106 protein-coding genes, 1 tRNA gene and 2 rRNA genes (1 of these 109 cut by a window edge) are annotated in these 115,343 nt (G+C 45.9%); 44 read left to right on the forward strand and 65 right to left on the reverse strand.

The window, feature by feature from the left end:
• Both ASG33_RS00020 and rrf read left to right on the forward strand, forming a co-directional pair.
• Positions 1-2,216: ribosomal RNA gene (locus tag ASG33_RS00020) — 23S ribosomal RNA — on the forward strand; it begins 606 nt to the left of the window's first position.
• Positions 2,217-2,350: 134 nt separating this feature from the next.
• Positions 2,351-2,462 (forward strand): 5S ribosomal RNA (rrf, locus tag ASG33_RS00025).
• Between the two features lie 1,439 nt (positions 2,463-3,901).
• On the opposite strand, the gene dxs is transcribed toward rrf, so the two are convergent.
• From dxs to mutL, 4 genes are all read right to left on the reverse strand, one after another.
• The gene (gene dxs, locus ASG33_RS00030) at positions 3,902-5,845 is read right to left on the reverse strand and encodes a 1-deoxy-D-xylulose-5-phosphate synthase (protein ID WP_056279059.1); all 1,944 of its coding nucleotides are present in this window, start codon (positions 5,843-5,845) and stop codon (positions 3,902-3,904) included.
• A gap of 84 nt (positions 5,846-5,929) precedes the next feature.
• Positions 5,930-6,844, reverse strand: coding sequence for a rhomboid family intramembrane serine protease (locus ASG33_RS00035; protein WP_056279061.1), 915 nt, complete (start codon positions 6,842-6,844; stop codon positions 5,930-5,932).
• A gap of 2 nt (positions 6,845-6,846) precedes the next feature.
• Positions 6,847-7,632 carry a rhomboid family intramembrane serine protease gene (locus ASG33_RS00040; protein ID WP_056279063.1) on the reverse strand — a complete coding sequence of 262 codons (786 nt, stop codon included), beginning with the start codon at positions 7,630-7,632 and terminating at the stop codon, positions 6,847-6,849.
• A gap of 54 nt (positions 7,633-7,686) precedes the next feature.
• On the reverse strand, positions 7,687-9,576 hold the full coding sequence (mutL, locus tag ASG33_RS00045; RefSeq protein ID WP_056279065.1) for a DNA mismatch repair endonuclease MutL: 1,890 nt from the start codon (positions 9,574-9,576) through the stop codon (positions 7,687-7,689).
• A 243-nt stretch (positions 9,577-9,819) separates the two neighbouring features.
• Here mutL and ASG33_RS25910 point away from each other — a divergent pair, with 243 nt between their 5' ends.
• Positions 9,820-9,984 carry a hypothetical protein gene (locus tag ASG33_RS25910; protein ID WP_169739274.1) on the forward strand — a complete coding sequence of 55 codons (165 nt, stop codon included), beginning with the start codon at positions 9,820-9,822 and terminating at the stop codon, positions 9,982-9,984.
• Between the two features lie 86 nt (positions 9,985-10,070).
• On the opposite strand, the gene nagB is transcribed toward ASG33_RS25910, so the two are convergent.
• Positions 10,071-12,011, reverse strand: coding sequence for a glucosamine-6-phosphate deaminase (gene nagB / locus ASG33_RS00050; RefSeq protein WP_056283038.1), 1,941 nt, complete (start codon positions 12,009-12,011; stop codon positions 10,071-10,073).
• A gap of 332 nt (positions 12,012-12,343) precedes the next feature.
• On the opposite strand from nagB, the gene glyA reads away from it, so the two are divergent.
• From glyA to serS, 5 genes are all read left to right on the forward strand, one after another.
• Complete coding sequence (glyA, locus tag ASG33_RS00055) at positions 12,344-13,648, forward strand: serine hydroxymethyltransferase (protein ID WP_056279067.1); 1,305 nt, start codon at positions 12,344-12,346, stop codon at positions 13,646-13,648.
• Positions 13,649-13,867: 219 nt separating this feature from the next.
• Positions 13,868-14,569 (forward strand): tetratricopeptide repeat protein, encoded by a 702-nt coding sequence (locus ASG33_RS00060; RefSeq protein ID WP_056279069.1) that lies wholly within the window; start codon positions 13,868-13,870, stop codon positions 14,567-14,569.
• A gap of 97 nt (positions 14,570-14,666) precedes the next feature.
• The gene (gene ribH, locus ASG33_RS00065; protein WP_056279071.1) at positions 14,667-15,173 is read left to right on the forward strand and encodes a 6,7-dimethyl-8-ribityllumazine synthase; all 507 of its coding nucleotides are present in this window, start codon (positions 14,667-14,669) and stop codon (positions 15,171-15,173) included.
• 92 nt (positions 15,174-15,265) lie between these two features.
• The gene (locus tag ASG33_RS00070) at positions 15,266-16,624 is read left to right on the forward strand and encodes an aspartate kinase (protein ID WP_056279073.1); all 1,359 of its coding nucleotides are present in this window, start codon (positions 15,266-15,268) and stop codon (positions 16,622-16,624) included.
• Between the two features lie 19 nt (positions 16,625-16,643).
• On the forward strand, positions 16,644-17,936 hold the full coding sequence (gene serS, locus ASG33_RS00075) for a serine--tRNA ligase (protein ID WP_056279075.1): 1,293 nt from the start codon (positions 16,644-16,646) through the stop codon (positions 17,934-17,936).
• Positions 17,937-17,989: 53 nt separating this feature from the next.
• Here serS and ASG33_RS00080 read toward each other — a convergent pair whose 3' ends face one another.
• Positions 17,990-19,261, reverse strand: a complete 1,272-nt coding sequence (locus ASG33_RS00080; RefSeq protein WP_056279077.1) for a hypothetical protein — start codon at positions 19,259-19,261, stop codon at positions 17,990-17,992.
• Positions 19,258-20,556, reverse strand: coding sequence for a hypothetical protein (locus ASG33_RS00085; RefSeq protein ID WP_229238514.1), 1,299 nt, complete (start codon positions 20,554-20,556; stop codon positions 19,258-19,260). The genes ASG33_RS00080 and ASG33_RS00085 overlap by 4 nt, the downstream gene beginning before the upstream one ends.
• A 155-nt stretch (positions 20,557-20,711) precedes the next feature.
• On the opposite strand from ASG33_RS00085, the gene ASG33_RS00090 reads away from it, so the two are divergent.
• On the forward strand, positions 20,712-21,851 hold the full coding sequence (locus tag ASG33_RS00090; RefSeq protein WP_056279081.1) for an acyl-CoA dehydrogenase: 1,140 nt from the start codon (positions 20,712-20,714) through the stop codon (positions 21,849-21,851).
• Between the two features lie 174 nt (positions 21,852-22,025).
• Positions 22,026-22,955, forward strand: a complete 930-nt coding sequence (locus ASG33_RS00095; RefSeq protein WP_031529699.1) for an AraC family transcriptional regulator — start codon at positions 22,026-22,028, stop codon at positions 22,953-22,955.
• A 67-nt stretch (positions 22,956-23,022) separates the two neighbouring features.
• Here the strand turns inward: ASG33_RS00095 and ASG33_RS00100 are convergent, their stop codons facing one another.
• Complete coding sequence (locus ASG33_RS00100) at positions 23,023-23,448, reverse strand: nuclear transport factor 2 family protein (RefSeq protein WP_056279083.1); 426 nt, start codon at positions 23,446-23,448, stop codon at positions 23,023-23,025.
• Positions 23,449-23,511: 63 nt separating this feature from the next.
• On the opposite strand from ASG33_RS00100, the gene ASG33_RS00105 reads away from it, so the two are divergent.
• Positions 23,512-23,901, forward strand: a complete 390-nt coding sequence (locus ASG33_RS00105; RefSeq protein WP_056279085.1) for a hypothetical protein — start codon at positions 23,512-23,514, stop codon at positions 23,899-23,901.
• Here the strand turns inward: ASG33_RS00105 and nadD are convergent, their stop codons facing one another.
• From nadD to ASG33_RS00140, 7 genes are all read right to left on the reverse strand, one after another.
• Positions 23,902-24,474, reverse strand: a complete 573-nt coding sequence (gene nadD, locus ASG33_RS00110; RefSeq protein ID WP_056279086.1) for a nicotinate (nicotinamide) nucleotide adenylyltransferase — start codon at positions 24,472-24,474, stop codon at positions 23,902-23,904. It lies immediately after the preceding gene.
• Positions 24,475-24,483: 9 nt separating this feature from the next.
• Positions 24,484-25,053 carry a guanylate kinase gene (gene gmk, locus ASG33_RS00115; RefSeq protein WP_056279087.1) on the reverse strand — a complete coding sequence of 190 codons (570 nt, stop codon included), beginning with the start codon at positions 25,051-25,053 and terminating at the stop codon, positions 24,484-24,486.
• Between the two features lie 9 nt (positions 25,054-25,062).
• On the reverse strand, positions 25,063-25,353 hold the full coding sequence (locus ASG33_RS00120; RefSeq protein WP_169739273.1) for a phosphohydrolase: 291 nt from the start codon (positions 25,351-25,353) through the stop codon (positions 25,063-25,065).
• Between the two features lie 79 nt (positions 25,354-25,432).
• A complete protein-coding gene (locus ASG33_RS00125) occupies positions 25,433-26,032 on the reverse strand; it encodes a sigma-70 family RNA polymerase sigma factor (protein WP_031529693.1) in 600 nt (199 codons plus the stop codon).
• Positions 26,033-26,250: 218 nt separating this feature from the next.
• Positions 26,251-26,754: a hypothetical protein gene (locus ASG33_RS00130; RefSeq protein ID WP_056279088.1), complete on the reverse strand. Its 504-nt coding sequence runs from the start codon at positions 26,752-26,754 to the stop codon at positions 26,251-26,253.
• Positions 26,751-27,590: a rod shape-determining protein MreC gene (gene mreC / locus ASG33_RS00135; RefSeq protein WP_056279090.1), complete on the reverse strand. Its 840-nt coding sequence runs from the start codon at positions 27,588-27,590 to the stop codon at positions 26,751-26,753. The genes ASG33_RS00130 and mreC overlap by 4 nt, the downstream gene beginning before the upstream one ends.
• A 130-nt stretch (positions 27,591-27,720) precedes the next feature.
• Positions 27,721-28,746 (reverse strand): rod shape-determining protein, encoded by a 1,026-nt coding sequence (locus ASG33_RS00140; RefSeq protein ID WP_015813280.1) that lies wholly within the window; start codon positions 28,744-28,746, stop codon positions 27,721-27,723.
• Positions 28,747-28,919: 173 nt separating this feature from the next.
• Here ASG33_RS00140 and ASG33_RS00145 point away from each other — a divergent pair, with 173 nt between their 5' ends.
• From ASG33_RS00145 to ASG33_RS00155, 3 genes are read left to right on the forward strand one after another with little or no spacing between them, the layout of a single operon-like run.
• Positions 28,920-30,425, forward strand: a complete 1,506-nt coding sequence (locus tag ASG33_RS00145; RefSeq protein ID WP_056279091.1) for a GH3 auxin-responsive promoter family protein — start codon at positions 28,920-28,922, stop codon at positions 30,423-30,425.
• Between the two features lie 17 nt (positions 30,426-30,442).
• Positions 30,443-31,603, forward strand: a complete 1,161-nt coding sequence (locus ASG33_RS00150; RefSeq protein ID WP_056279093.1) for a 1-deoxy-D-xylulose-5-phosphate reductoisomerase — start codon at positions 30,443-30,445, stop codon at positions 31,601-31,603.
• Positions 31,604-32,053, forward strand: a complete 450-nt coding sequence (locus ASG33_RS00155; RefSeq protein WP_056279095.1) for a hypothetical protein — start codon at positions 31,604-31,606, stop codon at positions 32,051-32,053.
• A 43-nt stretch (positions 32,054-32,096) separates the two neighbouring features.
• Here ASG33_RS00155 and ASG33_RS00160 read toward each other — a convergent pair whose 3' ends face one another.
• From ASG33_RS00160 to ASG33_RS00190, 7 genes are all read right to left on the reverse strand, one after another.
• Positions 32,097-32,861: a glycosyltransferase family 2 protein gene (locus ASG33_RS00160; RefSeq protein ID WP_056279096.1), complete on the reverse strand. Its 765-nt coding sequence runs from the start codon at positions 32,859-32,861 to the stop codon at positions 32,097-32,099.
• A 58-nt stretch (positions 32,862-32,919) separates the two neighbouring features.
• Entirely contained in the window at positions 32,920-33,729 is an 810-nt protein-coding gene (locus tag ASG33_RS00165) for a glycosyltransferase (RefSeq protein ID WP_056279098.1), read from the reverse strand.
• Positions 33,730-33,737: 8 nt separating this feature from the next.
• Positions 33,738-33,962, reverse strand: coding sequence for a DUF2283 domain-containing protein (locus tag ASG33_RS00170; protein ID WP_056279100.1), 225 nt, complete (start codon positions 33,960-33,962; stop codon positions 33,738-33,740).
• A gap of 1 nt (position 33,963) precedes the next feature.
• Positions 33,964-34,143: a hypothetical protein gene (locus tag ASG33_RS00175; RefSeq protein WP_229238515.1), complete on the reverse strand. Its 180-nt coding sequence runs from the start codon at positions 34,141-34,143 to the stop codon at positions 33,964-33,966.
• Between the two features lie 74 nt (positions 34,144-34,217).
• Positions 34,218-35,036: a phytanoyl-CoA dioxygenase family protein gene (locus ASG33_RS00180; RefSeq protein WP_056279104.1), complete on the reverse strand. Its 819-nt coding sequence runs from the start codon at positions 35,034-35,036 to the stop codon at positions 34,218-34,220.
• Positions 35,037-35,135: 99 nt separating this feature from the next.
• Positions 35,136-36,071: a hypothetical protein gene (locus ASG33_RS00185; RefSeq protein WP_056279106.1), complete on the reverse strand. Its 936-nt coding sequence runs from the start codon at positions 36,069-36,071 to the stop codon at positions 35,136-35,138.
• 51 nt (positions 36,072-36,122) lie between these two features.
• The gene (locus tag ASG33_RS00190) at positions 36,123-37,004 is read right to left on the reverse strand and encodes a class I SAM-dependent methyltransferase (RefSeq protein WP_056279109.1); all 882 of its coding nucleotides are present in this window, start codon (positions 37,002-37,004) and stop codon (positions 36,123-36,125) included.
• A 196-nt stretch (positions 37,005-37,200) separates the two neighbouring features.
• Here ASG33_RS00190 and ASG33_RS00195 point away from each other — a divergent pair, with 196 nt between their 5' ends.
• Positions 37,201-38,394 (forward strand): M20 family metallopeptidase, encoded by a 1,194-nt coding sequence (locus ASG33_RS00195; RefSeq protein ID WP_056279110.1) that lies wholly within the window; start codon positions 37,201-37,203, stop codon positions 38,392-38,394.
• Here the strand turns inward: ASG33_RS00195 and ASG33_RS00200 are convergent.
• Complete coding sequence (locus ASG33_RS00200) at positions 38,384-39,118, reverse strand: polyprenol monophosphomannose synthase (protein ID WP_056279113.1); 735 nt, start codon at positions 39,116-39,118, stop codon at positions 38,384-38,386. The two genes, ASG33_RS00195 and ASG33_RS00200, sit on opposite strands and share 11 nt — an antisense overlap.
• Before the next feature lie 50 nt (positions 39,119-39,168).
• A complete protein-coding gene (locus tag ASG33_RS00205) occupies positions 39,169-39,528 on the reverse strand; it encodes a DUF4296 domain-containing protein (protein ID WP_229238516.1) in 360 nt (119 codons plus the stop codon).
• 84 nt (positions 39,529-39,612) lie between these two features.
• Between ASG33_RS00205 and ASG33_RS00210 the strand changes: the two genes are divergently transcribed.
• From ASG33_RS00210 to ASG33_RS00225, 4 genes are read left to right on the forward strand one after another with little or no spacing between them, the layout of a single operon-like run.
• Entirely contained in the window at positions 39,613-40,500 is an 888-nt protein-coding gene (locus tag ASG33_RS00210) for a DUF58 domain-containing protein (protein ID WP_031529678.1), read from the forward strand.
• 40 nt (positions 40,501-40,540) lie between these two features.
• Complete coding sequence (locus ASG33_RS00215) at positions 40,541-41,437, forward strand: hypothetical protein (RefSeq protein WP_082489045.1); 897 nt, start codon at positions 40,541-40,543, stop codon at positions 41,435-41,437.
• Between the two features lie 7 nt (positions 41,438-41,444).
• Entirely contained in the window at positions 41,445-42,461 is a 1,017-nt protein-coding gene (locus ASG33_RS00220; protein WP_056279119.1) for a VWA domain-containing protein, read from the forward strand.
• A complete protein-coding gene (locus ASG33_RS00225) occupies positions 42,461-43,090 on the forward strand; it encodes a ribonuclease HII (protein ID WP_056279122.1) in 630 nt (209 codons plus the stop codon). Before ASG33_RS00220 ends, ASG33_RS00225 begins: the two co-directional genes overlap by 1 nt.
• Here ASG33_RS00225 and ASG33_RS00230 read toward each other — a convergent pair.
• The 7 genes from ASG33_RS00230 to ASG33_RS00260 form a co-directional block, all read right to left on the reverse strand.
• A complete protein-coding gene (locus tag ASG33_RS00230) occupies positions 43,048-43,584 on the reverse strand; it encodes a DUF2480 family protein (RefSeq protein WP_056279125.1) in 537 nt (178 codons plus the stop codon). The genes ASG33_RS00225 and ASG33_RS00230 overlap by 43 nt on opposite strands.
• A gap of 71 nt (positions 43,585-43,655) precedes the next feature.
• A complete protein-coding gene (gene tsaB, locus ASG33_RS00235; RefSeq protein ID WP_056279128.1) occupies positions 43,656-44,348 on the reverse strand; it encodes a tRNA (adenosine(37)-N6)-threonylcarbamoyltransferase complex dimerization subunit type 1 TsaB in 693 nt (230 codons plus the stop codon).
• 37 nt (positions 44,349-44,385) lie between these two features.
• Entirely contained in the window at positions 44,386-46,038 is a 1,653-nt protein-coding gene (locus ASG33_RS00240) for a S41 family peptidase (RefSeq protein WP_056279130.1), read from the reverse strand.
• A 13-nt stretch (positions 46,039-46,051) separates the two neighbouring features.
• Positions 46,052-46,450 carry a ribonuclease P protein component gene (locus ASG33_RS25440; RefSeq protein WP_082489046.1) on the reverse strand — a complete coding sequence of 133 codons (399 nt, stop codon included), beginning with the start codon at positions 46,448-46,450 and terminating at the stop codon, positions 46,052-46,054.
• A gap of 124 nt (positions 46,451-46,574) precedes the next feature.
• A complete protein-coding gene (gene rpmH / locus ASG33_RS00250; protein WP_035333740.1) occupies positions 46,575-46,733 on the reverse strand; it encodes a 50S ribosomal protein L34 in 159 nt (52 codons plus the stop codon).
• A 71-nt stretch (positions 46,734-46,804) separates the two neighbouring features.
• A complete protein-coding gene (locus ASG33_RS00255; RefSeq protein ID WP_056279133.1) occupies positions 46,805-48,220 on the reverse strand; it encodes a hypothetical protein in 1,416 nt (471 codons plus the stop codon).
• Positions 48,221-48,357: 137 nt separating this feature from the next.
• Positions 48,358-48,430: transfer RNA gene (locus tag ASG33_RS00260), tRNA-Met, on the reverse strand.
• Between the two features lie 232 nt (positions 48,431-48,662).
• On the opposite strand from ASG33_RS00260, the gene era reads away from it, so the two are divergent.
• From era to ASG33_RS00275, 3 genes are all read left to right on the forward strand, one after another.
• Positions 48,663-49,583, forward strand: a complete 921-nt coding sequence (era, locus tag ASG33_RS00265) for a GTPase Era (RefSeq protein WP_056283043.1) — start codon at positions 48,663-48,665, stop codon at positions 49,581-49,583.
• A gap of 60 nt (positions 49,584-49,643) precedes the next feature.
• Complete coding sequence (gene der, locus ASG33_RS00270; protein WP_056279136.1) at positions 49,644-50,954, forward strand: ribosome biogenesis GTPase Der; 1,311 nt, start codon at positions 49,644-49,646, stop codon at positions 50,952-50,954.
• Between the two features lie 318 nt (positions 50,955-51,272).
• Entirely contained in the window at positions 51,273-51,668 is a 396-nt protein-coding gene (locus ASG33_RS00275) for a hypothetical protein (protein WP_082489131.1), read from the forward strand.
• A 58-nt stretch (positions 51,669-51,726) separates the two neighbouring features.
• On the opposite strand, the gene ASG33_RS00280 is transcribed toward ASG33_RS00275, so the two are convergent.
• From ASG33_RS00280 to ASG33_RS00305, 6 genes are all read right to left on the reverse strand, one after another.
• On the reverse strand, positions 51,727-52,563 hold the full coding sequence (locus tag ASG33_RS00280; protein ID WP_056279139.1) for a fumarylacetoacetate hydrolase family protein: 837 nt from the start codon (positions 52,561-52,563) through the stop codon (positions 51,727-51,729).
• Between the two features lie 99 nt (positions 52,564-52,662).
• Entirely contained in the window at positions 52,663-53,127 is a 465-nt protein-coding gene (locus ASG33_RS00285; protein ID WP_056279142.1) for an RES family NAD+ phosphorylase, read from the reverse strand.
• 8 nt (positions 53,128-53,135) lie between these two features.
• Positions 53,136-53,567 (reverse strand): antitoxin Xre/MbcA/ParS toxin-binding domain-containing protein, encoded by a 432-nt coding sequence (locus tag ASG33_RS00290; RefSeq protein ID WP_229238517.1) that lies wholly within the window; start codon positions 53,565-53,567, stop codon positions 53,136-53,138.
• A gap of 54 nt (positions 53,568-53,621) precedes the next feature.
• Positions 53,622-56,483 carry an excinuclease ABC subunit UvrA gene (gene uvrA, locus ASG33_RS00295; protein ID WP_157474640.1) on the reverse strand — a complete coding sequence of 954 codons (2,862 nt, stop codon included), beginning with the start codon at positions 56,481-56,483 and terminating at the stop codon, positions 53,622-53,624.
• Between the two features lie 113 nt (positions 56,484-56,596).
• Positions 56,597-57,385, reverse strand: a complete 789-nt coding sequence (locus ASG33_RS00300; RefSeq protein WP_056279148.1) for a cysteine hydrolase family protein — start codon at positions 57,383-57,385, stop codon at positions 56,597-56,599.
• Positions 57,386-57,405: 20 nt separating this feature from the next.
• The gene (locus ASG33_RS00305) at positions 57,406-57,954 is read right to left on the reverse strand and encodes a hypothetical protein (RefSeq protein ID WP_056279150.1); all 549 of its coding nucleotides are present in this window, start codon (positions 57,952-57,954) and stop codon (positions 57,406-57,408) included.
• Positions 57,955-58,050: 96 nt separating this feature from the next.
• Here ASG33_RS00305 and ASG33_RS00310 point away from each other — a divergent pair, with 96 nt between their 5' ends.
• The 4 genes from ASG33_RS00310 (at position 58,051) to ASG33_RS00325 (ending at position 62,491) form a co-directional block, all read left to right on the forward strand.
• On the forward strand, positions 58,051-59,322 hold the full coding sequence (locus ASG33_RS00310) for a hypothetical protein (RefSeq protein ID WP_056279152.1): 1,272 nt from the start codon (positions 58,051-58,053) through the stop codon (positions 59,320-59,322).
• Positions 59,323-59,436: 114 nt separating this feature from the next.
• Positions 59,437-60,399 (forward strand): glycosyltransferase family 2 protein, encoded by a 963-nt coding sequence (locus tag ASG33_RS00315; RefSeq protein ID WP_229238518.1) that lies wholly within the window; start codon positions 59,437-59,439, stop codon positions 60,397-60,399.
• A gap of 15 nt (positions 60,400-60,414) precedes the next feature.
• Positions 60,415-61,173 carry a DUF5672 family protein gene (locus ASG33_RS00320; RefSeq protein ID WP_056279157.1) on the forward strand — a complete coding sequence of 253 codons (759 nt, stop codon included), beginning with the start codon at positions 60,415-60,417 and terminating at the stop codon, positions 61,171-61,173.
• An 82-nt stretch (positions 61,174-61,255) separates the two neighbouring features.
• Positions 61,256-62,491: an OmpA family protein gene (locus ASG33_RS00325; protein ID WP_056279159.1), complete on the forward strand. Its 1,236-nt coding sequence runs from the start codon at positions 61,256-61,258 to the stop codon at positions 62,489-62,491.
• 158 nt (positions 62,492-62,649) lie between these two features.
• Here ASG33_RS00325 and tpiA read toward each other — a convergent pair whose 3' ends face one another.
• Entirely contained in the window at positions 62,650-63,411 is a 762-nt protein-coding gene (gene tpiA / locus ASG33_RS00330; RefSeq protein WP_056279161.1) for a triose-phosphate isomerase, read from the reverse strand.
• 299 nt (positions 63,412-63,710) lie between these two features.
• Here tpiA and ASG33_RS00335 point away from each other — a divergent pair, with 299 nt between their 5' ends.
• From ASG33_RS00335 to ASG33_RS00355, 5 genes are all read left to right on the forward strand, one after another.
• Positions 63,711-64,979, forward strand: coding sequence for an aspartyl protease family protein (locus ASG33_RS00335; protein ID WP_056279163.1), 1,269 nt, complete (start codon positions 63,711-63,713; stop codon positions 64,977-64,979).
• A 38-nt stretch (positions 64,980-65,017) separates the two neighbouring features.
• On the forward strand, positions 65,018-65,674 hold the full coding sequence (mnmD, locus tag ASG33_RS00340; protein WP_056279165.1) for a tRNA (5-methylaminomethyl-2-thiouridine)(34)-methyltransferase MnmD: 657 nt from the start codon (positions 65,018-65,020) through the stop codon (positions 65,672-65,674).
• A 62-nt stretch (positions 65,675-65,736) separates the two neighbouring features.
• The gene (gene lpcA / locus ASG33_RS00345) at positions 65,737-66,321 is read left to right on the forward strand and encodes a D-sedoheptulose 7-phosphate isomerase (protein ID WP_056279168.1); all 585 of its coding nucleotides are present in this window, start codon (positions 65,737-65,739) and stop codon (positions 66,319-66,321) included.
• Positions 66,322-66,374: 53 nt separating this feature from the next.
• Positions 66,375-66,815 (forward strand): NUDIX domain-containing protein, encoded by a 441-nt coding sequence (locus ASG33_RS00350; protein WP_056279170.1) that lies wholly within the window; start codon positions 66,375-66,377, stop codon positions 66,813-66,815.
• A gap of 85 nt (positions 66,816-66,900) precedes the next feature.
• Positions 66,901-70,677, forward strand: a complete 3,777-nt coding sequence (locus tag ASG33_RS00355) for a DEAD/DEAH box helicase (protein WP_056279172.1) — start codon at positions 66,901-66,903, stop codon at positions 70,675-70,677.
• A gap of 5 nt (positions 70,678-70,682) precedes the next feature.
• Here ASG33_RS00355 and ASG33_RS00360 read toward each other — a convergent pair whose 3' ends face one another.
• The 5 genes from ASG33_RS00360 to ASG33_RS00380 form a co-directional block, all read right to left on the reverse strand.
• On the reverse strand, positions 70,683-70,997 hold the full coding sequence (locus ASG33_RS00360) for a hypothetical protein (protein WP_056279175.1): 315 nt from the start codon (positions 70,995-70,997) through the stop codon (positions 70,683-70,685).
• A 145-nt stretch (positions 70,998-71,142) separates the two neighbouring features.
• Positions 71,143-73,314, reverse strand: a complete 2,172-nt coding sequence (gene recQ, locus ASG33_RS00365; RefSeq protein ID WP_409012491.1) for a DNA helicase RecQ — start codon at positions 73,312-73,314, stop codon at positions 71,143-71,145.
• A gap of 12 nt (positions 73,315-73,326) precedes the next feature.
• Positions 73,327-75,441, reverse strand: coding sequence for a helix-hairpin-helix domain-containing protein (locus tag ASG33_RS00370; RefSeq protein WP_056279176.1), 2,115 nt, complete (start codon positions 75,439-75,441; stop codon positions 73,327-73,329).
• A gap of 24 nt (positions 75,442-75,465) precedes the next feature.
• Positions 75,466-76,329, reverse strand: coding sequence for a carboxylating nicotinate-nucleotide diphosphorylase (gene nadC / locus ASG33_RS00375; protein ID WP_056279177.1), 864 nt, complete (start codon positions 76,327-76,329; stop codon positions 75,466-75,468).
• An 11-nt stretch (positions 76,330-76,340) separates the two neighbouring features.
• A complete protein-coding gene (locus tag ASG33_RS00380) occupies positions 76,341-78,119 on the reverse strand; it encodes a capsule assembly Wzi family protein (protein ID WP_056279179.1) in 1,779 nt (592 codons plus the stop codon).
• Between the two features lie 125 nt (positions 78,120-78,244).
• On the opposite strand from ASG33_RS00380, the gene upp reads away from it, so the two are divergent.
• Positions 78,245-78,889, forward strand: coding sequence for a uracil phosphoribosyltransferase (gene upp, locus ASG33_RS00385; protein WP_056283050.1), 645 nt, complete (start codon positions 78,245-78,247; stop codon positions 78,887-78,889).
• A gap of 1 nt (position 78,890) precedes the next feature.
• On the opposite strand, the gene ASG33_RS00390 is transcribed toward upp, so the two are convergent.
• Positions 78,891-81,965, reverse strand: a complete 3,075-nt coding sequence (locus tag ASG33_RS00390; protein WP_056279182.1) for a carboxypeptidase-like regulatory domain-containing protein — start codon at positions 81,963-81,965, stop codon at positions 78,891-78,893.
• A 258-nt stretch (positions 81,966-82,223) separates the two neighbouring features.
• Between ASG33_RS00390 and ASG33_RS00395 the strand changes: the two genes are divergently transcribed.
• The 3 genes from ASG33_RS00395 to ASG33_RS25445 all read left to right on the forward strand — a co-directional run bounded on the left by ASG33_RS00395 (position 82,224) and on the right by ASG33_RS25445 (position 83,892).
• The gene (locus ASG33_RS00395; protein WP_056279184.1) at positions 82,224-83,291 is read left to right on the forward strand and encodes a mannose-1-phosphate guanylyltransferase; all 1,068 of its coding nucleotides are present in this window, start codon (positions 82,224-82,226) and stop codon (positions 83,289-83,291) included.
• An 89-nt stretch (positions 83,292-83,380) separates the two neighbouring features.
• Positions 83,381-83,662: a hypothetical protein gene (locus ASG33_RS25670; RefSeq protein WP_056279188.1), complete on the forward strand. Its 282-nt coding sequence runs from the start codon at positions 83,381-83,383 to the stop codon at positions 83,660-83,662.
• The gene (locus ASG33_RS25445) at positions 83,608-83,892 is read left to right on the forward strand and encodes a type II toxin-antitoxin system RelE/ParE family toxin (protein ID WP_082489047.1); all 285 of its coding nucleotides are present in this window, start codon (positions 83,608-83,610) and stop codon (positions 83,890-83,892) included. Before ASG33_RS25670 ends, ASG33_RS25445 begins: the two co-directional genes overlap by 55 nt.
• Here ASG33_RS25445 and recF read toward each other — a convergent pair.
• Positions 83,889-84,986: a DNA replication/repair protein RecF gene (recF, locus tag ASG33_RS00405; RefSeq protein WP_056279191.1), complete on the reverse strand. Its 1,098-nt coding sequence runs from the start codon at positions 84,984-84,986 to the stop codon at positions 83,889-83,891. The two genes, ASG33_RS25445 and recF, sit on opposite strands and share 4 nt — an antisense overlap.
• Positions 84,987-85,112: 126 nt before the next feature.
• Here recF and pdhA point away from each other — a divergent pair, with 126 nt between their 5' ends.
• Positions 85,113-86,144, forward strand: coding sequence for a pyruvate dehydrogenase (acetyl-transferring) E1 component subunit alpha (gene pdhA / locus ASG33_RS00410; RefSeq protein WP_056279193.1), 1,032 nt, complete (start codon positions 85,113-85,115; stop codon positions 86,142-86,144).
• A 138-nt stretch (positions 86,145-86,282) separates the two neighbouring features.
• On the forward strand, positions 86,283-87,158 hold the full coding sequence (gene tatC, locus ASG33_RS00415; RefSeq protein ID WP_056279196.1) for a twin-arginine translocase subunit TatC: 876 nt from the start codon (positions 86,283-86,285) through the stop codon (positions 87,156-87,158).
• On the opposite strand, the gene ASG33_RS00420 is transcribed toward tatC, so the two are convergent.
• The 5 genes from ASG33_RS00420 to ASG33_RS00440 form a co-directional block, all read right to left on the reverse strand.
• Positions 87,159-88,253 carry a pyridoxal phosphate-dependent aminotransferase family protein gene (locus ASG33_RS00420; RefSeq protein WP_056279199.1) on the reverse strand — a complete coding sequence of 365 codons (1,095 nt, stop codon included), beginning with the start codon at positions 88,251-88,253 and terminating at the stop codon, positions 87,159-87,161.
• Positions 88,254-88,256: 3 nt separating this feature from the next.
• Entirely contained in the window at positions 88,257-89,279 is a 1,023-nt protein-coding gene (locus tag ASG33_RS00425) for a dipeptide epimerase (protein WP_056279202.1), read from the reverse strand.
• 10 nt (positions 89,280-89,289) lie between these two features.
• Positions 89,290-90,165, reverse strand: a complete 876-nt coding sequence (locus ASG33_RS00430) for an NAD kinase (RefSeq protein WP_056279207.1) — start codon at positions 90,163-90,165, stop codon at positions 89,290-89,292.
• 91 nt (positions 90,166-90,256) lie between these two features.
• Positions 90,257-90,928 carry a CBS domain-containing protein gene (locus ASG33_RS00435; protein WP_056279209.1) on the reverse strand — a complete coding sequence of 224 codons (672 nt, stop codon included), beginning with the start codon at positions 90,926-90,928 and terminating at the stop codon, positions 90,257-90,259.
• 87 nt (positions 90,929-91,015) lie between these two features.
• The gene (locus ASG33_RS00440) at positions 91,016-91,789 is read right to left on the reverse strand and encodes an alpha/beta fold hydrolase (RefSeq protein WP_056279212.1); all 774 of its coding nucleotides are present in this window, start codon (positions 91,787-91,789) and stop codon (positions 91,016-91,018) included.
• A gap of 424 nt (positions 91,790-92,213) precedes the next feature.
• On the opposite strand from ASG33_RS00440, the gene ASG33_RS00445 reads away from it, so the two are divergent.
• A complete protein-coding gene (locus ASG33_RS00445) occupies positions 92,214-93,134 on the forward strand; it encodes an alpha/beta hydrolase (RefSeq protein WP_229238519.1) in 921 nt (306 codons plus the stop codon).
• Positions 93,135-93,144: 10 nt separating this feature from the next.
• Here ASG33_RS00445 and ASG33_RS00450 read toward each other — a convergent pair whose 3' ends face one another.
• The 7 genes from ASG33_RS00450 to glpK all read right to left on the reverse strand — a co-directional run bounded on the left by ASG33_RS00450 (position 93,145) and on the right by glpK (position 102,141).
• Positions 93,145-94,272 (reverse strand): UDP-N-acetylglucosamine 4,6-dehydratase, encoded by a 1,128-nt coding sequence (locus tag ASG33_RS00450; RefSeq protein ID WP_056279215.1) that lies wholly within the window; start codon positions 94,270-94,272, stop codon positions 93,145-93,147.
• Between the two features lie 110 nt (positions 94,273-94,382).
• Positions 94,383-95,780 carry an NADH-quinone oxidoreductase subunit N gene (locus ASG33_RS00455; RefSeq protein WP_056279217.1) on the reverse strand — a complete coding sequence of 466 codons (1,398 nt, stop codon included), beginning with the start codon at positions 95,778-95,780 and terminating at the stop codon, positions 94,383-94,385.
• A gap of 8 nt (positions 95,781-95,788) precedes the next feature.
• Positions 95,789-97,237 (reverse strand): NuoM family protein, encoded by a 1,449-nt coding sequence (locus ASG33_RS00460; RefSeq protein ID WP_056279220.1) that lies wholly within the window; start codon positions 97,235-97,237, stop codon positions 95,789-95,791.
• Positions 97,238-97,286: 49 nt separating this feature from the next.
• On the reverse strand, positions 97,287-99,203 hold the full coding sequence (gene nuoL / locus ASG33_RS00465) for an NADH-quinone oxidoreductase subunit L (protein ID WP_056279223.1): 1,917 nt from the start codon (positions 99,201-99,203) through the stop codon (positions 97,287-97,289).
• 57 nt (positions 99,204-99,260) lie between these two features.
• Positions 99,261-99,599, reverse strand: a complete 339-nt coding sequence (nuoK, locus tag ASG33_RS00470) for an NADH-quinone oxidoreductase subunit NuoK (protein WP_056283060.1) — start codon at positions 99,597-99,599, stop codon at positions 99,261-99,263.
• A 97-nt stretch (positions 99,600-99,696) separates the two neighbouring features.
• Positions 99,697-100,506 carry a 3'-5' exonuclease gene (locus ASG33_RS00475; protein WP_056279226.1) on the reverse strand — a complete coding sequence of 270 codons (810 nt, stop codon included), beginning with the start codon at positions 100,504-100,506 and terminating at the stop codon, positions 99,697-99,699.
• A gap of 132 nt (positions 100,507-100,638) precedes the next feature.
• A complete protein-coding gene (glpK, locus tag ASG33_RS00480; RefSeq protein WP_056279228.1) occupies positions 100,639-102,141 on the reverse strand; it encodes a glycerol kinase GlpK in 1,503 nt (500 codons plus the stop codon).
• A 122-nt stretch (positions 102,142-102,263) separates the two neighbouring features.
• Between glpK and pbpC the strand changes: the two genes are divergently transcribed.
• Entirely contained in the window at positions 102,264-104,561 is a 2,298-nt protein-coding gene (pbpC, locus tag ASG33_RS00485) for a penicillin-binding protein 1C (protein WP_056279231.1), read from the forward strand.
• A gap of 88 nt (positions 104,562-104,649) precedes the next feature.
• Here pbpC and ASG33_RS00490 read toward each other — a convergent pair whose 3' ends face one another.
• Genes ASG33_RS00490 through ASG33_RS00505 form a run of 4 tightly spaced genes read right to left on the reverse strand, consistent with a single transcriptional unit; the run spans position 104,650 to position 108,099 of the window.
• A complete protein-coding gene (locus ASG33_RS00490) occupies positions 104,650-105,681 on the reverse strand; it encodes a M28 family peptidase (RefSeq protein WP_056279235.1) in 1,032 nt (343 codons plus the stop codon).
• Positions 105,665-106,177, reverse strand: a complete 513-nt coding sequence (locus ASG33_RS00495) for a DUF192 domain-containing protein (RefSeq protein WP_056279237.1) — start codon at positions 106,175-106,177, stop codon at positions 105,665-105,667. The genes ASG33_RS00490 and ASG33_RS00495 overlap by 17 nt, the downstream gene beginning before the upstream one ends.
• 2 nt (positions 106,178-106,179) lie before the next feature.
• Positions 106,180-107,682, reverse strand: a complete 1,503-nt coding sequence (cysS, locus tag ASG33_RS00500) for a cysteine--tRNA ligase (protein WP_056279239.1) — start codon at positions 107,680-107,682, stop codon at positions 106,180-106,182.
• 27 nt (positions 107,683-107,709) lie between these two features.
• Positions 107,710-108,099: a DUF5618 family protein gene (locus tag ASG33_RS00505; RefSeq protein WP_056279242.1), complete on the reverse strand. Its 390-nt coding sequence runs from the start codon at positions 108,097-108,099 to the stop codon at positions 107,710-107,712.
• A gap of 195 nt (positions 108,100-108,294) precedes the next feature.
• On the opposite strand from ASG33_RS00505, the gene ASG33_RS00510 reads away from it, so the two are divergent.
• Together ASG33_RS00510 and ASG33_RS00515 are read left to right on the forward strand one after the other, a co-directional pair.
• Positions 108,295-109,212, forward strand: a complete 918-nt coding sequence (locus ASG33_RS00510; RefSeq protein ID WP_056279244.1) for a PfkB family carbohydrate kinase — start codon at positions 108,295-108,297, stop codon at positions 109,210-109,212.
• 75 nt (positions 109,213-109,287) lie between these two features.
• On the forward strand, positions 109,288-110,088 hold the full coding sequence (locus ASG33_RS00515; RefSeq protein WP_056279246.1) for a glycerophosphodiester phosphodiesterase family protein: 801 nt from the start codon (positions 109,288-109,290) through the stop codon (positions 110,086-110,088).
• A 24-nt stretch (positions 110,089-110,112) separates the two neighbouring features.
• Here ASG33_RS00515 and ASG33_RS00520 read toward each other — a convergent pair whose 3' ends face one another.
• The 4 genes from ASG33_RS00520 to kdsA all read right to left on the reverse strand — a co-directional run bounded on the left by ASG33_RS00520 (position 110,113) and on the right by kdsA (position 112,683).
• A complete protein-coding gene (locus ASG33_RS00520) occupies positions 110,113-110,652 on the reverse strand; it encodes a DNA-3-methyladenine glycosylase I (protein WP_056279248.1) in 540 nt (179 codons plus the stop codon).
• Between the two features lie 20 nt (positions 110,653-110,672).
• A complete protein-coding gene (locus tag ASG33_RS00525) occupies positions 110,673-111,128 on the reverse strand; it encodes a hypothetical protein (protein ID WP_056279250.1) in 456 nt (151 codons plus the stop codon).
• 62 nt (positions 111,129-111,190) lie between these two features.
• The gene (locus ASG33_RS00530; protein ID WP_056279252.1) at positions 111,191-111,874 is read right to left on the reverse strand and encodes a phosphatase PAP2 family protein; all 684 of its coding nucleotides are present in this window, start codon (positions 111,872-111,874) and stop codon (positions 111,191-111,193) included.
• A complete protein-coding gene (gene kdsA / locus ASG33_RS00535; protein WP_056279254.1) occupies positions 111,871-112,683 on the reverse strand; it encodes a 3-deoxy-8-phosphooctulonate synthase in 813 nt (270 codons plus the stop codon). The genes ASG33_RS00530 and kdsA overlap by 4 nt, the downstream gene beginning before the upstream one ends.
• A 228-nt stretch (positions 112,684-112,911) precedes the next feature.
• Here kdsA and ASG33_RS00540 point away from each other — a divergent pair, with 228 nt between their 5' ends.
• The 3 genes from ASG33_RS00540 to rnc are packed head-to-tail and all read left to right on the forward strand — an operon-like array spanning position 112,912 to position 115,208.
• Positions 112,912-113,148, forward strand: coding sequence for an acyl carrier protein (locus tag ASG33_RS00540; protein WP_015813362.1), 237 nt, complete (start codon positions 112,912-112,914; stop codon positions 113,146-113,148).
• 45 nt (positions 113,149-113,193) lie between these two features.
• Entirely contained in the window at positions 113,194-114,447 is a 1,254-nt protein-coding gene (fabF, locus tag ASG33_RS00545) for a beta-ketoacyl-ACP synthase II (RefSeq protein WP_056279256.1), read from the forward strand.
• A gap of 14 nt (positions 114,448-114,461) precedes the next feature.
• Positions 114,462-115,208, forward strand: coding sequence for a ribonuclease III (gene rnc / locus ASG33_RS00550; RefSeq protein ID WP_031529466.1), 747 nt, complete (start codon positions 114,462-114,464; stop codon positions 115,206-115,208).
• Positions 115,209-115,343 lie beyond the last annotated feature (135 nt).

Below are 115,343 nucleotides of genomic sequence, written 5' to 3' on the forward strand. Positions count from 1 at the left end.
TTACGGTTACTGGCAAGGTTAATGTTTAAAGAACAGGAGCCGAAGCGAAAGCGAGTCTGAATAGGGCGATTAGTCAGTGGCTGTAGACGCGAAACTTTGTGATCTACCCATGACCAGGTTGAAGCGCTGGTAACACATCGTGGAGGACCGAACCGGTAAACGTTGAAAAGTTTTCGGATGAGTTGTGGGTAGGGGTGAAAGGCCAATCAAACTGAGAAATAGCTCGTACTCCCCGAAATGTTTTTAGGAACAGCGTCGTGGTTGAGTCATGTTCAGGTAGAGCTACTGATAGGACTAGGGGGAGTCAAATCCTACCAAATTCTGACAAACTCCGAATGGGGCATGATATACACGGCAGTGAGGGCTGGGGTGCTAAGGTCCCAGTCCGAGAGGGGAACAACCCAGAGCATCAGCTAAGGTCCCAAAATATATGCTAAGTTGAACTAAGGGGGTCCGACTGCAGAGACAGCCAGGATGTTAGCTTGGAAGCAGCTATACATTTAAAGAGTGCGTAACAGCTCACTGGTCGAGCGGGGCGGGCATCGATAATAAACGGGCATCAAGCATATTACCGAAGCTATGCGATAGTAGTAATACAATCGGTAGGGGAGCATTCCCACAGGGGTGAAGGTGCAGCGTGAGCTGTGCTGGACTGGTGGGAAAAGCAAATGTAGGCATAAGTAACGATAATGCGGATGAGAAATCCGCACACCGAAAGACTAAGGATTCCTCCGCTATGCTAATCAACGGAGGGTTAGGCGGGGCCTAAGGACTAGCCGACAGGCGACTTCCGATGGACAGCAGGTTAATATTCCTGCCCCTGCATGCAGTGTGAAGAAGTGACGGAGTATCGTGGATGGTACGTACTGACGGAATAGTGCGTTGAGCGGAGCCTACGGGCGAAGCGAATCATCGAAGACGCTTCCAAGAAAAGCTTTTGAAACATCAGCTGTATGCAGCCCGTACCGTAAACCGACACAGGTAGTCGAGAAGAATATTCTAAGGTGCTCGAGTGAATCACGGCTAAGGAACTCGGCAAATTAACCCTGTAACTTCGGGAGAAGGGGAGCCTCCTCAGAAATGAGAGGCCGCAGAGAAATGGCCCAGGCGACTGTTTAGCAAAAACACAGGGCTCTGCCAAAACGAAAGTTGACGTATAGGGCCTGACACCTGCCCGGTGCTGGAAGGTTAAGAGGGGATGTCATCGCAAGAGAAGCATTGAATCGAAGCCCCAGTAAACGGCGGCCGTAACTATAACGGTCCTAAGGTAGCGAAATTCCTTGTCGGGTAAGTTCCGACCTGCACGAATGGTGTAACGATCTGGGCACTGTCTCGGCCGTGAGCTCGGTGAAATTGTAGTAGCGGTGAAGATGCCGCTTACCCGCCACGGGACGGAAAGACCCCGTGCACCTTTACTATAGCTTTGCATTGTTTTCGGGTCAGGGATGTGTAGGATAGGTGGGAGGCTGTGAGCCGGTGTCGCCAGGCATCGGGGAGCCAACGTTGAAATACCACCCTTCGCTGGCCTGGGATCTAATCCGACTAAGTCGGAGACCGTGCATGGTGGGTAGTTTGACTGGGGTGGTCGCCTCCAAAAGTGTAACGGAGGCTTCCAAAGGTCTGCTCAACACGCTTGGTAACCGTGTGTGGAGTGCAATAGTACAAGCAGGCTTGACTGCGAGACCGACGGGTCGAGCAGGTGGGAAACCAGGGTATAGTGATCCGGTGGTTCTGTATGGAAGGGCCATCGCTCAAAGGATAAAAGGTACGCCGGGGATAACAGGCTGATCTCCCCCAAGAGCTCACATCGACGGGGAGGTTTGGCACCTCGATGTCGGCTCGTCACATCCTGGGGCTGGAGAAGGTCCCAAGGGTTCGGCTGTTCGCCGATTAAAGTGGCACGCGAGCTGGGTTCAGAACGTCGTGAGACAGTTCGGTCCCTATCTGTGGTGGGCGTAGGAAGATTGACGGGGGCTGACCTTAGTACGAGAGGACCGGGTTGGACCCACCGCTGGTGAGCCGGTTGTTACGCCAGTAGCATGGCCGGGTAGCTATGTGGGGAATAGATAAGCGCTGAAAGCATCTAAGTGCGAAACTAGCCCGAAGATGAATCTTCCACATAAGGGTCGTTGTAGACTACGACGTTGATAGGCTGCAGGTATACGTGTAGAAACACATTCAGCTGAGCAGTACTAATTACCCAACAGCTTGCACATTTAATCTTCTTTCCTATCTCTTCTACTTCCAATATGACATGAAATGGAGTTAAAAGTCCATGAGTTCAAAGTTAATGAGTAAAGACTCATAGACTCTCAACTCATCAACTCTAAACTTCTAACTCAAAGACCTTGTTGGTGACTATTGGCCTGGTGTTCACCTCTTCCCATCCCGAACAGAGAAGTTAAGCCCAGAACCGCCGATGATACTTGGATCAAACCTGGTAAAGTAGGTAGTCGCCACAATACCATAGCAATTAAAAGCCCCGCAGAAATGTGGGGCTTTTTTTGTGCNAACCGCCGATGATACTTGGATCAAACCTGGTAAAGTAGGTAGTCGCCACAATACCATAGCAATTAAAAGCCCCGCAGAAATGTGGGGCTTTTTTTGTGCTTACCTCTTCCCATCCCGACTACGCGTCCCGGAACAGAGAAGTTAAGCTGGGGCTGCCTAAGCCGGGGGCGCCCAGCCCAGAACCGCCGATGATACTTGGATCAAACCTGGTAAAGTAAGCGGGGCGCGTAGCCTGGTCGCCACAATACCANCTGCCTAAGCCGGGGGCGCCCAGCCCAGAACCGCCGATGATACTTGGATCAAACCTGGTAAAGTAAGCGGGGCGCGTAGCCTGGTCGCCACAATACCATCTCAAAAGACCATCCCTTAAAGATGGTCTTTTTTTGTTGCTTATGGCTTGGTGTTCACATCGTTCTAGGTTGTACGCCAACCCCGGCCAGAGCCACTGACGAAGGATCAGCCCAAAACTTGGGGAGCGATAAAGAAATATTTGTTTTGTGATGAATCAATATTGAATGCATTGCAAGAGTCCTATTTAGCCCTAGTCCGCTTCGCTGTTACCTGAGGGTATCTTCGATTATTTCGAGCTTTCCAAAATCGTTGAAGCCTAACTAGTTTGCATATCTATCTGGAGGAGAAAATTCTTCCTCCTTCTGAATACACAGATCAAAAATTAAAGTTTAAGGGCTTTCTTGCTGAGATATATATTTAGGATTTCCCATTTAAAAATCCGGAAGTTACGCCCTGTATAAAGCATTGGAGCTGAGATGTCAAAGGCACTGGCTAGATTATCAGCAAGGACTGGAATGTAGTGCAATGGGGGACTCGAATGACAAAAGAGTTCGCTGATTTTTTAAAAACAATGTATTAATAAGAGCACCGTAAGTTGCTCCAACTAGGCAAATACTTCCACTTAGACGGCAAACAGCTTCAACAGCAATACAAGGACCCTAAGGATTGGGATCAACGAGAGCATGCCCCTGAGTGGCTCTTGTTCCCAGAAAACACAGGTTCATGTCTAAGCATTGATTAAACCTCATTACCCAATGGTGAGCTATATACAGTTGTGACTAATAAGGAAGCGAAAGGTCGCAAGGGCTCATTGGTGGCTTGATCAAAGGCACGCAAGCTAACTCGGTCATTGAGGTTTTGAGGAAAATCCCTAAGCGCCTTCGTGGAAAGGTAAGAGAAGTGACACTGGATATCGCTGCTAACATGGGACTTATCGTAAGCCGTTGTTTTTCAAGCGGCATCGAAGGTCTTCGATCGTTTTCACGTACAAAAACAGCATATTTGCTTTTGAATGGCTATATAGATCTTCATTTTAGACAATTTAAAAAGCAAATGAAAGAGGGTGCCTCGTTAAAACTGAGACACCCTCTTCTTTTGCTTAGTATACCGATGTTCGCAGTTCATCTTGCGTGCCGATTAACTCTTTAACGGAGCTAATTATTCCTGCGGTGTCAAGGCCACATTCGTGATACAACTCGTGAGGTTCGCCGTGCTCTATAATAGTATCCGGAATTCCTAAACGCTTTACCCGACAGGAATAACCACTATCATTCATAAATTCAAGTACAGCGCTTCCAAATCCACCTTGCAGGCATCCGTCTTCAAGGGTTACAATGCGGTCGAAAGAAGAGAAAATTTCAAGAAGCAATTTTTTATCGAGGGGTTTGGCAAAACGCATATCGTATAAGGCCGCGGAAATTCCTTGATCTTCGAGTAAATAGCAAGCTGTTGCTGCAAAGTTTCCAAGTGGGCCAAATGACAAAATTGCTGCGTCAGATCCGCCTTTTATTTTTCTACCCCGTCCAATCTCTATTTCCTCGAATGGAGTTTTCCATTGCGGCATTACACCTGCTCCGCGAGGATATCTGATGGTCAAAGCATTTTTACCAGCCTGAAATGATGCTAACTGAGCAGTGTACATCATATTTCTTAGTTCTTGCTCATTCATCGGCGATGCCACGACCATATTAGGTATGCAGCGCATGTACGCAATGTCATAAACGCCGTGGTGCGTAGGTCCGTCTGCGCCCACAAGGCCAGCACGATCAAGGCAAAAAATGACGGGCAATTCCTGAATGCAAACATCATGCACTACCTGATCATACGAGCGTTGCATGAATGTCGAATAAATGTTGCAAAAGACAATGTCGCCCCTTGTTGCCATTCCAGCAGAAAAGGTCACTGCATGTTGCTCAGCTATACCCACGTCAAAAGCGCGATCCGGCATAGCTTCCATCATAATATTCAAGGAAGATCCGGAAGGCATTGCAGGAGTAACACCAACAATCTTTGAGTTCTCTTTCGCAAGCTCCACTAATGTATGTCCAAAAACGTCCTGGTATTTCGGGGCTTGTGGTGTATCATAGGTTTTCTTTTGTATCTCACCGGTAATCTTATCAAAGATGCCAGGAGCGTGCCATTTCGTCTGGTCTTTTTCTGCAGGTCCGTAACCTTTGCCTTTTACAGTTAAACAATGCAAAAGCTTTGGCCCGGGAATACTTTTCAAATCGTGTAGAACCTCAGTTAAGTGGCTAATATCATTTCCGTCAATGGGACCGAAATATCTCAGACCTAATGATTCAAACAGGTTACTCTGCCGCAAGATCGCTGTCTTCATTACCGTCTCTACCTTGGATACAATTTCCTGCGCACTTTTTCCAAAGTGGCTCATTTTTCCAAGCAGGTTCCAGACTTCGTCGCGAAATTTATTATAGGTTTGAGATGTGGTAATATCTGTAAGGTACTCCTTCAAAGCCCCCACATTTGGGTCAATGGCCATGCAATTATCATTCAGGATAATCAGCAGGTTGGAGTCAGTGGCACCTGCGTGGTTCATGCCTTCAAATGCCAATCCGGCTGTCATAGCGCCATCGCCAATAACTGCGATATGCTGTCTTTCGAAGTTCTTTTCCAAAGCAGAAGCGACAGCCATTCCCAATGCCGAAGAAATGGACGTAGATGAATGTCCTACACCAAAGGCATCATAAATGCTCTCCTTCCGTTTGGGAAAGCCTGATAAACCACCATAAGTTCTGTTTGAATGAAAGGTATCTCGTCTTCCTGTCAGAATTTTATGGCCGTAAGCCTGATGACCAACATCCCAGACAATCTGATCATCGGGTGTATTAAACACATAATGCAAAGCAACACTTAGCTCAACTACTCCCAAACTAGCACCAAAATGTCCGCCGTAAACCGAAACATTATCAATTATAAACTGCCTTAGTTCATTGCAGACTGTGGGAAGTTGTGATATATCCAGTTTTCGTAAGTCTTCCGGACTATCAATTTTAGCTAACAATTTGCCAGGAGTTATAAGCATACAGTGGGGAATTGAAATCAGATTTTGAGCACTAAAATGTCTGCAAACCTGATGCGAAATTAAGCAAATAGCTGCTAAGTGTGATTATTTTTGCTGACTAGCCTTGAACAACTTCTGTTTCTCTTCCTTAGTCAGGCTTTCATAGCCAGACTTCGAAATCTTGTCAAGGATATTATCAATCTCCATTTGGTCAGGCATTTCAATCGTACCCGATGATGAAGAAGAATATACGCTGGTGCTGCGATACACCTGACGTTCTCTGTACGTCACCTGCATTGCCGGCCGCTTTCTGAACATTCTTGACCAACCCGACATAATCGCATAGATAGGCTTTCCAAGATCCGTACCGCTTTGCAGTAATTTGATGAATATATAACCAACGAATGCACCTCCTAAATGAGCTAGGTTTCCACCTGCATTAGGACCTACCGTTTGCGCCAGTGACAAAATGATATAGAACAATGCAATAAATTTGATTCGAATCGGACCCAGGAATATCAGATTAAAGGTATAATTGGGCAGCAATGTCGATGCTCCCACAGCTACTGAAAAGGCAGCAGCAGATGCGCCAAGCATTCTAGAACCTTCTATATGAGCCTGAAAATAAGGCAAAACATTATAGAGCACAATGTAAACCAGACCACCCGCGATTCCACCCAGCATATAAAGCGCTATTACCCTTTTTGCACCTAAATATTCATCCACCAGCTTGCCAAACCAGTACAGGAATAGCATGTTGAACAGAATGTGAAATATATCGTCGTGTGTAAAGAAATAGGTAATGAGCGTCCAGGGCTTATATATTAACTCGTTGGTAGCAGCCGGCAGTTGCAGTGAGTTTATCACTAGCAGGTATATACCGGACGCCTGAGAAAGCGTCAGAATGATTTTGGATAGCAGTAAAACAAGAAATACCGCCGTGTTTATCAATATAATCTTTACAAGTGCATTCTCGGATTTGGCGAATTCACGTTTTACGTCATCAACAATATTGCTCATCTTCAATAGAAATTTGATTTTTGCGTGCCCCAGTAACGCAGTAAAATATATGCAAATAGCATTCCTCCGATATGGGCGAAATGCGCTACATTGTCCGACTGAGCATTTTGAATACCTGCATACAATTCGTACAATCCGTAGAAGGCGACGAAATATTTAGCCTTAATAGGAAATGGTACAAACAGCAGGAAAAGCTCAGTATTTGGAAATAATAAACCAAACGCCATCAGGATACCGAAAATTGCTCCTGATGCACCCACCATCGGTGTATTTATCAGGCGTTCGTAATAGACATTGACAAAATTGATACTATCCTGAATATAACTGGTATTCGTCGGATTCTCCTCAAATTTATTTAAAAAACTCAGTGTCGATTCATAAATCCCCTTCGCGTATTTACTCATGAAATCAGCCAGTCCGTCGGGTGTAGGATTTTGAGTATATATTTCAACAGCTTGACGTACCTGTGTGTTCTCAAAATAATCAATTCCGGAGAAAAGTAGTCCGGCTCCTATTCCCGTGAAAAAGTAGAAAAATAAGAACCGCTTCGGTCCCCACATTCTTTCGAGCAGCGGGCCAAACATGAATAAACCAAACATGTTGCTGAACAAATGCCCGAGACTACCATGCAAAAACATGTAAGTCACAAATTGGTAGGGCATGAAATCAGGCGAAAGTACTGACCTGAGAGAGAAGTTGTTACTTAAATTAAGAAAGCTAGTATCAACCAGATAAAAGAGGATATTCAGAATCAGTAAATTTCTTACCGTTGGGGTTATGGCTAACATGTTAATCTAAATTCAGCGTTTATTCTTGAAAGGGACGTGCCTGTTTTTTGGTTCCTAGCTTTTAAATATGCTCGTCAGCTTATCCATGGTCAGCAAGACAATTATGGCCTCGCCACCAGGGGTTCTGTTTGGATCAGTGGAAGCAAACAGCTGATCAATCAATGTATGGATTTCTACAAATGAGAGCTTAACTGCATACCGCACCGAAAACCGCCGTGCGAGCGAGCGGGAGAGACTTTCAGGTTTATTCAATTTAAGATCTGAATAGCTCTGCTTCAACTGCTCAATCAACTCCTCGAAAAGATCCTGCTCGCTTTCCTCCGGAAGATCTGCCGGAATTCCACGAATAATCAGCTCATTGGCCCCAAACTCGTCAAATTCAAAGCCCAGACTATGGATTTCCTTCTTAGTCTCTTTAACAAGCTGCATATCCGAATGCGTCAGCCTGATCCTTTTTGGGAAAAGCAGTTGCTGACATGCACCGCTTCTGTTAATCAGCATCTTACGATATCTTTCGTATAAAATTCGTTCGTACGCGGCTTTCTGATCGATCAGCATTATTCCGTCTTTAACCTGGGACAGAATGTATCTGTTATGCAGCTGGAATAACACTGCATCACTTTCAGGCGCAGAGATTACCTCAGACGCCATTCTATTGATCTTGCTGGCTACTGTCTTTGATTCTTCGTGATAGGCTGGTCGTGAAACAGTAACCGGACTTACTTCAAACGCAGCCAATTCGCGACCACGGTCTTCTGTATTTTGAAGTCCTTCAAACAGCTTGCTCCAATTAGTCAGGTTAGACTTTGTAGGTCCATTGTCACTTTTTTTGGATTGCGCTGCCCAGTCAGGCATTACGGTGCGAGGGACGAAACTAAGTCCAGGGTCTGTGCCGGCGCCTTGATTGAAGAAATTTACATTATCGTCAAAATCGATGGATTGTGAAAAATTGTAAACCCCGACTGCCTTTTTAACAGCAGCCATTACAATGGCATAAACCGATTTCTCATCATCAAATTTGATCTCCGTTTTTGTCGGATGAATATTGATATCGATATGCGAAGGATCTATTTCAAGAAACAGGACATAAAATGGGTGGCTACCATCCGGGATAGTACCGTCAAATGCGCTGATCACGGCGTGGTGCAGGTAACTATGCTTGATATACCTGTCATTGACAAAGAAAAACTGTTCACCGCGCGTTTTGCGTGCGAATTCCGGCTTCCCAATGTAGCCTCTGACACTTACGTAAGAAGTATCTTCCTGGCAGAATGCCAGCTGCTCCCGGTAACTCTTTCCGTATATATCTACAATGCGGCGAACAAGCTTGGCCGGTTGTAGGTTAAAAACCTCTGTATCGTTATGATGTAATGTAAAACTTACCTCTGGGTGCGACAATGCAACGCGCTGAAACTCGTCGAGAACGTGCCGCATTTCGACAGAATTGGATTTCAGGAAATTTCGTCTCGCCGGAACATTGAAGAAAAGATTTTTGACCGACAGGTTTGTGCCTTTTACAGCGGCAATGCTTTCCTGCGCTTTGATCTCGGAACCGTCAATACGGATCAATGTACCTAGTTCGTCGCCTTCCTGGCGGGTACGCAGCTCCACCTGTGCAACTGCCGCAATGGATGCCAGTGCCTCGCCTCTGAAACCCATTGTGCGGATACTAAACAGATCTTCCGATTTCCTGATTTTAGACGTAGCGTGCCTTTCAAATGACATCCTGGCGTCCGTCTCGGACATACCGGAACCATTATCTATAATCTGGATCAAAGTACGGCCAGCCTCTCTCAGAACAACCTGTATCTGGGTAGCATGCGCATCAATTGCATTCTCAAGGAGCTCCTTTACAACCGACGCGGGACGTTGCACAACCTCCCCCGCCGCAATTTGATTTGCAATAGAATCAGGCAGTAGTTGTATAATGTCGGGAGACGGCATAGTGAATGGGGGATGACTATTTTACTATAACAAATAAACAAAAATTTTCGCAACCGGTTCTTTGAATGTAAAGAGGAGTGCATTTGAACGAAAGTGTTGAGAGGAAATGTTAATGAAGAATAATCACATTATTTATTGAAAAGATTCAGAAATTTTCTTGATTTTGCTCCAAAATCGTTGTGTCCTAGAATTAATTTGTATAACTTGGGAAACTAAACTCGTGAGTATTAACCCGATCCAACTATGAAAACGCCAATTTTTAAAAGATTCAATTTCACTATGGCTCTGCAATGGCTGATATTCCTTCCGGTCATTTTGCCATTGTGCATCATTTTTGGCGCTTTTCAAGGAATCATGAACATGGTTGAAAAGATGGCGCAAAGAATGTGGATGGACATGGAGTTGTAGAATAAGTTAGTAGACAGATATTTTTACATTTTGCTATAAAACAAAACAAGCCCGGATATTCCGGGCTTGTTTTGTTGCAATCTATCTTAGAATTTCCACCTGACGAAGGCTTCCATTGCTTCATATTCAGCGAGACCGAGTGAATCGTACAAGTGCGCTGTTCCCCGGTTTCTTTCTTCGGCTCTCTGCCAGAACTCGCGCGAATCTTCTCCCTGAAATACAACACCATCTTTTTGAGACTGGTGTTTGAAAATACCCTGGCGTTTTTTCAAAACCTGGTCAGGACTCATCGGAACTGCCATTTCGATCTCATAAATATCCCACTCTGCCCAAGCGCCACGATATAGCCAAACCCAGCAGTCTTTCATGAAATTCTTATGCTTCGAGCGCTGTAATGCAGCTTCGATCGCATCCCAGCAAACCTTATGCGTTCCGTGCGGATCGGCAAAGTCGCCGGCAGCATATATCTGGTGCGGCTTGATTTCTTCGATCAGGTTTTCAATGATCTTGATATCTTCTTCACCGATCGGTTTCTTCTGAACGGTACCTGTTTCGTAAAATGGCATATCCAGGAAGTGAGCCTGGCTTGTTGGAATCCCAACAAAACGGCAGGTTGCTTTGGCTTCGCCCCTTCTAAGTAATCCTTTTACCTTGCGGATCTCAGGTGTATCAATCTCGCTGTCTTTTGTATGTTTCAAAAACTCTTTGGCTTCGAGGAAAAGCTTGTTTGCATCCGGACTATCAATTCCAAAACCTTTATTAAAATCCACTACGAAATCAATAAAGCGGAGCGCCTCGTCATCTGCAACCGCGATGTTACCGGAAGTCTGGTAGGCAACGTGTACTTCGTGACCCTGGTCAACAAGCCGCTGGAAGGTACCACCCATTGAAATAATGTCGTCATCAGGGTGCGGGCTGAAAATCAGAACACGCTTTTTAGTAGGCTGCGCCCTTTCCGGACGGTAGGTATCGTCTGCATTGGGCTTGCCTCCGGGCCAGCCGGTAATAGTATGCTGCAATTGATTAAATACATTGATATTGATCTCATAAGCCGCACCATACTGGGCAAGCAAATCGCTCATACCATTGTCATTGTAATCTTTATCTGTAAGTTTCAAGATCGGCTTGCAAAGCACTTTAGACAAATGTGTTACAGCCTTTTTGATCATTTTATTATCCCAGATCACAGAATCAACAGCCCAAGGTGTTTTAATTCTGGTCAGCTCGGAAGCGGCACTTTCATCCAATACAAAAGAAACGTCCGGGTGCGCCTGCAAGTAGGAAGCCGGGTTCAGTTCAGTTACGGGACCTTCCACAGCTCCGCGGATTACCGAAGCTTTTCTCTCACCCCATGCAAGCAGTACAATTCTTCTTGCATTTAATATAGGAGCTACACCCAGCGTAATTGCTTTGCGGGGAACATTATGCAATCCGCCGAATTCCATTCCAGCAGCTACCCGGGTTGAATGATCGAGTGTAATCAGTCTTGTACGTGAATTGATAAGAGATCCTGGCTCATTAAAACCAATGTGCCCGTTTCCACCGATACCAAGTAGCTGGAAGTCCAGTCCGCCTACTGCATTGATTTTGTTTTCGTAAGAAGTACAGTAGTCGCGCAGCAAAGCAGCGGGAACGGTACCATCCGGTAGGAAGTAATTTTCTTTTGCGATATCAACATGGTCAAACAACTGCTCTTTCATGAACCTGTGATAGCTATAAATGGAATCAGGCTCCATTTGATAGTATTCGTCGAGGTTAAAAGAAATCACGTTTTTAAAGCTCAATCCTTCTTCCTTATGCATTTTTACAAGAAGCGCATAAACTGTTTTGGGAGAAGATCCGGTGGCAAGTCCCAGCACGCAAGGCTTACCTTCTTTTTGCTTTTGGCGAATCAAATCAGCAATTTCCTTGGCAACTGCGTAGGAAGCTTCTTTAGAATCAGCAAATATCTGGGTTGGAATTTTTTCGTAGGTAATGGGCTGCCCAATGGTGCCGTTTGTACCTTTTCCGTTGTTTGAAGCTTGCATCAGTATTGTCTGCGGACTTACCGTTTGTTGGCTCATACTTACTTGGATTTATTATTAAGAGTTTGAATAGATCGAGAGAGAAATATCCTGCAATATAGCGCGAGTGTTCGACCACACAGCAATATTCGCCGCAAAAATACGACACAAAGTTGATATTCTTAAAATAATTTAAAAACAACTTCCATTCTCAAAATTACTGATTTAGATTTAATAGTGACTAGTACCGCAACCTCTTAAATCACCGGAAACATAAAGTAAGGAGTTATATTTTATTACAAAAGAAATGCTCGTATTTTTGCGGCATCTTCAGTCCATATCATAAAAATACATTCATGTCTACCATCACCAGCGTTGAACGTGACACTACCATTTTCGATCTGATCAACAAGGAAAAGCACCGTCAGGAATCAGGTATAGAGCTTATTGCTTCTGAAAACTTCACTTCCCGTCAGGTTATGGAAGCTTCCGGTAGTGTATTGACTAACAAATATGCAGAAGGACTACCTGGCAAGCGCTACTATGGCGGCTGCGAAGTAGTTGATGAAATTGAACAAATTGCAATAGACAGGTTAAAAGAACTGTTTGGAGCAACCTGGGCTAACGTACAGCCGCATTCAGGTGCACAGGCAAATACTGCAGTGTTCTTGGCTTGTTTGAATCCAGGTGATAAAATCATGGGTTTCAACCTGGCTCACGGTGGTCACCTTACGCATGGTTCGCCTGTTAATATTTCAGGTAAGTACTTCCAGCCTGTATTTTACGGCGTTGAAGCTGAAACTGGTCTGATTGACTGGGATAAGGTAGAAGCAACTGCATTGAAAGAGCGCCCGAAGCTGTTGATCTGCGGCGCATCTGCATACAGCCGTGACTGGGATTACGAGCGTTTGAGAGCAATCGCTGATCAGGTAGGTGCTATTCTGATGGCAGACATTTCCCACCCGGCTGGTCTTATCGCAAAGGGACTTTTGAAAGATCCTTTCGACCATTGCCACATTGTAACTACTACCACGCACAAAACATTGCGCGGACCAAGAGGTGGAGTAATTATGATGCGGAATGATTTTGAGAATCCGTTTGGCATTAAAACACAAAAAGGACAATTAAGAACAATGTCGTCCCTGCTGGATTCAGGTGTGTTCCCGGGTACACAAGGCGGTCCATTGGAACATATCATTGCTGCAAAAGCAGTTGCATTTGGAGAAGCATTGAGCGAAGGTTACTATAACTACGCAACGCAGGTTGCACGCAATGCGCAGGCAATGGCCAAAGCATTTGTAGAAAAAGGCTACCGCATCATCTCAGGAGGTACAGATAATCACCTGATGCTGATCGATCTTCGTACAAAGAATGGCGTGGATTCGGGGTTGACAGGTAAGCTGGCAGAAAACACGTTGATCAAAGCGGATATCACTATCAATAAAAACATGGTACCGTTTGATGATAAATCTCCGATGGTAACCTCAGGGATCCGTGTAGGAACAGCTGCAATGACAACACGCGGATTGATTGAAGGAGATATGGAGCGGATTGTTGATCTCGTTGATACCGTGCTTGTTAATCACGATAATGACTCAAAAATCGCTTCTGTTAAAGACGAAGTAAATAATTGGATGAAACAATTCCCGTTATACGTCTGATAATTTTAAGAAACTCAGATAAGGAAAAGCGTGGAGGTAAACAGCCTTCACGCTTTTTGTTTTATTCAGAACAACAAACGGATTGTGAAATGCAAACTTCATTATAGCTATAAATAATATTGAAGAACAGCGCCAGCGGAATACAAAGAATTGTGCTACAACTTGTTTTGACTTAATAAAGTTTTCATAACTTTGCACTCCAAAATTGAATTAATTGATATGAGCAAGAAAAACGCGGGTGAACCGGGGATTGAAATTATCGAAACTCCGGAAGCATTAGCTGGTCAGATTAACAAGGCCGAAGCTTTTTTCATCAAGAACCGCAAAGTTGTTTTAGGGATTGGAGGAGCGATACTGGTTGCAATCGTTGCATTCGCCGGCTATCGCTTTTACATTGACAGCCAGGAGGGAACAGCTCAAAATGCATTAGCAAGTGTTGTGTACGATTTCGAAGCGGATTCATTGCAAAAAGCGTTGAACGGAAGCGGAGGAAATGAAGGTTTGCTTTCCATTGCTGATAGCTACAAAGGTACCGACGCAAGTAATCTTGCTAATTTCTACGCCGGTGTTGCATTGCTTAAACAAGGCAAATACGATGAAGCAATCGATCACCTGAAATCTTTCAGCTCTTCTGACTTGCTCATTCATGCCCGTGCTCAGTCGTTGATCGGAGATGCTTACATGGAGAAAAATCAGGCTGCTGAGGCAATCTCTTATTACCAGAAAGCTGCTGATTACGAGAAAAACGAATATTTTACACCAGTATACCTGATGAAGCTTGCTTTGGCTCAGGAAAAAGCTGGAAAGGCAGCTGATGCAGTTGCTTCCTATAAACGTGTGGTTGAGGATTTCCCGCTTTCGACGGAAGTGGTAAATGCCAAGAAATACATGGGGTTATTAGAAGGACAGGTCGGCAAATAATGGTTAACCATTCTGTTCTGAAAGAGGATAAAGCCGACGTGGTTTTATCCTTTTTTTATTCATTTTATCGAACAATCCACGATTAGACTATAAAGCAATGTCCAGCGCAGATAAGAATTTAAGTGTGTTTAATACCGAGGGGCTACCTGATATCACCTCAAAGCGGTTCGCGATCGTTGTAGCAGAATGGAATTCGGAAGTGACAGAGAAACTGTTTGAAGGAGCATATCAGACATTAATCCAGTATGGTGCCGCTCCTGAAAACATTGAGCGTGGCAATGTTCCCGGAAGCTTCGAGCTTACATTGGCTTCGCAATGGTTTGCCCAGCGTCCGAATGTAGACGCAGTAATCGCGTTGGGAGTTGTTATTCAGGGTGAAACGAAACACAACGATTACATCAATCACGCGGTAGCTCAGGGAATTACCAATGTAAGTCTCAAAACAGACAAGCCGGTGATCTTCGGTGTGCTGACGCCAAATACCATGGAGCAGGCTTTGGACCGTGCGGGTGGCGTTCATGGAAATAAAGGGGACGAAGCTGCGATGACTGCTATTAAAATGCTGGGACTTTATGCGCAGGTAGCACAGGGATACAACTTCTAACGATTAAGATCTCGTTATGAATTGAGAATCACCTCTGAACAATTCGTGACCTATATCAGTCATTCAAAATTTAATCATTCAATCATTACATTATGCAAGTCTGGAAATTTGGCGGTACGTCGGTAGGCATGCCTGAGCGTATGCATTCCATCCGCGAACTCCTCAAAAGTGATTCTAATCGGAAAATCGTTGTTCTGTCTGCGCTATCAGGCTCGACTAACGCATTGATCGCGATCGGTGAGGCTGTAAAATCATTTGATGATGCCAAAGCGGCTGTGTTGATCGACGACCTTAAAACGCATTATGCACTTTTTGTAAAAGAGCTTTATTCTACACCTGAGTCGCTGCAAAAGGGACAGGAGATTGTGGATACGGAGTTTGGCTACATTAAATCGCTTGTGGGAATAAAGCCATTCACGATCAAACAGGATAAGGAACTGGTTGCGGAAGGGGAGATACTAAGTACCAAAATGTTCCAGGCGTACCTTGAAGAGAAAGGCGATAACTCGGTACTGCTTTCGGCGCTTGATTTCATGCGCATTGATGCCGATGGAGAACCTGAGCTTTCGGTGATTGAAGATAAGCTGGTAACGATCCTGAACCAGTACCCTGATAAAGCTACCATTATCACACAAGGATTTATATGCAGAAACCCGAGGGAGGAAGTTGATAACCTGAAAAGGGGAGGCTCGGATTATACTGCTTCACTGATTGGGGGTGCGATCCGCGCTGATGAAATCCAGATCTGGACTGACATTGACGGAATGCATAATAATGATCCCAGGATTGTAAAACGCACATTCCCGATTCGCGAGCTGACTTTTGAAGAAGCCGCTGAACTGGCGTACTTCGGAGCTAAAATCTTACATCCAAGTACCATTACACCGGCTAAACTGAGAGGAGTTCCGGTTCGTCTGAAAAATACAATGCAGCCGGAAGCCCCTGGTACATTGATCGCCAATCAAACTTCGGACAGAGAGATTAAAGCGATTGCCGCGAAAGATAATATCACGGCAATTTACATTCACTCGACCCGTATGCTGAATGCTTACGGATTCCTTCGCAGGGTGTTTGAAGTATTTGAAAAATACAAGACGCCCGTAGATATGATCACTACCTCGGAAGTGTCTGTTTCGGTAACAATTGATAACTCGGAGAATCTGGATAAAATCACTGCTGAACTTCGGGAGTTCGCTGATCTGGAAGAACACGATGTAGATCAGAACATCATTTGCATTGTAGGTAATTTCAGTGCCGATAAAGAAGGTATTGCATTGAAAGTGCTTGATGCTCTGAAACATATACCAATACGAATGATTTCGTACGGAGCGTCTGAACACAATCTTTCTTTATTGATTCATTCGAAATACAAGGCCGAAGCGCTGAATGTACTTAATGAAAGATTATTTTATTACGAGGATGCAATGAAGGATATTTTCACTGCACCATAAGAAAGATATTTAACCTGAAATGTTACAAACCAACTTCATACGCGAAAACAGGGAACTTACTATTGCCGGGCTTACAAAAAAGCATTTTAAAGATGCAGAGCAGGCGGTAGAAAGAATACTTGATCTTGACAAAAAACGGCGGGAAATCCAGCAGGAGCTGGATGAAACTCTGGCCGCGTCCAACAATCAGGCCCGCGAAATCGGTGCGCTGATGAAAGCAGGAAAGTCGGCCGAAGCGGAAGAAGCGAAAGCTGTTACAGCGACTTTAAAAGAGAAATCCAGGGCACTCGACGAGGAGCACAAGCAAGTTGAAAAATCGCTGCTTGAAGAGCTGGTAAAGCTGCCTAACCTACCTCACGAGAGTGTGCCTGAGGGAAGAACTGCTGAGGACAATGTGACTGTTTTGGAGGAAGGTATCAAACCTTCGCTGCATCAGAGTGCATTGCCGCATTGGGAGCTGATCAAGAAATTGGGCAAGAGCCAGGCTCCGATTATTGATTTTGAACTTGGCAATAAAATTACTGGTGCCGGTTTTCCGGTGTATAAAGGAAAGGCAGCGCGTTTGCAGCGGGCTATGATCGCTTTCTTCCTGGATGAAGCTGGAAAAGCAGGTTACACAGAAGTGCAGCCTCCGATCGTAGTGAATGCAGATTCGGGTTTTGCAACGGGCCAGTTGCCGGATAAAGAAGACCAAATGTACCATGATGCCGCGGACGATCTGTACCTGATCCCGACTGCCGAAGTGCCTGTGACCAACTTATACCGTGACGTAATTGTTGCTGAAAGTGAACTGCCCGTTAAAAACGTAGCATATACGCCCTGTTTTCGTCGTGAAGCCGGAAGCTGGGGTGCGCATGTGCGCGGGTTGAACCGCCTGCACCAGTTTGATAAGGTGGAAATCGTGCAGATCAACAAGCCGGAGGAATCATACAAGGCGCTGGACGAAATGGTTGCACATGTGAAAAGCCTGCTTGGCAAGCTTGGACTTCCGTACCGGATCCTGCGACTTTGCGGCGGGGATATGGGCTTCACATCTGCACTTACTTACGACTTCGAAGTATGGTCAGCCGGGCAGGAGCGGTGGTTGGAATGCAGTTCTGTGTCCAACTTCGAGACTTACCAGGCAAACAGGCTGAAATTGCGTTTCAAAGGCGCTGATAAGAAGACGCAGCTGCTTCATACACTGAATGGATCTGCGCTGGCATTGCCCCGTATTTTGGCTGCATTGCTGGAAAACAACCAGCAGGCAGACGGGACTGTGAAGGTGCCGGATGTGCTTGTACCTTACTGCGGTTTTGACACAATCGAATAGACTTAGTTAGTTTGAAACAAGAAAGGCGCTCGTTCATGAGCGCCTTTCTTGTTTTATATACTACCGTAAATCGTCGATTTCGGCGGAGCTTCGTTGCTTTTTGGAAATGCCAGCCAGATTAAGTAGCCCGTCATGAATACAATGCAGACCTGCATGGAATAGTCTATCAGCAATTGTGAAGAGGCAAATGTATCTCCCGGCGTCATATAGCACGGCATACCGAGCCGCCACCAGAAAGAAGGGTGTACGACGCACAGTATGTTATAAATAAAGAAGATCGCCAGCTGCGTTTTGTTTTTCCAATTAATGGTAACAAAAACGAGCGGTAAGAGGAAGAGGAAAATGTAGTTGCTATACGCACTTTGCTGCACGATCATCATAGTCGCATACAAGACGATCCAGACTCTTGACAGCATGATCCGGAAGTCAAAATGACGCATTCGCCAGGCTGAAAAGGTAGCTAGTCCGACAGACAAAGCAAGCCCGATCCAATTCCAGAATTTCTCCCCGACACCGATTTCGTTATTAAACCAGGGGTTGATAATGGCAGGAATGTTAGGTGCGCGAAGCGTTTTTGCTTCATCGAGCGGCTGCATAAATTCCCAGCCAACCAGCGGATATAAGATCCCGAGGGAGATAACTCCGATAATCGCCATCGGAATTAGCATGCGCATCTTCTCTTTTTCAAGAAGAAAAAGCGGTATTAGTATTAATACGAAAATTGCCTTGGTAGTGAGAAGCCCGATCGCCAGAATAACTGCATACCATTCAACGCGTAATGTACGCTCGCGGACGAGGTAGGCAAGTATGACGAACAACCACATCCAGACATCTTCCTGTGCACCGATTACACATAGTACAAGCGAACCTGGCAGCAGCAGGTAAATGATAGCGAGAAACAGGAATTTTCCCTTTGTGAAAAAAGGTCTGAAAAAATGGTAGCTGGCCAGTAATGCAACTCCATCCATTACTGCCATTGTAAACACGATCATCTTCGCATTGAACCAGATTTTCAACCAGATACCTAAAAAGTAAGCATACAGCGGCGAGTACGGCGACCAGAAGTCACGATATACAACCTGGCCCAGTGAAGCCTTGCTCGCTTCGTCCCAAAATCCGTTTACATCGGAAGTGGGCTCCATACCTGCTGCAATGTAAATGACCAGGAAAGGAATCAAGCGCAGTAAAAGCCAGCTGACCAGAAGAGTAGCTCTTGCAGATTTCGATTCGAGCCACTGCTGTATCCTGGTTTTGAAAAACAGCAGGATACATACAAAAAGGACGCAGAGTAGGCTGATGCCTAGTTTGGCGAGGATTATACTCATGCCAGTACCGTGTTTTTGGAAGGAACAATCTTGCGATATGTTTCCCGCAAAATCCAGAGGAAGCAGAGCACATTCAGTATTTCAAGAATGTATTCAAACAGGTATGATAAGTCGCTGAACATGCCCAGAGAAGTATATGCAGGCTGTTTGATATATACCCAAACAAAGGGTTGCACGACTGTCAGCCAGTTCAGCAGCAGCAAAACCACCACATGGAAAGTTTTGCGGATATCAATAATCTCAAATAAAACAGCCATTAAATAAGCGATCAGATAAGCGCCCATTGCGCTGGCCTGGAAAATCATCATGCAAACAAAACAGGCAACGAAAATACCTGGGAGTACCTCATTGATGTGCCGGTGCCGCGATTTGAAGGCCATGTAAACCGGTACAAAAACGGTGAAGAGCAAGCCAAACCAGTTGATCATCCCAGAGTTTTTCTCGTCAATCGGAACGATCAGCTCGATAAACGGTCTTCCGATTGAAAAGAGGTTGGGCGTCATCAACTGTTCTGTATGTCGGATCGGCATCAGGAACAAATCGCCGATCTGCCAGTAAAGGAAGCCTACTGCCGGCAAGCCGATAGCAGCCATAACCAGCAGCATTTTCACAGGCTTTTTAACCAAAACCAAAATAGCAGGCAGCAGGAAAATGAATGTAACTTTGATTGTCAACAGGAAAATGGCGTAGAGTATACCTAGTCCCACTTCATAATTGTCAGTACGTTTGAGCGTATAGCGCCACAGCAGCAGCGCTGCGCCCCAGAACCACACTTCCTCCTGTCCGTCAACCAAAATGTACATAAAGCCCGCGGGCAACAGGTAGTAAATGATAGCGAGCTGTAATGCTTTTGAAGATCGTTCCTTGTAAGTTTTATAAGTAAGCCAAAGAATTCCGGACTCCATTAAAACCATAAAAAGTACGATCGCGCGTGCATTGTGCCAGATCCAGACAGGCAAGCTGATGATATAAGCGTAAAGTGGCGCGTGGTAGGACCAGAAATCGCGATAAACGAAACCGCCTGCTTTTGCGGCTTCTGCTTTGTAAAAGAAAAAAGGAATATCTCCCCGGGGATCTTCGTTGACTATCAGGAATATCCCGATGTACGGAATGAGCCGGAGAAGTAAAAACCCCAGTCCAAAAACTAATTTATCATTCCCTGACTGCCAACGCGAGAAAAGATCGGACCTGGTAACTGCCCAAATTATTCCGAGCGTTAACCCAAGATTAATGAGGAGCTTAATGTAAAAAATGGTAAGAATCGGCATCTGCAATCTGACGTAATCAAGCCGCAAACTTAAAACAAGTTTACTGATAATGAGTAGCTAATATCAAAGATTTAATCCAATGGAATAGTATGCTTGTCTGCTGTTCGGCAAAAAATTATTTTTGATAATGATCATTATTTCAATCAACGTTCAATAAGTCGACAACCACATTATTAAACGGAATGGATTTTAATCTGAGCGAAGAGCATGAATCGGTGCGCGAGGCTGCACGGGATTTTGCCAATACTGAATTGCAGCCCAGCGTCATCGAGCGTGATATCAATGAGAAATTTGATCCCGCCCTGCTCCACAAAATGGGCCAGCTTGGATTTCTTGGAATGATGGTAGCGCCGGAATATGGCGGCAGCGGAATGGATACGCTCTCTTACGTGCTGGCAATGGAGGAGATTTCCAGGATTGATGCGTCTGCTGGCGTTATTATGTCCGTCAATAATTCTCTGGTCTGCTGGGGACTTGAAAAATATGGCAGCGAAGAGTTGAAACAAAAATACCTGACGCGGCTTGCCACAGGCGAAATAATCGGTGCGTTCTGTTTATCGGAGCCGGAAGCTGGTTCTGACGCTACTTCTCAGCACACAACCGCCATTGATCAGGGAACACATTATCTGTTGAATGGTACCAAAAACTGGATTACCAGCGGCAAGACCTCAGATGTGTGCATTGTTATTGCCCAAACTGACGCCGAAAAGAGGCACCACGGGATCAATGCGTTTTTGGTAGAGAAGGATTGGAGTGGATTTGCAGTTGGTAAGAAGGAAGATAAGATGGGGATAAGGGCATCGGATACACATACTTTGATGTTTTCGGATGTAATTGTGCCCAAAGAGAACAGGATAGGGGAAGACGGACTTGGATTCAAATTCGCGATGAATGTTTTGAATGGAGGCAGGATAGGTATCGCTGCCCAGGCGCTGGGAATAGCTGCGGGCGCATTGGATCTCTCCTTGAAATATTCCAAAGAGCGCAAAACATTCGGGAAGCCGATCAGCGATCACCAGGCAATTCAGTTTAAACTGTCTGAAATGGCCACGAAAGTGGAAGCTGCTCGGTTATTGGTCTATAAAGCCGCGCTGGTGAAAGACGAGGGTAAGGATTACGTGCAGGCGGCGGCGATGGCAAAACTGTACGCGTCGGATGTTGCAATGTGGGTTACGACAGAAGCGGTTCAGATACACGGAGGCTATGGATATGTCAGAGAATATCACGTAGAGCGGCTGATGCGCGATGCGAAAATTACGCAGATTTATGAAGGTACCTCTGAAATACAAAAACTGGTGATAGCCAGGGAACTGTTGAAATAAGCTGATTTAGAACAACGAATTCCTTTTTGTTCTAAATGTTGGATTTAAATGATATCAAAATATCATTTTTTTTCAGTTTTTTGTCAATCTATACTTGTATTAGTTTTGTACAATTTATTAGATTTGTACAAAAATTGAAAGTTACGGTCGAAAGGACCCTTAAACATATAAAGTATGGAAGATTATAATAAGATTATTGAATCTTTAGGGGTAAAATTCGTGAAAGCCCGTCATATACGGATTTTGCAGCCTATTACAATTAAGAATTTCTACGATGTTCAGAACTCACTTACGATTCTGTACGACGGAGAAGTTTCTTTTGGCTCTGAGGAGTCGCAGAAGGTGGAAGAAGGTGACATGCTTTTCATTCCTGGTGGAAAACACGCTACTGTGACTTACGGGAATACTCAGACAGCCAAAACTGTATCGAACGAGGAGTTCATGACCAATCGTGACAACTACATCGACGCTGGTCACGATCCTGCATTGATCGGAAAGCTTCCTAACTCTTTCGGCTTGATTTCTTTTGAAGCAAAGGTTTTCGATACTGTCAACTTTTTCACTTCACTCGACGTACCTCCGTTTTTGATCAAAAGAGACGATCAGATCGCGGCTACAATCAACCAGATCCTGACAGAAGATATGCTCGATACACCTGGAAAGGGTCGTATCATCAAGATAAAGACAGAAGAAGTAGTAATTGAAATTATTCGCTACATTCTTAAAAACAAGCTGTTTGTTGAGCAGCTGGTTACAAACAGTACCTATTTCAAAGATCCGCGTCTGATTGACATTTTTGCCTATATCAAAGACAACCTGGGCGGCGATCTTTCCAATAAAGTGCTGGCCAATGTGGCAAATGTCTCTGAGGATTATGTAGGACAGTATTTCAAGATGCTGACAGGTATTAACCCACAGGATTACATCGAGTACCAAAGAATGGAAAAAGCGGTAGACCTGCTTCGTACATCCAAGAAAAGCATTCGTGCGATTGGTTCTGATGTAGGTTACAAAGACACAGCCTATTTCTGCCGTCGTTTCAAAATGATGTTCGGGATCCCGGCTGGTAAAATGCGCCGTCGTGAGTCTTTGATGAATGTGTAGATCAAAGGAAACATATATGAAAAAGGAGCCTTCAAGGGCTCCTTTTTTTGTTTGACTGCATTCCTATCTAGTTCACCGGGGTAAGCTGCACAGCAGAAACCTGCCATCTGCCACCAGCTCTGACACACACTGTCATGTAACTCAGATCACCCTGGAAGCTGCTGTTCTGTAACCTTGCGCGCACGCTCCACAAACCGGTAACTACGGCTACATCGCGGTAATTACGGGTGCCGGTACCGGAGAGCATGCCGGATTCAATGACGAGCAAACCTTCGCTTATTGCCTGTTTCAATTGCTCTCTGCTGATTTGCTGTCCATTGAAGCTGATCACCGTAAAGTCTGCAGTAAGTAATTGATCCAATGCGGCTGCATCTTTCTCCTGTAATGCATTAAAAAACAGCTTTGCACAATCCGTTCCGTCAACCGGCGCCACTTGTGCATTTGTTGCGACAGCAATCGAAAACAAAGCCAAAAACAATGCTGTTAATTTCATGTATTGAGAAGTATAAGGTAGCTTCGTGGATCAATTTAAACTTAACGAAAGCAATTGTCTAAAATGAAATTTGCGGACAAATTTTATATTCTGATACTATTTGTGGTATTGAATGCATGCGGCTCTGCGCCGGACAAACTGGGTGTGTTGGATCTTAAAAAATGGCGTTCTGATCGGGGTGGATGTGAGGATATTCGCGGAGTGCTTAAAAAGGATTTTAAAGCTGTGCAGGAAGAACTGAAAGGGAAATTTGCTGATGATATTACCAAGATACTCGGCCGCCCTGATATTCACCAGCTTGGAGAGCGGAACCAGAAATTCTATGTCTATTTTTTGGAGAAAGGCCCGCAATGCGAAAATATCCAGTCGCCTTCGAACGCAGAGAAAGTGATTCTGAAATTTAATGCAGTCGGGCTTCTGTCAGAGATTACTTACCAGAGCCGGCCATTGTAATTATTGGTAGAACTTCCTGATCTTAATCAGCTGCTCTACAGGCTCCGGCACGAGGTATTTGATCGATATCCCCTTCTTTATCGCAGACCGGATGAATGTGGCTGAAATATCCAGCAAAGGCGCTTCAACAAACCTTACCGCCTTGTGGTTGGCGAAAGCGTGTGGCTTTGAACCGGGCCTCGGATATACGTACAAGCCTGTATATTCAAGTATCTGTTCGTAATTTTTCCAATTAGGGAACTGCGCCAGATTGTCTTCCCCCATGATCAGCCTGAATTCGTGCTGAGGAAATTTTTCCTGAATACGGATCAGTGTATCAATGGTATAACTTGGCTTGGGCATGTGGAACTCGACATCACTGGCCCGGAATGCAGGATTGTCAGAAATAGCGCGCTCAACCAGATCAAAGCGGTCGAATTCGTGTAGTAAACTACTGTTCTTTTTAAATGGATTTTGCGGACTGACGACAAACCAGATTTGTTCCAGGTCTGTGGTTGCCTGCATGGAGTTGGCAATGATCAAATGCCCTATATGAATGGGATTGAAAGACCCGAAAAATAGACCGATTTTCATGCAGTGAAGTTAAGATGCAAGAAAACGTTCTACCAGTTTTTCTGCATTTTCAAGGGCTACATTGAGCTCATTATTAACCAGCACTTCGTCAAATTCATGCTCAAAGCTTTGCTCGTAGCGAACTTTTGCAAGCCTGGTTGCGAGCGTATCGGCCGACTCTGTGCCTCGTCCGGCCAACCGGCGCTGAATTTCCTTTTCGGAGGTAACTTTTACGAACACCGCAAGAGCCTGATCTCCGTAAGCTTCTTTAAGCTTTAAGCCGCCCTTTACGTCTACATCAAAAATAACGTGTTTGCCCTCAGCCCAAAGTCGCTGGATTTCTGATTTTAATGTACCGTAATAATTGCCCGCGTACACTTCTTCCCATTCAGCAAACTCCTGGTCAGCAATTTTCTGACGAAAGTCTGATAATGAGAGGAAGTAGTAATCTTTTCCCGATACTTCATGGTCCCGTTTCTCGCGTGTGCAAGCAGAGACAGAAAATGCGAGCTGGTTACTGTACTTACTTAATAAGTGTCTGACAATGGTGGTTTTTCCAGAACCGGAAGGGGCAGAAAATATGATGAGCTTACCTTTCACACGAACAGATTAACTGTTGATTTTAGTTAAAATCGTATTGAGGATACTTTCGGGGCAGGGCTTCTTCTCTATTTTGTGGTTGAGCGAATCTTTGATGCATTTTTCCAGACGATATGCTTCGATGCAGGGAATGCATGTATCCATATTTTCGCGAAAATGGTCTTTTTCAGCTTCGGTCGCCTCATCATCCAGGATTGCCTGAATGACCTTCATACACTGAGCGCGATGCTCACACGTGTGCTTCATGACTTTGTTTTGCGCAGCTTCTGTCACAGAAGGCGTCGTTGGAGATGCATTCATTACTTAAAATGAAAAGAATAATGGAATAAGTTTCTGTTGTACCCTATAACCGAATAGGTTGCAAAAAAAGTTTCACAACCTACGAATCATATCCCATTGAACTTGCATAACTCTTTAATTTTTCTTTCAAAAGGTTACGCGCGCGGTGCAACCTTGAACGTACAGTGCCAATAGGAATATCAAGTATCTTGGCCATTTCCTCGTACGTGAAGCCTTCGATATCACAAAGGATAATTACCGTACGGAAATCGACCGGAAGTGCGTTCAATGCATTGGCCACTTCGTCTCCAATCAGCTCCTGAACTGCATCTGCGCGAAGATCCACTGTGTACGTAGTATCAGAAGCTTCTTCTGAATTGTATGTGGTTTCAACTTCCTGGTAATCGACTTTTGAAGGTTCTTTGCTCTTTTTACGGTAGTCGTTTATGAAGCTATTTTTAAGGATCCTAAATAACCAAGCTTTGGCATTTGTACCTTGTTCAAACGAAGAAATAAACCGGAAAGCTTTTAAGTATGTATCCTGAACCAGGTCATTTGCATCGTCTTCATCCATGGTAAGGCGAAAGGCGAAGTTATACATGGAGTCGATATGAGGCATGAATTCGCGGTTAAATACTTCATAACGAAGATCATCCGTGTATCCATTAGTCGTGAGCGTTTCTGACATGGCAACTAACATAGGAATGCTGAATTTACAAAGATTAATAACAGCTCCAAACGGTACAAATTATTTTTGACAAATGGCTCGTTGAAGCTATTTAACAGCCACTGCTTCACGATAAAATTAGAAAAAGACAGAACTCACCATTTTCGAAAACTGCCTTTTTGCTCATCGTACAATTAATGTAGCTACATCAAATTCCGAGCCAAAATCAGGATTGTGCCAAATTGGCATATTCAGCGTTTAGAAAAAAGTTCCAGTAATATAATGAGGAGAGTAGTTAAGAGCGTGCTGGCACCAATGCGGATCAGGGTGTAAAGGATCATTCCAAAATGATTGATCTCCATTAAAAAGAGCACAGAATGATGTAGCAGAACAAGTGGGAACACATAGGAAATGAATGCGCCAAAGCCCTGGGTGCGGATTCCGACCTCGGCCCGTTCAGCTCCCCTTGACTTCATTTGGAAGTGGATCAGGAAAGGACGGATGTAGGCGATCAGGACTGTAGCGGAGGCGTGCATGCCAAAAGTATTTGAAAAAACATCGACCGTAAAGCCGATACCGAATGCAATCAGCAGCAAATACATCCTGTCAATGTCCGCAGGCAGCAGCAAAACGCCGGCGATATAGATAAAGCAGAATGCATAATTGAACAAAACCATATTGCGCATGAAGAAGATCTGCAGGAACAGATACAGCAGGATCATCAGCGAATATTGTATGGCTTCTCTTAAACTCATCGTTTTTCAATAGTACGTTCTTTCAGATTTTCCTGCTCCCCAAGTTGTTGATTTTGTACCACATAAACGTACGAGAGGTTCCGGAAGTCTGTAGAGAGCCTTAAAATGATATTGTAAAAGGTCTGATTAGGGTGCACGCTCACATTCTCCACTTTGCCGACCATAATGCCCGGAGGGAAGACCGAGTTCTGGTCAGAAGTAACAGCCGAGTCACCCTTGAAGATTTTCGTGTACTTGGATACGTCAATCAGATCAATGAAGTTGGGGTCTTTACCTGGCCATTTGGCATAGCCTATCTCTTTGCTGCGAACCAATTTGCTGGAAACCATGAATTGCGAATGCAGGATCGAAGTAATAACGGAATATTGCTCAGAGCAGAACCTGACTTTGCCCACAACACCAGTAGCAGAAATAACCCCCATACCAGGCTTGATCCCGTGCGCAGTACCTTTATCGATCGTCAGTACATTGTTCTGCTTGTTGGTTTCATTGTCAACCACCTTGGCAACTGTGTAGGTATACCGTGAAGCAAATACGGAATCGGGAATGTAGCCGGAAGGAGAGTCAACCGGCTTTTGCTGGTTCAGGGTTGTGACAAGTGCGTGCAGCCTGGCATTTTCGGCAGCAAGGTCCGCATTGATTTCGTCGAGTTTGGTAAATTCCCTTGCTGAGTTAGAAAACGCAAGTGTTTTAGCAACGTAGTAATTGGAGGTATTGAAATAAGTAGCTCCCCAATAGGTATTGCTGCGCACGATGAGCCAAACACTGAGTACTTCCAGCAGCACGAAAACCAGAAAAAAACGATTTCGAATGACGAAATCAACAAGTTGGAGCATGGGCTAAAAAGTTCACGCGCAGTTCATCACCTGGTGCACGAATACGTTGTGCGGCGCACGATGTACAAAAATATAAAATTTTCGAACGTCGGGCCTGAGGCCAAATTGATAAACTATGCGCGAGCCGATCCTAAGAAATCAATACAGGCTTGTAGAGTTCGAGGTTTTTGAGAACTTCTCCAGTACCTTTTACCACCGCCTTTAAAGGATCGTCAGCAATGTGAACCGGCAGTTTAGTCTTCTGCGCGATACGTCTGTCTAATCCGTGGATCAGAGCCCCGCCGCCTGTCAGGTAAATACCGTTTTTGAAGATATCAGCTGAAAGCTCAGGTGGAGAGATTTCCAGCGCCTTCATAACGCCCTCCTCGATTTTCGAAATGGACTTATCAAGAGAATACGCGATCTCACTATACGTCACGCGAATTTCTTTCGGAATACCCGTCATTAAATCGCGCCCGCGGATCTGGTAATCATCCAAAGGCACTTCCAACTCAGGCGAAGCTGAGCCGATCGCCATTTTAATCAGTTCCGCAGAACGTTCTCCGATCAGCAGGTTGTGCTCACGGCGCATATAATCGACGATATCACGCGTAAAAACGTCCCCCGCAATGCGTACAGACTGCTCGCAGACAATACCTGAAAGCGCAATTACGGCGATTTCGGTAGTACCACCACCAATGTCCACGATCATTACACCGTTCGGCTGGGTAATGTCGATTCCTATACCGATTGCGGCTGCAATGGGCTCGTGTACCATGTAAACTTCCTTGGCACCTGCATGCTCGCAGGAATCCTTAACCGCACGTTTTTCAACTTCCGTAATTCCCGAAGGAATACAAACTACCATTCGGTGTGAAGGCGTGAAAAAACGGCTGCCGGTATCGATCATTTTGATCATCCCGCGGATCATCATTTCGGCTGCCGTAAAGTCTGCAATTACACCATCTTTGAGTGGGCGGATTGTTTTTATATTTTCGTTGGTCTTCTCATGCATTTGCATGGCCGTGTGGCCGATCGCCAGAACTTTGCCCGTGGTTTTGTCCATGGCAATGATAGAAGGCTCGTCAACTACTACTGTATCTTTATGAATGATCAAAGTATTGGCAGTACCTAAATCAATCGCAATATCGCTAGTCAAAAAATCAAACAATCCCATATAATTTGTTAAAATTTGCGCTCACTTTGATTTCAGGTTGGCAAAATTACAGATTATTGTCCACAAACAAAGGCATTTAAAAAATTTAGGAAGTTGCCTCAAAGTGGGTAAAAATACGTCATAATTAGCCCCTTTGACAGAATTTACAATTACTATGTACCTTTGTTTTTACTATGGGAATCAAAGCAATTTTGAGTCAGCCGCTGGCGAGATATATTGTTCAGCAGCAGAAGCAATGGATCTCTGAAAGCATTGCGGTTCAGGAAAAATGGAGGCAGGAATTAGTCGCCAAAGCGGCCGGTACCGAGTTCGGGAAAGACCATCATTTCCGGGATATCCAATCTTATTCAGACTTCAAACAGGCCGTGCCGGTTTCAGATTATGAAGACCTGAAAGGCTACATCGGCAAGATCAAAGAGGGAGCAGACAATATCCTCTGGCCAGGCAAGCCACTGTATTTTGCCAAAACTTCCGGAACTACTTCCGGAACCAAGTATATACCGATCTCCAGAGACTCAATTTCCAATCACATCGACTCGGCAAGAAATGCCATTTTGACGTACATTGCTGAAACCGGGAAATCTCAGTTTTTAGACAAAAAGCTCATTTTCCTGTCTGGCAGCCCGGTACTGACAGAAACAGGCGGGGTACTGACAGGTCGTTTGTCAGGTATCTCCAACCACCACGTTCCGGGTTATCTGCGGAGAAACCAAATGCCCAGTTACGAAACCAACTGCATTGAGGACTGGGAGACCAAGCTGGAAAAGATCATCGACGAGACAATCGACCAGCCCATGTCACTGATATCCGGGATTCCGCCCTGGGTACAAATGTATTTCGACAGGATTATCGAGCGGACAGGCAAGAAGATCAAGGACGTTTTTCCGGACTTCTCTCTCTTTATATACGGAGGAGTGAATTTTGAACCTTATCGTGCAAAATTGTTCGAGTCCATTGGCAAGTCCATCGATTCTATTGAACTATATCCAGCCTCGGAAGGCTTTTTTGCCTACCAGGATGTGCAGCATGAAGAGGGATTGCTGCTTTTGCTGGATACCGGCATTTTCTATGAGTTTATTCCTGCTGATCAGTTTTTTGACAAAAATCCGCCAAGATATTCAATCGGTGAAGTGGAAGTTGGCAAAAACTACGCGATGATCGTGAATAACAATGCAGGACTTTGGGGTTACTCGCTTGGTGATACGGTGCGATTTGTTTCTACAAACCCATATAAAATCCTGGTAACAGGAAGGATCAAACATTTTATATCCGCATTTGGCGAGCACGTGATCGGAGAAGAGATTGAAAAGGCGCTTAAATTTGGAATGGAGCGGCATCCAGAGGTAGAGGTGGTCGAATTCACGGTTGCACCTATGGTAAACCCGCAGGAAGGCGGGCTTCCTTATCATGAATGGTTGGTTGAGTTTGCTACTTTGCCCAACAATATGGAGCAGTTTGTGGCAGATGTAGACCGTCGCCTCACAGAGCTGAACATTTACTATAAGGACCTGATCGAGGGAAGTATCCTGAAAACGCTGCAACTGGTACCACTTCCGAAGAATGCCTTTATCGATTTCATGCGTGCAAATGGAAAGCTGGGCGGACAGAATAAAGTGCCGCGGTTGTCCAACGACAGAAAGATTGCAGATGAATTGGTGAAGTTCAGACACAGGGGATGACCTTAAAATAGAAAAGAATGAAGAAGAGAATAGCCATTTTAGGGTCAACCGGATCAATTGGAACGCAAGCGCTTGATGTGATCAGCGCCAATCCTGAGGTATTTACCGTATCCGTACTTACTGCCGGCAACAACGCCGATTTGCTGATAGAACAAGCAGTTAAATTCCTGCCTTCCGAGGTGGTAATTTGTAATGGAGATCAGTTTGACAAGGTAAAAACAGCACTGGCCCCATTTCCGGTAAAGGTATATCAGGGTGAAGAAGCGTTGGTTTCCGTAGTCGAAAGTGATAATGTGGACATCGTTCTTACCGCAATGGTCGGCTACTCGGGACTGCTGCCTACTATTCACGCGATCAAAGCCGGGAAGACAATTGCATTGGCGAACAAAGAAACGCTGGTTGTGGCCGGTGAGCTCATCACAGCTTTGGCCAGAGAACATCATGTAAGTATATACCCTGTTGATTCAGAGCACTCTGCTATATTTCAATGTCTTGCGGGAGAGGAAAACAATGCGATCGAAAAGATTATTCTGACTGCATCCGGCGGCCCGTTCAGAGGAAAGGACCGTGCGTTTTTGGCGGAGGTAACCAAGGCGCAGGCATTGAAACACCCCAACTGGAGTATGGGTGCAAAGATTACCATTGATTCGGCTACCTTGATGAATAAGGGGCTTGAAGTGATCGAAGCAAAATGGCTGTTTGACTTGCAGGCTTCTCAGATTGACGTGATCGTGCATCCGCAAAGTATCATTCATTCGCTGGTGCAGTTTGAAGATGGCAGTATCAAAGCACAAATGGGCTTGCCGGACATGAAGCTTCCCATTCAGTATGCATTGGATTATCCTAATCGCCTGAAATCAGATTTTCCAAGATTCAATTTTGTTAATTATCCTTCACTAACATTCGAAAAGCCCGACCTGGAAACTTTCAGGAATCTCGCGATCGCTTATGAAGTTTTGGAAAAAGGCGGAAATGCAGCCTGTATCGTCAATGCCGCAAACGAAATAGCTGTGGATGCATTCCTGCACGACCGGATAGGATTTCTGGATATTTCGGACGTAATTACCGAAAGCCTGGCCAAAATAGCTTTCATCGGTAACCCTTCCTATTCTGACTATGTTGAAACCAATGAAGCAACCAGGCGTTTTGCTTCTGATATGATCCAGGTGAAAGTATAAATGAAAACCACCCTTCTCAAATACTTATCTGTTGCACTTGCCAGTACACTCAAATTCTTCGGCGGTCCGATCACGGGTGTAATCCTGAAATTAACCTGGATAGAAACAGCAATCTGCTCCGCAATCGGGATGATGTTCACTGTTCTGATATTGACGTATATCGGAGGAGGGATTCAGGCATTTATTAAAAAGCGAAGAAAGTCGAAGCCTAAAAAGTTTACCCGCACCAACCGCATTGCAGTCAATATCTGGAAACGTTTTGGCATCATCGGTATCGCTTTTCTAACCCCGCCATTGTTTACGCCCCTTTTCGGGCCGATCCTTGCAGTAGCATTCCGCGTCCCGAAACACTCCATATTCATGTGGATGTCGCTAAGTGCGATTATCTGGGGGCTTGGCATTTCCTACATCGCACATAAGGTCACATTCATTCAGGATTGGATCAAGTAGCATTTCTGCAAATGGCCAGCAGCTGTTTCTCAGCGGCTGTTCCTCAGCGGCTAACTTCTTTCTTTGGCGCAGTTGTTTTTTTCATGAAATCTCCCTGCGAGAAGTACTTTTCAATGAGGCAGTACATCAGTATGAAGAAGTACCTGCTGCCCATTTCCTTTATTTTCAGCTTCGATTCGCCGTATTTACGGTTGGTCCAGCTGTTTGGTACAACCGCATAATTAAAGCCACGCACCATTGCTTTCAGCGGAAGTTCAATGGTGAGATTGAAGTGAGGAGCTAAAAAAGGTTTGATACCCTCGATGGTTTCCCGTTTATACAGCTTGAATGCATTCGTGGTATCATTGTACTTGATCCCCATTACAATGCGAACAATGAAGTTAGCAACGCGGTTGATCACTTTTTTCAGTGCCGGGTAGTCAATCACCTTTCCGCCTTTGTCCCAGCGGGAGCCGAATACGCAATCGTAATCGCCTTCCACCATTTTGTTATAATATTTAACAAGATCTTCGGGATCGTCGGACATATCGGCCATGAAAACGGCTACACAATCTCCTTTAAAACGTTCCAATCCATATCTTACCGCATAGCCAAAACCATTTGGACCCGGGTTGGTGTAGTAAACCAGTGTGGGAATTTGAAGTGAAAGCTCGTCCAATACCCGCAACGTTCCGTCTTTGGAATTATCGTTGGTCACGCATATTTCGTGAGGGATATTGTATTTATTTAATGTATTGTAAAGAGATACCAGCGTGTGTGTAATGGATTCCTCCTCATTATATGCTGGTATTACGACGCTTAGCTTCATAAAAGTCAGTAGTTGAAAACAGTACAAATTAAAGATTATTAATTCGAACTGCCAATTTTCAGCGTATTGCTAGCTTGGCCTCGTAGCTTGCTATGGTTTTTGAGACAACATCGTGATACTTGTAGTCCAGCCACTTGTCTACGTTTTCAAACATTTCCTTTCTGTTTTGCAAAAAAGGAATATTTGTATGTGCGTGAACATTGCTCAGCCCCGCACTATGCTTTCTGTATACCCCCATTACATCCGGCAGGTAACCGATTTTGCCTCTTGCGGCAAGCTGTATCATTAAAGCCCAGTCACCTGCAGCGGCTTTCGAGTGCCATTCAGCAAAATCATGATCTTGGAAAGGATTCCGGTACAACCAGCTTGCTGTGGCAAAAAACCATTTGTCTTCCAGGATATCTTCAATACCCGAAATTAATTTCTGATCGGGCTTATTAAACAAATGTTCAGGAGATCCATCTTCGTAAACAACGCGCATATTATGGTGACACACGCTGAAATCGGGGTTTTTATCCAGGAAGTCGACCTGCTTCTGCAATTTCAGCGGGTCTGTCCAGTAATCATCGCCTTCGCACATGGCCACATATTCGCCTTTGCAGGCTTTAACCAGTTGCAGCACATTATTGCGACCGGCAAATTCCCGCGGCTCGCTTGGGCCCTGGTTCTCAGAATGCAGAAAAGCCCGGATTTTGCCGGGCTTTCTCTTTTCATAATCTCTGATAATATCTTGCGTAAGATCCGTAGACGCATCATCGCCGATTACAATTTCAAAGTCAAAATCAGTTTGTTGCATGAAAGCCCCTTCGAGCATCTGTACAATGTACTTCTCGTGATTATATGTCGGAACGCAGACTGATACTTTCATTAACCAAACTAAATAGCAACAAGCTCTCTCACCGTATCACCATTGATCTGATGGAAAGACAAACCATTGACATTCGTAACACTTGTAGCATGCTCGATAGTCAGAGAGACTGGATTTCCATTTTCATCAAGGTCAACAAGCATGTTTTCATTTAAATCATCTGTTGAAACGACCTCATTCTGATTGAAGACCAGCAATAGCGTATCTGTGTCCTGAAAATATCTTATATCCATATCAATCTTCCGGCTTAAACGAGCGATCAAAAAAAGCATTATGTACAGTAATGCCGTCTTCCAGCAAAACAAGGCGCAAAAATTTTTGGTTCTCCTCAATCTTGGCCCATCTGCGAATGCGACCGTCAGCTTGAATATCTTCTTTCAGTGGAAAATGGAAAGCTTGTTCAATCCACTCCATTCTGATATCCTTTCTGTCCGGTCGTTCTCTTGTAAATAAAAAGTAGTGTGTGAATTTCATTATGATTTTTAGGTTTAACTAAAAACCCCTTTCAACTGCTCCACACTTGGGAAGTCAGGTGTTACCAGTTCTGTTTCCGGTTTATAAATGTACGCCATCGGGTAGCCGCGCTCGATGAATGTAGGTTCGTCGAGATTGTTGTACCGCAGCTGAACAGACCAGCGAATGTTGTTAGTAATGTTATTTCCTGATTGGTGGATCAAAAACGCAGAGAAAATCAAGATATCACCTACTTTGAACTCAGTCTGGACAAAATCCTCGTCTTTCAACTCGGCAGTAATTCCGCCTTGGTAACCGGAAGTTGAAGATGCTCTCAGACCGGTTGTGTGGCTGCCTGGAATCACCTGCAATGCACCGATATCCGCGCCGGCGTCAACCATCGGGAACCAGATTACAGTACTGTCCAGAGATCCCTGACCTGTGCGCCAGTCCTGATGCGCATCCAGTTTCCAGTGCTTGCTACCATCTTTTGACAAAAACCGGCTGTTAAACTGCATTGCAGCACGTGCGCCGATGATTGGATTAGACAAACCAACTTCTTTCAAAAGGTTTTCGATCAAAGGATCAACACCAAGGCGATGCAGCGAAAATGTATGCTGTACCGTTTTGCCTGTGTTAACAAATGCATTGAAATCTTTCTCAAAAAATTCAAACATCGCGTTCTCAAATCCATCACGATCGTCTATATCGACCGACCTGCCGGTAACATGCTTGATCTGCGTCGCAAAGATTTTCCGCGCGTCTGTATATATTGTATTGATAATGTCTTTGTCGAGGTAATCTCTTAAAAGCACATAACCGTCTCTGTTGAACTGTTCTTGAAGTGTACTCATTTTCTGATTGCTTGTGTGAAGTTTAAGTAATAATGATCGCTCAAAATTATTATTCTTTTGGCAATGCAGAAGTGACTTAGATCAGTCTTTTTCAGGAGATTAATCCTCCCAGACCGCATAAGCAAATCCCGCCGCACCAAAGCCGTTTCCATTATACAGCAGGTAACGTTTGCCGTTGTGCTGGTAAAAATTGGCGTAATCGATCATCTGATAATCGAAATCCTCCGGATTGTCTGATTTCGCAATTCCTACCAGATGGTCTTTCCGCTCCCAGGTTGTTCCGTCGGCAGATTCTGCATAGCCCAGCCGGTAACTCTGATTACGATCCGTGCGGTAATCCCGGGAATGACGGTATGAGTAATACATTTTGTAAATACCATCTTCCTTGAAAACGCTCGGCCGACCTACCGCGTGCAGAAAATCATCAAAATCAAGCGTTGGAATGTCGCTGATTTCCCAGTGAATACCGTCTTTGGAAGTAGCAGATTGGGCGCGGTAGTAAGGTTCAGGGTAACCGTGGATCCATTCGCACTTGTGCCCGGAAATGTACCACATCCGCCAGGTACCATCGTCGTCGATCATGACCGAAGGCTGGGCAGCCCACAACGGGTTTTGAATGCTGCGATCCATAATAGGGCCGACAAACTTCTTCTTGAAAGTCAAACCACCATCGTGACTCTCTGCAAGTCCCATTGAAAGCCGGTAAGAATTATGCGTGCGGTTCCAGCCCGTGTAGTAAAGCCAGATATCGCCATTCGGGCGGTCTACAAACCATGCGGGCATTGCGCCGGTTTCGTCGTATTCCCCCGGTCCGCCGAGTTCCAGAATGGGCTTATCGTGAACGTACAGGATCTTTTTGGGATCGTCGTAATCCACATCTATAAAAGTCGGCCGCGATTGTGTACTTGCATCGCGGGTCGAAAAGTAAATGCGAAGAAAGTCTTTGTGTTTATATGCAAATGGAACCTGTGCGTGCGACAAACTATGTGGCATGCTCGCGTCAGGTTTGTAAATAACTCCTTTTTTAACCCACATGGAATGCTTAATATTCTTGGTGTGTAATATTTAAAATGAAAGAAGTGAAAATCAGTCCACTGCCTTTTCAGCTCTGATCCGCCAGTTATCGACGAAATCTTTGCCGGGAATCGGAAGGTCTATATCTACTTCCGGTGCAGTTGCGGTCACTTTGAATTCCATTACATAAAATGCATTGCCAAAAACATAATGCAGCTTGAAATTCTCAATGTTGGCAGGAAGGTCTTCCAGCGGTACCTCAGCCCTGAAAAGCGGATTTGCTTTAAGGAGCGTCGCATAAGTCGGGGTGTTTCTCAGCCAGGGAGCAATGCTTTCGTCGCCGACTACTACTTTTCCGCCCGGCCTTACTACGCGGGTCAGTTCCTCGAAAGCCTTTTTTCTCTCGGAGAATGTATTGATGCCGCCAAAGTGAAAAACAGCATCGAAGGTATTGTCAGGAAAAGGAAGGTAAGAGCCGTTTCCAAGAAAGTAATGCGCGTTTACGTCTTCTGTATTAAGTTTCTCCTGTGCCAGTTTCAACATATTCGGAGAAAGGTCGGACAACACAGCAGTTCCGCCCGGACGGACCCTGTCAAGAATCAATGCGGAATCTTTGCCTGTTCCTGCGCCCACTTCCAGCGCTTTCATGCCCGGCTTCAATTCCATTAAATCAATGAAGAATTTTCTGGTAGCAGCCTCGTCAGAATGGTTTAAAGTTTCAAAAACCCACGAAACGCCCTTGTCATAGCGAAGAAATGCCTGGTCGTAAAGGTATTGCTCGCGTGCATCCTCAGGAAGCAGTTCTTTGGGATATAGCATATTGACAATCCCGGTGTCGCCTACTTCGTACACTGTGCCGTCCTGGCTGGTCAATGTTTTCTGATCTTCTGATATGGTTAACGGGGTTCCTGTAAGCGGACAAACCAACGATTCTAAAAACTCCTTTTGATTCATTTCGTGCTGTGCTGATTAATTCATGTCTGGTCAAAATTACCCTTTTTCTTCATACAACGTTCAATGTTAACCGCCTTCTTACCAAAAGGAAGGGCAACAGAGTTGTCTTGCAGGATCAGCACCGCAATCTATTTATCCTTAACTTTGGACGATTTGTAACCAAATACCGTCATTAAAAAGTAAGATCCGCGTTCCTATGTCTCAGCTTCTGGAAAAAATCAAAACGCTTGCCAAAGAACAGTCAGCAGATATTATTGCTCATCGCCGGCACCTGCACAGCAATCCGGAATTGTCTTTTGAAGAGTTTAAAACGGCCAAGTACATTGCTGCCGAGCTGACTGCATTGGGCTTGCAGCCGGAAGAGGGAATAGCTGGTACAGGCGTGGTGGCAATTATAGAAGGAAGAAACCCGGAAAAAAAAGTAGTGGGCCTGCGCGCGGATATGGACGCGTTACCGATTTTTGAAGCGAATGAAGTACCTTATAAATCAACAGTCCCTGGGGTAATGCACGCCTGCGGCCACGATGTACATACATCTTCACTACTTGGCACCGCGCGGATTTTGAACCAGATCAGAGGTGATTTTGAAGGAACTGTAAAGCTTGTTTTCCAGCCTGCTGAGGAAAAAGCGCCAGGCGGAGCTTCGCTGATGATCAAAGAGGGAGTGCTTGAAAATCCGAAACCAGCCAGTATGGTCGGGCAGCACGTAGCTCCTAATATTCCCGTGGGTAAAATTGGTTTCAGGGAAGGAATGTATATGGCGAGTACCGATGAGCTGTATCTGACAGTAAAAGGAAAAGGCGGGCACGCTGCTGCGCCTCACCAGCTGATCGATCCCGTTTTAATGTCGTCGCATATCATCGTCGCATTGCAGCAGATCATCAGTCGCAACAGAAATCCGGCCAATCCTGCTGTATTGTCATTTGGCCGCTTTATCGCAGATGGTGTAACGAATGTTATACCTGACGAAGTAACTATCCAGGGAACGTGGCGCTGTATGGATGAAGAATGGCGTGAAGACGGATTGCGGAGAATGAAGAAAATGGCTGAAAACATCGCCGAAGCAATGGGTGGAAGCTGCAATTTTGAGATAGTGAAAGGGTATCCATTCCTTAAAAACCATCCCGAGCTTACCCGCCGCGTGCGCACTGCCGCTACGGGGTACGTGGGTGCCGAAAACGTGATTGATCTTGACCTATGGATGGCGGGAGAAGATTTTGCATTCTACTCACAGGTGGTCGATTCGTGCTTTTACCGGCTTGGTACACGCAATGAAGCGCGTGGAATCATTTCGGGTGTGCACACTCCGACTTTCGATATCGACGAAAGCGCATTGGAAATATCAACCGGACTAATGAGCTGGCTCGCGATTTCGGAGCTTAATGCTTGACAATGTACCTTTTGAAGTAGCTATTGATTTTGAGGCTGATCACTCCAAGGACAGCCTCTTTAAATATCCCTCTCGACATCTTGGAAGCGCCTTTAGTTCGGTCTGTAAAAATGATAGGTACCTCCACGATATCAAATCCATATTTCCAGGAATTGAATTTCATTTCAATCTGGAATGCGTAGCCGATGAACCTTATATTATCGAGATTGATCGCGCGCAGTACTTTCGCGGTATAGCAAATAAAGCCCGCAGTAGGGTCCATGATCTTCATTCCGGTGATCATTCTAACATAGGTACCTGCGAAGTACGACATTAATACCCTGTTAATTGGCCAGTTAACGACATTTACCCCTGTAATGTACCGCGATCCGATTGCTACATCGTGACCCTCCATTGCGCAAGCTTTGTATAGTTTGATCAGATCTTCCGGCGGGTGGGAGAAATCGGCGTCCATCTCGAAAATGTATTCGTACCCTTTTTCGAGTGCCCATTTAAAGCCGTGAATGTATGCAGTTCCCAATCCAAGCTTGCCTTTGCGCTCTACCATATGCAGGCCCGCAAATTCATTCATTAATTTCTTAACCACATCAGCAGTACCGTCCGGTGAACCGTCGTCAATGATCAGCAGGTCAAAAGGATGCCCGAGGCTGAATACTTTCCGGATGATTGCTTCAACATTTTCAATCTCGTTGTAGGTTGGGATTACTACAATACAATTATTCACAGGATAGAGTTGTGTTTAGTTAAATGGGTGATTCACAGAAGAATAAAGACTCAGAGCTTAATATTGTTATTTTTCTCCCTAATCTCAATTTTCTTGTTCACTTTTTCGTAAATGCGTGTCATGAGCTGCGGGTGGGACATATAGTAAGTATAACTCTTGGAATATGTCAGCGTATCCACCTTGTGTCTCTTCCATATGTCGGCCTTCAGGTGGTTAAAGATCATCAGGGAAGAATCCAGCGAGCGGAGGTTGAGGCGGTTCACCCGCGACTCGGCTACATGAATGTCGGTGAGGATAGCGGCCATCTTTTCTTCCGACAATGTATTTTGCGGTGGTTTCTCCTCCTCGGAGCAGCCGCACAGCATTAGGACAAACAATATGAAAGAAGCGAACCGCATTGGTATATTCATGGCTAAAAGCAGCATCACTATCAAAATTCCTATCTTTGTTTAGATAGGACTGGTGACAAAGGTGATAATTTTTTTGCAAAACTTATGTTTGAACAGTTTTTGGGAAAGCTGCGGAAATATGAAATCCGCATGCGCAAAGCTGTAACCAGCGAGCGTCACGGCAACTTTCACTCCGTTTTTAAAGGCTCCGGTCTGGAATTCGATGACCTGCGGTTGTACCAGTACGGCGACGACGTGCGGGCGATCGATTGGAACACATCGGCAAAAGGCCACGGAACATTTATCAAGATATTTAAGGAAGATAAAGAGCAAACAGCCTTTTTCATGCTCGACGTAAGTGCGTCGCAGCACGTGGGAGAGGCAAAGAGGCTTAAAATAGATATTGCGAAGGAGATATGCGGGGTTTTGGCATTGTCGGCGATACAGGAAGCAACGCGCGTGGGCCTGCTTTGTTTTTCTGATCGTAACGAAAGGTATATCCGCCCTTCCGATGGAATGAAGCACGGGTACACGGTGATCTCCGAGCTTTACAAACTGGTGCCTGAATCTACCAGGACCAACATTGGTGAAGCGATCCTGGTTACGCTGAATGTTCTTAAAAGGCGCAGCCTGATCTTTCTGATTTCCGATTTTATCGACAGCAATTACCACCATAACCTCAAAGCACTTGCCCGAAAGCACGATCTGATCGTAATCCATTTATACGATTCACGTGAAATCAATCTGCCTGGGTTAGGCATTATCCCATTGTATGATGCAGAAACGCAAAGTACAGTTTGGGTAAACACATCTTCGAAACAATACCGGGAAGATATGTCAAGCCGCTTTGATCAGAGAAGTTCGGAGTTGAGGAGACTGTGTCACCAGAACCGCGCCGACTATATCTCCATTAACACACAGGAAGATTATGTACCTGCGCTTATCCATATGTTTAAAGTAAGGCGTTATACCAAAAGCAGTGCGTCGCAGTAATCGAATGGGAAGAGTGTTTTCTTTATTTTTTTTAAAAAAGATGAGCAGCAGTTTATTGCTGATCCTCTTTTTATATGCCAACGCATCGGCGCAGAAAATAAAACCTTCCGGCGTTTTCCTGACAGACAGCATTGAAGTAGGAAAGCCCGTTTATTTTGCGCTAAGTGTGCGTCACAAGCCAGGTACCGAAATTTTCTTCCCTGATTCATCGTACAACTTCTCACCATTTGAAATCATATCGAAGAAGATTTTCGTATCCAACACAGACGAAAAAGGAACCCTCGACAGCTCGGTTTACCAGCTGATATCTTTCGACGTAACACCTAAGCAAACACTCCGCCTTCCGGTTTTTGTGTTCGGGAGCAAAGACTGCACTTCTGTTTTCACAACTCCTGATTCCGTATTCCTGATCAGCAGCAATTTGGTTAAATCGACTGAAAAGCCGCTTCTAAGGCCGGAAACCGACCTGCTCCCATTGAGCAGCCAGTTCAACTTCTCCATTCTGATTGGTACTGTCGCGCTGGTTATTGGCGTCTCGGGTAGCATTTACTGGGTTTTTGGACAGGATATTTACAAGCAGTGGCAGCTGATCAAGTTGCAGAGGCGGCATTTGGAATACGTAAGGTCATTCAACAGGCTAATGCGCAATGCTCGGGAAAAAAACAATATCAAGGATGCGGAGAAAGCGATAATCGTTTGGAAAAACTATCTTGAAAGATTGGAGAAAAAGCCTTTTGCAACTTATACAACCCGCGAAATAATGGATAATATGCCCGATGATGCACTTGCCGACGCATTGAGGAACATGGACGGAATTGTGTATGGGGGCCAGGGTAAGTCCAAAAATATGGAGGTATACCTGGAAGTTTTAAAAACAGGTGCGACGCGTCTTTATCGTAGTAAAAGGAAATTTATACTGGATAGTCCCGTCAGCTGATCAAAAAATGGATGCATGGTTATCGCTTCGCTGGTTTACTTACGACATGTTCAAGTCGTACGAGTGGGTGTATCCCTACTTTTTGTATCTGATCCCATTCATTCCGATCCTTTTCTGGCTACGGAATGCATTGCATCGAAATCACAAACAGCGGCTTACGATCACCTACACACCGGTAAGCGGCCCTGCTAATTTGCTGACATTACTGCGCTTTGTGCAGCCACTTTGCGTGGGGCTCGCAGTTGCTTTCATTTTCATAGCCCTCGCGCGCCCGCAGGTTGTTACGGAGCGTACAGATCAGTATTCAGAAGGAATTGATATCATGCTCCTGCTGGATATTTCCGATTCAATGATGGAAAAAGATCTTAATCCAAACCGTCTGGAAGCGGCCAAGAAGGTAGCGCGCAACTTCATCAAAGGCAGGTTACAGGACCGGATTGGGCTCATCATATTTGCAGGAGAGGCTGTTTCCCTTTGTCCGCTCACGACCGACTATGAACTTCTCTATGGTTTTCTGGATGAAATAAGTCCTAAAATGATCCCCACAGCCGGAACCGCGATCGGCAGTGCTTTGGCGGTGGCAGTAAACAGGATGCGGGAAATGCCAGGTGAAAGTAAGGTGGCGATCCTGATCAGTGACGGCGATAATACTTCCGGAAACCTCGATCCGACCACTTCTGCCCAGCTTGCCAATGCGTTTGGCGTAAAAGTGTACACGATTTCAGTAGGCCGGCTGAAAAAGGCGCCACGCTCGGACAGCACCGCGAGCACTGCATTAATCGATGAAGGACAGCTTCAAAATATTGCAGGTTTGGGTAACGGGAAGTATTTTCGTGCTACGGACAATTCGGGACTGGAAACGGTGTTTAAACAGATAGACCAGCTCGAAAAAGTCAAATCGCGTGATATGCTGTCGCGGGATGTCAAGGATTTTTACAGAATATATCTTTATTGGGCAGTGCTTTTCCTGCTTGTAGCTATCGGTACCAAAAGCACATTCATGGCCAATATCCTCGAAGATTAATGCTTAAGCCTTTTTACAATATAGAAGCGATCGAAGCCGGCCTGGATGAGGTGGGAAGAGGCTGCCTGGCCGGACCGGTGGTTGCGGCTGCGGTTATCCTGCCGCGTGACTACAAACATTCATTTCTCAACGATTCCAAGCAGTTGACCAAAATACAGCGGCTGGAACTTGAAAAGGAAATAGTGAGAGAAGCGCTGGCCTGGGCTGTGGCGGAAGTAGATAATCTTGAAATTGATAAGATCAATATCCTGAAAGCGAGCTTCCTGGCAATGCACCGTGCGGTCGATAAGCTGACAATGAAGCCGGAACATTTGCTGGTCGACGGGAACAGGTTTACACCTTATCCGATGATCCCGCACACCTGCATTATCAAGGGTGACGCGCATTATCTATCCATTGCAGCGGCTTCAATCCTGGCCAAGAATTACAGGGATGCATTAATGGAAAATCTGGCTGCACAATTTCCATTCTACGGCTGGGAACATAACGTAGGTTACCCTACCATTCACCACCGAAAGGCGATCGGCTTACACGGGCCTTGCGCTTACCATAGAATGACATTCCGGTTATTGAAAGAAGACGCGGATCAGTCGGTGGAAGTCGAAACGGAAGATTTGGGTTTTTTATAAAGCGGGACGGTACTGCAAGGTTCGCCAAACATCAGACTTTGTACCACAGGTTTTAGAAGTCGGCTGATTTCCACGTAGGCACTTACCGGCACTTCTACTTTGCTGCATCCTTTTACCACTACTCTTTTGCCTGTAAAAGAATCAATGTCAATCTTTTGAATGGCATTATTGAAAAGCGTAGCCTCCAACGCAGCCAGGTCTCCGAAAACGATGGTTTGAGCGTGCGGTTCAAGATGGACAGCGAGCAGCATATATGCCCAGGTAGGTACAATCGCGTCTTCCGAACAGATAATTGCTACGTGCTTGCCTGCATACTGAGACCAGTCATGTGCTTTCAGGAACTCACGGAAATCCTTTTCCCGCAAAATCATTCCCTGCCACAAATTATCTTTGATATCATACAGGATACGTTCTCCCGGCTGGTGTAATTCTTCCAGGTCCAGTGAAACAATCCCACTTGTTGCTACGCGGTTTACGATCTCTTCGGCTTCCATTTCGGTTTGTATTTTGATAAAAAACCAACACGAAAAAGTTTGAGTTCGTTTAAGCGTATTGTAAAAAGCGGTTAAGCGAGCGTTTTGGATTTTCTTGGGGCAGGTGACATGAAGTCTTTTAGGTAATAAGGCTCGAATGCGGCCACATCTTCAAACTTCCCTGCATTGTAAGCATCCACAGCCAGCAATGCTACGGTTTTGGAAGAAGGATAAATATCTGCGGAAGGAAACAATGCATTTGGCTGGTCAGCAACAAGCGATTTGAACTTGGCTGAACCGTCGCCGAAGAAGACCATTTTATTTGTTCGCAAAAGATCTTCGAAGGAGTTTTCTGTCAGGATAGTGGCTTGTGTTGGAAGTACAGTTGCATTTTGCGCATCGAAAACGGCTGCGTAAACTTCCATTCTCCGTGCATCGATCATCGGGCAAAGTAAATGACCGGGATAAAATGGAGCAAGCTGCAATGCCATTGCTTCAAGCGTGTTAATAGCTAGCAAGGGTTTTTCCAGTGCATAACAAAGCCCCTTTGCTGTTGAAACGCCCACGCGAAGACCAGTGTAAGAGCCTGGCCCCATTGCAACTGCCACTGCATTCAGGTCACTTAACATATACCCTGCATTTTCAACACAGCTGGCGATGAGTGTAGTGAGCATGCCCGAAGAGGATTTATCAGTAAAAAGCTCGTAAACTGAAACAATTCCGGTTTCATTGGTAAGTGACACGGAACAGCCGCGCGTAGAAGTATCAATAGCTAGGATAAGCATAAACGATAAGCCCGTCGGTGTGACGGGCTGAAAGTGACTATTTCTTTTTAAGAATTTCGTTGTACCGTGCAGGCTCTTTGAAGAGGGCCAATGCGGCTTTTACCTCAGTATCATTATTGAAAGAAGCTTCCCGCGTTCCTTTTTCAAGGTAATAATGCTTGATAATCTCTTCTTCCAGAATTCTCTTGATTTCCGGCTTGAATATCTGCAGATCGTTGTCTTTACTGTGCCCAAGCTTCGACTTCAATGCTTTTAACTGATCCTCAATCACTTCAAGCGATTTTTCCTTTTTAGCCGAAGCTTCCAGCTCACTTAGCTCGCGTTCCACTTGAGTGGTGTAATCATATTCTTTGTCGCCCAGCCATTTTACGAAGGCCGCATAATCCGCATCAGAAAGCTGGAATTCTTTGGCTGGCTTAATGGTAGGGTGCTCGAAATGATATTTTACTGCGTAATCAAAGAACAACCGGTTGCGGCCCAGTGAAGTAGCCAGCGGTGAATAGGTTTCCTTCTCTGTCAGGATATCAGGCAAAATACCGCCACCGTCAAAAACAGCCCTGCCGTTTTTGGTTTTAAACTCGGTCATCAACGAATCCGGGATCTTGCCTACACTGCCGTCGTCATTCCGGTGACTATAATCAATAGCCTGAATGCACCTGCCGCTCGGAATGTAATATTTGGCAGTCGTGATCTTCATTTTGGTGTTAAAGGAAAGGTCGCGCGTAGTTTGTACCAGCCCTTTTCCATAAGTCCTTTGTCCGATCAAAACGCCTCTGTCGTAATCCTGAATTACCCCCGAAACGATTTCAGCAGCGGAGGCACTTCGGTTGTTTGTTAAAACTACGACCGGAATATCTGTGTCAAGTGCGGGATTGTATGCGGTATAAGTTTTATTCCAATCGTTTACCTTTCCTTTTGTCGAAACGATCTCTTCGCCTTTTGCGATGAAAATATTGGAGATCTCAATCGCCATATTCAGCAAACCACCCGGATTGTCGCGCAGATCGAGCACGACGTACTTCATGCCTTTTCCTTTGAGTTCCTGAAATGCATTGCGCACCTCGCGGGAAGCAGTTGCAGTAAAATCTTTCAGGTCAATGTAGCCCACATTCTCATTCAGCATTCCGTAATAAGGTACATTGGTAACTTTTACAATGTCGCGGTTCAGGCTGATTTCCAAAGGTTTGGTGATACCATACCGTTTTACAGTCAGCGTCACATTAGTTTGCGACTGTCCTTTCAGCAACTTTCCGGTATCGAAATCCTCTCTCGTAGACAGATCAATGCCATTGATCTTGGTGATTTCGTCACCTAGTTGAAGTCCGGCTTTTTGCGCGGGGGTATCTTCATATACCATCATCACAGTATGCTTTCCATCCTCCGAATTCACAATCGCACCGATACCATTGTATTTGCCGGTGGTCATTGTCATGTAATCCTCGATATCATCTTCCGCATAATACACGGTGTAAGGATCCAGCGAGCGGAGCATATTGTCTATGCTGGTCTTGATCAACTGATTAGGATTGATTTCGTCAACATAATATGCATTAAGTTCCTTGAAAAGAGTTGCATAAATGTCAAGGTTGCGCGCTATTTCGAACAGGCGGTCGTCTTGCCGGAAAGATACAAATGCGAGACCGCCAACTACGGGCAAAGCCAGCAACATGGAGCGGAAATACTTTTTCATCTATGTTCAGGAATTAGGATGGACTTTTGGATGAGGCCGGCAACTTTTCCAGTTTGGTGAGCGATTGCTTCATAGCCGATTCAATAACGTCGTAGGACACTATTTCTTTTGCAAGATATAAAAAAGCGATGTAGGAAGGTCTTGATTCAGTGGTTAATGTAACCAGTGAATGCTTATTAAGACGGTAAGCTTCGCGGCAGCGCCGCCGGATCAGATTTCTGTCGACAGCCTTCTTGAAATTTCTTTTCGAGACAGAAAAGAGTACTTGCGGGGGGGACAGGGGGGCATTAATATACAGCACCCTAAAAGGAAAAAGGTAGAACGTGTGGACCTCCGAACTACCCTTTTTGAAAAGCCTGCCGATTATACGGGGGCTGCATAAACGCTCATTTTTACCAAATGTTTGTTTCAAGTCTTCTAATAAAAAAATGTCTGATAAACTTGATGATGGTCAAATTTATCAGACTATGAAAGACTTTGCTTCCCGGATTTACATCCTGGATTATCGCCCTAAACTCAGACCAATCAAACCCTGATTATTGCTTGTGGCGTTTTTCGTCAGAAACAGTCAGTTTCCAACGGCCTTTTTTACGACGGCCAGCAATCACTTTACGCCCGTTTGCCGTGGACATTCTTTCACGGAATCCGTGCTTATTTCTCCTCTTGCGATTCGATGGTTGAAAGGTACGTTTCATCTCAGTATCAAATTATTGCGATATAAATGTCTGTCTATCCCTAATTTTGGCTTGCAAAGGTAGAAAAAAAATTATTTATAGAAAAACTTTTTCTTAAAATACCATTCTGCACAGCCATTGTTAACTTCTACTGATGCCCAGGCTGGATCCCAGTCCGGCGTTACATTGAGGATTGTGTAGGGCATGTTCTTCAATTTTGGAACTGTTACCTGCTGCTCTTTTGTGCTCAATACCAGCTCGGTACGGGCGATCATTTCTTTGTTGTAACGGGCGGCACGGCCAGTCAGCAAGTCCGACCAGGCAGACCGGTAATTAAAATTGCTCAGGTACAAGCTGAAAAAGTAAAAAGCGACCACCCAGCTCAACACACCCAGGCTCAAAATGGGCCTGATGCGCTCTTTTTCCAATAACCAGAATATGATTACGAATACATTGAATGTCCATCCAATCAGCGTCCAAAAGTTGATCACACATTGTCCTCGAAGGTTAGGAGGCTCAGCGATAGACCAGTAAGAAGGAAAGTAGCTCAGGTAAAGCGCTATTGCAAAAACCAGCAATGAGAATGCGGGATGTACAAAGAAAAAGCCGAATTCGCCGGGCTTTCTCGAAGTATACAGTATGCAGGCAATCGGGATCAGGACAAGTGTCAGCACACACAAAGCAGGTGCCATTTTCGACAGATTATGAAATTCCCAGGTGAAACTGCTTTTCAGGGAAAAAAGCAAATTGTACTTCAATGGAGTGGGATAAAGTCCCGACTCTGCCCTGGCTGCATTGCCCGGTGCTGTCACAGACAATACGCCAAAAACCAGTGCGACCAGAGAGAGTACCAGAAATTTGAAATGTAATTTTTTATCAATAATACTCTTGAAAAAGAATAAAGAGCCGCACAGAATCACCAACCACACTAGTGTGTATTCATTCATTCCGATCAGTAAAATAAGACCAAGCGACAGCACTATGATATTTTGCGCAGTAATGGCCGGGTAATGCCGGAAGAAGTATGCCAAAAGGTAAAGCGTACTAATATCGGCAACCGTGTAATAGTAGCCGGTATACCAGTAAATGTAACCCGCAACGGAAGGCATTTCTGCGATAAAAACAAACAGCATTAAGAATGCGAGCAGGGCAGTCTGCCAGGTTGGCAATTTATTGGCCGATAATGCTTTGGCAAAGGTGATAAAGGCATGCACATAGATCAGAAGCAGAATGGCAGGGGCGACTTTGTAGCCAAAATAGGAACCATATGTAAGCGGCTGCGTGGCTGAAATGAGCGTTCCGATGTAACGTCCCGACCAGGTAAGCCAGTAATGTTTTTGGTATGCCCAGTAACCCATGTCATTGACTGTCAGCGTATGACAATAATCGTCTGTCGTGGGGAAAGTGAAAAAGGATAATGCTACGAATGGAAGGAGGAGAATTGTAAACGCGAAAATCAGCAGCTTCACACGATTGTCAGCGCTTTTAAGCCACGTAGAATTAGTCATAGATAAACATTTCTGATGGATGTCAAACCGGAGGTTCAAACATAAGATTTTTCTTGGGAAGAATCGCAAACTGCTCAGTCGGGCTATTTTCCGGGCAATAAAAAAGGCCACTAACTTGTGATTAGTGGCCTTCGATGTAGCGGGAGCTGGACTCGAACCAGCGACCTTTGGGTTATGAGCCCAACGAGCTACCAACTGCTCCATCCCGCGGCGTTGAATTGGAGTGCAAACATACGGCATTATTTTGAATATGCCAGTTTTTTGCAAAAAAAATTAAGACAACTTTTACAGACTTACCACGTAATACTACGCCCTAACGCGCGGTTTGCTGCCCGGAAAACCGTAGGTTTGCATAATAATTGGAGGCAGCACCCTAATTATCAGCGATTTCGAAAATTGAGGCGGCTGCATTCCTTTTTAAATAGTGAATACCAAAAAATTTATGGAAGAAGAAGAAAAAGAAGCTCCCCTGCGAAACCATCGTGCGGGCTTTGTCAGCATTATCGGTAAACCGAATGTTGGTAAATCCACGCTGATGAATGTATTGGTGGGTGAGAAAATGTCAATTATTACCTCCAAAGCGCAAACAACCAGACACCGTATATTAGGGATACTTAACGGAACACACGAAAATATTCCGTTCCAACTCGTGTATTCCGATACGCCGGGCGTGATCAAGCCTGCCTATAAGCTGCATGATTCGATGATGACTTTTGTAAAAGGGTCTCTGGAAGATGCCGATGTGGTTTTGTTTGTGGTGGAAGTAGGAGAGAAGGTGGCCGAACACGAGGTACTGCCGCTTCTGAACCGCACCGACTCGCCTGTGATCCTCGTTTTGAATAAAATTGACCTGTCGGATCAGGAACAGGTGAATGCAAGAATGGCGGAATGGGAAAATGAGATCCACCCTGCGGCTATCATCCCGATCTCGGCTTTGGAAAATGCTAACATAGGAACATTGTTCGATGCCGTAATTACACGCCTGCCCTTTCATCCGCCCTATTTCGAAGAAGACGAACTAACAGACAAGCCCGAGCGTTTCTTTGCTTCCGAAATGATCCGCGAGAAAATATTTCTGAATTATCGCCAGGAAATTCCATACAGCTCCGAAGTAGTAATCACAGAATTCAAGGAAAAAGACGATATCATCGTAATACGTGCCGAAATTCTGGTCGAGCGCAAAAGCCAGAAAGGGATTTTAATTGGTGAAAAAGGTGAAATGCTGAAAAGAGTAGGTACTCAGGCCAGGAAGGATCTGGAAGAGTTTTTTGGCAAAAAAGTCTTTCTTGAACAACACGTAAAAGTAGAACCCGATTGGAGAAGCAAGGAAAATAAGCTCCGCCAGTTCGGTTATGAAGATTAATAAATAAATGAATGAAAAACGGTATGAACAATGCCGTTTGGACCAGATCAAACAAGTAAAATGGCAAATATTATTTCGATAGTAGGACGACCGAATGTAGGTAAGTCTACATTATTCAACCGCCTTACAGAGAGCCGCAAGGCAATTATGGACAACCAGAGCGGCGTGACGCGCGACCGGCATTATGGTTATGGAGAATGGACAGATCAGTATTTTACAGTAATCGATACCGGCGGATATGTAGTTGGTTCAGAAGATATATTTGAAGGTGCGATCCGCGACCAGGTGGAGCTGGCAATTGAAGAATCAAGTGTAGTACTGTTTATGGTTGATACCATGACCGGCCTGACAGATCTTGACAAAGACTTTGCAAACGTACTTAGGCGGTTTAACAAGCCTGTTTACCTGGTAGCTAACAAAGCGGAAACGCAGGAACGTTACCAATCTGCTGCTGAATTTTACGAGCTGGGTTTGGGAGACGAAATTTTCGCTATTTCTGCGCAGACCGGCTTCGGAACAGGTGAATTGCTCGATAAGGTAATTACGCATTTTGACACACAGGGAATAGAAAACCCGGAAGAAGGGATTCCCCGCATTGCAATCATGGGCCGCCCGAATGTAGGAAAGTCTTCGTTTTTGAATGTGCTGACAGGAACTGACAGGAGTATTGTTACCGATATCGCTGGTACAACCCGCGACGCGATCCATACGCATTACAATGCATTCGGAATGGAATTTATCCTGACGGACACCGCAGGTATCCGAAGAAAGTCACGCGTGAAAGAAGACATTGAATTCTATTCGACGCTGCGTTCCGTGAAGGCAATGGAAGAATCGGATGTTTGTATCGTGTTGCTTGATGCGACATTGGGCCTGGAAGGTCAGGATATGAATATCATCGGACAAGCCGACAAAGCCAAAAAGGGAATTGTGATCATGGTCAACAAATGGGACCTGGTTGAAAAAGATTCCAAAACAGCTGATGCCTATAAGAAAGCGTTGCTGGAAAAGCTGGCACCGATGAACTACATGCCGATCATCTTTGCTTCCGTTGTTGAAAAACAACGCATTCACCAGGTGATGGAGAAGGCAATGGAGGTTTATAAAAACAAAACCAAAAAGATCACAACCTCAAAACTGAATGAAGTAATGCAGGCTGAGATCGAGAAATATCCGCCGCCGGCACACAGAGGAAAGTATATCAATATCAAGTATATGATCCAGTTGCCGACACCTTCGCCCACATTCGTGTTTTTCAGCAGCAATCCCAAGCACGTTAAGGAGCCTTACCTGCGATATCTTGAAAACAGGATGCGTGAAAATTTCGATTTTTCGGGCGTGCCGATCACGATTTTCTTCCGCGAGAAGTAATACATCAGGTTTATAATTGAAGAAGCGCCGGCATTCACCAATGCCGGCGCTTCTGTTTTATCCGGTAAGTCTTACGGTTCAGGTACTTAAATCTACGTTTCGTCTTTTTTATTTCTGCTGGTGCAACCTTTCAAATTACCTTTACATCTGTTAAGCATCGCAGCACATTTTTCTGTACCAAAAAGTTTTTTCAAAAAAATTGTTAAAAACAAGGTACTATGTATTGCAAGATACCTATTGAAACATATATATTTGTAAGGTCAATTAGTTACAATGAATTCTGTTCGGATTTTTTGAATGACTGAAAACAAAAATGCCATGAGAACGATCAAATTACTCCTCATATTCCTGGTGCTGTTTAGCTTCCGCGCCGGAGCAACAGGTTATGTTCACAATATGTTTGTCGCGCACAAAAAGCTGCAGGCGGGGAAAGAAGTTGTAATTGAAAAGGCAGTGGTTAAAAAGCATAAATCTATTGCCCGGACTACAAAGCCGGTTGCTCAGGCAAAGAGTGCTGCATTGTTTAACACCAGTATTGTTAGCAGCAATGCATCTGCTACATTAAACGAGCGGATCCTGGAAGAAGGCCCAAGTTCTTTTTTCAAAAACGAGAAAGAGGATAGTGCAGACGAGTCAATTGTGACTAAAATAATCGGAGCTTTTCGCTGCATGGTTTATGCATTTGTAGGTTCCACTCCATTAGGAAATTCGTAGACAATCATACTTCTATCATTAATGCAAAAGAGCGGCCAAATAGGCCGCTCTTTCTTTTTTATCCTACCACATTGGTCAGTGTTCCAATGGGCTCAATGCTGATGTGTACCACATCCTCCTTTTGCAGCGTAAAGTCAGAAGGAGGAATAATGCCGGTTCCGGTCATCAGATAAGCGCCTTGCGGGAAAGACATTTCCAGGAAAAGGTATTTGAGCAGCTCTTCCGGTTTTCTCTTCATTTGTGCCAGGGTAACTTCTCCATTGAACACCTCTTCGCCGTCGCGTATGATCGATAAATCAATCACTGTGTCATCTGTTAATGGATACTCGGGTACATACAGGCAGGGACCAAGCGCGGCGCTGCCCGTGTAAGACTTTGCCTGCGGCAGATACAATGGATTCTCACCCTCTATACTTCTTGAACTCATATCATTCCCGATCGTGTAACCAACAAGTGTACCCGAAGAAGACGCAAAAAGCGTGAGCTCAGGCTCAGGAACATCCCAGGAAGAATCTCTGCGGATCCTTACCGTACCGTGATTTCCAATTACACGCCAGGCGGTGGATTTAAAGAAAAGCTCCGGCCTTTCGGCTTCATACACACGGTCATAGAAACTTCCTCCGCCTGCCTTTTCCGATTCTTCCATGCGGGCTGTGCGGCTTCTGAAATAGGTAACTCCCGAAGCCCAGACTTCCTGTGAACCAATCGGTGCCAGCACTTCCGGCATGGGCAGATCGTCGGTAAATATGATCGGAATTAATTGTTCGGTTTGAATTTCGAGCCACTCGTACAGATCGTCGCGGTTAACAGCCAGGTCCCAGTCAGTTTCGTGCAAGCGATAAAATGTATCATCCTTTTCAAGAATAATGCCGTTTTGTGTTTTGTATAATTTCATCGTTTACAGCTGTTTTTTGGTTCAATAAGGCTTTTGACTTTTTTCTATACTGTTAATTACACCGGTTGAAAGGTAACAGGCCATTCCCGAATTCGATAATCAGGCTTTCCAAAGCCGCCTGTCAATAGGGATCCTTTCCTGCGAAATGAGCGAAACTGCTTCGAAATCAGGGTGCTGAGGATGAATGATAATGTTGAACGAAAAGGGAACAATCACAGATGGAAGGCCCACAGCCAGGACGTCAGGATTGATCAGCCAGTCTTTGAGCCAGTATTGTGTACGGTCGTAATTCCGGTCCTGCCAGAAATCCGGCATTTCACTTCTTGTATAATACCTGATCTGGTCGGGCATTTGAATTGTTGAAAGCCAGTATTTCGGAAGATCTTCGTAACGCACGCCGGGAGCGTGCGCGAGGGTTTCTACCAGGCCAAGTTCGGGTGTTGAAGTAGCGTACAGAACGCCAATCCCTTTCGGGTTCCAGCGCGCGCCGAAAAGCCTGCTGCCCTCAACAGAAAGCGCGCTGTCCTTGAATTTTTCCCTGACTATCCTGTAAACAACAGCCATAACCGGGATTATGCAGGTAAACCATAATCAAGCCGGCCCAGTACATCATCCACCAGCCCAAAGCCTGTTATCGTGTCCATTAACTGTAATGGGGATTGATCGTCAAGCTCCGAAAGTGGTGTGCGCAGCCAGTTACGAACGGTGCCGGCTTTTCCTTCAAAAGTATCAAGCGCATGAACCAGCACATTCCGCAGCAGCAGCAACCTTTCCGAGGCGTCAGTACCCAGCTTCTTATCCGACTGAATGCGGTGCAGGTTACGAGGCGTCATTCCCAGGACGAATGCAATCTCATTGTCTGTTAGCCCCACCAGATCAGAAACTTCGTCAGCCTCCGACCGCAACACGCCCTCGCGGGAAATCCGGATCAGGCTGAAATCAGAAGAATGCTTTGATCCGTAGGGAACAAAATCTTCATGGAACATGCGAAGTGGTGCTGACATACTTTCGGCTTTAAAGTGACCTATGTCTTAAATATAAGTGACTTTTGTCGAAGTTCAAAGTTTTTCCTTCAGAAAATCAGCAGTATAGTTGCCTTTCAGCTTGATCATCTCCTCGGGAGTTCCGGTAAAAGTAAGCTGGCCGCCATCGTCGCCACCTTCCGGGCCCAGGTCGATAATCCAGTCTGCGCTTTTAATTACCTCCATATTGTGCTCGATGATGATCACAGTATCTCCCTGCTCCACGAGCGCATTGATCGCTTTCAGCAATTTTTTGATGTCGTGAAAATGCAGCCCGGTAGTAGGCTCGTCGAAGATAAAGAGCATTTTGCCTTTATTGGTCGAGCCTTTTCCAAGGAATGATGCCAGCTTGACGCGCTGCGCTTCCCCGCCGGATAATGTATTAGAAGATTGTCCCAGTCCTACATAACCCAGACCCACTTCCTGCAAAGGCAGTAGTCGCTCTACCAGCTTCGGTTCACTACCCCGGAAGAACTCGATTGCCTCGTCAACGGTCATATCCAGGATTTCAGAAACATCTTTTTCATTGTACCGGACTTCCTGAATTTCTTGCTTAAACCGTTTTCCATTGCAGCCTTCGCAAGTAAGATAAATGTCAGCCATAAACTGCATTTCTACCTTCACCTGACCTTCACCCTGGCAAATCTCGCACCGGCCTCCGTCGACATTGAATGAGAAATGGGACGGTTTATAGCCCCTCGCTTTCGAAAGCGGCAGGTCCGCCATCATCTGGCGAATGTGATCGTAAGCTTTGATATAAGTAACCGGATTGGAGCGGGACGATTTTCCGATCGGATTCTGATCGATCATTTCCACTGCTTCAATGCGGTCGACACTGCCCACCAGCTCATCAAACCGCCCAACTTCCTCACTGAATTCCCCTTTCAGGCGCATTAACGCAGGATAAAGCAACTTGCGGATCAATGTTGATTTTCCCGAGCCACTTACGCCGGTAACTACCGTGAGCACATTCAATGGGATTTTTACATCCAATTCTTTAAGGTTATTCTCTCTTGCACCTTTGATTTCAAGGAAATGCAATGCTTTTCTGCGTACTGCCGGTATCGGAATGGAATCGTGGCCGAGTAAAAAATCAATGGTATGAGACCTGGTTTCAGGATCGGTGTTGTATTCGGCTCCGCTCGCCTTTAATGCAGCAATATCTTCCTGGTTACCCTGAAAAACGACGTGGCCGCCACCGGTACCCGCTTCCGGGCCGATATCGATGATCTGGTCCGCGGCGTGCATTACTTCTTCTTCATGCTCCACCACAATCAGTGTATTTCCAAGATCGCGCAACGATTCGAGTACGCCAACGAGCCGCTGGGTATCTCTTGGGTGCAATCCGATACTTGGCTCATCGAGAATGTACATAGAACCCACCAATGCACTTCCGAGTGAAGTAGCCAGCTTAATGCGTTGAAATTCACCTCCCGAGAGTGTACTTGTGAGTCGGTTCAAGGTCAGGTAACCCAGCCCGACGCGGTTCATATAGTCGAGGCGCGTTTCAATTTCGGTCAGTACGCGTTTTGCAACCTGACGATCGTGCTCGCCAATTTCAAGATTTTGGAAAAAAACAGAAACATCTTTAATCGGCTTCAGTACCAGGTCTGTAATGGACGCGCCGCCTATTTTTACAAAAGATGCATCTTTCCGCAACCGCGAGCCACGGCAATCGGGACAGGTAGTGCGGCCCCGGAAACGCGAGAGCATGACGCGGTACTGTATCTTGTGTGTCTGCGATTCCAGATCGGCGACAAAATCATTGATACCCTGAAAATATTGATTACCGGTCCAAAGCAAATCTTTCTGCTCCTGCGTCAGGTCTTTGTAGGGCCTGTGAATGGGATAATCGAACTTAATGCCGTTACGAACTAGCGGCACCAGCCACTCGCTCATCTTTTCCGTCCGCCAGGGAGCAATAGCACCTTCGTACACGGACAGACTTTTGTCCGGAATTACCAGGTCTGGATCAATCCCCAATATCTTGCCAAAACCTTCACAGCGCTTGCAGGCGCCAAATGGGTTATTGAAGCTGAACAGATTGACACTCGGCTCTTCGAATGTCATTCCGTCTAATTCAAATTTATCAGAAAAAATCCGGCGCTCTCCATTCACAACCTGGGTAATGCAAACGCCTTCTCCTTCGAAAAAAGCCGTTTGAACCGAGTCAGAAAGGCGGTATTGAGTGTCTTCATCATCCGCTTTCACCGCAGCCCGGTCAATAAGAATAAAAACCTGGTTACCTGCCTGCGGGAAATTGTCGGGGTTTTCAATAATATCTTCAATGGAAAGCACTTCATCATTCAGTACAATCCTGTTGTAACCTTTTGAAAGCAGAATAGTCAGCTCTTCCGCCTGCGTGCGGCCTTCGCGGATCAGTAAAGGCGCGAGTACCATTACGCGGGTACCTTCCGGGTGCGCCAGCAGGTAGTTGACCACGTCCGTAACCGAATCTTTTTTCACCATTTCTCCCGAAACCGGAGAATAAGTGCGGCCAATGCGCGCAAAAAGCAGTTTCAGGTAATCGTATATCTCGGTAGAAGTACCGACCGTCGACCGCGGGTTGCGGGTATTTACTTTTTGTTCAATGGCGATCGCAGGCGAGATACCTTTGATGTATTCCACCTCCGGCTTTTCCATTCTCCCCAAAAACTGCCGCGCATAGCTGCTGAGGCTTTCCACGTACATGCGCTGGCCCTCCGCAAAAAGCGTATCGAATGCAAGTGAAGATTTGCCTGACCCAGACAAGCCCGTAATTACGACCAGCTTATTCCGTGGAATGGCAACATCCACGTTTTTTAAATTGTTAACTCGTGCACCTTTGATCAGAATGTATTCTCTCGGGTCAAGTTCATCAAATTGGGAAGCTTCGACCCGGGCAAAAGGTAAATGCATCATAAAAGGAATTAATGGAATTCAGGTTCAAGTTTGTTAATGACGTATCTAAATGCAAACCAAAACCGGACCTATTTAGTTTGGCTTGCAGAAATGGAAATAGGAGTAGTATATCAGAAAGATATAGCGCCGGATTGCCGGAAAGACATTCCTTTTTGTGCAGCGTCTTCAAAGATCGGATCAGCCAGGTGTCCCCAGTTGGTCACGTCGGACATACAGTCTGACAGCACAATTACTTTCGGGATCAACTCAGGCGCATAGCGGATGATCTGGGCAATGCTGGTGGCAACGCAATGCGATCTCGCTTCACCGGCAATCAGGATCTGGTCAAATGCATTCAACTTTCCCAGAAATGCAGTGTCAAGCTCCGTTTCTGCTGCTCCTGCAACAGGTACCTGCGCTTTGAAAACACCAAAATGCTCGGTAAGCGGATTGATCCCTTTTTGAACTGCGACATAATCGCGACCAGTCCGGTGTGTCCACGCCAGAATGGCTTCCAGCAGCGAATCATCCAACGCAGCGCCCTTGGAACCGATCAAACAATGCTCGGGCCAGATGAAATGCTGAAATTCTCCCTGCCGCTCCAAAGTTTCCAGGTATTCAGTCACATATTCCTGGTGGTACCGTGGCGTCCATTTGCCTGACTTAACAGAAGCCAGGGTTATCAATGTAAATGGCGCGACTGTGTTTCCATTCTGGTCTTGCCAGAAAAGAGGATGCGCTATATCGAGGACTTTGTGCGTGTCGAGGGTGACAAAGATACTGTCAATGTGGTCCCCGTCGAGGGCGATCAGCCTGGTCAGCCGCGCGATATCTTCCTGAGCGCCGGGCACGAAAAGCGTCCCCTGCGGATTACAAAAATCATATTGTGCATCTATAATCAGCAGAGCGGTCTTTTTCATGATGTTAGTTTAGATAAAAACTATTCGATCTCGCCGGGGAGTTCCAGCTGTCGCGCATACATTTTGGAACATAAACTGTAAACCAGCTGCAGCATTCTGTTGGCATCTTTGATGTAATCTACCCGGTAATCTTCGTCCAGCTTGTTCAAACCATTCAAAATCGTCTGTGCCTTTTTGGCGATATACAATGCACAGGTATCGGCGCGTGACGAATAGGTTTTCAGGACAGAAGGGTAAGCTTCCAGAAAGGTATTCATCAGGAACAGATTGAGCTCCAAGCCGCCGATTTTGTCTTTGGTAACCTTTACATGATAAGCAATCTCGCCGCTCAGATTCCGCATATCCATCAAAATCCAGCCCGGTGTATTCTGGTTAAATTTCGACGTACGCATAATAGTCGCCATAATATCTTCCCGACGTTCGGGGATAGTCGAGCTGTCTTCAATCAGTTCAAAATGAAGCCTGTCGGAGAGTGTTTTATCTTTGGTAATGAGCCGGAGAAGCAGTTTATCCTTCTCTTTGGCAGGCATCTGGATAATTGCCTTTTTTAGCTGATCTGGTAACGCCATTCAAATGAGATTGATAACTTTATTTAGAATCCCGGATTCCTCCGCTTAACTTTATCGGTCATTAAAGCATGAGGTTTTTTGACAAAAATATCAGATATGTCTAAATATCTATCCATCTCTCTGAGCGCTGTCATCTTTTTAATCTTCCTTTTTACGCTCTTTGGAAATGCGATCAATGTGCCTTCGTTTGACGATTACGATACAACGCTGAACTTCATCCGGCGCTTCTTTTTCGACACTGGTTCTTTTAGTGTGCGTAAAGATATTCTGCTCAGCCGCCACAATGAACACCGTATTTTGTTCTCCAAATCCTGCGCGGCAATCTACTATTCCCTGTTCGATCAGCTCAGCTTCCGGAACCTGGTTTTAATTCAGAACATTTTCCTGCTGGGCTTTTTCGCCCTGCTACTCCGTATTATCAGCTACAGCAGGCTGCTAAGTCCCGAAATTGTACTTATATCCTCCATTTTCCTTTTCAGTCTGGCTTTCTGGCAGGTTACATTCTACTACTGGGGAGGAATTCAGCATTATACCGTTTTTTTCTTCTCATTTCTCAGTTTGTACACAGCCAGCAAGGCGGACAAGCTGGTGAGCGGCTACTTTTTTTTGAGTCTTATTGCTGCCACGCTCGCGGTACTTTCATTCGGGAATGGCTTTATCGCATTGTTTCTGGGCGGCTTTATCTTATTGATACAAAGGAAGTGGGCGATGCTCGGCGTGTGGGCTGTACTTGCATTGATCATGCTCGGCGTCACATTCCTGCACTTGCCGACTGTGAATGCAGCGAGTAAAGTGCCTTTCAATATCGAATGGATGGCGCGTTTGTTGTTTACGTTCCTTGGAAGCTTTGTTTATCTCAACCCCGGTTCGGGACAGGTAGGGAATATTGTGGTTTGTATGGGCGTTGGCTTTATAGTAATGCTGACCTGGCTCTGGCTTTTTTTAAAGGGTTATGCATTCAAAAATCCTTTGCTATACAGCATGCTGTCGCTGCCCATTCTCACTGGTATCATTGTTGCTATTTCACGCTTTGACGCAAAGGCCGGTGGAGGTATAGCACCTCGATACATGTTTTTTACAGCCACCATACCGATCATGCTGGTACTCATATTCCTGGATTTAAAGATCATTAAGCCGGCGTTTCTGAAGTATATAGCAGGTTTTGGCCTGGTACTCTGGGGTTTTGTTTACTTCAATAATCTGCGTGAGCTGAAAAAGACGAATAACGAAGTGGTTACCACAATTTGGCAATGGCAGCAAGACCATAGCACGCCGCTGGTATATTACCGGGATGCAGCTGCGTATTCCGAAATAATGTCGTGGGCGGTTGATAACAAAGTGATCAGCATTCCCGAAAAATCAAGATGAATAACCAATGATGAATAGCAAAAATGGCAAAGTAATTTGCTGGAAGGAGTCTCTAAGTATTAAATTGCGGCATTTTTCAGTTAAATCTATATACACATTATGATATCAGTGGCCATGTGTACTTACAACGGCTCGAAGTTTATTTCAGGGCAGTTAAGGAGTATTGCTGACCAAACTTTGTCTGTCGACGAGTTGGTAGTTTGCGACGACGGTTCAAAAGACAATACGATCGAAATCATCAGGAAATTTGCCGAAACAAGTGGATTTCCTGTCAGGATATATGTAAATGAGCAAAACCTGGGTTCAACCAAGAACTTTGAGAAATGCCTTTCACTATGCGAGGGAGATATCATTTTCCTCTGCGACCAGGACGATCTCTGGCGGGACGACAAAGTGGAAAAGCAGGTTACCTACCTGACCCAGCACCCCGATATTGATGCGGTTTTCAGCGACGCGATCATGATTGATGATGATTCGAAACCCATCGGGAGGAATATCTGGGAGGAAATTGAATTCAATGCGGCGGGACAGACAAAGTGGAAGAAAGGGAAACCGCACGAGATCCTTTTTCACGGATTTGTAGTGACAGGCGCCACACTCACAATCCGCAAATCGTGCCTGCAGCGACTTACCCCATTCCCGACCCACGTACCCGACCTGATCCACGACGCATGGATTGCAATGGTGCTGAGTCTGGAAAACAAAATAGACTTTATCACAGAACCGCTGATCTCCTACCGGATCCATTCCAGTCAGCAAGTAGGTTTTGGTGGAAAAACCGAGAAAGTGCACCTGAAAGACAGGTTCATCAGAGACCGGAAAAAGAAGCTGGAACCCCTGGCAGAAAAAGCGGCCAAGCTGAATGATATGTACCTGTTACTACGTGCGCTGCCTTTTGTGCCGCGTGAGAAGCTGATCAAGTTATATTTGTCTCAGCGTCACTTTTCAAGCCGCGCTTCCCTGCCTGATAACCGGGCGCAAAGGTTTACACCCATTGTAAATCAGGTGTTGAGGGGGTACTACCGGTTCAGCAGCAAAGATTGGTGGCTGCCGGCGATCGGCGACTTGTTGGAATAAATACAATTTATTAGCGTGAAATCAGATCAGGAAAATGCCCCCGCAGCGGTTGTGATTCCAGTTTACCAGACCGGTCTGACTGACGGAGAGGCTATTTCCCTGAGGCAATGCGCTAAAGTGCTGTCTGCCTATCCAATCATTATTGTTAAGCCGGAAAGCCTGGTACTGAGCCCGGAGTTCGACGCTATTCCTTCTGTTCAGCAGGTTTCTTTTAAAGATGAATGTTTCAATGGGATTGCTGCGTATAACCGCCTGCTCACTTCCATTGATTTCTATCAAAAATTCATCGCCTATCCGTATATCCTGATTTACCAGCTGGATGCTTATGTGTTCAGGGATGAACTTTCGGCCTGGTGCGCGAAAGGTTACGATTATATCGGAGCACCATCTTTACACCAGCCTGCATTCGACACTTTGAATGCACAGCAGGCGCAGCAGTTTGCTGATGCATTGACCCAAAACCGCATTGTTTTAAATGGCGGACTTTCGCTTCGGAAGGTGGATACATTTATCCGTTACCTGAAAATATACCGTACTTTTTACCCTGAATGGAAGGGAAATGAAGATATGCTGTTTTCCCAGGAAGCAACGCGGCTGATCCCTATGAAGCTATTTATGAAGCAGCCTTCGTGGCGTGAGGCGCTGGAGTTTGCATTTGAAAAAAGTCCTGCAGCAACTTACGAACTCACAAACCACCGTCTGCCCTTTGCCTGTCACGCCTGGGAACGCTACGATCCCGCATTCTGGAACCGCTTTATTCCTGAAAATCAGTAAGCTCTGTACTTTAACAATTTTTAACAAACTATCAGCTCCCTACGGGCGTTCTTGCAGTTGTTTAATTTAATAGTTAAAAGTCATGAATTTCAGATCGTTTCTGGCATTTGCATTTGCCATTACACTTTCCTTGAATGATACCTTCGGACAGGTTACCGAAAACCCGAGAGTTGATGAACAGTCGGCTCCGTACGTCAGGATCAGGCGTGTTGAATTAACAGACCAGCACACGATCATCCATCTGCAGTTTGTAGATAAGGCATCAGGTATGCCGAAACAGCAGCAACAGGTGATTCCTTTCCCATTTAATCCAAAACAAGGTCCGGGAATGGGATCCAGTCAAATCTGGCTTGATCCCGAGACAAGGCTGTACAAGCCAGGGGAGATCGAGAAGAAGTTTAAGTTTATCAAAGCCGAGAACATTCCAACTGCGGGTAAGAAGAATGTAACTCCGGGAGATACCGTCAATTTCGTTGCCTATTTCGAGCGATTAAGTCCGGGTATTGAAGAATTTGATTTTTATGAAGGCCGGAGTTCGCAAGGAACGCAGTCGTGGAATTTCTATGGTGTTCACATCAAGAATCCGCTCAAAAAGCAGCCGCAGAAAGCAGAGCAAGCCAGTGCGAAAGCAAAGGCGCCCGTGAAAAAGCCCGCTACGGAGCCTGTTATACCTAAGACTGAGCCTCAAAAAGAAGAAACTGTAAATGAAAGCGGAGTGGCTGTTTTCAGGGGAACCGTTTACAATGCAAAGACAAAGCAGCCCATTGCCGCCGAGATCAGGTACGTTGAAAATGGGGATTCGCTGCAAATCAAATCCTCGTCGGGTAAGTACAAAATCGGTCTTGATCCATCTGAGAAGTACGATTTCCGTATTACAGCTAAAGGTTTTTACAGTACAAGCTACAATATAAGTCCGGCCGATTCTACTGGGAAAGGTACATTCAGCCGTGACTTTTACCTGAATCCGCTAGCTGTTGGTGAAACGATCACGATGCCGAATATCTACTTTGAAACTTCCAAATTCGCATTGCTGCCGGAATCTTACGGAGAGCTGGACAGGCTGGTGGACATGATGAAGGAGAACAAAAGCATCCGGATCCGCATTGAAGGCCACACGGATAATGTAGGTGATTTTGACAAAAACCTGGAATTATCACGCAAAAGGGCCGAGTCAGTTCAGGCGTATCTGGTGGAAAAGGGAATAGAATCCAGCCGCATTGAAGCCAAAGGCTACGGAGCCACCCGCCCATTAAGCCAAGGCAGCGCCGAGGAGAGACGTAAAAACAGGAGAGTGGAGTTTGTGATTACGGAAGCGTAAAAGGGGGTAGGGGGCATCGCTTTTTGTCATCCTGAGCGGAGTCGAAGGAAAAGGCAGTACGCCACTCACTTCGACTCCGCTCAGTGTGACAAAAAAGGATGCTCAATGTGACAAAAAGGAAATGCTCAGAATGACAAACAGGTTCGATAAAGCAATCCTTACCTGGCCTTAATAATATTGGTAAACTCCCTAGATTTCAGCGAAGCTCCTCCTACGAGGCCGCCGTCGATGTCTGGGGAAGCGAAAAGTTCTGGTGCGCTGGCGGCTGTTACGCTGCCTCCGTACAGAATCGAGATTTCTTCTGCTACTGACTCACCATATTTTGCCGCAATGTGCTGGCGCAATGCAGCGTGCATTTCCTGTGCCTGCAATGCGCTCGCGGTCAAGCCCGTTCCAATTGCCCAGATTGGCTCATACGCAATCACTACTTTCAGCAGGTCAGCTTCGGAAAGGTGGAAAAGGCTTTCTGTAAGCTGGTTTTTTACAAAGCCGATATAATCTTCATTTTGTCGCTGCTGCAAAGACTCGCCGCAGCAGAAGATCGGGGAAACGCCATTTGCCAGCGCCACATTTACCTTCTCGGCAAGTACTGCATTGGATTCATTGAAGTACTGGCGGCGCTCGCTATGCCCGATCAGCACATATTCCACACCGATCGATTGCAACATTTGTGCGGAGATCTCACCAGTGAATGCGCCCGAAACTTTGTCTGAGCAATTTTGTGCTGCCAGCGAAAAGTTAGGTGCGTTTTCAATATATTTTTTAATAGTGGTCAGATAAATGGCAGGCGGACAAAGGATGATCTGCGCGTCATTCTGCACTTCATCATTGGCCATATTTACTAATTCAGAAGTAAGCGCAACTGCCTCATCCAGAACCTTGTTCATCTTCCAGTTACCGGCAACAATTTTTTTTCGCATGAGAAAATTTTAATTGTGAAAAAACTTCATTTTACGCAACAAAATTATCATAATTCTGTCATTTACCTGATTAAACAGCATTGTTAAATAAAAACACAGAAAGTTTTTAAATACAAAGATTTTTTTGTGTTTAAATGAGACAAAAAACATTAAATTTACTCGCTTTACATAGCCGTGGAGTTTGATACTTTGTGTACACAGAAGAGAATAAAAGACAGAGTTTAAGCCATTTATGATCAGAGTGTTTTTTGCGCTAACAGAAGACTTAACAATCCGGATTTAAAAGAAAGGAGGCCACGATGAAAACGTCTAAGTGGTTATTACTGGCGATCATACTTTTTACTAGCACCGTTTCTCTTGCACATACAGACGACATTCCACCCGTTTCAGAGGAAAAATATGGTTACTTTTTAGACAAAAACCATAAATCAACGCGCATTCCGTTCGAGCTGCATTCCAACCTGATCCTGTTGTACGCCAAGATAAACGACCGTGATTCCCTGCGGTTTATACTTGACACGGGTGTCAGCTCCATTATCATTACAGATCCTTACGTGCTCAAACCCGACAAGCTGCGTTTAACCAGGAAGGTTAACCTTACCGGCGCTGGCGAGGGCAAATCAATTTCAGCCCACGTTGCTATCGACAACCAGTTTTCAATGGGCCGGCTCAAAGCAAATCACCAGAATATTGTCGTCCTTGAAGAAGATTTTCTGCGGTTGTCTGAGTATGTAGGTGTTCCGGTCCACGGAATATTTGGATATGAGATCTTCAATAATTTCGTGGTTACCATTGATTTTTCCAAAAAGGAACTGGTCCTGATGCGACCAGATAAATACAAGTACAAGCCTAAAAAAGGAGATAAACATCCTCTTATCATTGAAGACACAAAACCATTTACCGACGCGGTAACCCTTTTTGCAGATGGCAGGGAACATCCAATCCGTGTGCTCATCGATACCGGAGCAGGGCATGCATTGTTGCTTAACAACACCCGGAAAGAAACTTTCAGGTTGCCTGAGAAGGTGATTAGAGCACAGCTAGGTCGCGGACTTAATGGTGTAATCAATGGAAATCTGGGCCGGATCGACAGGCTTCGTCTGGGCAGGTTTGAGATGGACAACATTGTCGCTTCATTTCCCGATAGCATTGCATTCGGTGCCAAATTAAAAGCAGGTACCGAGCGGCAGGGAAATATCGGCTGCGAATTGCTGCGCCGGTTTAAAGTGACCATGAACTATCAGGAGCAGTACATGGTGTTGAAGCCGGTTAAGAGCCGCATGCGCGAGAAATTTGAGCACGATATGAGCGGAATGGAAATCCGCGCAGAAGGAACAGACCTGCGGTCTTACATTGTGAACCACATTGTAGATGATTCTCCGGCCTCCAAAGCGGGGTTAATGGAAGGAGATCAGCTGCTTTTTATCGACGATCATGCAGCTACCGATTTGAATGTCAGCGAAATATACAAGCTGATGCAGCGCGGCGACGGAAAGAACATAGACCTGCTGGTGAAGCGGAAAGGGGATATTTTCTTTACTCAAATTACCCTCAAAAGGATGATTTAAGTATTTTTAAGCCAAACAAACCAAAACATCCGGCTTAATTGGAACGCCTATTAGTCACAGAAGACGGTTCACATTCCTTATACAGTTCTCAGTTCAACCAGCAATATCATTCCCTGCAGGGAGCGCTGAACGAATCCAGGCACATTTATATCAACCTCGGCTTGCAGCCGGTTTTAAGCCAGTCCGAAAATCCTGTTCATGTTTTTGAAATGGGTTTTGGTACTGGCTTAAATGCATTTCTGGCGTGGAAGCTTGCCGACTCGCTTCAAAAGCCGGTGATTTATACAACCATTGAAGCCTATCCCGTGGACCTGGCTGAGGCGGCATTGCTGAACTACGAAAGCGAGAGCGGCGGGACAGGCTTTATGCAATTGCACGAATCAGCCTGGGGCGAGTCCATCCGGCTATCCGCATATTTTACATTCAGGAAAGAACAAATCCATTTACAGGATTTTAAAACCGATGAAATTTTTGACGTTGTATTTTACGACGCTTTCGATCCCCGTGCACAGCCGGAACTTTGGTCGGCAGAAATATTTACCCGGGTAGCAGCCCAAACAGCTGCCGGTGGCGTATTAGTTACATATTCATCCAAAGGGATTGTCAAACGTGCATTGGCCGCTGCCGGGTTTAAAGTAGAGCGGCACAAAGGCCCGGGCAGGAAAACGCATGTTTTGAAAGCGATCCGCATCTGATTAGGTGAAATTGACGGATATTAGCACCAAGTTTACAATCTGAATTCAAAAGCCTGAAAAATATGAACTACCAGAATCTGATAAGCGCAGAGTTGAAAGAAGCGCAGACCGTGTTGGATAACTTTCTTAGCGACCCGGATCAGATAGAAAAAATTGAGCGTGCAGCCGGTTTAATGGCCGAGGCGATCATCCATAATGGAAAAATCATCTCTTGCGGAAACGGTGGATCGCATTGCGACGCGATGCATTTTGCCGAAGAGCTCACGGGAAGATACCGCGACAACCGCCGCGCATTACCTGCAATCGCGATTTCAGACGTAAGTCACCTGAGCTGCGTTAGTAATGATTTTGGTTATGAATTCGTGTTTTCAAGATACCTGGAAGCATTGGGCCAGCCGGGCGATGTTTTGCTCGGACTAAGTACCAGTGGTAACTCAACCAATATCCTGCGCGCAGCCGAAGCAGCAAAAGCGAAAGGAATGAAAGTGATCATTATGTCGGGCAAAGACGGCGGTAAGCTGGCCGGTTTAGCCGACGTTGAAATCCGCGTTCCGCATTTTGGTTATGCCGACAGGATCCAGGAAATTCACATCAAGGTGATCCACATTTTCATGTTATTAATTGAAAAAATGGTTTTGCGGGAGTAAAAAACCCTGGAAACGCTATATTGGGCTAAATCTAATCAGACACCACTGTTTTCATGAATGTACGCCCATCTGCCATTATACTCCGCGATAATTCAATTCTGACACTTTGTTATTGTTACAGCGGAACGGACGTTTTTGCCTTACCCGGTGGAAACCCCGATCCCGGTGAAAACCTGTCCCAGGCGCTTGCCCGCGAGCTGGAAGAGGAATTAGGCATTCTGGCCGAAGTAAAAGAAATGGTTTGCTGCGGGGAAGTGATCTGGCCGGAAGTACAAAAGGAAACGCTACATATTGTTTTCGAGGCTGAGATTTCGGATCAGAATCCGGTACTGAACCCTGAGCAGACAACAGCCCTGAAAATGGTCTGGCTTCCAGTGGAAGAGCTTCCCGGAAAGCGGCTTTATCCTAATATCGGTAAGCAAATCACCGACTTTCTTAATGGTAACACAACCAATGCACACATTGGTGTAATTGACCAGCCTTATATCAGCTAGGTTAAATTACCGGTATATCTCCATTACTGATTTCTATAAAACCTAAACATCCTGTACTTTTGCGTTTTCAAAAGGTAGCGGGTAAATGGAAAACGAAAAGAAGGAGAAATTATCTAACTTCTTGTTGAGACGAACAGAGAAGGACGTATTATCAAGAGGGCGTTCCATTTATAGCAGTGGCGGCTTAAAAGTATTAAAGCTGGATTACAATGGTCCCGGGATTGCGGAGTTTAAGGTTAAAAGCGACTACTCCATTCATTTTTATCAGATCAACATCCGGGATTTCCTTACCCCTCAGATCATTACCGAATGTTCATGCCCCGACAAGGCGGGCTTGTGCAAGCACCGGGTAGCAGCAATTCTGTATATCCTGGACAAAATGCCGACGATCAAGCAGGTTGTTCATGAAATGGAAGATACTGTGGTGGAGCTGGGCGAAATCCGCGATTTTCAGCTGCGCAGTCTCGTTCTGGATGAAACCTGGCGAAACAAAGACTCGGTTCAGGATGTGGAGATTACTTCTGCGAAAGAAGGCGAGGCCGAGTGCGTGGTTGTAGATCAGGGGCAATCTTATACTGTCAAATTAGAGCGGGTTGCAAACACCCGGCAAATACATACTTCCTGTACCTGCGGACAAAAGCTCTGGGCGCCACTCTGCGCGCACAAGCTGGCGGCTTTACTGAAACTGCGTGAAGAACTCGGCGAGAAAGCATTTGAAGTAATGCGTGATCTGACAGCCGAGAAAAACAGCTTACTAGCCGAATACGGTTATTCCCTGCAGGATAATTTTAAAGATAAATTCGACTTCCGTCTCGACGAAGCGGGAGGTCTGCAACTGATCAAGCTTGATCCGGCCCTTCAAAAAGTGGGCAGCTACCAGAACTGGGACGAGCTCAAAGAGCGGATACTGCCGCAGCAAAGTGTCACATTCGCAGTGGCCAATGCAGATGGTGCGCAGGATGAAGAGGATAGGGTTTCTATTTTCGTGTTTTGGCCAAAAGGTAAAAATCACCTGCTCGACATTGGATTTGGCGTTTTTTCTGTCAAACACAGCACCAAGTCCGAGAAGGTCACCAATATCCGCAATATAGCCGGCGGATCGAGCCACTACTATGCGGCTGACGAAATTCCCGTTCTTACGGAAGCTGACGCGCGCCTGGTGCGCCTTGCGAAGCATTGGGAAGAAGGCTTGCAGAAATTCATCCGGAAACATGGATGGGCTTACAATGCATATCTTCATTTTGACGATGTAAGCAGCCAGCAGCGGCTGGAAGCCCGTAACTACGTGGGCAAGCAGATCAGCAAGGTTTTCAGTGACCTGGATCCCGAGCGGCTTTACCTGGCCGACAGTGATTATGTGACGAGTAACAATCAACTCACACAGCTGGAACTCCACCGCGAGCCGGTAAAGCTCTTTTTTGTACTCACAGAAGACCGGGAATTCATTACCCTTAATCCTTATCTGGAGTTAAAACCCGGCGCGCCTATCGAGCTGCAAAAGGTAATGTCGCTGGACAGCTTCTGGCTGGGATTGTATAATGATAAAATATTGTTTCGCTGGGCAGGCGTGAGTGAGGCCGAAATGGCGGTTTACCTCAGCCAGAATGGATTTAAAATCCGTGTAAAAAAGGAATTTGGCGACAGCTTCCTGAATGACTGGATCATCCCGCTTACCGAGCAGTTCGATGTAATGTTCCAGACGCGGCACGAGGTACAATCCACGCCGCTGAAATTTGAAAAGCCGCTCCTTTACCTCCGTGAAGATGAAGCAAACCTGCTGATTGTCCCCTCGTATGTATATGCAGACGAGCAGGGCACAACCGAGTTTTTGCATGATCAGCGTAAGGCAAAAACCAGCTTCAAGGATGGCCAGATCGCTACGCTCGAAAGAGATATGAATGCTGAAAATGGAGTTTGGCAATGGCTGAAAAGTCTGCATCCAAGCTTCGGTAACCAGGCTGGGCAGCCCTTCTTTTATGTTCCATTTGACCAGGTTATGAAAGATGGCTGGCTGTTCACGTTTGTGGAAGCCGCCAAGAAGAAGCATTATGATGTTTTAGGTTTTAATAACCTAAAAAAAATGCGTTTTAATCCCAACCGCGGCTCGGTGAAGGTACAAGCCTCATCTGGTATCGACTGGTTTGATATGAAGATCGAGATCACTTTCGGAGATCAGGTTGTTCCGCTGTCTGAGGTTAAAAAGGCATTTCTGAAAAAGCAGAACTATGTGCAGCTGAGCGACGGGTCCCTGGGAATGCTGCCGGAAGAGTGGATTACAAAGCTTGAACCGATTATGCAGTTTGGCAGGGTAGATGCGGATCAGATCCATTTATCCAAAATCCACTTCTCTTTAATTGACGAACTGATTTCTGAAATAGATAATGAAGATGTTTTCCGGGAGTTGCAGGAGAAAAAAGAGAAGCTGCTCAACTTTAAGGAAATTCCGAATGTACCATTGCCCGGGAATGTAAAAGCTACATTGCGGCAATACCAGGAGGAAGGCTACAAATGGATCCATTTTCTCGATGAATTTGGCTGGGGCGGCTGTTTGGCAGATGATATGGGTTTGGGAAAAACCTTGCAGATGCTGACGTTTTTGCAACAGCAGAAAAACCTGAATCCAAGTAATACGAACCTCGTCGTAGTTCCTACTACGCTGATTTTCAACTGGCAGGCAGAGGCCGAGAAATTTACGCCCGACCTGAGGTTGTATGTACATCGCGGTATGGCGAGGAAAAAGGAGATCGATTTTTTCGTAGAATACGATGTCATTTTAACGACTTACGGTACTATGCGCAGCGATGTTGAGCTGCTGCGTCGCTTCGATTTCAATTATATCATTTTGGATGAAGCCCAGGCGATCAAAAATCCGGATTCGCTTACTTCAAAAGCTTGCCGGTTATTGCGCGCAAAAAACCGGCTAACCATGACGGGTACACCTGTCGAGAACAATACGTTCGACCTGTACTCTCAATTTGAATTCCTTAACCCGGGTATGCTCGGCCACGCTGACTTTTTCAGGACCGAGTACGCTACGCCAATTGATAAGTATCAGGATAAGGAAAAGGCCGCTGAGCTTCGGAAGCTGGTTTATCCATTTATGCTGAAAAGGACGAAAGAAGAGGTCGCGACGGATTTGCCGGATAAGACTGAAACCATTCTTTTCTGTGAAATGGGTCAAAAGCAGCGCAAAGTGTACGAAACTTTCCGGGAGAGGTACCGTGAAGAAATTGCGGAAAAGCTTGCTACTGAGGGACTCAATAAAAGCAGCTTCCTTATTTTGGAGGCATTGTTGAAACTGCGCCAGATCTGCGACTCACCATCGATCCTGTCGGGAGAAGAAGATTTTGGAAATGAATCGGCCAAGCTAGAAGAAATTACCCGCGAGATCGAAGAGAATGCATCGAATCACAAGATCCTTATTTTCAGTCAGTTTTTAGGAATGCTTGATTTGATCCGTCAGCATCTGGAAAAAATGAATATTCCTTACGAATACCTGGATGGGCAGACTGTCGACAGGGCCGGTAGGGTTAATCGTTTCCAGAATGACCAGACTTGTCGCGTGTTCCTAATGAGCCTGAAAGCGGGTGGGGTAGGACTTAACCTGACAGAAGCTGATTACGTGTATCTGATTGATCCATGGTGGAACCCGGCGGTAGAGCGTCAGGCAATTGACAGAACGCACCGGATCGGGCAAACCCGGAAGGTATTTGCTTACAAGATGATTTGTAAGGATACAATTGAGGAGAAGATCCTGTTGTTACAGCAAAGAAAACAGGATCTTGCCGAAGATCTGGTTGGCGGCGAATCGGGCTTTATCAAAAAGCTCAGCCAGGAAGATATTATGGGATTGTTCAGCTGAGAATTTTAATATTTCAACAGCTTATTATCAGCTGTCATATTAAGCATATTCCGGTCACTGAACTTGACGGAACTTGCTTCAAGCGTACTATCTGCGGACGCAAATTCAAAAATGTCCGCAGGATCGTACAATCTTTTGTCACCACTTGAAACTTCTACACGCTCCTGATCGAATATTGGGGTGTTGACCCCATTTCTATCAGGTACATTGTACATTTTTTCCACACTTGCACTTCTTAGTGCTTTATAGCGAGCTTGTTTTTCAAAAACACAAAGAACAAGTAAAATAGAGGCTATTAACAGGATACGCTGATTTTTCATATTAAATGCAATGTCTGGAATCTAATAAAGAAAGCCATGTACAGCATTAAGAGCAATTTTCAGGCCAGAAGGTTGCAATTGCCAGAAAATTTAAGTCAAAAACGTATATGCATTTTGCCCAACAAATTTTCCTATAAATGGATATTTAAAAAGTGCTATTTTTCTCTTCCCGAATCGCGAGTGCCAGACGAATTTGTCCATAGTCAAATTGCTCGCCCAATAATTCGAAGAGTGGCTTGACAGGATCATTTTTCCCCACTTGAATCTCATCAGCCGCTTTTACAATAATCTTGTATGCCGATTGCTCAATTAAGGCTTCCAAATCAATCGGCTGGCCTTCTTCTTTGAGCTTGATCAAATGAGAAATAACGGTCGTGGAACTAAGATTTCTTTTTTCAGCAATTTCCCTGACAGAAAGTCCTGACTTGAAGAGATCCCACGTTTCAATGAATGTCATGCCTGCGACAGATCGGGTACCTGGCTTGAAATTCTCACGGGCAAAATCCAGGATTTCATTGATGAAAGTCTCACCGTACCTTCTGAACTTCTCTGCGCCTACACCGGAAATGGATTTCATCTGCATTTCGGAAACGGGCTTCTTCTGGGCCATTTCTGATAAGGTAGCGTCACTGAAAACAACATAAGGCGGTACACCCAGCGCATCTGCCAGTTGTTTACGGAGCGCGCGCAACCTGTCGAACAATGCATCTTTAATGACTTCGCGCTTTGGCTTTTCCTTCGGCACAAGTTCTTCCTCTTTCGCTTTCCGCTCTGATAGCGGGATGAATTTCACAAGTTCCACCTTGCGCTCTCCCTTCAGAATCTGTCTGCTCAGTGCATTGAGCTTGAATGCGTGGGCTTCGTCGTAAGCGATATCCATTGCGCCTGAGTTGAGCAGCTGACTGATGTACTCGGCCCATTCATCACTTTTAAGCTCACTTCCAACCCCGAAAGTTGGCAGGCGCTCGTACCCGTGCTGAATTACATTCCGGTTTTTGCTTCCTCGCAGAATGTCCACCAGTAAGCCCATTGCTACTTTCTGATCTGTTCTGGCAATACCTGAAAGCGCCTTCTGTGCGATGATCGTTGCGTCGAAACGGGTACGCGGATTTTTGCAGACATCACAATTGCCGCAATCTCGGTCGAAGGAATCATTGAAATAATTAAGCAAAACGCGGCGCCTGCAAATGTCCGCCTCCGCATACTGCTTCATTCTGTTCAGCTTGGCATGCAGGAGCTCCTTCTGCTCGTCGGACTGCTCCGAATTATTGATCATATCCTGCCTTGTAATAATGTCCATATAGCTGTAAAAGAGCACAGTATCCGAAGGGAGCCCGTCGCGCCCGGCCCGGCCGATTTCCTGATAGAAGCTCTCCACGTTAGACGGCAGATTGTAATGGATCACCCAGCGTACGTTCGATTTATCGATCCCCATTCCAAATGCAATGGTTGCCACAATTACCTGTAAATCGTCCCGCAGGAAAGCTTCCTGTACTCTGGAACGTTTGTCGGCCGCAAGTCCGGCATGGTAGAATTCTGCTTTGAGCCCCGCATTTTTGAGGCTTGCAGCTACTGTTTCAGTGCCTTTTCTGCTCAAACAATAGATAATCCCGGGCTGGTTGGGACGTTTGGTAATGAAAGACTGAATTTGCTGAATGCGTTTCCTGCCTGGTAATACGGTAAGGCTGAGATTGGGCCGGTCAAAACTTGTGATGAAGGTTTCGGCATGCTCAATGCGTAGTTGTTTCAGAATATCGCGCCTGGTAACCCTGTCGGCAGTAGCTGTTAATGCAATTACGGGCACATTGGGAAAGCGAAGTTTCAGCGAGTTCAGTGACCGGTACTCCGGCCGGAAATCGTGACCCCAGGAAGAAATACAGTGCGATTCGTCGATAGCAAACAGTCCTACATTCCATTCTCTCAGCAGGTCAAAAGTATTGCCCGAGAAAAGGCGCTCCGGTGCGATGTAAAGCAGTTTCAGCTCGCCCAGTTTGGCCCGCCACATCACGCTGTCTTGTTCTGAGGAGGACAATGTGGAATTAAGAAATGCAGCTGAGATACCATTTCCGTGAAGTGCCTCTACCTGGTCTTTCATCAATGCAATCAGCGGAGAGATCACAACGGTTAATCCTTCCCGTAAAATAGCCGGGATCTGAAAGCAGATTGACTTGCCGCCGCCTGTTGGCATTAACACGAAACAATCTTTTCCCTGCATAACCGAGTCTATGATCTCTGCCTGATGTGTACGAAATGAGTCGTAGCCAAAATATTTCTTAAGTGCTTCCTGTTTATCGACAGTCATTTTAGGGTCTTCCATGTTGTTTTAAAATCAATTAAGCTCGTACATGAGCTGCATTTTCAGTTCGCTTCGCTTGTGCCCGCGAATCTCGTTCAGGCCTGAGCTGATCGTTTCCAGTTGTGTATAGTTGGTCTGAGACCAGCGAGCCCAAACTTTCATTTTCTTTGAAATCGTGTAACGCAGCATCAGATAGTGACGCGTTCCCACGTCGGAATAAGCCGGAATGGAAAATGCGTAGAGCATATCCTTTTCATAAGCGTACTGTCTGCTTTCGTAATCGTCAGTATTAAACCATGCAATGCGACTGCTGAGTTCGATCCGGGATAAATGCAAGGTAATATCCTGAAAAACAGTAATGCCCTTGGACTTCTGTTTTCCTTTCAGCCCCGAATCACCCACCTGGCATCTCGTTCGCAAGGAGAATTTCATCGGCATTTCGTATTCAAAATTAATCATGGCAGTCCGGCGAACCGACATAACCAGTCCGGTTGCTGGCGCTTTATTTTCTGGCGCATTGCGCTGCTTGTGCTTTTCGTGCATTAATGCATACACATTCAGCCGCTTACTGGGTTTGTAAAGACAATGCAGATAATAGTCGAATCCGCTGGAAGGTGCATCAACCTGAAATTTCAGCCAGGGAAACCAGAACCGGTCAACATAGCCGCTGAACTGCCAGCGGCGGGACGGCATGAAGCGCAGCCCTCCGTAAAGTCCGTTCTCGTTAATAGGCCGGGTATTCTCACTAATAGCATTTCCGTAAAATGTATGGAAACTACGGGCATAATGTCGCGCCAGGATAGTAGCATCCCACTTTTTACCCAAACTCACAATATTTCCCAAGAGTAGCCCGGTACCTTTTGACAGCGAAACGGCGCCTTCTCCAAAGACGTGGAAATTACGCCAGCGATAATCTCCGTGAAGGCCCGCGATCAGATTGTGTTTTCCTGTAAATTCAAATTGATTGTACGGAAGACTGCGTTTGCGGATTGTAGTGGGATAGAAAGTGTGAAGTGCAGTTATGCCGATCTGCCCATTTTGTGCGAGGTGGTGCAGTAAATGCGCGCCGATATTCTGCTCCTGGAGGATATTGTGTTTTTCGATCTCACTGCTTGTCCGGTGGTAACCATTGATGGGCAGCGAAGTCACGAGTTTTCCTGCGGCGCTTTCATCTATTGCTGCGTCTCTTTTGGTTTTTGAGTAAAATAGTGAGATCGTGGTGTACCTGTCAATAGCATAGGTAGCTGCTGCGCCGCGAAAAAAGTTGGCTTCGCCGGAAGAAGTATAAGGTTTAAAGCCCAGCGTGCTGCGGTACCCGGTCTTGATCACTTCTGCTCCTTTCCCCAGAGAAAACCCAGCCCCAAGTACCATTCCCTGCCCGGCCTGCATTTGATAGTCGCCAAGCACCAGGTTCTTCCATCTTCTCCGGTTCATCATTTGCGCGTGAAAGGATGAAAAGTCTGCGCCGAAAATATGGCGGCCTGCATTCCAGTCCCAAAGCGCCTCGCCCGCATCCTTGTCCATTGTAAATCCAATACTGTAAGAGCCGCTGCGTGCATTGCGGTAGCGCAGGTATGCATTATAGGGGCTTCCCGCATAGCTTGCGGCCGAATGGGAAGACGAATCCTGTTTCAGAAATCCTTTCTGCTTTTCAAGTACCCTGCCGGTGCGAAACATCAGGAAGTGCTGCCCCGGACTTCGTAAAGCCTCCCGGATGGAGCTTGTTTTCGGATTTAATGTAACGAATGGAAGTAATCGGTTGATGGTGACAAGATCGTAACCAGGTATGGCTTGCAGTTCGTAGAGCGACAGGAATGGACCTGCTTGTTCGCGGTAGCTGAGCAATGCCCTCACCTGCACGTCAGTGAGGATCAATGTGCCCGAAAGCTCGTCGGCAGTAACAGCATTAATGTCGAGCGGATTGGTGTATAGATGCAAAAGTGACTCAAACAGTTCCGAATAATCCGTGTCTTCCGATGGAACAGGGAAAAGTGCTGCTACAAACTGGTTGATATCAATGTCCCTCTTTGGAGGCTCCTGGCTGCGAGCTGCTTTTGAAGAGAAGAGGAAAGCGGTAAAATACAGGAACAACAGGCCAATGTGGCCTCTTTTGTAATAAGCGTATGCGATAAGTCCTGTATACTGCATACGCTGTTGGTATGTTGATAGAGGTTAGAAGGCTTTTAAACTTAAATCCAGGCTTCGCGCCTGGTGCGTTAATGCGCCGCTTGATATTCCGTCCACTCCCGTTTCGGCGACTGCGCGGAGGGTTTTTTCGGTAATATTCCCCGAAGCTTCTGTTTCAAACCGCCCGGCGATCTTTTTCACTGCGGCGCGCAAATTGTCGAGTGAAAAGTTGTCGAGCATAATGATATCAACCTGTCCAACCCGCAAAACTTCATCTACTTCAGCCAGGCTGCGTGTCTCAATTTCTATTTTCAGGTTTTTACCGGTTTGCGCCAGGTACTTGCGTGCCCCGGTGATTGCCGCTTCAATTCCGCCTGCGTAATCAACATGATTATCTTTCAGCATAATCATATCGTAAAGCCCCATCCGGTGATTTACCGCGCCGCCAATCTTCACTGCCAATTTTTCAAACAGACGGAAATTCGGCGTTGTTTTACGGGTATCCAGCAATTTCACTGGCAGGTCTGCAATGAGCGATGACATTTGTCTTGAATAAGTCGCTATCCCGCTCATTCGCTGCATGGTATTAAGCACCAGCCGCTCAGCTTTCAGGATCAGCCGCGCGCTACCTTCGACTATAAAAACAATGTCACCTGTTTTGACGTCGGTTCCGTCAAAAAGTAACACATCAATTTTCAATGGGGGATCATTATAAAACGTAGCGGTTTCTTCGAAGATGATCTGCGCCACTTCCACACCAGCCAGAATACCGTCCTGCTTGACGAGCAACTTGGCACGCTTCACGGCATTTTCAGGTACGCTGGACAGAGAAGAGTGATCGCCGTCACCAATATCTTCCAGTAATGCGAGCCGGATCAGGCTACGAATTTCATGTGGGTCAGTTTCCATATGGTTGTATTTCAATAGGTTTGCTGGCGATAAGCCATATTGTAGCGCACTGCGATAGTCCAGGTGTTGGACCTGGCGGCCACTTTCGTATCCGTCGAATTAACGTTCCTGAAAAGGTAGCGGCCGTCTACAAAAAAATTATGCGCGAATGAATAAGAGAGTCGTAAATCCGCGAAACTGGTACTTGCCTTGATTCCCTGGCCGATTTTCTGGTTCACTTCGCCGTCACGATTGAAACTTCTGCCTTCGTAACTTTTAGAAATGTCCCCTCCATAATTCATCATCGCATTATTGCTGGGATCTTTTCCCTGGGTCGCAAGCATCACAGTACCATAAGCTGAGAGGCGGGAAGTAAGCTTGTAGCGCAGAATGGCCAGGTATTCACGAAAATTGGCCCCCAGCGGGTGTGCGAGCGACTGCCCGTAATGCATGTAATTGCGGCCACCATCTTTATGTGAGTAAGTGTAGGGGCGAACCAAATTATATTCTGCCTGTAAGTCCAGGTTAGGGACACCGAATGCATCTACGTACTTGGCACCAACTTGCAGACTGTATTTATTAGTCCAGGATTTGCTGCCATTGAAAAGGAATTTTGTTAAAAATTCATCTAAAACAAACTGCCCGTAAACAGAAGCCTGATTTGCCACAAGCCAGCGGAAATCAAAACCAAGCAATGCATTGTCCTGACTACCTATATACGATTCAACATATCTGTAAAAAATGATCGGATTGAGATAATTGAGATCATATCCGCCGCCAACGGTATCCCGGTTGAAAACTTCGGCTTCAAACACACCAATATTGATCTTATCCGTCAGGTTGAAGCTCAAATGGTGAATGGCGGCAAACTTTTTGTGCCTCAGTTCTCCTGTAAAAGCATTGGAAGATGCATTGATCATGCTCGTCCAGAGATTGGTATAATGGAATCTGCCCAGCTGGGTGTCCAGGCGCAAAAAGAGGTAGGGGCTGCTGTTATCAGAAAGGATCAGTGAGCGGTAGCCGCTACCAAAAGTATTATGATCGTGGCCGAAGCGGAGGTTAATGCTTTTCAATGGACGAAACGTGATATACCCGCGTGCACTCAGAAAGTCTTTTCCATTGCGCGTGGTTTTCGCCAACCCTTCTCCCGGGAAGCTTTTTGCGACTTGTGCCAGATCGCCAAAATTGTTTATATAGTTCGGAAACCGCCCTTGGTTATCAGCAACGTAGGTGTAAAATCCCAACTTTTCATTGATCATACCCCGGATCTCAACGCCCCTCGCCGTAAACCACATGGTAGAATCGGTAGTAAGACCACCGGCGGAAAGGTGATCCCGGCCAATGAAGTTAGTAGTGGTAAAGTTGAAATGCAGGTCGAAATCCTTGTTGTGAATGCTGTAGAGGTCGGCGGGATGATGAAAAAATCTTCTTTTCTGCCCCTTCGGCGGCACTTTGAACCAATGCAGTCGTGAAAGCTGGTCGTATTTCAGGGAATCAGTCGCGACCATTCCGTTTGTCCATTCCCAGCTGTCTTCCCGAAGGTAATCGATCGTCTCCCAGTCGCGTTCGGTGAAGTTTACAGTTCCCTCTTTGAGAATAGAATCGGTAAGTGCAACAACCGCCTTTCTCTCAAATGGTTTGGTATTATAATGAAAACCTTCCGTGAGTTTGCCGCGCTTGATTTCCAGGCGGTCGATCAAATGGTAGTAGTCGTCGTTGAATGGTATAAATGAACTTTGTGCGTGTCCGTATGACAGGGATACCAGTATGATCAACAAGGTTTTAAGATACCGGCTTATTCCTGGAACCATAGGCAAACAAAATCTACTGTTCACACAAATCGAACTTTTGCGAAGAATTTTTAGAATTATACATCCAAATTACGTCAATGAATTTGTATTATCTTGCATGGAGTAGCTTAAAAACTGTCGATTATATGTTTTTACTAACCCAAAAACCTTCCATTGCCGATCACTATCTGGCCGAGTTGCGTGATGTAAATTTTCAAAGAGACCGGATGAGATTTCGTCGGAATATGGAGCGGTTGGGGGAGCTGCTGGCCTATGAACTTTCAAAAACTTTGACCTTCCGAACCTCCAAAGTGGAGACCCCGCTCGGGCAGGCGCCTTCTCGTTCATTGCTGCAACCGATTGTCCTCGCCACCATTTTACGCGCCGGACTTCCCCTTCACCAGGGTTTCCTGAACATTTTCGACCATGCAGACAATGCATTTATCGGCGCTTACCGCGGGCATCACATTAACGATGAGGATGAGTTTGAAGTTGAAATGGACTATATCACAAGTCCCGACCTGACAGGCAAGATCCTTGTGCTGATTGATCCGATGCTGGCAACCGGCCGGTCTATGGAAAAAGTATATCATGCATTGCTTCGCTTTGGTATTCCTGCTCAAACCCATATCGCCTCCGTGATCGCCAGTCCCGAAGGCGTTGAATTTCTGCAGCAGCGCATTCCGCAATGCAGGCTCTGGCTCGGCGCAGTCGATCAGAAACTGAATGAACAATACTACATTGTTCCAGGCCTGGGCGACGCTGGTGACCTTGCTTACGGAGAAAAATAGCCTAGTTCAGCAATTCATCAAAGGTGATACTTATATAATAGGTAGAGCCTACATTCGGGCTGGCGTAAGATTGAATGTATGACTTACCCAGCAGGTTGGTCCCGCCCACTTTTATAATGGATTTGATCGGGGAAACTTTCAGGCTTACCTGCGCGTCCAGATTGTGAATAGCCGGGACTTTGGTATTTGAAAAAACAGGAATACCCGTACTCGTAGGTACCACAAAGCTTGATTCCCATACAAAAGCCTGCTGATAACGATACACAACATTGAAGCCCAGCGAGTTGCTGCTGGTGATTCTTTTGCCAAAATTGACATTGTAGCGGTACTTCGGCGTATTGAAAGATGAATACTGGACTTCCGGTGAAGGAGTGAAGTTGCGTAGCTCATTGTTCGCGACATTTCCGCCTGCATTGAAGCCGCGCGGCAAAGCATAATTAAGTCCGATCGCGAAGCCGGTGGTTGTAATTGTTTCCGATGTATTTACAACCCTGGAAAATCCATTGAAGCTACCCACGCCAATGCCGGATTCCACGGGTAGCCCTGGCGCCGCCGCTGCCGTAGGAACCACGATTACTGCCCCACCAATCAGGTTCTTGTATTGGCTCACATAATAGTAAGCATCGATAAAAAGCTTTTTTGCAATAACTCCTTTGTAACCAATCTCATAAGAGGCAATCCGCTCGGGTTGTAAACGTCTCGCATTGTATTTGGGAAGTTTTGCGAGTGCGTAAGCCTGCGCCAGGGTAGGTACCAGGCCGGGAACCTGTGCGGCGAGGATACCGGGAAGTTGCGAAGAAAGTACGCCTGGCAGAGTCTGGTTCACACCATTGGTAATCGCGTTTTGAATGGCGGTGGCCTCATTGGGTATCTGGCCGGCTGCCACGGCCTGGTTTACTGCCGCGGTAACCTGCGTTGTAACTGCCTGCGTAATAGCGGCAGTGGCTTGCTGGGTTACCACTACTTTGGCGTAGGTAGTGGCACTCGCAACGATGCTCGGGTCGCTGTTGATCACTTTTGTGATTGCTTCCGTCGAGAGATTCTGCCGCAATATCCCGTTGGACAGATTGTACCTCGCGTCAAATTCGGGTAAGCCGCCTATCAGTGTGCCGGCTGGTGTTTTCAGGTCGATATATTGGTTTTGGGTGGTGGGAATGCGAAATCCGGTTTGGTAGGAGAGACGAATATTGTGCTCACCGAAAGTGGTTACCGCCGATATCCTGGGTGTAAACTGGCCTTTAAAATTCTCATTCTTATCATATCTGATCGACCCGGTGAGTTTCAAATGGTCAGACAGGAGTGATTTGCCAGCCTGCAAAAACGCGCCCCATTCATTGATCGGGATTGTTCCCGAGCGGCCTTCTTTTGTATCGGCAAATAAGGTACCTGCCGAGCGCAACTGATACTGCCTGAAATTAGCTCCGACAAGTACTTCTACTACTTTGATCTGGTTTTTGAAATTGTAAAAACCTTCCACGTGATAAAGATTGGTTTTATCCGCAAAACCGCCGCCACCTTCTACAATGGGCATATTCCGGTACTTATCTAAAAGCTGGGCGAAGGCGGGTGTTCCCGGCATAGGCATATTCGCGTCAGCAGTTTGGCGGGAAAGTAAATGCGCCTGTGCCTCGTCGCTGCCAGCCGCCCGCGCTGTGGCGAATGCGCCGGTATACTGGCCAAACCAGATGGTATTCGGTTTGAAGTCGTTCAGCATGGAAACAGCCGCAAGTCCGGACAAGTACGATTTACCCGATCTTTCCTGCGTGGTGTAAGCACGTACCGTGAAATTATCTCCGCGCAGTTCGAGCTTTGCCTGTGTCAGGTTGAAGTTGCGCAATGCATAGCGGCCGGTACCTGTATAAACGGTTGTTCCGTATCCATAATTAACCTGCGCGACGGCTTCTACTTTTTCATTGATCCGGTAATGTAAAGCTGCATTTGCTTTGAAGCTCTTGGTATTATAATCCACGAGATCTTTTTCACGATAGCCTGTGCGACTTACAAACTTACTGGGTACCAATCCAACTGCTGCCTGCGGGATCTGTCCCGCGTTGGCCAGCGACTGTGCTACTGCATTGATGTTGGTTTGAATTTCATCTCCGTAAACATTAGCCCCGTCATAATCCAGCGCAGTCCCCGCTCCCCGACCGGAATCTGCATTTCCACCGACATTCAAATTGGTGTAATTGGTTGCTTCCCAGTCTGTTGCTCTGATCAGCGAAACATTTGCTTTAAATGCGATTTTGTTATTAAATGCTTTTGCATACCGGATTGTTGCGTCTACGAACGGTGTCGTAGGTTTATTTCTGCGTGATTCGTGCATGATCCCGCCCTTTACACTGGCACTCAGTCCCTGGTACAGAAAAGGACTTTTACTGTTCATCAGGATCAGTCCATTCACTGCATTGGGCCCGTATAGTGCAGACGCAGCACCTGGAAGTACCTCGACACTTTCCACGTCGAGCTCCGGAATGCCGATAATGTTGTCGAGCGGGAAGTTGAGGCCGGGCGCCTGATTGTCCATTCCGTCGATCATCTGCACGGTCCGCGGGTTACCTGTGCTGCCGAAGCCACGCATATTCACCGACTTGAACAGGAAACCCTGGGTGGTCATATCAATGCCTTTCAGGTTATTCAATGCGTCGTAAAAACTCGCGGAAGGCGTGTCGCGCATATCGCGGAGGTTCATTTTCTCAATTGCAACCGGGGATTTCATCACCGATTCTTCTACCCGGGAAGCGGATACTACCACTTCTTCGCCCAAGGTAATTTGCTCAACCAATTGAATGTCGAGGTTGGATTGACCGGTAGTAACAGCTACTTCCTGTGTTTGAAAGCCGACTGACGAGATGACAAGCGTGAAGGGCGGGACAGAGCTGGTATTTAGGCTAAATTCTCCTTTGTTGTCGGTAATGGTACCCGCCACTTTTCCTTTGATCTGAATACTGATACCTGCCAGCGGCTCGCGGGAGGTTGATTCTGTTACTTTGCCTTTCAGGCTGATCTGGCAAAACGCAATAGCAGGGAGCAAAAGCAGCAAGATCAGAACATGGATTTTCGTAAAAATTGATCCCATTGATTTTAAGTTTTTGATGTGGATTATACAGAAGTAACGTACAAAATTTTCTTTGATTTTTGACAGAATTATCCGGGCAAAATTTTGTTGACAATCATGTGGTCACAGGTGTATTCAGGATGATTTGAAGTGTTTTTACGAGCCAGTGGCTGTTTTATGGTAATTTAACTTGCCTTTTTGACTGTTAGAGCCGGCATAATGATGCTTTATCACTAGTTTTGAAGACCTTTCAATAACGCTTATAACAAAATATTCGTAATGCAGGATACTTATGTGATTATCATGGCAGGCGGAGTGGGTACCAGATTCTGGCCATTCAGCCGGACCGATTTCCCGAAGCAATTTCACGATGTACTCGGTACCGGACAGACGCTTTTGCAACAAACTGTTGAAAGATTTGACGGAGTTTGTCCGATCGAAAATATTTATATCGTCACCAGTCAGGAATACAAGGGACTCGTAAAAGAGCAGATCCCGGCATTGTCTGATGATCAGATCCTGCTGGAACCGAACCGCAGGAACACAGCGCCCTGCATTGCTTATGCCTGTTACAAGATCGCAGCGCGTAATCCCAATGCGAATGTGGTGGTAGCGCCTGCTGACCATATTATTCTTAAAAGTGACGTTTTCAGAGACACCATCAAGGTTGCTCTGGGAGCTACGCGGAATGAAGATATCCTGGTTACGCTGGGTATCCAGCCAACCCGGCCCGATACCGGATATGGTTACATTCAGTACATTCCTGATAAACTGACCGTCAAAAAGGTTAAATCCTTCACCGAAAAACCTCATCTGGAACTTGCATTGCAGTTTTTAGACAGCGGCGATTTCGTATGGAATGCAGGCATTTTCGTTTGGAATATCAATGCATTTAAAAAGGCATTGAACGAGTTCCAGCCTGAGATCGCAGAAATATTCAGCGGAGGCGAAAACCACTATTATGTTGAAACCGAGGATTCGTTTGTTCAGCGCGCGTATGCGCATTGCGGCAGCATTTCCATCGACAACGCGATTATGGAAAAAGCGGACAACGTTCACGTGGTTTTAAGCAATTTCGGCTGGTCGGACCTTGGTACCTGGAAGTCACTGTATGAAGTTTCGGAAAAAGATTCGAACCTGAATGTAACAGACGGAAACCTGATCCTGCACAATACAACAAATTCAATCATCAAAACACCGGCAGACAAACTTGTTGTAATCAACGGTCTTGACGGCTTCATCGTAGCTGAATACGACGGAGTGCTTTTGATCTGCAAAAAAGAAGAAGAACAGAAAGTGAAGGAGTTTGTGGCCCAGGCGAAGGAGTTGAATCCGAAATATGTATAAGGAGATACCGTTAGAAAAATGCCAGGCTGTGAGGTCTGGCTTTTTTGTTTTTATCCAGTAACTTTATAATACACTGTCAAGGCTAGAATATGTCAGCATCGGAACTTAGAGCAGAAGCGATTCGGATCGTTAAAGAAATTGACGACAACAGAATGGAAGATCTGTTGAAAATGCTCAATTGTTTAGTGGAACAGCAAAATGCGCAATCGATCGAAATAGATCCTGCCGAACTCAACCGGCTCTTAATAGAATCTTTAAAACAAGCTCAACAAGGAAATTTAATCCCGAATGAACAAGTACTTAAAGAAGGCAAAGAGTGGCTTACGAAGTTAAATGGACGGCGGATGCAAGGAGAGACTATACCGAAGTAATCTCCTATTTATATGATCAATGGGGATTTGAATCTGCGGATCAATTTACGGACAAGCTCAAATTCCAGCTGGATTTGCTGAGTAGATATCCATTCATGGGTAAAAGGCATCGGACTTTTAGTTCTGTTCACGAATTTGTTTTGGGAAGGCATCAAACGCTGTACTATACAGTTTTTGACAATACGGTTCTGTTAATGAATATCCGCGATAACAGGCGCTCAAATAACTAGTTAGTTTGCACCTTCTCGATCTCGAAGAACCGCACATCCGCTTTTACATTCTCCAGAATCTTCTGGGAGCGTTCCGGTCGGGCGTCGGTGATGAAGACCTGGCCGAGGAAGCCGGTATCAACCAACTCGATCAGCTTCTGAATGCGGCGGTCGTCGAGTTTATCAAAAATATCGTCCAGCAACAGAATCGGCGTTTTTCCTTTTTCTTCTTTCAATAACTCAAACTGCGCCAGCTTTAATGCGATCAGGAAAGACTTTTGTTGTCCCTGTGAGCCGAATTTCTTGAGTGTAACTTCGTCGATTTCAAATACGTACTCGTCTTTGTGAATGCCCTTTCCCGTGCGTTGCGCATGCAAATCGCGGCTGCGGTTTTTCCTGAATTCTGCCGGAAAGTCGGGGCTGGATACTTCACTTTCGTAAATTACATCAACCTTCTCTTTCCCGCTGCTCAAAAACGCATAGTACTTATGGAACAATGGTAAGAACCGCTCCATAAACCGGCTGCGATGATTGTAAAGCCTTTGGGAAAGTATAATCAGCGGTTCATTGTAGGTTTCGAGCAGGTCCTCGTCGAGGTAATTTCTTTCGGCAAACAGCTTTAGTAATCCATTCCGGTTGTTCAGGATCTTGTTGTATTGCAGAAAATCTTCGAGGTATCCCTCCGTCGCCTGTGCCAGTACGCCGTCGAAAAAGCGCCTGCGCTCCTCGCTGCCCTCACGGATCACATCAGTATCGTCGGGCGCGATCAGTACGAGCGGGAAAAGCCCGATATGGTCGCTGAGCCGCTCATAGTTCTTCTTGTCGGACATGAATACCTTTCGCTGGCCGCGCTGAAAACTGCAGGTAATCTGCGTGTGGCGCGACTTATCGGCAAACACGCCGTCAATAACAAAGAAATCAAATCCGTGTTTAATGCCCAGCGCATCCTGATTGTGGAAGGCACTTTTGGTGAGTGTCAGAAAATAAATTGCATCAAGGAGATTCGTCTTGCCGCTGCCATTCTCGCCAACCAGGCAGTTGACATGTTCACCGAAGGTCAGGGCTTTCTCCTCATAACTTTTAAAGTATGTAAGGTGGAGCTTTTCTAGCCACATGAACTTCTTTGTTATTTAGTTTATGCTTATTTTCGCAAATCATTGCGTGAGTACGGCAAAAAACAGACTCTGTTCAAACCACTAACTTTAAGACAAAGTTCTGTCTTTATAAACGAGAACCAAATAATGGCCACCGTTACTGAAAAAAAGAAATCATCTGCCCCAAACAAAGTACAGCATTCAAAAGAGCGGTATCTGTTCTGGTTCGAGAACATGCTTTTACAGCGTCGTTTTGAAGAAAAAGCGGGCCAGCTTTACGGTCAGCAAAAAATCCGGGGTTTTTGCCATTTGTATATCGGTCAGGAAGCTTGTTCTTCGGGAGCTGTTACCGCGCTCAAAGAGGGTGATAAATACATTACCGCTTACCGCGATCATGGTATCCCGCTTGCACTTGGGACGTCACCCAATGCAATCATGGCAGAGCTTTACGGTAAGAAAACAGGAACAACCAAAGGAAAAGGCGGTTCTATGCACATTTTCGACAAAGAAAAAGGCTTTGTCGGTGGTCACGGGATCGTTGGAGCACAAATTCCATTAGGTGCCGGGATTGCATTTGCAGAGAAATACAACAAGACAGATAACGTTTGTATCTGTTACTTCGGTGACGGTGCGATTCGTCAGGGTGCATTCCACGAAGCGCTGAACATGGCGATGAGCTGGAAGCTGCCTGTGATCTTTGTTGTTGAAAACAATGGATACGCAATGGGTACCTCGGTAGCCAGAACTTCCAATGTAACAGAGCTTTATACGCTGGGCGAAGCATACGATATTCCTTCGGAGCCGGTTGACGGAATGAGCGTGGAGGCAATTCACGAATCCGTAACCCGCGCTGCCGAGCGTGCACGTAAAGGGGAGGGTCCTACTTTCCTTGAATTCCGTACTTACCGCTACCGTGGTCACTCGATGTCAGATCCTCAGAAATACCGCTCGAAAGAAGAGGTAGAAGAGTACAAGCACAGAGACCCGATCGAGCAAATCCGTGCGGTGATCCTAGAAAACAAGTTTGCAACGGAAGAGGATCTTGAAAACATTGATAAGAAAGTAAAAGAAATCGTAGCAGAATCTGTTCAGTTTGCCGAAGAATCGGAATTCCCGGATCCAAAAGAAGCTTACACAGATGTTTATGTAGAATCGGACTATCCATTTATCATGGACTAATCTGATCAGAAGAGTTAGCTGAAAAAACCCGCCGGAATACTTCGACGGGTTTTTTAGGTAAATTCAGCTTTTACAGAACGCCCGTGATCCTGTTTTTGCTTTTTGACGTAAATAGAAATTTAGTAATAGTCTTATAATATGCCCTTGGATCAGGAATTTGATAGCGAAGAAGAAGGCAGCGAAGGTAAAGAGATGTCGTTTATCGGGCATCTGGAAGAATTAAGGTGGCACGTTATCCGTGCGGCTGCTTCTATCCTGGTTTTTGCCATTATAGCATTTATCTACATACAGGAAATTTATCACTACGTTATTATTGCACCATCGCAGCCCGATTTCTGGACTTACAGAATGTTGTGTAAGCTGGCTGATGTGGTTGGATACGATGAACTCTGTGTGAAAGCATTGAATTTCAAATTGCAGGTGATCGGAATGGGCGACGCATTTACGATGAGTATGACCTCTTCCGTAATTGCAGGTTTGATATTCGCATTTCCTTATGCTTTTTGGGAAATATGGCGGTTTATCAAGCCAGGTCTGAAACCTTCGGAACGCCGGTCAGCGAGGGGCGCTGTTTTCTATGTGACGTTTCTCTTCTTTACAGGAGTATTGTTCGGTTATTATGTAGTAAGTCCGCTCGCTATCAACTTCTTGGCAAACTATACGCTGGACGAATCTATCATTAATGAATTCAGTCTTGCTTCCTATATTTCGCTTGTTGCTACGTTAACACTGGCTTGCGGCATTGCATTCCAATTGCCGATTGTGGTTTTTGTATTGGCGAAAGTGGGTGTACTTACTCCTTCTTTCATGCGGGAATACCGCAAGCATTCATTTATTGTAATCCTGATTGTGGCCGCGATCATCACGCCGTCGCCTGATATTTACAGCCAGGTTTTGGTAGCAATCCCATTGTTTATACTATATGAAATAAGTATTCTCGTGTCTTCCAATGTGGAGCGTGAGAAGTTGCGGGAGGAAAAACGACTTGCAGATCTGGGTAATACGCCGGATTAATCAGGAGATAAACTGCTTGCAGACCTCGGCTAACCGGTCGAGGTCTTTTTGTTGGTGGGCTGCGCTGATCACTAGGCGGGTCACAGGATTGGAGGAAGGCAGCGGATATGAAAAGCAGGAAGCCATAATCCCGTGTTGCAGCAGAAAATCAAACAGGCTTGCATTGGTACTGCAAAATACCGGATAGTGCGCAATGGTTTTGAACAAGCTTTCCGGACCTGAAAACAAGTTGTTGAAATGATTGATATTTTGGGTCAAAACCTGGTGCATCTGTGCATATATCCCATTATTCATGAGCTTGTTGAATGCAAATGCATAGGAAGGAGCCGCGGGAGACGCGCCGGCAAACCAGGGAGAATGGCTGAGGAAATCAAGCTCCTGCTGCCCACCCCAGATAATCCCTGCCGGGATTCCCAGCGCTTTGTTTAGTGAAGAGACAAACAATGTTCTGGCTTTTACGGCTGCATTCAGGGATGCACTTACACCTGCTCCGCCGGTTCCGGTCACACCCAGTGTATGTGACTGATCAATGATCAGCCGGCAGTTTGCGGGAGCGGGGATATCGTTGAAAATGGAGAGATCCAGGTATTCCGCAACAGGCGAACCCACTGCGTCGGTACAAATGATGTGGAAGATATCCTTTTCTTCATTGACAGCAGCTACGGTTTGATGCGCCCATGCATTCCATTCCGCGTTACTGCTTACGTATTGATTACCCCAAAGTGCAGGATGGACGCGCGGCGCATAATGGTAAGCTACATGATCAGCCCCGTCAATTGTAGAAACCAGGCTCTCTATTTCACGCATTAAAATCTGCCCGGCCAGCATACCGGAGGATACGAGCAAAGCGGCTGGTGTTTCCTGCCAGGCCGCAAAGCGTGCCTCTGCTTCACTGAAAATGCCAAGCTGCAGACTATTACTTCTTGAACTGCCAAAATGCGTCCCGTACCTTGTAATACCTTCGTGAAGAAAGGTCTGGAAATCGGCATTGTGGCCCATTCCCAGGTAGTCTGTTCCGCTAAACCAGAGGTATTCTGTTCCTTTATCCGTTTTGACGGTTCGCCCGGGAAGGTGATTGGTCAGGTGTAATGCCACGGTCTACGCAGTTGGAAATTTCAGGAGCGCGCCGCTTCCATTTCGTTGCGGAAAGATAATGCGGCCAAAATCGAATTCTACGCCTTCAGCAGGATCGTTGGTGATCAGCAAAGATCCGTCCATATCGACATAGTCGAGGAGCGGCAGCAGGTGCGCAATGGCGGATATTCCCACGCTCGTTTCGGTCATGCAGCCTACCATTGTTTTCATACCGAGCGATTTTGCTTCGGCAATCATTCTTTTGGCTGCGGTAGGGCCGCCGCATTTGGTCAGCTTTACATTGACGCCGTGAAAGAGGCCCGCACAGTCTTGTACATCACTTTCCAGGATACAGCTTTCATCCGCAATTACAGGCAATGCGCATTCAGCAAACACCTTTTTCATTCCTTCAATATCCTGCGCAGGAAGTGGCTGTTCGATAAATTCGACGCCCAGTGCTTTTAGTTTTGGGGCTAAGGAAATGGTTTGCGCTGCTGTCCATGCGCAATTTGCATCCACACGGAAGATCGCATCTGTATTTTTTCGCAGCTCCTGCACAATCCGCAGATCGTCGGCAGTGCCTAATTTGATTTTGTAAATCGGCCAGGGAAGCTCCTGCATTTTGGATACCATCTTTTCCACCGTGTCAATGCCGATGGTGAAGTTGGTCAGCGGAATATTTTCCAGGGACAAGCCCCAGTTTTCGTAAAGCTTTTTACCAGCCTTTTTGGCAAAAAAATCATGTGCAGCTTCGTCCAAAGCGCATTGCGCAAATGAATTTTCTTTCAAAACCGGATGTATAGCAGTCCAGAGTTCTTCCGCTGACTGGTAGTTACCTGCCTCCACGATTGCTCTGGCTTGTTCCAGCGCTTCAATCATGTTATCGATTGTGATACCGTAGTAGGGATTAGCGGTAGCTTCTCCAAGGCCGCTCGAAGTTTCATCGGCAAGTTCCACAATCAGCGTCTGCTGAATATCACGCGAGTCGTGCGCGATCGTGAAAGTATGTTTTAATGCAAGGTCAAAAGTGTGGTATATCAGCTTCATGGAAGTGTAATTAGTTACGCATATCAAGTCCCCACGACAATTTGTTCCTTAATGTATTTAAAAAACTGTCGTCTTTCATCTTGATCAGCTTGGCGGTAAAGTCGGCTTGTTTGACCGTCAGATGTGTGTTTTCATCAACGATCCTCGATCTGGCATCGAGGGAGACAAGGAAATTGTTGCTCCGGCTTTTTACTTCCAGCCTGATCACTGCGGTATCTTCTACAATCAATGGACGTACATTGAGATTGTGCGGGCTGATCGGGGTAATTATAAAGTTTTGTGAATGCGGCATTAAAACGGGTCCGCCGCAGCTAAGAGAGTAACCAGTTGAGCCCGTTGGCGTAGATACGATCAGCCCGTCTGCCCAGTAAGAATTCAGAAATTCCTGGTTCAGATAGGTATGTACCGTGATCATGGAAGAGGTATCTGTTTTGGTGATGGTAAAATCATTCAGACCAAAATTCAACCCATCGAAAAGATCGAGATTAGATTCAATGGCTACGAGTGTTCGCTCGTCAATGCGGAACTGGTTTGTTTCCAGTGCATTGATCATATCCGTAATCCGCTCGGGAGGTACTGTAGCGAGAAATCCAAGCCGGCCAGTGTTGATCCCGACTGCGGGGATAAGGCGTCTTCCCACGTGTGAGACGGTTTCGAGCAAGGTACCGTCGCCGCCCATGCTCACAATCAGATGTGCGTCGTAAAGTTCTTCGGGTTTTTCGTAAACCAGCTCTGAGTAATGAGCTATACCGATCTGGTCCAGGAAAGTGCGGAAAGGTTTCGAGAGCTGTATTTCAATTTTCCTGCGGTTCAGTTCATTGAACATATTTTCAATAAACGGTCGGGCGGACTCATTAAAATTGCGTCCATGAATGGCTATTTTCATGAAGAAAAGTGATAATACAGATGGTTCCTTCCGAAAGATAAGCGACAAATATGCCGTTTCAAAAGCCGGAGGAAATTTGAAAGGGAAAGAACTAGGTAGCGAGGTACCTCAAAAGCATGTCCAGGCGCTCCTGGTCAAAGCTTTCAATCGGATCGTTGGCGTGTGCTTCAACGATGTCGTAACCGAAACGTTCCAGCGTCGCAATAATAGGGGTAATGCTGGTTCGGTTGAGTTTCAAAGTGAGCTGAGCTTCGTTGGTCGGGTTGTAAACTTCTCCCGAAGAATAGTAGCTGCTTAGTATTTTGGTTCCGTTTGATTCTATCAGCCGGCTGATTTCCGATAGTGAATAGCTTCTTTCAGCAACTTTGAGTACGATAACCGCACCTTTTTCCTGAACACCAAGCTCATTTACAAAATGCTCGATCAGGTCATTTACCAAAATACTGCCGGCAAAGCTGCGATCTTCATGCAAAACGGGGATAATCCGTAATCCAAACTGGTTTACAAGGCGCAACAGTTCGTAAGGGTGTTGATCTTCCGATGCAAAAATATCCTTGTGCTGGATAATGATTTTGGAAAGAACTTCGGAGCTATCGGCAATGTCAAAGAGGATATCTTCTGAAACAATACCCTGGTATACACCCAGGTCTGAGACGATCAGTTGCTTGACGCCGAATTCATCCATCCAATCCAATGCAGTAGCCACCGAATCGGTTGGTTTAAGCACAGGAATCATCGGATTTATAAGGGAAATTGCAAGCATTTTCAGAACGTCTTTTTTCGAAGCTATAAAAAAACTGTATATCTATCAACTTTCGTCTAAAAAGAAATTTCCCCGAAGCTGCCTGATTTATACCATCGGCACTGAAACAGTCTTTTCAAGGAAACTCTCCAAAATCACGTTGAATTCTTCGGGATGCTCCATCATCGGGGCGTGGCAACACTTATCAATAAAGTAAAGCTCCGAGTTGGCAATCAGCCTGTTGAATTCATAACCGACGTGAGGCGGTGTGATGGTGTCATTCAAACCCCAAACCAGCAGTGTAGGAACGTTGATTTCGTGTAAATCTTTTGCCAGGTTGTGTCTTTGTGCCGATTTAGCGATCCCAACAATGCTCATACACTTTGGAATGCTGGAAGTTGTTTCAAAAACTTCATCGATCAAATCCTTGGTCGCAACTTTCGGATCATAAAAAGTGTAAGCGACACGCTCTTTGATATAATCGTAGCTTCCACGTTTTGGAAAAGAGCCGCCCATTGAATTTTCAAATAACCCGGAGCTGCCCGTCAGCACAAGCTTATTGACATTGCTTTGGTTTTTCATTGTGTAAAGCAAGCCGATGTGTCCGCCAAGTGAGTTACCGATCACCGTTAGATTCGAAAGCGCCTTAAAAGCAACAAAATCTTCCAGAAATGCGAGCAATGCTTCCAGGCCGGCTTCTCTGGGAGGAAGCTCGTATATAGGCAAAAGCGGGATAATTACCCGGTAGCGATTCGAGAAATGGTCGATAATACCGTCCCAATTACTCAGCGCACCGAAAAGGCCATGCAAAAGCAACAATGTTTCGCCCTTCCCTTCGTCGATAAACTGAAACCTGCCCTCTGCATGTACTGGATATTTCATGCGCTTATTGTGGATTTAACTTATGAAAGGTATTACAAATCTGATCGGAGAACCAATTATCACTTAAGAAAGAAACAAGTGAATGATTTGGTTACTCTACAAAACTACTTATTTTTTCAATTCGTTCAGCGTGCAAAGTAACTCCGGCAAAATCATTTTCTTGTAAATATTATATTAATAAGATTATAAGCAAGTGTTTGACATAGAATGGTGCAATTTTGTTCCACTGCCTGCCGGTATGTGCCGCTTTTCAGACGGTAAATTCGGGATACTGTCGCCTTCAACCTCTGGATCTTGTAAAAGTTGCAGGAAGCTATAACAGAACTTTGCAAATACCACCCTGCACTTGTCGAAAGTTAGGTAGAAATAACTTCCGGCTGCATTAGAAAAAGATTAGAAACAGGTATTCTTAACAATGTTAAAAATGGATAAAATCTGCAAAAAAGGAAGACTTAGCTGGGTAATGGTGTTTTTGCTGGCAGTTAATTTCAGTACATACGGCCAGCAGGAAATGGCGCTTTATCCTGCCAGAATACCAAATTCGATCCCCGGTTCTGATCAGGAAACGAACAAAGATTTTATAGTGAGGAATGTTTCCAAGCCGACATTAAAGGTGTTTTTACCCGACCCCGCCATTGCAAATGGAACAGCCGTCATTGTTTGTCCGGGAGGCGGTTATGGTGTTCTGGTGATTGATCGGGAGGGTTACCAGGTTGCGAAAGAATTGAACAAAATCGGGATTGCTGCATTCGTACTTAAATACAGGCTGCCTTCGGAGCAGATCATGAAAGACAAATCGCTCGGTCCATTACAAGATGCGCAAAAGGCAATTGCGACTGTCAGAGAACGCGCAGCGGAATGGAAAGTTGACCCAAAAAAAATTGGCATTATGGGTTTCTCAGCTGGCGGGCATCTTGCAGCCACTGCGGGAACTCACTATGACAGCAGTTTTATTGACAACCCTAAAAAAACCAGCTTACGGCCGGACTTTATGATCCTCGTTTATCCGGTAATCAGCTTTACTGACAAAATCGGGCACAAAGGATCTTCGGCGAATTTGTTGGGGCAAAATCCGGCATTGGAAAAGGTGAAGTACTTTTCCAATGAACTGCAAGTAACGAAGACCACGCCTCCCGCGTACCTTACTCACGCCGGAGACGACACGGTTGTACCGATTTCGAATAGTATCCGATTTTACGAGGCGCTTAATGAAAAAGGAATTCCCGCAGACCTGCATATCTATTCCAAAGGTGAGCACGGTTACCTCAAAGAACCTTCATTCGACGAATGGTTTGGAAGGTGCAAGCTCTGGATGCAGGTAAACGGATTGTTATCTCAGAAATGAGAAGCTGCATTTACATCGGTCGGCACATTAACGCAGCATCGTCATATTCAGGTAAGATCTGTTTTAAAGTAGCTACAATCTGACCTGGGTTGGCTGAATTCAATGCAGTACTTAGTTTTTTAAATATAGTCTCAAAATTGAGGGAGCGGTTATCGCTTGCGGCAATGCGCATTCCCGAATGTGCGGCGGGTATTTCTGTTTCATCGTCATTAAGCAAATCTTCATGCAGCTTTTCACCGGGACGCAAGCCGGTGTAGCAAATACAAATATCCAAGTGTGGCGTCAGGCCTGCTGACCTGATCATCTGCCCTGCGACTGCTTGCACCGACACCGGTCTGCCCATATCGAAGAATACAATCTTGCCATAGTAGTCAGACGAGGTCGCCTGAAGAACCAGCTGACAGGCTTCATCCGGCGTCATCAGATAGCGGCTTGCGTCACGATGTGTGACGGTAACCGGCCCGCCGTCTTCAATCTGCTTCTTGAAAATGTTAATAAATGAACCGCTGGATCCCAGCACATTTCCGAAGCGGGTAATCGTGAATTTGGTACCTGATTGTTCGCAGCTTTGCCTGATGTACAGTTCGGCAAGCCGCTTGGTAGCGCCCATTACACTCGCGGGCCTGACTGCCTTATCAGTTGATATGAAAATGAATTGCTTAACTCCATAACGCACAGCCAGATCTACGAGGATTTTTGTCCCGAAAATATTAGTCCGAACAGCTTCGTAGGGATGTTTTTCCATAACCGGCACGTGCTTGTATGCAGCGGCGTGAAACAGGATATCGGGCTGCATTTGCCGGATAATTTGCTCCATTCTCAAAGAGTCGGTAATGTCGCCAATGAATGCAGTAAGCCTGATATGGGGATAGCGGGGTTGTAAAGCAACTTCCATTTCAGTGAGCAGTGTTTCCGACTGATCAATGAGGATCAGGGATTTTGGATTAAGCTGACATACCTGCATTGCCAGCTCGCTCCCGATCGATCCTGCGGCACCTGTGATTAGGATAACGGCATTGCTGATTTGCTTTCTGATATGCGCATTATCCGTTTGAATCGGCTCACGTGAGAGCAACTGTGAAAGGTTGAATGCGCTCTGGTTTTCCTGGGAATGTCTGTCGGGAAGAGTTCGTGTCATTTGATATCTGTAAATGCGGTAGATATCCTTTTGACGTACGGTTGGGAAAAGGGTAACAAAAAAGAGCTGCAAATTTGCAGCTCTTTTTACAAAACGGTTTTTACAAAGTCTCAGATCAGGTTCTCGAATATGCCAGGCGCTAGTCCAAACAGGATTGTAAGGAATGTCGCCAGCACGAGAATCGCCTGATAGAAAGGCGCGACGCGGATTTTCATCAGGTCGCCTTCTTTCAAATAAGAAGAGATGATCACCCGGAAATAGTAGTAGATACCGACTGTTGACATTAAAACTGCTATTACGGTGATCCAAATAATACCTCGCTCTGCCGCACTTGTGAAGATGAAAAATTTGCCCCAGAACCCAGCTGTCAGCGGAATTCCCGCAAGTGAAAGCATGGAGACTGTCAGCACAAATGCCAGCAATGGATTTTGTTTTGCCAATCCGTTGAATGCATCATAATATTCATTGGGCTGACCTTCGATCGTTTTCTCTTTTGACACCAGCATCAGTACACCAAATGCACAGATTGTCGAAAGTGAGTAGGCAAGTGAATAGAAAATAATCGCGTTTTGTGATGGTTTTGACAATGCGGTAAGTGCGATAAGCAGATAACCCGCATGCGATATACCCGAATAGGCCAGCATTCTTTTGAAGCTGTTCTGGCTCGTGGCGCCGATATTACCAACCAGCAGCGTAAGTACCGCGATAGCCGCGACAACAATCCACCAGAACCCGTAAATGCCCGTGAAAGAGCCGCTGAGCAACCGGTACAGTGCAGCAAATCCGGCAGTTTTTACAACTGTCGACATGAAAGTCGTGAAAATCGTCGGTGCACCTTCGTATACATCGGGTGTCCAGAAGTGAAAAGGAGCAGCAGATACTTTGAAAAGCATTCCGATCAGCAATAGCAGCAGACCTGCATAAAGGATGTAAGACTGTGAGCCTGCCGGCATATTGGAAGCAAATCCCTGAATATGTTCCAGTTTGAAAGATCCCGTAGCGCCGTATAGCAAAGTCATTCCGAAAAGCATGAAGCCTGTCGCAAACGCGCCCATTAAAAAGTATTTAAGGGCAGCTTCGTTGGAGCGCAGGTTACGCTTGTTACTTCCTGTAAGTACATACATCGCAACAGACAGGATTTCTACGCCTATAAACAGCATAATCAAATGCTGGAAACCTACCATCATGAATGCGCCAACCAGCGAAAATAACATTAGTGCATAGTACTCTGCGGGTTCGGAATCAGCATTATCCTGGAAGCCGCCGGAAATAGCCACGATCATGAACGTAGATAGCAGTATGATACCATTGAATGCCAGAGTTACATTGTCAACCCGCAGCATATCGTAGAAGTACAGTATCGGCCCTTTGTTCCACTCGGCGAAGTTGCCAGCCAGCGCTATCAGCAAAAAGAATAATGTGGCAGGCAAAAGGATATTTTTTGATTTCGAGAAACCCAGAAAGAGGGTCACGACTCCAAAAAACGACAACAGAATAATGGGGTACATATTTATACTTAGTTATTTACCAGTTGTAAAAGTTGGCTTACAGCAGGTTCGGTTAGTTTCAGAAATGTATTTGGATATATGCCGATCCAGAAAACCATGATCACAAGCGGCAGAAGTACTGCGCGTTCGCTTGCCGTAAGGTCCTGAAATCCTTCAACCCACTTCGATTTTGGCCCAAACATCGACTTTTGGAACAGACGGAGCATGTATACCGAGCCTAGAATGATGGTAAGTCCGGCAACTGCACCAAGGATACCGTCGTATTGGAAGACGCTGGATAGCAGCAGGAATTCACCTACAAACCCGTTTGTGAGCGGCAATGCCACACTGCCCAGCAGCAGCACCATAAAATACATACTCAAATGCGGCGTACTCTGCGTAATACCGCCAAGCTGGTCGAGATACCGCGTTTTTGTTCTTGAATAAATAATATCAACGATAAAGAACAGACCAATTACATTGATACCGTGAGCAAGCATTTGAATTAATGCGCCTTGCAGTCCATTGACAGAAGAAGAAAAAACACCCGCTGCCATTAACCCCACGTGGGCAAAAGAAGAATAGGCGATCAGGCGCTTCATGTCACTTTGCTGAATTGCGATGATAGATCCGTAGATAATTCCGATCACCGAAAGGATCATTGCGAATAATCCCCAGCTTTCCATTCCCGCAGGAACAATAGGAAGTAAAAAGCGGATCAAACCGTAAACACCCATTTTCAACATAATACCTGACAAAAGCATTGTTGCAGGGGTAGGAGATTCGGTGTAGGTATCGGGCTGCCAGGTATGGAATGGGAAAAGCGGCATTTTGATCGCGAACGCAATGAAGAATGCCCAGAATATAAACCCTTGTACAGCCGGCGCCAATTGTAGCTGGTAAAATGCAGTTATTTCAGAAGAATGCGTGCCCGGTGTTTGGTAGTAAAGATAAACCAGCGCCACCAGCATGAACAAACTTCCGAAGATTGTGTAGATGAAGAACTTGAACGTCACTTTCAAACGATTTTCGCCCCCCCAAACTGCCGCGAGGAAATAGACCGGTATCAACGCTGCTTCAAAGAACAGGTAGAACAGGAATGCGTCAGTCGCAGTGAATACGCCGATCAATGCGGCTTCCATGAAAAGGATCAGCGAGTAAAATGACGCGGCGTTTTTGTATGTGTGATTGAATGCAGAAAGGATGATCAGCGGAGTAAGGAATGTGGTAAGCAGCACAAGTACCAAACTGATCCCGTCAATGCCCGCGGCAAAGGAGATACCTGCATTGGCCAGCCAGGCATATTTAAAGCCAAATTGGGTACCCGCGGCAGGGTCAAATTGTAGCCACACTGCAACCGCCAGTCCAAGCGATGCGAGCCCGCCTACCAATGCAACCTGTTTGGCAAGGCGCTCACCAGATAACAAGGTGAGAATTCCAGCCGCAATCGGTAAAAGTATTAAAAGAAGAGTAAGCATATTTCAGGTCAACGGTCAGCAGTAAATGGTGAACGGATTTAGAGTAATATCAAAGTAAAAGCTTCCAGAACAGGATCACGACGATGCCCAGTACCATTGCGAAAACGTACTCTCCTGTGGAGCCCGTCTGGGTTTTTCTCAGGAGCCCGGCAAGGAAGCTTGTCAGCCGCACGGTTGCATTTACAAAAAGATCAATGAAGAACTCGCCGAAGCTGTAAAGGATGTTCGAGAGTGTCTTGACAGGTTTTACAAATACTGAATCGTACAGTTCGTCGACATAGTATTTGTTGTAAATAACGCGCTGCAATGCTGATTTTTCTGCTGAATCAGGTGCAGGTACTGCGCCTTTTTGAACATACATTACAAATGCAGCAATTCCCGCGATCAGCGCCGCAGCCACTGAAATGCCCATTAGCATATATTCTTCCGAGTGGGAGAGTGTTGTTGCTTCGAACGCGGCAGGGTTTACCTGTCGCGCTGTATCATAGAGCGGGCTCATGAATTCGGCCAGGTGGTGTGTACCATGCAAAGCTTCCGGCACGCCGATAAAGCCCCCTGCTGCCGAAAGTACAGCAAGTACGATCAACGGAATCGTCATGGAAGCCGGTGACTCGTGCAAATGATGCTCCTGCTCGTGTGTTCCACGGAAGGTTCCGAAGAATGTAAGGAAAAGCAACCGGAACATATAAAAGGAAGTCATCACGGAACCAAGCACACCCACTACCCAAAGTGCTTTGTTGTGTTCAAAAACGTGAGCCAGGATTTCGTCTTTCGAGAAGAAACCGGAGAATGGCGGCAGCCCTGAAATTGCCCAGGTAGCAATGAAGAATGTGATAAATGTAACAGGCAATTTTTTTCTTAAACCGCCCATTGACCGGATATCCTGCTCGTCTGACATTGCGTGGATCACACTACCGGCGCCGAGGAACAGCAATGCTTTAAAGAATGCGTGCGTGATAACGTGGAACATCGATGCCGAATAAGCCATCGCTCCAAGTCCCATGAACATATATCCCAGCTGACTTACCGTAGAGTAGGCCAGTACCTTTTTAATGTCATTTTGTAACAAACCAATGGAAGCCGCAAACAATGCAGTAGCTCCGCCGATGATACCCACGATTTCAAGTGTAGATGGCGCGAGCGAGTAGAGGACATTGGAACGGATCACCATGTAAATTCCCGCAGTTACCATGGTAGCTGCGTGGATCAATGCAGAAACCGGGGTAGGACCCGCCATCGCGTCGGGCAGCCAAGTGTACAATGGAATTTGGGCAGACTTACCCATTGCCCCGATGAACAGGAATAATGTAATGGCCACAATTGCAGGATCTTCCAGTGAGAAGCTGCCTGCTTTGCTGAAAACTTCGGTATACTCAACAGAACCGAATGTGGCAATAATGGTGAATATCCCAAGCAGGAAGCCCAGGTCACCTACGCGGTTCATAATGAATGCCTTACGGGCTGCATTGTTATAGTTGGTGTTCTTGTTCCAGAAGCCGATCAGCAGGTAAGAGCAAAGTCCTACACCTTCCCAGCCGATAAACATGATCACATAATTGGAACCCAGCACAAGCAGCAGCATGAAGAATAAAAACAGGTTGAGGTAGGCGAAAAACTTGCCAAATCCCTCATCATGGTGCATGTACCCGATTGAATAAATGTGGATCAGTGAACCAACGCCGGTTATGATCATCAGCATCAGCAATGAAAGCTGATCTACCTGGAAGGAGAATGGAATGCGGAGCTCGCCTACCGTAATCCAGTCAAATAGAGGAACTACCATCGGCTGACTTCCCGAAGCCAGGAATGCATTGAAGGTCATCACGGAAATAACAAAACTGGCCACCACAGCAAGGGTACCAATAATTCCGACAGCTCCTTTTGGTATTGTTTTAAATCCGAGCCCGTTGATCAGAAAGCCGATTAGCGGCAATAGCGGGATCAGGATGAGTAATGATGCAGACATATTTAAAATGGACTTTGATCTCTGGTTCTGAAAATGAAAATGGTTACAATCAGCAGCTTACCATTTCAATTTGTTAAGAAAACCGATATCTGTATTTCTGGTATTTCGATAAATCATTACAATAATGGCAAGGCCCACAGCTACTTCGGCTGCTGCAACTGCCATGATAAAGAACACGAAAACCTGCCCGGACGGATCCGATCTGTAAGAAGAGAATGCGATCAGCAGGAGATTGGCGGCATTGAGCATTAATTCAACAGACATGAAAATGATGATCGCATTTCTGCGGGTCAAAACCCCGATAATGCCGATCACGAAAAGTAAAGTGCTGAGAATTAGGTAATTTTGAAGAGGAATATTCTGAATAACCGATGGTATAGTAACCTCTGGAATCATAGGGTTTGGAATCATATCAGATTTACCTTATAGGGTATTCGGTTAAAATAGTAATCAAAAACAGATTTCTGGCAAAAATAGGTATAAATACGATATATCAGCGTTGGGTCAATGCCCGTAATTTGATTTCCGTCAATTTTCGTTTTGTATCCAGCGGGAATTCACCCTTCATCATCCAATCGAAGAACGAAGGCTCATTTTTGAGGATATCGGTTACCTTTTTTCCATTGTGTTTACCAAAATTGAAAACCTCCTCGCCTTTATCGTTGTAAACCATTCTTCCGGCGAAATCAATGATCCGTGAGGCGGTCAGATCGTGCAGTGCGCCAATGTCATTTTTGATCGGCTCGGTTTCAATCCCGTGGCTGTCCACGACCGTAACCCCTTCATATTTGGCAATTTGTCCCTGCAGTACTTCGAAGGTTGCAATCGTATCCGCTTCCGCGCTGTGTGCATTCAGGAGCGTTTTTCCGCAATAATATTTGTAGGCTGCGGCCAGGTTGCGCGGCTCCATTAAATGGTATATGCGCTGTGTGTCGACCATTTTCCTGTTTTTAACATCAAAATCAACACCTACCCGCAAAAATTCTTCAACGAGCATCGGAATGTCAAAACGGTTGCTGTTAAAACCGGCCAGATCACAGCCTTCAAGGAAGGACGCCAGGTTTCTGGCAATGCTTTTGAATGTAGGTGCATCCTTTACGTCTTCGTCGTAGATACCGTGTATCAGGCTGCTTTCCAGTGGAATCGGCATTTCAGGATTGATCCTTCTTGTCCGGATTTCCGTTTCTCCATTCACCAAAGCCTTGACCACTGAAATTTCCACAATCCGGTCGCGACAAATATTGACTCCGGTGGTTTCAAGATCAAAAAAAGCAAGAGGCTTTTTCAGACGGAGGGTATGCATAGGGCTACTCTAATTTTGATTTTGCACAACGAAGTTAAGGTGAAATGGCAAATACGGGTACATAAGCACCTTGTTTATACTGGTTTCAAATAGGTCGCATTGTTATACAAACCAGCATTCGTGGCGCACGGTTTAATCCTCCATCCAGCCAAAGGACTTCGTCACCGCCTTTTTCCAACCTGAATGGTACTTCTCCCGGGTAGCTGCATCCATATCGGGGTTCCAGGTGTGTGCGATTGCCCAGTTCTTTTTAAGCTCTTCGGTGTTTTGCCAGTAGCCAACAGCCAGTCCGGCTGCATAAGCTGCGCCTAACGCGGTAGTTTCGGCAACTGCAGGGGCTACAACCTGGGTATTCAGGATGTCAGACTGGAACTGCATCAGGAGCTGGTTTGCCACCATTCCGCCATCTACGCGTAAAGACGCGAGCTCAATGCCTGAATCCTGCTCCATTGCGCGCACCACGTCGACAGTCTGGTAGGCAGTTGCTTCCAGAACAGCTCTTGCAATGTGTCCTTTGTTCACATACCTGGTTAATCCTGCAATTACGCCCCGCGCGTCGTTTCGCCAGTAGGGTGCATACAAACCGGAGAATGCAGGCACAAAGTATGCACCTCCATTGTCAGCTACCGTGCTTGCGAGCTTTTCAATGTCACTGCTGTTCTGAATCAGCCCCAGGTTATCACGTACCCATTGCACTAGCGCGCCGGTTACCGCCACGCTGCCTTCCAATGCATATTGAACTGGTTGGTCGCCAAATTGATAGGATACTGTAGTCAGCAGCCCGTGCTCGGAGGTTTTTAATTCGCTGCCTGTGTTCATGACCAAAAAGCAGCCGGTTCCGTATGTATTTTTCGCCATTCCCGGTTCAAAGCAGGTTTGCCCCACCAGCGCTGCATGCTGATCACCCAGATCGCCGGCTACGGGGACGCCCGGAAGAATTTCGTTAGTCACGTGTCCGTAGACTTCGCTGCTGCTTTTGATTTGGGGGAGCATTTTTCCGGGGATGTTGTATGCTGCGAGCATATTATCGTCCCACTGCAAAGTACGCAGGTTCATCAACTGGGTGCGGCTCGCATTTGAAACGTCGGTCACGTGAATGCCGCCCTGGGTAGAGCCTGTCAAATGCCAGATCAGGAAGGTATCTATGTTTCCGAACAGCGCCTCGCCTTTTTCTGCATCTTCGCGCAGCCCTTCCACATTGTCGAGCAGCCATTTTAACTTCAATCCGCTGAAATAAGTCGAGACTGGCAAGCCGGTAATATCCCTGAACTGATTGAGCCCACCTTCTCTTTCGTATTTGGCGACAAGCTCGGTTGTTCTGGTATCCTGCCAAACCAGTGCATTATAGTAAGGTTTGCCGGTTCTTTTGTTCCAGACAACCGTCGTTTCGCGCTGATTGGTTATGCCGATCGCCGCGATATCCGCAGCCGTGGCCGACGCATTGATCCGTGCGATTGCAATCACTTCCAAAGTATTCTTCCAGATCTCGACCGGGTTGTGCTCCACCCAGCCCGGCTGCGGGTAAATCTGCTCGTGTTCTTTTTGACCAACTGAAACGATATTTCCACTGTGGTTAAAAAGAATGCAGCGTGTGCTGGTAGTTCCCTGGTCAATTGCGGCGATATATTTGGACATAATGGTATTTTAGATTGGCTTAGTTTGAAGTAAAGTCAGTAAGTAGTGAAACTTAACTGATCGGGACAAAACAGAATCTAATTTTATATTTGTCATAGAACCTTCTTTACACACCTGATAACATGAAAAAAGCAACTGCGCGGAAGGCATTTTGGGTGATTTTGTCCGTCTTGCTGCTGCTCCTGCTCCTTGATTTTGCATTTCCCTTCAAACCTCAAATCAGCTACGCCACTCAGGTTACCGACAGGAACGGGAAAGTAATTCATGCTTTTTTGAGTGATGATGAAAAATGGCGGCTGTATACCGCATTGCCGGAGATTACGCCATTACTTAGCAAAACGCTGATTTATAAGGAAGACCAGTATTTCTATTATCATTTTGGGGTCAATCCGTTTGCAGTGGCGCGGGCTGCTTTCAGAAATATATTTACGGGTAAAAGAACTTCCGGCGCATCTACGATCAGTATGCAGGTAGTCAGGCTCGTGCAGCCCCGGAAACGTACTTATTTTAACAAAATCATCGAAATGATGCGGGCAATGCAGCTGGAACTGCATTACTCCAAAGAAGAAATCCTACAATTATACGTCACCCTGATTCCCTATGGCGGGAATATTGAGGGGATCAAATCAGCAGCACTGTTGTATTTTGGTAAATCGCCGCAGTTGCTGAGCCTTGCAGAAATCACCGCGCTGACTATCGTCCCGAACCGACCGTCCAGCTTACGTCCCGGGACCAAAAATGACGCATTGCAGCTGGCCAGGAATAGCTGGCTGCTCAGATTTGAAGAAGAAGGTTTATTTGAAAAAGAGCTCATTGAAGATGCTTTGCAGGAGCCTTTGCAGATAAAGAGGCTGCACGCACCACGTCACGCGCCGCATTTGTCACTCCGGCTTAAAAAGCAGTTTTCCGGTCAGCCGATTATTGCCACTACCATCAATTTCCAGTCTCAAAAACAGATCGAGGAGCAGGTTTATAATTTTATCAACCGTCGCAAGCTGATGAATATTCACAATGCGGCAGTGCTCGTCGTGAATAATGAGACAATGGAGGTAGAAGCTTATATAGGTTCGGCGAACTTCCATAACCCTTTCGACGGCGGGCAGGTCGACGGAATCAGGGCTGTGCGCTCGCCTGGCAGTACTTTGAAGCCACTCCTGTATGCTACTGCATTTGATAAAGGAATAATTACTCCCAAAAGTGTACTCAATGACGTTCCGGGGAATTTTAGCGGATATGAGCCCGAGAACTTTGATCAGCGCTTTAATGGCCCGGTTACCACTGAATTTGCACTGGCCAATTCACTGAATATCCCGGCAGTCCGCATTTTAAAGGAAATCAGTACGCCTGCATTGATCGGGAAGCTCAGAAAAGCAGGTTTCAAAACAGTAGACAGGCAAGCCAAAGAACTGGGATTATCGCTGATCCTCGGCGGCTGCGGTGTGACACTGGAAGAACTCACGCATCTTTTTGCTGCATTCGCCAACAAAGGCGAACTCCGGCCGCTCCGGTATGTAAAGCAGTCCGGTCAGGCGATAGGGGAGAACATTGTATCTGCGGAGGCTGCATTTCTGGTAACAGGCATTTTGACCAAAATCACCCGCCCTGACCTGCCTACCAACTTTGACAATACTTACCATTTGCCGAAAATTGCCTGGAAAACGGGTACTTCTTACGGGAAACGCGACGCCTGGAGCGTCGGCTACAATAAGAGGTACACGGTGGGAGTTTGGGTCGGCAACTTTTCGGGTGAGGGGGTACCGGAACTGAGCGGCGCAGATACAGCAACGCCGCTGCTGTTTTCCATATTTAATGCATTGGACTACAACTCACCCCGGGGTTGGTACCAATCTCCGGCGGATATCTCTACCAGGCTCGTCTGCCCCGCCACAGGCGACATTCCTTCGGAATTCTGTACGCATTCAGTGCCAGGCGAATATATAGTAGGTGTGTCTGATTTTCGGAAATGCCAGCATTTGCGCTGGGTTTTTACTGATCCTGCGGGCAAAATTTCTTATTGTACCTACTGTTTACCGCCGACCGGATTCGAAAGAAAAGCCTATCCCAACCTCGCGCCTGAGCTGATCGCATTCAACGAAGTCCAGAAAATCCCTTACGAAAAAATCCCACCGCATAACCCCGATTGTGAGCGGGTTTTTTATGATGGCGCACCATTGATTGTGAGTCCCAATGAGGGAAGTGAATATTACATTCGGAAAGATGAGCCGCAGCAGTTGCAGCTGGCTTGTCAGGCAGCGAATGATGTGGAGGAAGTTTTCTGGTATATCAATGATAAAATTACCCGGAAGACAAAGCCTCACGAGCCTGTTTTCATCAACCCGCCGGCAGGCAGGGTGAAAATCTCCTGCAGCGACGATAAGGGAAGAAATTCCGATGTCTGGATCACAGTCAAGCGAATGTAGCGGGGCGGAGTTGTTTGGGGGTAGGGGTGTTTTTGGACATTTATTGTCATTGACAACCACTGACCCTTAATGACCAAAAGGCAACTCCTCAAAGTGCCTCTCCCGCCGCTTCCTGGTAGAGAACCTGCACCAATGTTTGTCCCACAGCTTTCAGTGTTTTTGGATCAATATTCTCCATGTCATCGTGGGCTGTGTGCCAGTCCGGGAAGAATGTGAGCAGCGTGGAATTGCGGTTGGTGTGGATGATGTCGATCATCGGAATGCGGGCAATATTGTTTACCGGCACGTGGTCGTCTGTCACAGTTGATCCGCGTTCGTCTATAAAGTAGTTATTATAGCCGAGGCGGCTGGCCGTGGTCCAAACCTGCCTTACAACATCTTCTGCAAATTGCAGGGAATAACCTTCTTTGGAGAAAGTAGCTCCCTTGGCGCCTACCATATCCAGCAATATGCCAAAATAAGCGGTGTAGTTAGGTACGTGCTTGTTGGTAGCCCAATGTTTGGAACCCAGACAAAAGCCGCTGTATTCCATATCAGTCTGTGTTTCGGTACTACCCCAGTCTTCGGCATCGAAAAAGATGATATCTACACCAATATCCGGCTTGCTTGGCTGTGCTGCAAGCAATCGTGCGATTTCGAGCAATACACCCACGCCGCTTGCGCCATCATTTGCTGCCAGTACAGGTTTGTTTTTGACCAGCGAATCCTGGTCAGAGAATGGGCGTGAATCCCAGTGGGAAGTAAGCAAAATGCGTTTGGAAGCAGTCGGATTGAAACTCCCGATGATATTGCGTGCATTCAGTTTGGTACCGTCGAAAGTAGTGGCTGTGAATGGTTGCTCAGTTACCTGCAATCCGTATTTTTTCAGAGTAGCTACGAGGTAATCGCCGCATTGCTGGTGGGGTTTGGAATTGGGTACCCGCGCACCGAAGTCAACCTGCTTCTGGACAAATGCATAGGCAGAATCAGCACTAAATGCCGGACTGGCGACCAGCTTGGGAGCAGCGGCTTCACTGGTTTGGTCGGAGCTGGTGTTGCTCTTACAGCCTGCTATTAAAATTGAAAAGCAAAAAAAATAGCTGAATGGTTTAAGAAACAGCTTCTTAGAAAGAAATAGCATCTCCGGTTTTGATATTGTTGCGTTCACTGAAACCTGCATTTACCTCAACTACATACTGGGCGTTGCCGAGAGAAGGGATACCTTCATCGGAGTAGGGTTTGGTATTGGCAGCGATAGATATGATTTTTTTATTTTCATCCACATAGATGATATCCAGCGGGATACTGGTGTTGTGCATCCAAAAGCTCTGCGGCTCCGACTTTTCGAAGATAAACAGCATGCCTACTGAATCGGGGATATAGGGGCGGTACATCAGACCCTTCGCCCGTTCGTTTTCGTTTTCAGCAATTTCAACATCAATCGTTTTGTACTTCTGTCCATTCTTCCAGAATGTGACTTCGCCTTCTTTCACAAATGTTGGCGCATTGGCTGCCGGTGCTGAATTTTCTGTCTCGACCTTGCTTTTATTCAGATATGGAGCAAGCAGATAGGCTGCGCCGCCGAGTAAAAATACGCCGAGTAAAATGTATGCAAATATCGATTGCCGGTTTCTCATGATCACTCCTCGTAAGCCCAGTCAACCCTGACTTTGGTGTCGCGGATAACAAGCCCCTGATTTTTGAAATAAGAACGGATTTCGTCAACCTTTTCGTAGTTCTGCAGCATTTTAAATTCCCGGTATAATTTCAGCATTCCGTCCAGGATCGCGTATCCTTCGGCGAGCTCTTCTTTCAAGCCCAAAACATCTTCAAAAAACCGGACAAAATGATCTTTAAGATTATTAAATGCTTCCTTACCAATCGCAGCCGGCTTCAACTGCCCCATATTGAGCATGTTAATGTATTTAAGCAGATTGAAAAGGTTGGCAAATGCAACTGCGGTATTCAGGTCGTCGTTCATAGCCGCGTAAAAACCGTCGATTGCTTTTTGAATATCGGCCTTCTTGTTCTCGTCGATAGCAACCCCTTCTTCGTGCGAGTAAGTCAGCAACTTGGCATTGCGCAGCCCGTTTGCAAGTCTTTTGTAGCCTTTTTGGGCAGCTTTCAAAGCTTCATTTGAAAAGTCGAGCGTGCTCCTGTACTGGCTTTGGAGCATGAAAAAGCGCACGGTCATGGGACTGTAAGCCTGATCGAGCAACGCGTGGCTTCCGGAGAAAAGCTCCGACGGCAGGAAAGAGTTATTAAGCGACTTGGACATTTTTTGTCCGTTTACTGTCAACATATTCGTATGCATCCAGTAACGAACCGGCTCTTCACCTGTCAGCGATTTCCCTTGCGCGATCTCGCATTCGTGGTGCGGGAATTTCAGGTCCATTCCACCGCCGTGAATATCGAACTGCTTGCCTAAGTACTTCTTGCTCATGCAGGTACATTCAAGGTGCCAGCCGGGAAAGCCCATTCCCCAGGGTGAATCCCATTGCATAATATGTTCTGGGCTCGCCTTTTTCCATAGTGCAAAATCGAGCGGATTGCGTTTTTCAGCTTGTCCGTCGAGCTCGCGGGTTTCATTCAAAAGATCTTCTATAATGCGGCCGGAGAGCTTACCATATTCATTTCCGCCGGCCTGGTATTTATTGATATCAAAATAAACGGATCCATTGGATTCGTAAGCCGCTCCTTTTTCGATTAGCGACTGTACTGCTTCAATCTGTTCGATCAAATGGCCGGTTGCCGTAGGTTCAATGCTCGGTGGTAAAAGATTGAAAATGGCGGAAACATCGTGAAAATCATTGGTATACCGCTGCACGATCTCCATCGGTTCAAGCTTCTGCAGTTTTGCCATCTTCCCGATTTTATCCTCCCCCTCATCACCGTCGCCTACCAGGTGGCCCACGTCGGTAATGTTCCGCACGTATCGCACTTTATAGCCAATGTGGGTCAGATAGCGGTAAAGGATATCAAAAGACAGGAAGGTGCGGATGTTGCCTAAATGCACATTATTGTAAACCGTCGGACCGCAGACGTACATACCAACATACGGAGGAGCAATCGGTACGAACACGTCTTTTTTTCGTGTAAGCGTATTAAATAATCTAAGCGGCTGGAAAGTTTGTGCGGTCATTTATCCGGTACTTACTGAAAACTATTCTTAACTAAGTTGTTTCTTATCAAGGCGGGTTTCGACCCACCTGATGATTTTTTCTGCTTCCTGCAAACCAACAGACGCAAGCTTTGCGCTTTTGCTGCCTTGGTATCCCATATCAATATGCAGGATTTGATATGCAGTGGTAAAGGCTGCAAGAAGACTTTTGTCAACCCGGCTGAGTTCATACTGGTACCATTCGACACTCTTGGGCGTTTTCCTGTTTTTCTTGCCAAGAAGCTCATTCAGTACCAGCAATATGCCGGTGTAAGCAGTGTGTCCGGCTATCTTGACATACTTTTTGTCCTTGTAAAGCCCGTCTTCTTTTTTAGCATTGTTACTCAGGAAATCCTTCGCATTATCAATATGCCTGCGTGCTTCTGAAACTGCTTCCATTGTTAAGTATGTGTTTATAGTGGAGAGATAAAATGCTAATCAACAAAAATAGCAAATAACAGATGATAGACGTGCTGGTACCCGAATATTGGAATTTGCAAAACATGCTATTCAGCTGATTTAATTATCTTCGCAACGTTTTCTTGAATTGAATCCCAGTTTGAAACTTACTTAAAATCAACACAGTACTTATTTATGAGCTTACTTACCGTAGGATCTGTTGCATTTGATGCGCTTGAAACACCGTTTGGAAAAACAGATAAAATTATCGGAGGCGCTGCCACTTACATTACACTATCCGCATCTTATTTCACAAAGGATAACAACCTGGTAGCAGTTGTCGGCGGCGATTTTCCAGCAGAAATGATCAGCCTTTTGCAGGATCACGGCATTAATACAGAAGGACTTGAAATCGTTCAGGACGGAAAAACATTCTTCTGGTCGGGTAAGTATCATGAAGACATGAACACGCGCGACACGCTGATCACCGAACTGAATGTAATGGAGCACTTCGATCCCATCATTCCCGAATCCTACCAGGGTACCGAGTTTTTGATGTTAGGTAATACAGTACCTGCGACGCAGCGGCTCGTTATTGAAAGAATGTCGAAACGTCCCAAGCTGATCATGCTCGATACCATGAACCTTTGGATGAATATCGCGCTGGATGATTTGAAAGAAACTTTGAAGCTGGTAGACCTGGTGACAATAAATGATGAAGAGGCGCGCCAGCTTTCAGGAGAATACTCGCTGCGTAAAGCGGCAAAGAAAATCATGGAAATGGGTCCAAAAACCCTGATCATCAAAAAAGGAGAGCACGGCGCATTGTTGTTTCAGGACGATCGCATTTTCTTCGCACCGGCTTTGCCTCTGGAAGAAGTATTCGATCCAACCGGAGCCGGAGATACCTTTGCCGGCGGATTCATCGGTTACCTCGCCAGCACAAATGATATTTCCTTTGAAAACATGAAGCGCGGCATTATCTACGGTTCAGCAATGGCATCATTTTGTGTCGAAAAATTTGGTACTGAGCGACTTGTGAACCTTTCACGCGCGGAAATTAATGCACGGGTTCAGGAATTTGTGAACCTGAGCAGCTTCGAGATACAATAAGTATTTAGTTTAAAGTTTATGAGTCTATAAGTAAGGATCGATTTCCATGCTTGTAGACTCTTATTTTTCCAGGTTATGATTGGTAAAAGACTGATAATACTTTTCGCGATTTTAGGAATAACCGCTCGTGCGAATGCACAGCCGGCACATTTACCTCAGAGTAAAAACAAGACTGTCGTGATCGCCCATCGCGGTAATCACATGGAGGTACCCGAAAATACAGTTGCCTCTTGTCGCGAGGCTATCGAATGCGGCGCCGACTATGTGGAAGTCGATCTGCGGACTACGAAAGATGGAAAGCTGGTATTGCTGCACGATGCGAAAGTAGACAGAACTACAAACGGTAGCGGCCGCATTGCAGACATGACCTTGGCCGAAGTGCGGAAACTGCAGGTATTTAACCGAAACAAAAAAACGCACCGGATCCCCGAATTCAAAGAGGTACTTGCGGTCTGCAAAGGGAAAATCAACATTTATCTCGATTTTAAGGATGCCAGCACCGAAGAAACCTGGAAGCAAATCAAGGCTGCGGGTATGGAAAGTCAGGTGGTTGTGTACCTGAATGACGAGCGACAATACAGGCAATGGAAGGAAGCGGCTCCCACTGTTCCGCTTATGACAAGTTTGCCAAATCACGTTACAAGCAAAGATGGACTACTTGGCTTCCTGAAAAAAACCGATGTTCAGGTGCTGGACAATGTGAAAGACCCTGAGCTGGTGAAGGTAGCAAATCAGCATGGCGTGGCGGTGTGGCTGGACGTACAAAGTCCAAACGAGGGGCCCGCTTCCTGGAAAGAGGCGCTAAGTAAAGGCGTTCAGGGGCTGCAAACAGATACACCTGTCCATTTGATGAGCTTTCTGAAAGGGCAGAATTAGGCGTTTCGCATTGAAAATGTACGATCAGCTCGCCAGCTGGTTAATCTTCTGATAAATGGGACAGTCTGGCGTATGCGCGCCAGGCAGATAGCCTGTACTCATAAGAAATTCATTGACGATTTCGCCGCCGGTAAATTTGAATGTTTTTTTGAAAAGCTTGATCCACTGCTCCTTGGTCAAAGGATGATTGGCTTCAATCCAGCCTTTGAATGAGCCAAAATCTTTCCTGATTTCCAGTATCTTCTGTGCATTCACGATAGCTGCATTAATCTTCAACCTGTTCCGCACAATTCCGGGATCCTGCATCAGTCTTTCCCTGTCGCTTTCGTTGTAAGCAGCTACTTTTTCTATCGAAAAATGATCGTAAGCTGCCCGAAAACTGTGTTGTTTTCGGAGCATTAAAGTCCAGCTCAGGCCAGCCTGATTGATTTCGAGCAACAACCTCCCAAAAAGCTCGTCGTCGTCGACAATGGGGAAACCATAATGGTTATCATGGTATTCTTTATTTAGCAGAAAATCCGGTAGTTCAGAGATGTTATTGTTGACATAAGCGCAATATGACATGTGCAGCGGGTATTTGGTTGTTAGAGAATGCCTACCTGAACTTCGGTAATGTTGCCGGCCGGATTTTCAAAATCCATGTGAATGTAAATCTCACGATTCTGGCCAGAGGGAATTTTGTTTTTGGTGCCCAGCTCTGAAAATATTTGCCCATAAACACTCCCGAGGCCGCTCCATTCTCCCTGCAATTCGTGCGAGATACATTGAAACGGTTCCAGAAGTTTCAATCTGAACTCGGAGTCAGTAAGTGGTGCCGAGGGGCTCACCGGCAGTGCGATCGTGAGCTTGAACACTGTTTCCGGATTCCCGTCAGCGCCTTCATAAATCCAGAATACAGGTCCCGTAATTTCCAGATCGTTTTGTACCGCATCACTGTAAAGCCGCCGGGCGACCACGCGGACAAATTCGGCGAGCGCATTCAGGGAAGTTTCAGTCTCAAAATAAAGAACATGAAGCGGATAAATTGTTTTCAGTTGCATAAGCTGAGGTTTTAAGTTCAGGCAAATAAAAACACCCCGAATGACAGCCCTATGTCAGCAGGTTAGTAAGCAGGTGTACTTTTTCTTTTCCGCGACACCTTTTGTTTAAGCCAGGGATAGCTGATGTAAAAAACCTTTGTTGCCCCCATTCCTATTCCGGCACCCATAAGCACATCGGCCAGCCAATGTTTATTGTTTAAAATACGCATGGCACCTACTGCAGTGGCAGTTCCGTAGCCTCCAATGCTATAAAGAACACTTCTGCCTCCATACTCCTGATGCAGGATCTCTGCATTTGCAAAAGCAGTGGTGGTATGTCCGGAAGGAAATGAATGGTTATCCTCTCCATCTGGTCGCGGGTATTTTACTGCCCGTTTGAGCCCCTGAGTTACTACCTGGGCGCCGATGTTCGAAAGTAATGCAAGTATAACCTGATCGTCCAGCGAATGTTTCCCCTTCACACCCGCTGAGGCGAGTCCAAGGCTCACAATACCAGGAGCGTAGGGAAGAAAATCATCTGCATTGGTATGAAATCCAGGATACTGAGACCGTACTTCCCTTTGCAGGCTGCGGCTGACCTTTCCCTGTACAACCAATCCTGCAACAGCCAACGAAACCGGCGGGATAATATCTCCTGCCTTTACCCGCCACAAGGTAGAATCCTGCTGTGCCGACACCGTTTGCGGCAGCAGATTGCAGCAAATCAATAAGGTCAGGATCTGAATTCGCGCTGCTTTGAAGATCATAGGATAGCCTCTCTCACGCGAACAAGCCTTTCCAGCAAACCTTCTAATTGATCCAGCGGAAGCATATTTGCACCATCAGATTTTGCTTCTGAAGGATTAAAATGGGTTTCGATAAACAGCCCGTCTGCACCTACTGCTATTGCCGCCTTGGCGATCGTCTCAATCAACTTCGGCTTGCCGCCGGTTACCCCTGAACTTTGATTTGGCTGCTGCAGGGAATGCGTGCAGTCCATTACAACCGGTACTCCGAATGCAGCCATTTCAGGCAGGTTTCTATAATCCACAACAAGGTCGCCGTAGCCGAAACTATTGCCCCGATCAGTCAGGATTACCTGGCATTGGGGGTTGACTTCATGAATTTTTTCGGCTGCAAACTTCATTGAAGCGCCTGAAAGAAACTGTCCTTTCTTCACATTTACAGCTTTTCCTGTCTGCGCGGCGGCGGCCAGCAGCTCGGTTTGCCGGCAAAGAAATGCGGGTATCTGCAGTACATCCACGTACTCAGCAGCCATGGCAGCCTCGTGAGATTCATGAATGTCGGTGACGGTAGGGACCCCAAATGTTTCGCCTACTTCCCGAAGTATTTTTAAAGCTTTCTCGTCTCCGATGCCTGTGAAAGAGTCAATTTTTGTGCGGTTGGCTTTGCGGTAGGAACCCTTGAAAATGTACGGTATTTGTAGCCTGGTGGTCACATTGACGATATTTTCAGCTATTCGAAGTGCCATATCCCGGCCTTCTATCGCGCAGGGGCCGGCCATGAGAAAGAACTGCTGCGAGTCGGTATTTTTTAGATTTGCAATTGAAATCATATCTCAAAAACGCTTTTAATTAAATATTTGGTGAATGTACACTTATACCGGATGTTCTCCAGACCGCAAAAAGAAATCGGGAAATGAACACCTGATAAGGAGCTGATTTTCTGCTTTTTTTATTTTAGAAGCAATAATTGCAATAAAAATAAGGCAGTAAAAAAATTTTGAAAAAGTGAACTGAAATATCTTTCTTTGTTGCGATTTTAACCAAAAAGTGATTATAAAATGTCAGCAATTGCAGAAAGAGTTAAGCAAATTATCGTCGAGAAACTCGGCGTAGAAGAGTCGGAGGTTACACCGGAAGCAAACTTCCAGAACGACTTGGGAGCGGACTCTCTAGACACCGTTGAATTGATTATGGAGTTTGAAAAAGAATTCAATCTATCTATTCCTGACGACCAGGCAGAGAACATTGGTACAGTAGGCCAAGCTGTTGCATATCTGGAAGAGAACGTGAAGTAATTCGGTCTTTAAGCCAGTTATCATCTTCAATTTCTGTCCTTTTTTATGAGTTTTAAGCGAGTTGTGATTACAGGAATGGGTGCATTGACGCCCATCGGGAATGATGTTTCTACCTTTTGGACAAATCTGGTTGCGGGGGTAAGCGGCGCAGCGCCAATTACAAAATTTGATGCTGAGAAGTTTCGCACCCGTTTTGCCTGTGAAGTCAAGGGATTGGACATCAATACTTACATCCCGCGACAGGAAGCACGTAAAATGGACCCGTTTACTCAGTACGCCGTTATTGCTGCAGACGAAGCTATGAAGGACGCCGGCTTTGACGTAGATAAGCTTGATCTCGACAAAGCCGGTGTAATTTGGGGCTCAGGAATTGGGGGGCTTAAAACTTTCGAGGAAGAAGTGATGAACTTCTCCGAGAATGGAAAAACACCTCGTTTTAATCCTTTCTTTATCCCTAAAATGATCGTTGACAGTGCATCGGGAGTACTCTCGATCCGTTACGGTTTCAGGGGGCCAAATTTTATTACAGTATCCGCCTGCGCCTCAGCAACTAATGCGCTGATTGATGCATTCAATTATATCAAGCTTGGTATGATGAATGTGTGTATCTCCGGCGGCTCCGAAGCAGCCATTACTATTGCTGGTGTAGGAGGCTTCAATGCGCTGAAAGCACTTTCCGAGAGAAACGATAGTCCGGAAACGGCCTCACGCCCTTATGACAAAGACCGCGATGGTTTTGTTTTGGGAGAAGGTGGTGCCGCTCTTATCCTGGAAGATCTGGATCACGCAAAAGCCAGAGGAGCAAAGATTTACGCTGAAATGATCGGCGCAGGCATGTCTTCGGATGCTTATCACATTACTGCACCACACCCTGAGGGACTGGGCGCATACATGGTAATGAAAAATGCATTGGAAAACGCCGGATTGCAGCCGTCAGATATCGACTACATCAATACCCACGGTACTTCCACGCCGATCGGCGATCCGCAGGAAATTAAGGCAATTGAGACCTTCTTCGGAGAGCACGCTTATAATCTGAACATCAGCTCTACCAAGTCTATGACCGGACACTTGCTCGGAGGAGCAGGTGCGATCGAGGCTGCTGCCTGCATAATGGCGATCAAAGATCAGATTGTACCGCCTACGATCAACCATTTTACAGATGATCCGGAAATTAATCCAAGACTAAATCTTACTTTTAACAAAGCTGAGAAGCGCAAGGTAGATATTGCCTTGAGTAACACTTTTGGATTTGGAGGTCACAATGCATCAGTCATTTTCAAAAGGTATGAAGACTGATAAACTTTCTACAATTGGCAAAGCGAATTCTTATACCGATACTTTCTCTTTTCCGTACCGGAAGTGCTGAGGATAAAAAATTTAAGGAGTCCATTGCACACGTAATCGGTGACCGCCCCTCCAATTTAGGCGTTTACCAGCTCGCTTTCCGCCATACTTCTGCATCTAAGGAAACTGCTATCAAAGGTTTCAGGGAATCAAATGAAAGACTTGAATACCTGGGCGATGCAGTACTGGGTATGGTAGTTGCAGAATTTCTTTTTACCAAATACCCCTACAAAGACGAAGGTTTTCTCACTGAAATCCGCTCCCGGATTGTTAACAGGGAGTCCTTAAATCAAATATCACGTAAGCTGGGCCTCGACAGGCTGATCGAATACGATGGAAACCGCCGCGGTATGTCGCCGCGCTCTTCCATGTACGGAGATGCGCTTGAAGCATTTGTAGGCGCTATTTACCTGGATAAAGGTTTTCGGTTCACGAGAACATTCATCATCAGCAAGCTAATTACGCATTATGATCTGGACAGCATTATCCAGAACAATGCAAACTTCAAAAGCCTCATCATCGAATGGGCGCAACGCGAAGGCAAGGAAATCCGCTTCGAAATACTCGAAGAACGCGGTACCCGCCACCACCGCGAATTCATTTCCCAAATACTCGTTAATGACGAGCCTTTCGCTACCGGCAACGGTTTCACCAAAAAGAAAGCAGAGCAATCTGCATCTGAGCAGGCTTGTGCAATTCTTGAATTGCGATAAGCAACACTCTGTGCTTTAAACGGCCCCATCCTGTCATTTTACAGGTTTGTTCAATCGAGATCGGACATTCTGTCGCTTATATTTCCTTTACACCGCAGCTTTCGGACTTTTTGTCTTGTTGTTATCCATTTTTTT

The organism is Dyadobacter sp. Leaf189, from assembly GCF_001424405.1.
Classification (GTDB): Bacteria; Bacteroidota; Bacteroidia; order Cytophagales; family Spirosomataceae; genus Dyadobacter.

Excerpts from the sequence above, each read along its gene's own strand:
- dxs (WP_056279059.1), bottom strand. The coding sequence starts at position 5,845 with ATGCTTATAACTCCTGGCAAATTGTTAGCTAAAATTGATAGTCCGGAA.
- ASG33_RS00035 (WP_056279061.1), bottom strand. The coding sequence starts at position 6,844 with ATGAGCAATATTGTTGATGACGTAAAACGTGAATTCGCCAAATCCGAG.
- ASG33_RS00040 (WP_056279063.1), bottom strand. The coding sequence starts at position 7,632 with ATGTTAGCCATAACCCCAACGGTAAGAAATTTACTGATTCTGAATATC.
- mutL (WP_056279065.1), bottom strand. The coding sequence starts at position 9,576 with ATGCCGTCTCCCGACATTATACAACTACTGCCTGATTCTATTGCAAAT.
- ASG33_RS25910 (WP_169739274.1), top strand. The coding sequence starts at position 9,820 with ATGAAAACGCCAATTTTTAAAAGATTCAATTTCACTATGGCTCTGCAA.
- nagB (WP_056283038.1), bottom strand. The coding sequence starts at position 12,011 with ATGCAAGCTTCAAACAACGGAAAAGGTACAAACGGCACCATTGGGCAG.
- glyA (WP_056279067.1), top strand. The coding sequence starts at position 12,344 with ATGTCTACCATCACCAGCGTTGAACGTGACACTACCATTTTCGATCTG.
- ASG33_RS00060 (WP_056279069.1), top strand. The coding sequence starts at position 13,868 with ATGAGCAAGAAAAACGCGGGTGAACCGGGGATTGAAATTATCGAAACT.
- ribH (WP_056279071.1), top strand. The coding sequence starts at position 14,667 with ATGTCCAGCGCAGATAAGAATTTAAGTGTGTTTAATACCGAGGGGCTA.
- ASG33_RS00070 (WP_056279073.1), top strand. The coding sequence starts at position 15,266 with ATGCAAGTCTGGAAATTTGGCGGTACGTCGGTAGGCATGCCTGAGCGT.
- serS (WP_056279075.1), top strand. The coding sequence starts at position 16,644 with ATGTTACAAACCAACTTCATACGCGAAAACAGGGAACTTACTATTGCC.
- ASG33_RS00080 (WP_056279077.1), bottom strand. The coding sequence starts at position 19,261 with ATGAGTATAATCCTCGCCAAACTAGGCATCAGCCTACTCTGCGTCCTT.
- ASG33_RS00090 (WP_056279081.1), top strand. The coding sequence starts at position 20,712 with ATGGATTTTAATCTGAGCGAAGAGCATGAATCGGTGCGCGAGGCTGCA.
- ASG33_RS00095 (WP_031529699.1), top strand. The coding sequence starts at position 22,026 with ATGGAAGATTATAATAAGATTATTGAATCTTTAGGGGTAAAATTCGTG.
- ASG33_RS00100 (WP_056279083.1), bottom strand. The coding sequence starts at position 23,448 with ATGAAATTAACAGCATTGTTTTTGGCTTTGTTTTCGATTGCTGTCGCA.
- ASG33_RS00105 (WP_056279085.1), top strand. The coding sequence starts at position 23,512 with ATGAAATTTGCGGACAAATTTTATATTCTGATACTATTTGTGGTATTG.
- nadD (WP_056279086.1), bottom strand. The coding sequence starts at position 24,474 with ATGAAAATCGGTCTATTTTTCGGGTCTTTCAATCCCATTCATATAGGG.
- ASG33_RS00120 (WP_169739273.1), bottom strand. The coding sequence starts at position 25,353 with ATGAATGCATCTCCAACGACGCCTTCTGTGACAGAAGCTGCGCAAAAC.
- ASG33_RS00125 (WP_031529693.1), bottom strand. The coding sequence starts at position 26,032 with ATGTTAGTTGCCATGTCAGAAACGCTCACGACTAATGGATACACGGAT.
- ASG33_RS00130 (WP_056279088.1), bottom strand. The coding sequence starts at position 26,754 with ATGAGTTTAAGAGAAGCCATACAATATTCGCTGATGATCCTGCTGTAT.
- mreC (WP_056279090.1), bottom strand. The coding sequence starts at position 27,590 with ATGCTCCAACTTGTTGATTTCGTCATTCGAAATCGTTTTTTTCTGGTT.
- ASG33_RS00140 (WP_015813280.1), bottom strand. The coding sequence starts at position 28,746 with ATGGGATTGTTTGATTTTTTGACTAGCGATATTGCGATTGATTTAGGT.
- ASG33_RS00145 (WP_056279091.1), top strand. The coding sequence starts at position 28,920 with ATGGGAATCAAAGCAATTTTGAGTCAGCCGCTGGCGAGATATATTGTT.
- ASG33_RS00150 (WP_056279093.1), top strand. The coding sequence starts at position 30,443 with ATGAAGAAGAGAATAGCCATTTTAGGGTCAACCGGATCAATTGGAACG.
- ASG33_RS00155 (WP_056279095.1), top strand. The coding sequence starts at position 31,604 with ATGAAAACCACCCTTCTCAAATACTTATCTGTTGCACTTGCCAGTACA.
- ASG33_RS00160 (WP_056279096.1), bottom strand. The coding sequence starts at position 32,861 with ATGAAGCTAAGCGTCGTAATACCAGCATATAATGAGGAGGAATCCATT.
- ASG33_RS00165 (WP_056279098.1), bottom strand. The coding sequence starts at position 33,729 with ATGAAAGTATCAGTCTGCGTTCCGACATATAATCACGAGAAGTACATT.
- ASG33_RS00170 (WP_056279100.1), bottom strand. The coding sequence starts at position 33,962 with ATGGATATAAGATATTTTCAGGACACAGATACGCTATTGCTGGTCTTC.
- ASG33_RS00175 (WP_229238515.1), bottom strand. The coding sequence starts at position 34,143 with ATGGAGTGGATTGAACAAGCTTTCCATTTTCCACTGAAAGAAGATATT.
- ASG33_RS00180 (WP_056279104.1), bottom strand. The coding sequence starts at position 35,036 with ATGAGTACACTTCAAGAACAGTTCAACAGAGACGGTTATGTGCTTTTA.
- ASG33_RS00185 (WP_056279106.1), bottom strand. The coding sequence starts at position 36,071 with ATGTGGGTTAAAAAAGGAGTTATTTACAAACCTGACGCGAGCATGCCA.
- ASG33_RS00190 (WP_056279109.1), bottom strand. The coding sequence starts at position 37,004 with ATGAATCAAAAGGAGTTTTTAGAATCGTTGGTTTGTCCGCTTACAGGA.
- ASG33_RS00195 (WP_056279110.1), top strand. The coding sequence starts at position 37,201 with ATGTCTCAGCTTCTGGAAAAAATCAAAACGCTTGCCAAAGAACAGTCA.
- ASG33_RS00205 (WP_229238516.1), bottom strand. The coding sequence starts at position 39,528 with ATGAATATACCAATGCGGTTCGCTTCTTTCATATTGTTTGTCCTAATG.
- ASG33_RS00210 (WP_031529678.1), top strand. The coding sequence starts at position 39,613 with ATGTTTGAACAGTTTTTGGGAAAGCTGCGGAAATATGAAATCCGCATG.
- ASG33_RS00215 (WP_082489045.1), top strand. The coding sequence starts at position 40,541 with ATGAGCAGCAGTTTATTGCTGATCCTCTTTTTATATGCCAACGCATCG.
- ASG33_RS00220 (WP_056279119.1), top strand. The coding sequence starts at position 41,445 with ATGGATGCATGGTTATCGCTTCGCTGGTTTACTTACGACATGTTCAAG.
- ASG33_RS00225 (WP_056279122.1), top strand. The coding sequence starts at position 42,461 with ATGCTTAAGCCTTTTTACAATATAGAAGCGATCGAAGCCGGCCTGGAT.
- ASG33_RS00230 (WP_056279125.1), bottom strand. The coding sequence starts at position 43,584 with ATGGAAGCCGAAGAGATCGTAAACCGCGTAGCAACAAGTGGGATTGTT.
- tsaB (WP_056279128.1), bottom strand. The coding sequence starts at position 44,348 with ATGCTTATCCTAGCTATTGATACTTCTACGCGCGGCTGTTCCGTGTCA.
- ASG33_RS00240 (WP_056279130.1), bottom strand. The coding sequence starts at position 46,038 with ATGAAAAAGTATTTCCGCTCCATGTTGCTGGCTTTGCCCGTAGTTGGC.
- rpmH (WP_035333740.1), bottom strand. The coding sequence starts at position 46,733 with ATGAAACGTACCTTTCAACCATCGAATCGCAAGAGGAGAAATAAGCAC.
- ASG33_RS00255 (WP_056279133.1), bottom strand. The coding sequence starts at position 48,220 with ATGACTAATTCTACGTGGCTTAAAAGCGCTGACAATCGTGTGAAGCTG.
- era (WP_056283043.1), top strand. The coding sequence starts at position 48,663 with ATGGAAGAAGAAGAAAAAGAAGCTCCCCTGCGAAACCATCGTGCGGGC.
- der (WP_056279136.1), top strand. The coding sequence starts at position 49,644 with ATGGCAAATATTATTTCGATAGTAGGACGACCGAATGTAGGTAAGTCT.
- ASG33_RS00275 (WP_082489131.1), top strand. The coding sequence starts at position 51,273 with ATGAGAACGATCAAATTACTCCTCATATTCCTGGTGCTGTTTAGCTTC.
- ASG33_RS00280 (WP_056279139.1), bottom strand. The coding sequence starts at position 52,563 with ATGAAATTATACAAAACACAAAACGGCATTATTCTTGAAAAGGATGAT.
- ASG33_RS00285 (WP_056279142.1), bottom strand. The coding sequence starts at position 53,127 with ATGGCTGTTGTTTACAGGATAGTCAGGGAAAAATTCAAGGACAGCGCG.
- ASG33_RS00290 (WP_229238517.1), bottom strand. The coding sequence starts at position 53,567 with ATGTCAGCACCACTTCGCATGTTCCATGAAGATTTTGTTCCCTACGGA.
- uvrA (WP_157474640.1), bottom strand. The coding sequence starts at position 56,483 with ATGCATTTACCTTTTGCCCGGGTCGAAGCTTCCCAATTTGATGAACTT.
- ASG33_RS00300 (WP_056279148.1), bottom strand. The coding sequence starts at position 57,385 with ATGAAAAAGACCGCTCTGCTGATTATAGATGCACAATATGATTTTTGT.
- ASG33_RS00305 (WP_056279150.1), bottom strand. The coding sequence starts at position 57,954 with ATGGCGTTACCAGATCAGCTAAAAAAGGCAATTATCCAGATGCCTGCC.
- ASG33_RS00310 (WP_056279152.1), top strand. The coding sequence starts at position 58,051 with ATGTCTAAATATCTATCCATCTCTCTGAGCGCTGTCATCTTTTTAATC.
- ASG33_RS00315 (WP_229238518.1), top strand. The coding sequence starts at position 59,437 with ATGTGTACTTACAACGGCTCGAAGTTTATTTCAGGGCAGTTAAGGAGT.
- ASG33_RS00325 (WP_056279159.1), top strand. The coding sequence starts at position 61,256 with ATGAATTTCAGATCGTTTCTGGCATTTGCATTTGCCATTACACTTTCC.
- tpiA (WP_056279161.1), bottom strand. The coding sequence starts at position 63,411 with ATGCGAAAAAAAATTGTTGCCGGTAACTGGAAGATGAACAAGGTTCTG.
- ASG33_RS00335 (WP_056279163.1), top strand. The coding sequence starts at position 63,711 with ATGAAAACGTCTAAGTGGTTATTACTGGCGATCATACTTTTTACTAGC.
- lpcA (WP_056279168.1), top strand. The coding sequence starts at position 65,737 with ATGAACTACCAGAATCTGATAAGCGCAGAGTTGAAAGAAGCGCAGACC.
- ASG33_RS00350 (WP_056279170.1), top strand. The coding sequence starts at position 66,375 with ATGAATGTACGCCCATCTGCCATTATACTCCGCGATAATTCAATTCTG.
- ASG33_RS00355 (WP_056279172.1), top strand. The coding sequence starts at position 66,901 with ATGGAAAACGAAAAGAAGGAGAAATTATCTAACTTCTTGTTGAGACGA.
- ASG33_RS00360 (WP_056279175.1), bottom strand. The coding sequence starts at position 70,997 with ATGAAAAATCAGCGTATCCTGTTAATAGCCTCTATTTTACTTGTTCTT.
- recQ (WP_409012491.1), bottom strand. The coding sequence starts at position 73,314 with ATGGAAGACCCTAAAATGACTGTCGATAAACAGGAAGCACTTAAGAAA.
- ASG33_RS00370 (WP_056279176.1), bottom strand. The coding sequence starts at position 75,441 with ATGCAGTATACAGGACTTATCGCATACGCTTATTACAAAAGAGGCCAC.
- nadC (WP_056279177.1), bottom strand. The coding sequence starts at position 76,329 with ATGGAAACTGACCCACATGAAATTCGTAGCCTGATCCGGCTCGCATTA.
- ASG33_RS00380 (WP_056279179.1), bottom strand. The coding sequence starts at position 78,119 with ATGGTTCCAGGAATAAGCCGGTATCTTAAAACCTTGTTGATCATACTG.
- upp (WP_056283050.1), top strand. The coding sequence starts at position 78,245 with ATGTTTTTACTAACCCAAAAACCTTCCATTGCCGATCACTATCTGGCC.
- ASG33_RS00390 (WP_056279182.1), bottom strand. The coding sequence starts at position 81,965 with ATGGGATCAATTTTTACGAAAATCCATGTTCTGATCTTGCTGCTTTTG.
- ASG33_RS00395 (WP_056279184.1), top strand. The coding sequence starts at position 82,224 with ATGCAGGATACTTATGTGATTATCATGGCAGGCGGAGTGGGTACCAGA.
- ASG33_RS25670 (WP_056279188.1), top strand. The coding sequence starts at position 83,381 with ATGTCAGCATCGGAACTTAGAGCAGAAGCGATTCGGATCGTTAAAGAA.
- recF (WP_056279191.1), bottom strand. The coding sequence starts at position 84,986 with ATGTGGCTAGAAAAGCTCCACCTTACATACTTTAAAAGTTATGAGGAG.
- pdhA (WP_056279193.1), top strand. The coding sequence starts at position 85,113 with ATGGCCACCGTTACTGAAAAAAAGAAATCATCTGCCCCAAACAAAGTA.
- tatC (WP_056279196.1), top strand. The coding sequence starts at position 86,283 with ATGCCCTTGGATCAGGAATTTGATAGCGAAGAAGAAGGCAGCGAAGGT.
- ASG33_RS00425 (WP_056279202.1), bottom strand. The coding sequence starts at position 89,279 with ATGAAGCTGATATACCACACTTTTGACCTTGCATTAAAACATACTTTC.
- ASG33_RS00430 (WP_056279207.1), bottom strand. The coding sequence starts at position 90,165 with ATGAAAATAGCCATTCATGGACGCAATTTTAATGAGTCCGCCCGACCG.
- ASG33_RS00435 (WP_056279209.1), bottom strand. The coding sequence starts at position 90,928 with ATGCTTGCAATTTCCCTTATAAATCCGATGATTCCTGTGCTTAAACCA.
- ASG33_RS00440 (WP_056279212.1), bottom strand. The coding sequence starts at position 91,789 with ATGAAATATCCAGTACATGCAGAGGGCAGGTTTCAGTTTATCGACGAA.
- ASG33_RS00445 (WP_229238519.1), top strand. The coding sequence starts at position 92,214 with ATGGATAAAATCTGCAAAAAAGGAAGACTTAGCTGGGTAATGGTGTTT.
- ASG33_RS00450 (WP_056279215.1), bottom strand. The coding sequence starts at position 94,272 with ATGACACGAACTCTTCCCGACAGACATTCCCAGGAAAACCAGAGCGCA.
- ASG33_RS00455 (WP_056279217.1), bottom strand. The coding sequence starts at position 95,780 with ATGTACCCCATTATTCTGTTGTCGTTTTTTGGAGTCGTGACCCTCTTT.
- ASG33_RS00460 (WP_056279220.1), bottom strand. The coding sequence starts at position 97,237 with ATGCTTACTCTTCTTTTAATACTTTTACCGATTGCGGCTGGAATTCTC.
- nuoL (WP_056279223.1), bottom strand. The coding sequence starts at position 99,203 with ATGTCTGCATCATTACTCATCCTGATCCCGCTATTGCCGCTAATCGGC.
- nuoK (WP_056283060.1), bottom strand. The coding sequence starts at position 99,599 with ATGATTCCAGAGGTTACTATACCATCGGTTATTCAGAATATTCCTCTT.
- ASG33_RS00475 (WP_056279226.1), bottom strand. The coding sequence starts at position 100,506 with ATGCATACCCTCCGTCTGAAAAAGCCTCTTGCTTTTTTTGATCTTGAA.
- glpK (WP_056279228.1), bottom strand. The coding sequence starts at position 102,141 with ATGTCCAAATATATCGCCGCAATTGACCAGGGAACTACCAGCACACGC.
- pbpC (WP_056279231.1), top strand. The coding sequence starts at position 102,264 with ATGAAAAAAGCAACTGCGCGGAAGGCATTTTGGGTGATTTTGTCCGTC.
- ASG33_RS00490 (WP_056279235.1), bottom strand. The coding sequence starts at position 105,681 with ATGCTATTTCTTTCTAAGAAGCTGTTTCTTAAACCATTCAGCTATTTT.
- ASG33_RS00495 (WP_056279237.1), bottom strand. The coding sequence starts at position 106,177 with ATGAGAAACCGGCAATCGATATTTGCATACATTTTACTCGGCGTATTT.
- cysS (WP_056279239.1), bottom strand. The coding sequence starts at position 107,682 with ATGACCGCACAAACTTTCCAGCCGCTTAGATTATTTAATACGCTTACA.
- ASG33_RS00505 (WP_056279242.1), bottom strand. The coding sequence starts at position 108,099 with ATGGAAGCAGTTTCAGAAGCACGCAGGCATATTGATAATGCGAAGGAT.
- ASG33_RS00510 (WP_056279244.1), top strand. The coding sequence starts at position 108,295 with ATGAGCTTACTTACCGTAGGATCTGTTGCATTTGATGCGCTTGAAACA.
- ASG33_RS00515 (WP_056279246.1), top strand. The coding sequence starts at position 109,288 with ATGATTGGTAAAAGACTGATAATACTTTTCGCGATTTTAGGAATAACC.
- ASG33_RS00520 (WP_056279248.1), bottom strand. The coding sequence starts at position 110,652 with ATGTCATATTGCGCTTATGTCAACAATAACATCTCTGAACTACCGGAT.
- ASG33_RS00525 (WP_056279250.1), bottom strand. The coding sequence starts at position 111,128 with ATGCAACTGAAAACAATTTATCCGCTTCATGTTCTTTATTTTGAGACT.
- ASG33_RS00530 (WP_056279252.1), bottom strand. The coding sequence starts at position 111,874 with ATGATCTTCAAAGCAGCGCGAATTCAGATCCTGACCTTATTGATTTGC.
- kdsA (WP_056279254.1), bottom strand. The coding sequence starts at position 112,683 with ATGATTTCAATTGCAAATCTAAAAAATACCGACTCGCAGCAGTTCTTT.
- ASG33_RS00540 (WP_015813362.1), top strand. The coding sequence starts at position 112,912 with ATGTCAGCAATTGCAGAAAGAGTTAAGCAAATTATCGTCGAGAAACTC.
- fabF (WP_056279256.1), top strand. The coding sequence starts at position 113,194 with ATGAGTTTTAAGCGAGTTGTGATTACAGGAATGGGTGCATTGACGCCC.